We start from the raw sequence: 85,748 nt of genomic DNA on the forward strand, positions 1-85,748 counted from the left end.
AAGAAGACAGGGATTGATCAATCGAACTATGATTTTTCATGGACTCGCCCTCGCTGTCGTTGGCTGTTTAGACTGCCACCGTGGCGCATTGACGCCTCGGCTTGGGCGAGTCCATCCAATTACAAGGGATGCGTGTCGGCCAATAGGCTGTGGCCGTTTGCCGCACTTTTGCCTGCCAGCCCCCGTGCTTGGTTATACTCCGTGCGATCCGCCTGGAGCGCTCATCAGGAGAGCTCATGCTCGCCGCCGTTCAAATCACTTCCGCTACTCGCCAGAATCTCTGGCGGCTGACGTTCATCCGCACATTGGTGTTGGCCGCTCAGGCCGGTTCCGTGGGCCTGGCCTACTGGCTCGACTTGCTGCCGCTGCCCTGGTTCCAACTGGCCGCGACCCTGGGTTGCTCGATGTTGCTGTGCGCGTTCACGGCGATTCGCCTGCGCACCTCATGGCCGGTTACCGAACTCGAATACGCCGTGCAACTGGCCTGCGACCTGTTTATCCACAGTGCCTTGCTGTATTTCTCCGGCGGGTCGACCAACCCCTTCGTCTCTTATTACCTGGTGCCGCTGACCATCGCTGCCGTGACCTTGCCGTGGCGTTATTCGGTGATTCTGTCCGGTATTGCGTTGACGATGTACACCCTGCTGCTGGCGCGCTTCTATCCGCTGCAAACCTTCCCGATCGCTCGGGAAAACCTGCAGGTTTACGGGATGTGGCTGAGTTTCGCCCTGGCCGCGGCGGTCATCACCTTCTTCGCCGCACGCATGGCCGAGGAGCTGCGTCGTCAGGAAGAACTGCGCGCCATCCGTCGCGAAGAGGGCCTGCGCGATCAGCAACTGCTGGCCGTCGCCACCCAGGCCGCCGGTGCTGCCCATGAGCTGGGCACGCCGCTGGCGACCATGAGCGTGTTGCTCAAGGAAATGCGTCAGGACCATCACGACCCGATGTTGCAAGACGACCTGAGCGTGCTGCAGGATCAGGTCAAACTCTGCAAGGAAACCTTGCAGCAACTGGTGCGCGCCGCCGAGGCCAATCGCCGATTGGCCGTGGAAATGCAGGACGTCACCGATTGGCTCGACGAAGCCCTGAATCGCTGGCACCTGATGCGCCCGGAAGCCAGTTACCGCTTCCAGCGCTTGGGCCAAGGCACCGTGCCACGCATGGCGCCACCACCAGACCTGACCCAGGCGCTGCTGAATTTGCTCAACAACGCCGCCGACGCTTGCCCCGAAGGGTTGCAAGTGACGCTGGACTGGAATGCCGAGGATTTGACCATCAGCATTCGCGACCACGGCGCCGGTGTGCCGCTGGCCATTGCCGAGCAGATCGGCAAGCCGTTTTTTACCACCAAGGGCAAAGGTTTCGGCCTGGGCCTCTTTTTGAGCAAGGCCAGCGTGACACGCGCCGGCGGCTCAGTGAAACTCTACAGTCATGAGGAAGGCGGCACGCTCACCGAGCTGCGCCTGCCCCGTGTCGCCCGAGGAGACGAACATGAGTGACGAGATCCAAGTCGAAGGCGAAGGCGAAGAACTGCCGCATTTGCTGCTGGTAGACGACGACGCAACGTTTACCCGGGTGATGGCCCGTGCCATGGCCCGCCGTGGCTTTCGCGTCAGCACCGCCGGTTCCGCCGAAGAAGGCCTGACCATCGCTCAGGCTGACCTGCCAGACTACGCCGCGCTGGACCTGAAAATGGACGGCGATTCCGGCCTGGTGCTGTTGCCCAAGCTCCTTGAACTGGACCCGGAAATGCGCGTGGTAATCCTCACCGGTTATTCGAGCATTGCCACCGCCGTCGAGGCGATCAAGCGCGGTGCCTGCAATTACCTGTGCAAACCGGCGGACGCCGATGACGTGTTGGCCGCGCTGCTCTCCGAGCACGCCGACCTCGACACACTGGTGCCGGAAAACCCGATGTCGGTGGATCGCCTGCAGTGGGAACACATCCAGCGCGTGCTGACCGAACACGAAGGCAACATCTCCGCCACGGCCCGCGCCCTGGGCATGCACCGCCGCACGCTGCAGCGCAAACTGCAGAAGCGTCCCGTTCGTCGCTGAACCTGCGCTGAACGAATGCGGGCCGCTCCTCGCGACAAACCGAACCGATCATCTATGATCGGTTCGTGTGTGTTCTTTTCTTTATCGAGCCTTATCCATGAATCAGAACGCTGAATATTCCGCGGTCAACGATGCTGTGCGCGGGCAGTATTTTCGCAAAGTCTGGGCGATGACCACTCCTTACTGGCGCAGTGAAGAGAAGGGCAAGGCCTGGACGTTGCTGATCGCTGTGATCGCGCTGTCGCTGGTCAGCGTGGGGATCTCGGTGTGGTTCAACACCTGGTACAAGGATTTTTACAACGCCCTGCAACAAAAGGACGAGGCGGCCTTCTGGCGGCTGATCCTGTATTTCTGCGGGATTGCGGCGGTGGCAATCATCGGTGCCGTCTACCGGCTCTATCTGACCCAGATGCTGACCATCCGCTGGCGAGCCTGGCTCACCGAAAAGCATTTTGCCCGCTGGCTCGGCAACAAGAATTACTACCAGCTGGAACAGGGCGGTTACACCGATAACCCGGACCAGCGGATTTCCGAAGACCTCAACAACTTTACCTCGAACACCCTGGAACTGGGCATTGGTTTGCTTCGCAACATTGTCAGCCTGGTGTCGTTCTCGATCATTCTGTGGGGCGTGTCGGGCAGTATCGAAGTGTTCGGTTTCACCATTCCCGGCTACATGTTCTGGTGTGTGCTGGTCTATGCCGTGATCGGCAGCTGGCTGACGCATTTGATTGGTCGTCGCTTGATCGGTTTGAACAACCAACAACAACGTTTCGAAGCCGACCTGCGTTTTTCCATGGTGCGGATTCGCGAAAACGCCGAAAGCATTGCGCTGTACAACGGCGAGCCCAATGAAAACCGTCGCTTGAGCTACCGTTTCGGGATGGTCTGGCACAACTTCTGGGACATTATGAAGGTGTCCAAGCGTCTGACGTTCTTCACCGCCGGTTATAGCCAGGCCGCTATCATCTTTCCGTTCATGGTCGCGGCACCGCGTTACTTCGCTGGCAAGATCGAACTCGGCGATCTGATGCAAATCAGTTCGGCGTTCGGCAACGTGCAGGAGAGTTTCAGCTGGTTTATCAGTGCGTATCAGAATCTCGCCGCGTGGCGCGCCACCTGTGACCGACTGCTGAGTTTCCGCCAGGCCATGACCGACAACGAAGAGCGCGCACCGGCGATCGATGTGCAGAATCACGGCTCGGCGTTGAAGGTGCACAACCTTGGCCTGGACCTCGCTGACGGTCGTCACCTGCTGACCAACGCCGACATGACCGTGGAGGAGGGCGAGCGCGTCATGCTCAGCGGCCGTTCCGGCAGCGGCAAGTCCACCTTGCTGCGGGCGATGGGTCATCTGTGGCCGGCTGGTCACGGCAGTATTCGTCTGCCGACGGGGCGTTATCTGTTCCTGCCGCAAAAACCGTATCTGCCGATTGGCAGCCTGCGTGAAGCGCTGAGTTATCCACAGTCTGGCGATACGTATCCGCACGAGCGCTACGTTCATGTGCTGGAAGCCTGTCGTTTGCCGCATCTCGTTGCCCGTCTGGACGAAGCCAATCACTGGCAGCGCATGTTGTCGCCGGGCGAGCAACAGCGTCTGGCCTTCGCTCGTGCGCTGCTTTATGCACCGCAATGGCTGTACATGGACGAAGCGACCTCGGCGATGGACGAGGAGGACGAAGCGTCGCTGTATCAGACCTTGATCGATGAGATTCCGGGGTTGAGCATTGTCAGCGTTGGGCATCGCAGCAGCCTGAAGCGGTTCCATCCACGGCATGTTCGTATCGAGAATGGCCATCTGGTGGATCAAACCGTGACCGCATAATCGCCACAACCCCTCCTGTGGGGAATGGTGTTCACCCCGACGGTGATCGTACAACCGCGTTGAGCTATGATGCGGTTTCAGCCGCAACTTTCGAGAAAGACGTTCACCATGGAAAACCCGATCGACGCACCACGCCTCCCTCGCAAGCGCCGCAGCCTCGCTCAGGAACTGGTGACGGTGCTGTCCGAGCAGATCCGCGACGGTCACCTCAAGCGTGGCGACAAATTGCCCACCGAGTCGGCGATCATGGATGCCCATGGCGTCAGCCGCACCGTGGTGCGCGAAGCGATTTCCCGTTTGCAGGCGGCAGGGCAAGTGGAAACCCGCCACGGCATCGGCACCTTCGTGCTCGACACCCCAAGCCCGAGCGGTTTCCGTATCGACCCGGCGACCGTGGTCACGTTGCGTGACGTGCTGGCGATTCTGGAACTGCGCATCAGCCTCGAAGTGGAATCCGCCGGCCTTGCCGCGCAGCGCCGCAGCCCCGAGCAACTGGCGTTGATGCGAGCAGCGCTGGACGCGTTGAATGAAAGTGTTTCCCATGCCAGCGATGCCGTGGCATCCGACTTCCAGTTCCACCTGCAAATCGCCCTGGCGACGGGCAACCGCTATTTCACCGACATCATGACCCACCTCGGCACCAGCATCATTCCGCGCACGCGACTGAACTCGGCGCGCCTGGCACATGACGATCAGCAGCACTACATGAATCGTCTGAGCCGAGAGCACGAAGAAATTTACGATGCGATTGCACGTCAGGATTCGGATGCTGCGCGGGCGGCGATGCGGTTACATCTGACGAACAGCCGGGAGCGGCTGCGCCATGCGCATGAAGAGGCTGAGGCGCAGCGGGGGTAGGCCGTTATTGAGCGATGTCTGTGTCGTAGTCGACGTACTCGATTGTGTTATCCATTAACACTTTGTATTTTTTCTGAGTGATCACCCAGTTCACGTCGGGAATCGTCTCAAACTCAACGAGATTTCCGACTTGTACGGAGAGATCGAAATCGGGGGTTACCTCCAAGGCCGAGTGTTTGGTCGTTGTGGGAAAAGTGAACCGGTGAATTGTTTTCATGGCCGCATGCCTGATTGTTGATCGATCCGGTGATTTAGCGGTAAAGAGCATTTACGCGATACTGTAAGAAATAACAGTTTCGATGAACGGTCAGCGTCTCAGCACCGTTTGCTGCGTCATGGGAAATTCCATCGCGAGCAGGCTCGCTCCCACCTTGGGTCATTGGCGCCCACAAATAATGTGTTCACAGTAGATCCCTTCTGGGAGCGAGCCTGCGCGATGGGGCCATTAGCTTCAGCCAGTCTTCAGAATCGAACGATCCACCCTCACGGCCAACTGAGCCGCCGCAGATTTAACATCGAACATCGCCCCTCCATGCTTATCCACAACCCCCCGAGCAATCGGTACACCGTCAGCCAACAACTCCAACGGCGCGCCCTTCAGCGATTGCCCCGAGGCCAGTTCCAGTTTTAATTTGATAGTCATCATCGATCTCCTTATCAGGCAACGTTGCCAGTGGGTTTGTAATCCTTGAGCAGCAAATAAGTGCTCCAGCCCCACCAGTCGTCCACGGTGGCGGCGTCGTTCAGGTTGTTGACGTCCTTGCGTCGCAGCACCTTGTTGCCCTCGACCCTGAACAGCGGCGAGAAGTTGGTCGCCAGGTTCAGTACGGCTTGCAGATCAGGCATCTTTTTCAAGGCGCCGAATTGGCCGGCCGATGGGGCGATTCCGCTGAGATAAGCCGCGAACACTTCATCCGCAGACACCTGAACCGCCTGATTCACCTGGATGCGATTGGCGCTGGAGAGGTCGTCGAAGTAGCGCTTGTCCCCATACGCGTGCCATTGATCGCCGTTGCCATTGCGCACATTGAGGCCGAACTTGCTGTCTTCGTCGTGCATGAATCGCGTGATCAACGAACCCAGATCACTGGGCGTGACCACCGCTGCCAATTGTTTGCGCGGCACTCGCAAGTGGCCGGCGGAAAACAGGTCGGTCAGGTAGTGATCGGCAAAAGCGTTCATCGCATAGGCCAGCTCCAGCTGCTTTTCATCGCCGCTGGTGTAGGCCCGCACCGCTTGTTGCACCGCCGCGGTGTGCCCGGCGATGTAGGCCAGCAGCGCCCATTCGGCGAAGTGATCGGCATTGTTGGCGGCCAGTTTCAGGTAGCGGCCAAATGGGAGCAGCGCCGAAACGACACTGCCGCCGCCGGTGATCTTGTTCCACTCTTCCGACAACGTATCACCGAGGGCGTCATAGGCTTCGTGAGGTTGTTTACCGTCCTTGATCGCCTGCTTGATCGCGGCGATTTCCTTTTGCATCACGCCGAGGATCAGCTTGGCTTCAGCGTTAGCAGCAGGCAGCACGGCCAGCGAGTTGAAGGCGTTGGTAAAACGCTGGATTCGGTCGGCGCCTGTCGCGCCTTCGCTTATCGGTTGATCGGGAATTCCATAGAAATCACCTCCCAGCGCAATGACCTGGCCATAGGTCAGCGCCAGCCCATTGGGTAGATGCAGTTCCACCTGCGAAGCGGGGATAGCCGGTGCGTCCTTGATGAAGCGCAGCAGTGTGCTGTCGCCGATGGCGGTGTGTTCGCCACCCTCGAACCTCAGCTGTGGCTTGCCTTTCAGGGCATTGCCGGAGGCTGTGGGCAGAGGCGCGGGAAGGGTAGGCGTAGAGCTGTGATGATCAGCAATCTGCAAGATCACATGTGGGTTATTCCCGATGAGAGGGATGCCATGCTCGGTAAAAAGATCATCCAGCTCGGCAATGACCTGTTTTGGTTTTTCCTTCGGTTGTGCGTGTAGACCTGACATTTCTATCTCCTTGATATGTCGTCGGTACGATCAAAAAATAACTGTATGCATATACAGTTATCTGGATCATAGGCGAGAAATTTCCTACGTCAAGAAAATACCTTTCCGACTCAAATTCTGCGGTTGGTGATGAAATGCAGTTGACGGTTATTATTTAAGTTGTACGATGACCTACAACTTCGGCTCAGGCTGAACGGTTTTTTCACACACATACGTCGCTACCCAGGGTGTTCGAATAATGAATCCACAAGAACTGAAGTCCATCCTCTCTTCCGGTCTGCTGTCTTTCCCGGTTACCGATTTCAATGCTCAGGGCGATTTCCATCGCGCGGGCTACATCAAACGTCTCGAATGGCTGGCCCCATACGGCGCCACGGCATTGTTCGCCGCGGGCGGCACCGGCGAGTTCTTCTCTCTGGCGGCCAGCGAATATTCGGAAATCATCAAGACTGCCGTCGACACCTGCGAAACCAGCGTGCCGATTCTGGCCGGCGTTGGCGGTTCCACTCGTCAAGCCATCGAATACGCACAGGAAGCCGAGCGCCTGGGCGCCAAAGGCCTGTTGCTGCTGCCGCACTACCTGACCGAAGCCAGCCAGGACGGCGTTGCCGCCCACGTTGAAGCTGTGTGCAAATCGGTAAAAATCGGTGTGGTGGTTTACAACCGCAACGTCTGCCGCCTGACCGCGCCGCTGCTGGAACGTCTGGCTGAGCGCTGCCCGAACCTGATCGGCTACAAGGATGGCCTGGGCGATATCGAGTTGATGGTGTCGATCCGTCGCCGCCTCGGTGATCGCTTCAGCTACCTGGGTGGTTTGCCGACCGCCGAAGTTTACGCCGCTGCCTACAAGGCCCTGGGCGTACCGGTTTACTCCTCGGCGGTGTTCAACTTCATCCCGAAAACCGCGATGGATTTCTACCACGCCATCGCGCGCGAAGATCACGCCACCGTTGGCAAGATCATCGACGACTTCTTCCTGCCATACCTGGACATCCGTAACCGCAAAGCCGGTTATGCCGTAAGCATCGTCAAGGCCGGGGCAAAGATTGCCGGCTATGACGCAGGTCCTGTGCGTGCGCCGCTGACCGATCTTACCGGCGAAGAGTACGAAATGCTCGCCGCGCTGATCGACAAGCAAGGTGCGCAGTAACACATCCGATTAAACAAGGCCGCTGAGTATTCAGCGGCCTTTTGCGTGAGGAGAACATCCCGTGGCAGATGCAAAGCGTTTTGATAACTACATCAACGGTGAATGGATTGCGGGTAGCGATTACTGCACCAACATCAACCCGTCCGAATTGACCGATACCATCGGCGAATACGCCAAGGCTGATCTGGCTCAGGTCCACGCCGCCATCGACGCCGCTCGCGCCGCGTTCCCGGCGTGGTCCACTTCGGGCATTCAGGCACGTCATGATTCCCTGGATAAAGTCGGCAGCGAAATCCTCGCTCGCCGCGAAGAGCTCGGCACCTTGCTGGCTCGGGAAGAGGGCAAGACCCTGCCCGAAGCCATCGGCGAAGTGACTCGCGCCGGCAACATCTTCAAGTTCTTCGCCGGTGAATGCCTGCGCCTGTCCGGCGACTATCTGCCGTCGGTGCGTCCGGGTGTGAACGTCGAAGTGACTCGCGAGGCGCTGGGTGTGGTCGGTCTGATCACGCCATGGAACTTCCCGATCGCGATCCCTGCGTGGAAAATCGCCCCGGCCCTGGCCTACGGCAACTGCGTCGTCCTGAAACCGGCGGATCTTGTGCCGGGTTGCGCTTGGGCGCTGGCAGAAATCATCTCCCGCGCAGGCTTCCCGGCCGGCGTGTTCAACCTGGTAATGGGCAGCGGTCGAGTGGTTGGCGATGCGCTGGTGCAGAGCCCGAAAGTCGACGGCATCAGCTTCACCGGTTCCGTGGGTGTCGGTCGTCAGATCGCCGTTAGCTGCGTGTCGCGTCAGGCCAAGGTTCAGCTGGAAATGGGCGGCAAGAACCCGCAGATCATTCTCGACGATGCCGACCTCAAGCAAGCGGTCGAGCTGTCGGTACAGAGCGCGTTCTACTCCACCGGCCAGCGTTGCACGGCCTCGAGCCGCTTCATCGTCACTGCCGGGATTCACGACAAGTTCGTCGAAGCCGTGGCCGAGCGCATGAAGTCGATCAAAGTCGGTCACGCGTTGAAAACCGGCACCGACATTGGTCCGGTGGTCTCGCAAGCGCAGCTTGAACAGGACCTGAAGTACATCGACATCGGCCAGTCCGAAGGTGCACGTCTGGTCAGCGGCGGCGGTCTGGTGACTTGCGACACCGAAGGTTACTACCTCGCGCCAACCCTGTTTGCCGACAGCGAAGCCGCGATGCGCATCAGCCGCGAAGAGATCTTCGGCCCGGTGGCCAACGTGGTTCGCGTCGCGGATTACGAGGCTGCGCTGGCCATGGCCAACGACACCGAATTCGGTCTGTCGGCGGGCATTGCCACCACGTCGTTGAAGTACGCCAACCACTTCAAACGCCACTCCCAGGCCGGGATGGTGATGGTCAACCTGCCGACGGCGGGCGTGGATTACCACGTTCCATTCGGTGGGCGTAAAGGTTCATCCTATGGATCTCGCGAGCAAGGTCGCTACGCGCAAGAGTTCTACACCGTGGTGAAGACCTCTTACATCGGGTCGTAAACGCAAGACCCCTGTGGGAGCGAGCAATCGAGCGTCGACCGGCTGCTTCCACAACCAAAGATTCACCCGCGCATAAAAATAATCAGTGGGAGTACATCTACATGCAAGCGACCAAGCCGACCCACGTCCGCTATTTGATTTTGCTCATGCTTTTTCTGGTGACCACGATCAACTATGCCGACCGGGCTACCATCGCCATCGCGGGCTCCAGCCTGCAAAAAGACCTCGGCATCGACGCGGTCACCCTCGGTTACATCTTCTCTGCATTCGGTTGGGCCTACGTGGCCGGGCAAATTCCCGGTGGCTGGCTGCTGGACCGTTTCGGCTCGAAAAAAATCTACGCGCTCAGCATCTTCACCTGGTCGCTGTTCACCGTGCTGCAGGGCTATGTCGGTGAGTTCGGCATGTCCACGGCGGTGGTTGCGCTGTTCATGCTGCGCTTCCTGGTGGGCCTGGCCGAAGCGCCATCCTTCCCCGGCAACGCACGCATTGTTGCGGCCTGGTTCCCGACCGCTGAACGCGGTACGGCGTCTGCGATTTTCAACTCGGCGCAATACTTCGCCACCGTGTTGTTCGCGCCGCTGATGGGCTGGATCGTTTACAGCTTCGGCTGGCAGCACGTGTTCATCGTCATGGGCGTGATCGGCATCATCTTCTCGGGGATCTGGCTGAAGGTTATCCACAGCCCGCGCCAACACCCGATGATCAATGACGCCGAGTTCAAGCACATCGCCGACAACGGCGGGATGGTCGACATGGACCAGGACAAGGGCAAAGGCAAAAAGGTCGATGGACCGAAGTGGGACTACATCCGCCAGTTGCTGACCAACCGCATGATGCTCGGCGTGTATCTGGGCCAGTACTGCATCAACGGCATCACCTACTTCTTCCTGACCTGGTTCCCGGTGTACCTGGTGCAAGAACGCGGCATGACCATCCTCAAGGCGGGTTTCATTGCCTCGTTGCCGGCGATCTGCGGCTTTATTGGTGGTGTGCTCGGCGGCGTGATTTCCGACTACCTGCTGCGCAAGGGCCACTCGCTGACCTTCGCCCGCAAGGCGCCGATCATTGCCGGCTTGCTGGTCTCCAGCAGCATCGTGGCCTGCAACTACGTGGACGTTGAATGGATGGTTGTCGGCTTCATGGCCCTGGCATTCTTTGGCAAAGGCGTGGGTGCGCTGGGTTGGGCCGTGGTGTCTGACACCTCGCCAAAACAGATCGCCGGTCTCAGCGGTGGCTTGTTCAACACCTTCGGCAACATCGCCTCGATCACCACCCCGATTGTCATCGGCTACATCATCAGCTCCACCGGTTCGTTCAAATGGGCGCTGGTGTTTGTCGGTTGCAACGCCCTGGTCGCGGTGTTCAGCTACCTGGTAATCGTCGGTCCGATCAAACGTGTGGTACTCAAGGAGCCGCCAGTCAGTGGCCCTGAAACGAACAATAAATTATCTGAAGCGCATTCCTGAGGAGCGGCGTCATGCAGTTGATTGAACATTCCGACTCGCCGCGCTACATCCGCCTGCACGAGCGGGACAACGTAGTGATCGTGGTCAATGACCAAGGCGTGCCGGCCGGCACCGAGTTTCCGGACGGCCTGGTCACCGTGGATTTCGTGCCACAGAGCCACAAGGTCACCCTGGAAGACATTCCCGTGGGTGGCCAGGTGATTCGTTACGGGCAGACCATCGGCTACGCGTTGCAGCCGATTCCGCGCGGCAGCTGGGTCAAGGAAGATCAACTGCGCATGCCCACAGCGCCACCGCTGGACAGCTTGCCGCTGTCCACCGAAGTGCCGGCGGCGCAGGCACCGCTTGAAGGCTTCACGTTCGAGGGTTATCGCAACGCTGACGGCACCGTCGGTACGCGCAACATTCTCGGGATTACCACGACGGTTCAGTGCGTCACCGGCGTGCTGGACCATGCGGTCAAGCGCATCAAGGACGAGTTGCTGCCCAAGTATCCGCACGTTGATGACGTGGTCGCGCTGACCCACAGCTACGGCTGTGGCGTGGCGATTACCGCGACTGACGCGTACATCCCGATCCGCACGGTGCGCAACCTCGCGCGTAACCCGAACCTGGGTGGCGAGGCCTTGGTCATCAGCCTGGGCTGCGAGAAATTGCAGGCCGGGCAGGTGATGCACGAGAACGACAGCTCGGTGGATTTGAGCGATCCGTGGTTGTACCGCTTGCAGGATTCCAGTCACGGTTTCACCGAGATGATCGAGCAGATCATGGCGCTGGCCGAGACCCGGTTGAAGAAGCTCGATCAGCGTCGCCGGGAAACCGTTCCGGCGTCCGAGCTGATTCTCGGTATGCAGTGCGGCGGCAGCGATGCGTTTTCCGGGATTACCGCCAACCCGGCGTTGGGTTATGCCTCGGACCTGTTACTGCGCGCTGGCGCGACGGTGATGTTTTCCGAAGTCACCGAAGTGCGCGACGCGATTTACCTGCTCACGTCCCGTGCGGAAACCGAGGAAGTCGCTCAGGAACTGGTGCGCGAGATGGACTGGTACGACCGTTACCTGGCCAAGGGCGAAGCGGATCGCAGCGCCAACACCACGCCTGGCAACAAGAAGGGCGGGTTGTCGAACATTGTCGAGAAGTCCCTGGGCTCGATCGTCAAATCCGGCAGCAGCGCGATCAACGGGGTGCTGGGTCCTGGCGAGCGCTTTAAGCGCAAAGGCCTGATTTTCTGTGCGACCCCGGCCAGTGATTTTGTCTGCGGGACGTTGCAATTGGCGGCGGGGATGAACCTGCATGTGTTCACTACCGGGCGTGGCACGCCGTATGGTTTGGCGATGGCGCCGGTGGTGAAGGTGTCGACCCGGACCGAGCTGGCGCAGCGCTGGCCGGACTTGATCGACATCGATGCCGGACGGATTGCGACCGGGCGGGCTTCGATTGAAGACCTCGGCTGGGAGTTGTTCCACTACTACCTGGAGGTGGCCAGCGGCAAGAAGCAAACCTGGGCGGAGAAGCACAAGCTGCATAACGACATCACCCTGTTTAACCCGGCGCCAATCACCTGAAACCGCGTTATCGTTCTTCGCGAGCAAGCCCGCTCCCACATTTGAAATGCATTCCCCTGTGGGAGCGGGCTTGCTCGCGAAAGCGGTCTATCAGACGGCGGAGTCCCTAGTGGCTTATCATTAGCCCCCTAACGACGCTCACCCAAGGTTATCCCCGGCATGCTGGCTATCTTCCTCGAAACCCTGAACATCACCGCGCCGGTGTTTGCCATGCTGTTTCTGGGGGCGCTGCTCAAGCGCATCGACTGGATCAACGACAACTTCATCCACACTGCGTCGGCCCTGGTGTTTAACGTCACCATGCCAGCGTTGCTGTTTCTGGGCATCTTGCATGCCGACCTGCACGCCGCGTTGCAACCGGCGCTGCTGATCTATTTCTCGCTGGCGACGCTGGTGTGTTTTGCCATCGCCTGGGGCTGGGCGATCTGGAAGTGCCCGCGGGAAGATCGGGGGATTTATACCCAAGGCGCCTTTCGCGGCAATAACGGGGTGATCGGCCTCGCACTGGCGGCAAGCATGTACGGCGAATACGGGATTTCCCTCGGGGCGATTCTCGCGGCGTTGGTGATCCTGTTTTACAACACGCTCTCGACCATTGTGCTGGCGGTTTACAGCCCGGTGATCAAGTCCGACCCCTGGAGTATCTGCAAAAGTGTGATGGTCAATCCGCTGATCATCAGCGTGTTTGCGGCGGCGCCGTTTGCCTACTTCCAGATCAGCTTGCCGGGATGGCTTGAGAAGTCCGGCCAATACCTGGCGCAAACCACCCTGCCATTGGCGCTGATCTGCATTGGCGGCACACTGTCGCTGGTGGCCCTGCGCAAAAGCGGCAACATGGCGCTGAGTTCAAGCCTGGTGAAGATGATCGGCCTGCCGGTGCTGGCGACACTGGGGGCGTGGCTCTGGGGCTTTCGTGGTGCGGAGTTGGGGATTCTGTTTCTGTACTTCGGCAGCCCGACCGCCGCGGCCAGTTTTGTCATGGCCCGTCAGGCCAATGGCAATCATGAACTGGCGGCGGCGATCATCGTGATCACCACGTTGATGGCAGCGATCACCACCAACCTCGGGATCTTCCTGTTGCAGTGGGGCGGGTGGATCTAGTCGGCTTTCTGGTAGCTATCGATCACTTCCTGCGCCGCCCGAAACGCATCGATTGCCGCCGGGACACCGGCATACACCGCGCAATGCAGCAGCGCTTCACGGATCTCTTCCACGGTGCAGCCATTGTTCAGCGCACCGCGCACGTGGCCTTTCAATTCCTGCGGGCACTTCAACGCGGTCAGCGCGGCGAGGGTGATCAGGCTGCGGGTTTTCAATGGCAAACCTTCGCGGTTCCAGACGCTGCCCCAGGCGTGTTCGTTGACGAAGTCCTGCAGCGGTTGAGTGAACTCGGTGGCATTGCCCAGCGCGCGGTCGACGAAGGCGTCGCCCATCACTTGGCGGCGTACTTCAACGCCAGGCTTTTTATCATCGGTCATGGCAATTCACTCTTGTGGTGTTGGCGACGCCAGGCGCGCAGCGACGTGAACAGCAAAAACGCCACCAGCGCCGGCAGGGCAAAAAACAGCATCAGGTGTTCAAGCTTGCCGGCCAGCGGCATGCCGGTGGTGAACGACACCACGTGCAGACCGTAAGCCAGATACAAACCCAAAAACATCAGACCTTCGGCGCGGGTCACCCGGTAACCGGAATAAAACACCGGCAGGCACACCACCGCGACGCCGAGCATCACCGGCAAGTCGAAGTCCAGGGCGTTGGGCGATACCGACAGCGGCGACGGCGCGATCAACGCGGTGAAGCCCAGTACGCCCAAGAGGTTGAACAGGTTGCTGCCGATCACGTTGCCCACGGCGATGTCGCGTTGACCGCGCAAGGCGGCGATCAACGAGGTGGCCAGTTCCGGCAGGGAGGTGCTGGCAGCGACGATGGTCAGGCCGATGATCCGCTCCGACAATCCCAGATCGGTCGCGACCGAAACCGCCGCGCCCAACATCAAGTGCCCCGCGTAGACCAGCATCGCCAACCCCACCACGATCATCAGCAGACTGCTGAGCCAGGGTGCTTGCGGGACTTCGTGGGTCGTCGATTGCGGGCGGGTCGAGTGCCGCGACTGGCGCAGCGGCAGGCCCAGATACAGCACCAGCGCCGCGAGCAGCATCACGCCATCGGCGCGGGTCAGTTCTTCGTTCCACGCCAATACGAACACCAGCAGGCTGGCGCCGATCATCAGCGGGATATCCAGGCGCACCAGTTGCCGTGAAACCCGCAGCGGGATGATCAGCGCCGAGAGCCCGAGGGTGACGAGGATGTTGAAGATGCTACTGCCGATCACGCTGCCGACGGCGATGTCGGCGTTCTGCGCCAGGGTGGCTTGCAGGCTGACCGCCATCTGCGGTGCGCTGCTGCCGAGGGCGACGACGGTCAGCCCGATAATCAGCGGTCGTACATGCAGGCGCGCGGCGAGGCGCACGGCGGCGCGCACCATCAGCTCGGCGCCGGCGATCAGCAACAGCAGGCCGCTGAGCAATTCAATCACGCTGATCAGGGGTAAATCGGCAAGTCCGAAAATGGTCAGCGCTCCGTCTATCAGTCGTCGAGGGATTGCACGCGAACCTTCGCGGTGCCATTGCGCAGCATGCCCAACTGTTCGGCCGCTTCACGTGACACATCGATCAGGCGCCCACGAGAGTATGGCCCGCGGTCGTTGATGCGCACCACGCAGGACCTGTCGTTATTCAGGTTGGTAATCTTCACCCGGGTGCCAAACGGCAACTGGCGATGGGCGGCGGTCAGGGAATTCTTGTTGAAACGCTCGCCACTTGCGGTGCGTTTGCCATGGTGTTTGGCGCCGTAATACGAGGCAACGCCGGTCTTGTCATAGCCGTGTGGATCGATGGTGTCGGTGCTGGCGCAACCGGCCAGCAGAGAGAGCAGGGCACAGGCGCTGAGGAAGCGTTTCATTCGAAGGTTTCCACATACAAATGTGGGAGCGAGCAAGCCCGCTCCCACAGGGATTAGAGCCAGGCTTTAAATCTGGCTCCATTCTCATCAGCCTTCGAGCTTGCTTTTCAGCAGTTCGTTAACCTGTTGCGGGTTGGCCTTGCCTTTGGAGGCTTTCATGGCCTGGCCGACGAAGAAGCCGAACATTTTGCCGCGTTTGGCTTCGTCTGCCGCGCGGTATTGTTCAACCTGTTCGGCGTTGGCCGCGAGCATCTCGTCCAATACTGCCGAGATCGCGCCCGTGTCGGTCACTTGCTTCAAGCCGCGCTTGTCGATGATCTCGTCCGCGCTGCCTTCGCCGTTGGCCATGGCTTCAAACACCACTTTGGCGATTTTACCGGAGATGGTGTTGTCGGTGATGCGCAGCAGCATGCCGCCCAGTTGCTCGGCCGAGACCGGCGACTGATCGATGTCCAGGCCCTGTTTGTTCAACAGGCTGCCCAATTCAACCATCACCCAGTTGGCCGCCAGCTTGGCGTCGCCGCCGATGCTCACGACTTTCTCGAAGTAATCGGCTTGCTCGCGGCTGGTGGCCAGGACGCTGGCGTCGTAGACCGACAGACCGAACTGCGCCTGGAAGCGCTCGCGTTTCTGCGGTGGCAATTCCGGCAGGGTGGCGCGCACGTCGTCGAGGAACGAGTCTTCGATGACCACCGGCAGCAGGTCCGGATCGGGGAAGTAACGGTAGTCGTTGGCTTCCTCTTTGCTGCGCATCGGGCGAGTTTCGTCCTTGTTCGGATCGTACAGGCGGGTCTGCTGGATCACCTTGCCGCCGTCCTCGATCAGTTCGATCTGACGCTGCACTTCGGTGTTGATCGCCTTCTCGATGAAACGGAACGAGTTGACGTTCTTGATCTCGCAGCGCGTGCCGAATTCAACCTGTCCTTTCGGACGGATCGACACGTTGCAGTCACAACGCAGCGAGCCTTCAGCCATGTTGCCGTCGCAAATGCCCAGGTAACGGACCATCGCGTGGACAGCCTTGACGTAAGCCACGGCTTCCTTGGCGCTGCGCATGTCCGGCTCGGACACGATTTCCAGCAGCGGCGTGCCGGCGCGGTTCAGGTCGATGCCGGTGGCGCCGCTGAATTCTTCGTGCAGGCTTTTACCGGCGTCTTCTTCCAGGTGCGCGCGGGTGATGCCGACGCGTTTGACCGTGCCGTCTTCCAGAGCGATGTCCAGGTGGCCTTTGCCAACGATCGGTAATTCCATCTGGCTGATCTGGTAGCCCTTGGGCAGGTCCGGGTAGAAATAGTTTTTACGGGCGAATACGTTGTGCTGGCCGATCTCGGCATCGATGGCCAGACCGAACATTACCGCCATGCGCACTGCTTCCTGGTTCAGCACCGGCAATACGCCAGGCATACCGAGGTCAACCAGGCTGGCCTGGGTGTTCGGCTCGGAACCGAAAGTGGTGGAGCTACCGGAAAAGATTTTCGACCGGGTGGTGAGCTGGGTATGAATCTCCAGCCCGATCACGACTTCCCATTGCATGTGTTTCTCCTCAGAAGCCGGTTGGGGTGCGGGTGTGCCAGTCAGTGTTGAGCTGATACTGGTGGGCAACGTTCAACAGGCGACCTTCCTGGAAATACGGGGCGAGCAATTGCACGCCGACCGGCAGGCCGTCGACAAAACCGGCTGGCATGGACAAGCCCGGCAAACCGGCGAGGTTGGCGGTGATGGTGTAGACGTCTTCCAGGTACGCAGCAACCGGGTCGCTGCTCTTGGCGCCAAGCTTCCAGGCCGGGTTTGGCGTGGTTGGGCCGAGGATGATGTCGACCTCATTGAAGGCAGCCATGAAGTCGTTCTTCACCAAACGGCGAATCTTCTGCGCCTTCAGGTAGTAAGCGTCGTAGTAACCGGCGGACAACGCGTAGGCGCCGACCATGATCCGGCGCTGCACTTCCGGGCCGAAACCTTCGCCACGGGAACGCTTGTACAGGTCTTCCAGGTTTTTCGGGTCTTCGCAGCGATAGCCGAAACGCACGCCGTCGAAACGCGACAGGTTGGAAGAGGCTTCTGCCGGGGCGATCACGTAATACGCAGGGATCGCGTGTTGCATGTTCGGCAGGCTGATTTCCTTGACCACGGCACCGAGCTTTTCCAGCTCCTTGATGCTGTTGTGGATCAGCTCGGCAATGCGCGGGTCGAGACCGGCGCTGAAATACTCTTTAGGAACGCCGATGCGCAGGCCTTGCAGCGAAGCGTTGAGGCCGGCGCTGTAATCAGGCACGGGCTCGTCGATGCTGGTGGAGTCCTGCGGGTCGAAACCGGCCATGCCTTGCAGCAGGATGGCGCAGTCTTCGGCAGTGCGTGCCAGTGGGCCGCCCTGATCGAGGCTGGAGGCGTAAGCGATCATGCCCCAGCGCGAAACGCGACCGTACGTCGGTTTCAGGCCGGTCAGGTTGGTAAACGCGGCCGGCTGGCGGATCGAGCCGCCGGTGTCGGTCGCAGTGGCGGCCGGCAACAGACGAGCGGCAACGGCTGCGGCCGAACCACCGGACGAACCGCCGGGCACGTGTTCCAGGTTCCACGGGTTTTTCACTGCGCCGTAGTAGCTCGACTCGTTGGCCGAACCCATGGCGAATTCGTCCATGTTGGTCTTGCCCAGGGTCACTGCGCCGGCAGCGGCCAGTTTGGCGACTACGGTGGCGTCGTACGGGGCTTTAAAGTTGTCGAGCATCTTCGAGCCGCAGCTGGTGCGGATGCCCTGGGTGCAGAACAGGTCTTTGTGGGCGATCGGCGCACCGAGCAGGGCGCCGCTCTCACCATTGGCCCGGCGTGCGTCAGCGGCTTTCGCCTGCTGGAGCGCCAGGTCTTCGGTGAGGCTGATGAAACTGTTGAGCTGCGGATCGAGCTGGGCGATACGCGCCAGCAGGGTTTTGGTCAGCTCTTCGGAAGAAAACTTTTTATCGGCGAGACCGCGGGCGATCTCGGCCAGAGTCAAATGATGCATTGCAGGCTCTTTCCCTTTAGTCGATGACTTTCGGAACCAGGTACAGGCCGTTTTCGACCGCTGGTGCGATGGACTGATAGGCCTCGCGATGATTGGTCTCGGTCACGACGTCTGCACGCAGGCGCTGGCTGGCTTCCAGTGGGTGGGCGAGCGGCTCGATACCGTCGGTATTGACCGCCTGCATTTCGTCGACCAGCCCCAGAATGCTGTTCAGGGCCGAAGTGATGTGTGGAAGATCGGCATCATTAAGGCCAAGACAGGCCAGATGAGCGATTTTTTCCACGTCGGAGCGTTCAAGCGTCATGGGATTCTCCAGTGGAAGGAAAACAGAACGGATGCTATCCGTGTGTTAGATTGTCGGAACACTACCGCATTTCTACGGTCATAAGGCCGCGATTGTGGGGGTTGGTGCACAGAAAAGCGGCCAATTTAACATATTGGCGCCTTGCCCAAAATCCCTGTCGTTGTTAGAGTTTGCCGCACTTTTTTACCCACGCGTTGCCTAGGGTCCCTTTCCCATGTTCAAGAAACTGCGTGGCATGTTTTCCAGCGATCTTTCCATTGACCTGGGCACTGCCAACACCCTTATTTACGTGCGCGAGCGCGGTATCGTCCTGAATGAGCCCTCGGTTGTGGCTATTCGGACACACGGTAACCAGAAAAGTGTCGTCGCTGTCGGCACCGAGGCCAAGCGCATGCTCGGCCGTACGCCGGGCAACATTGCTGCCATTCGTCCGATGAAGGATGGCGTGATCGCCGACTTCAGCGTTTGCGAAAAGATGCTGCAATACTTTATCAACAAGGTTCACGAAAACAGCTTCCTGCAGCCTAGCCCTCGTGTGCTGATCTGCGTTCCATGCAAATCCACCCAGGTTGAGCGTCGTGCCATCCGTGAATCGGCCCTCGGTGCCGGTGCCCGTGAAGTGTTCCTGATCGAAGAGCCAATGGCTGCTGCGATCGGTGCCGGCTTGCCGGTTGAAGAAGCTCGCGGCTCGATGGTTGTCGATATCGGTGGCGGTACCACTGAAATCGCGCTGATCTCCCTGAACGGCGTGGTTTACGCCGAATCCGTACGTGTTGGCGGCGACCGCTTCGACGAAGCGATCATCACTTACGTGCGTCGCAACTACGGCAGCCTGATCGGCGAATCCACTGCCGAGCGCATCAAGCAGGAAATCGGTACTGCCTACCCGGGCGGCGAAGTTCGCGAAGTCGACGTTCGTGGCCGTAACCTGGCCGAAGGCGTTCCACGCGCATTCACCCTGAACTCCAATGAAGTGCTGGAAGCTCTGCAAGAGTCCCTGGCCACCATCGTTCAGGCTGTGAAAAGTGCACTGGAGCAATCGCCTCCGGAACTGGCTTCCGATATCGCCGAGCGTGGTCTGGTACTGACCGGTGGAGGCGCCTTGCTGCGTGACCTCGACAAGTTGCTGGCCCAGGAAACCGGTCTGCCAGTGATCGTTGCCGAAGACCCGCTGACCTGTGTTGCTCGCGGCGGTGGCCGTGCATTGGAAATGATGGATAAACACACCATGGACCTGCTGTCGAGCGAGTGATCTCACCCGACGCATCTATGCTGTTGGCGCACAGGCAGCACTTTGCAGTGCTGCCTGTTGGCGTTTATCTTCTGTCAGTCTGCATCCAGGCCGGTTTGATGCCGTATGAATAAAGAGAACATTTGCCTGGGAGGAGCGGCTTATTAAACCGCTTTTCACCAAAGGGCCTTCACTGGGCGTGCGCTTGTTGGTGCTGGTCGTGCTATCGGTCGCGCTGATGGTGGTCGATGCCCGCTTCACACTGCTCAAACCAGTGCGTAGCCAAATGTCGCTGGTACTGATGCAGTCTTACTGGATCACCGACCTGCCACAGCGGCTATGGCAGGGTGTGGCCAGCCAATTTGGCAGTCGTACCGAGCTCGTCGCCGAAAACGAAAAACTCAAAACCGAAAACCTGCTGTTGCAGGGCCGCATGCAAAAGCTTGCCGCCCTCACCGAGCAGAACGTTCGGCTGCGCGAGTTGCTCAACTCCTCCGCGCTGGTCAACGAGAAGGTCGAAGTGGCCGAACTGATCGGCATGGACCCCAACCCATTCACGCACCGCATCATCATCAATAAAGGTGAGCGCGACGGTGTGGTCCTCGGTCAGCCGGTGCTCGATGCCCGTGGCCTGATGGGCCAGGTGGTCGAGTTGATGCCGTACACCTCTCGTGTACTGTTGCTGACCGACACCACTCACAGCATTCCGGTGCAGGTGAACCGCAACGGTCTGCGGGCGATTGCCAGCGGCACCGGTAACCCGGAACGCCTGGAGCTGCGTCACGTGGCCGATACCGCCGACATTAAAGAAGGCGATCTGCTGGTCAGCTCGGGTCTGGGGCAGCGGTTCCCGGCGGGTTACCCGGTAGCGACGGTCAAGGAAGTGATTCACGATTCCGGTCAGCCGTTCGCTATTGTGCGTGCCGTGCCGACCGCCGCCTTGAACCGCAGCCGTTACCTGTTGCTGGTGTTCACCGACGGCCGCACAGCCGAAGAGCGCGCCAATGAAGCTGCCCAGGCTCAAGAAGCCTTGGATCAGCACGGTGGTGGACCGATCATTCCAGCGACAGTGCCGAAACCTGCCATCGTCCCGGCTGCTGTTGCAGCACCCGCGATTCCGGTAGCGCCGACGGCTGCCCCTGCTGCCACAACCCCGCCCAAACCTGCGGCAACTCATCCTGCTGCTGCGAAACCTGCCGCCAGCAAGCCGCCCGCGACGCAACCTGCGGCCGTTAAACCGCCGGCCACGGCACCCGCTGCCGTGAAGCCTGCAGCCAAACCGCCTGTCTCTGCGCCGGCTACCACTGGGGGACGAGAATAATGGTGGGTGCTACTGCCTCCCGAAACGGCTGGATTGTCTGGCTGACATTCGCCATAGGCATGTTGCTCAGCGTTTCGCCGCTGCCGCAATTCATGGAAATCCTCCGTCCGTTGTGGCTGGCCTTGCTGCTGGCCTTCTGGGCGTTGGCCATGCCGCAGAAAGTCGGGATGGTCACCGCGTGGTGCCTGGGCCTGGCTGAAGATGTGCTTTATGGCACGCTGTTGGGCCAGAACGCATTGATCCTGACGCTTATCACGTACCTGGTGCTGGCGCTGCAACAGCGTCTGCGCATGTTCCCTATGTGGCAGCAGAGCCTGATGATCCTGGTGATCTTCGGCCTCGCGCAGCTTGTTCAGCTGTGGCTCAGCGCGCTGACTGGCAATCGTCAGCCGACGCTGGCGCTGGTCTTGCCGGCACTGGTCAGCGCATTGCTCTGGCCGTGGATCAGCTACGGTTTGCGCGGTTTGCGTCGACGCTACAAAATCAATTAATTCGGTCAGGCATTTGCCCGCACCTCGACAAGGGAGATGTCTTGATGAAGTTGTTGTACCTCGCCTCAGGCTCGCCGCGTCGGCGTGAACTGCTCACGCAGATCGGCGTGCCGTTCTCCGCCATCAGTGCGGACATCGATGAAACCCCTTTAGAAACTGAATCCCCGTCGGCCTATGTCGAGCGCTTGGCGCGCGGCAAAGCCGAGGCCGGGCGCGGGACTGTCGTGTCCGACGCAGATTTTTGCGTGCTGGGCGCCGATACCGCCGTGGTGCTGGACGGAAAAATTCTCGGCAAGCCGGTTGATGAAGCCGAGGCTTGCGCCATGCTTATGATGTTGTCCGGGTGTGAACATGAAGTCCTGACGGCGATTGCGGTGCTCGATGGTGAGCGTTGCGAGTCTCGGGTGGTGCGCAGTCTGGTGCATTTTCGCAACATCAGTCGCGATGAAGCGGTGGCCTACTGGGCCAGCGGCGAGCCGCAGGACAAGGCCGGCGGCTATGGCATTCAAGGGCTCGGCGCGGTGTTTGTCGCCGGGCTCAATGGCAGTTACTCGGCGGTGGTCGGGTTACCGCTGTGCGAAACCGCTGAGCTGCTTGGCCATTTCGGCATACCCTGTTGGCAAACCCTTAACGCGCGTTGAGCGTCGTACTGACAAGATGCGGCCATTATCGTGAACATGCCTGAACGAGACCCTGCCATGAGTGAAGAGATCCTGATCAACATCACGCCGATGGAATCGCGCGTGGCGGTGGTTGAAAACGGTGTTCTGCAAGAGGTCCACGTCGAGCGCACGCAAAAGCGCGGGATCGTCGGCAACATCTATAAAGGCAAGGTCGTGCGGGTATTGCCCGGCATGCAGGCGGCGTTCGTCGACATCGGACTGGACCGCGCCGCGTTCATTCATGCCTCGGAAATCTCCCTGCGCGAAGGCCCGGCGGTCGAGAGCATCAGCGCTCTGGTTCACGAAGGTCAGAGCCTGGTGGTGCAAGTCACCAAGGATCCGATCGGCTCTAAAGGCGCACGCCTGACGACTCAGTTGTCGATCCCGTCGCGGTATCTGGTGTACATGCCGCGCACTGCACACGTCGGCATTTCGTTGAAGATCGAAGACGAAGCCGAGCGTGAACGTCTCAAGCAGGTGGTCACTGATTGCGTGGCCAAAGAAGGCATCCAAGAGGCCGGTGGCTTCATCCTGCGTACCGCTGCCGAAGGTGCCGGTGCCGATGAAATCCTCATGGACATCCGCTACCTGCGTCGGCTTTGGGATCAGATCAACGAGCAGATCAAAACCATCAGCGCGCCGAGTGTGATCTACGAAGACCTCGGCCTGGCGCTGCGCACCTTGCGTGATCTGGTGAGCCCGAAGATCGAGAAGATCCGCATCGACTCCCGGGAAACCTTCCAGAAAACCACACAGTTCGTCGCCGAGCTGATGCCGGAAATCGCCGATCGTCTTGAGCATTACCCTGGCGAACGGCCGATCTTCGACCTGTACGGCGTCGAAGACGAAATCCAGAAAGCCCTGGAGCGCAAAGTCCCGCTGAAGTCCGGCGGCTATCTGGTAGTCGATCCGGCGGAAGCCATGAGCACCATCGACGTCAACACCGGGGCGTTCGTCGGTCATCGCAACCTCGAAGAAACCATCTTCAAGACCAACCTCGAAGCCGCGACCGCCATTGCTCGCCAGCTGCGCCTGCGCAACCTGGGCGGGATCATCATCATCGACTTCATCGACATGGAAGATGAAGAGCACCAGCGTCAGGTGCTGCGCACCCTCGAGAAGCAACTGGAGCGCGATCACGCCAAGACCAACATCATCGGCATCACCGAGTTGGGCCTGGTGCAGATGACTCGCAAGCGCACCCGCGAAAGCCTTGAACAAGTGCTGTGCGAGCCGTGCAGCAGCTGTCAGGGCCGCGGCAAGCTCAAGACTCCGGAAACTGTTTGCTACGAGATTTTCCGCGAAATCCTCCGAGAGGCTCGCGCCTATCAGGCGGAAGGCTATCGTGTATTGGCAAACCAGAAAGTGGTCGACCGTTTGCTCGATGAAGAATCGGGCAATGTCGCCGAGCTCGAAGGTTTTATCGGACGCACCATCCGGTTCCAGGTGGAAACCATGTATTCCCAGGAACAATACGACGTGGTGCTGCTCTGAATCGCTGTCTTTCAACCCTGCTAGAACGGCTGGCCTCAGCTTTTTGCAGTATTTTTGCCATGGGAGCCAACTGACATGGAACGTCTGATACGCATTTTGGCCGCACTGACCCGCTGGGGTCTGGGTCTGTGTGCGTTGGCATTGGTGTTGATGGCGTTGTACGTCAGCCTCGGCCGAGAGCTGACCCCGCTGGTGGCCGAGTACCGTGCCGAAGTCGAAGCCAAAGCCAGCGCTGCCTTGGGTATGCCGCTGAATATCGGCGAACTGGAAGGCAACTGGAGCGGCTTTGCGCCGATCATGCTGGCTCACGATGTGATGGTCGGCGAGGGCGCCAATGCCCTAAGGCTGGATCAGGTGCGCGCGGTACCGGATCTGTGGGGCAGTCTGCTGGCTCGTGAAGTGCGCATCGCTCACCTGGAACTCAGCGGCCTGAAGATCAGCCTCAAGGAAGACGAAGACGGCCATTGGGCGCTGGAAGGTTTGCCCGTGCAGCAGGATCAGCCGTTGGATCCTGCGCAATTGCTCAATCGCATGCAGATGGTTCAGCAACTGTCGGTACTCGATAGCCAAGTCACTTTGCAACCACTGCAAGAGCAGCCGCTGACCCTGACTTACGTCGGGCTGAATCTGAAAACTGGCGTCTCCCGCCAGCGACTCGACGCCCGTTTGACCCTGCCCGACGGACAACCGGTGGCCATCAGTCTGCGTACCCGTCTGCGCGCCAGCGAATGGAAAGACGGCGAGGCCGAAGCTTATTTGAGCCTGCCGCAAAGCGACTGGTCGAAATGGTTGCCTGAGCGTTTGACCCAACAATGGAATTTTTCCGAGTTCAAGGCCGGCGGCGAGCTTTGGGTGAACTGGAACAAGGGCGCCCTGCAAAGTGCTGCGATTCGCTTGAACGCGCCGCAACTCAAAGGCGCGTACGCCGAGCGCAAGCCGATCCAGATCAACAATCTGGCGCTCAATGGCTATTTTCAGCGCAGCTCCGAAGGCGTGCTGGTAACCCTGGATTCGCTGGCCATGAACCTTGGCGAGACCCGCTGGGAATCGCATCTGCAACTCAAGCAAAACGAGGCGACCGACAAGACTGAAGAGCTTTGGCATCTGCAAGCCGACCGCCTCGACCTCACCCCTATCACCCCGCTACTGAACGCCTTGGGGCCGCTGCCCGAAGGCATTGCCACTGCCGTAGAGCGACTCAAAGTGACGGGTGGCCTGCGCAACGTACTGATCGACTTACGGCCCACTGCCACCGACGACAGCAAGTTCAGCTTTGCCGCCAACCTGGACCGGGTCGGCTTCGATGCCTATCACGGCGCTCCGGCGGCACGAAATGTCAGTGGCAGCATCAGCGGTGATCTGGGCGGTGGCGAGCTGCGCATGGACAGCAAGGATTTTTCCCTGCACCTGGACCCGATCTTCGCCAAGCCATGGCAGTACATTCAGGCCAATGCCCGACTGACCTGGAAGCTCGACAAAGAAGCCTTCACCTTGATCGCGCCATACCTGAAGGTGCTGGGCGAGGAGGGCAAGATTGCTGGCGACTTCCTGATCCGCCTGCATTTCGACCACACCCAGGAAGACTACATGGACCTGCGGGTCGGTCTGGTGGACGGCGACGGTCGTTACACCGCCAAGTACTTGCCGACAATGCTCAGCCCGGGGCTGGACGAATGGCTGCGTACGGCGATTCTCAAAGGTGCGGTGGACGAAGGCTTCTTCCAGTACCAGGGTTCGCTGAACCACGGGGCCGCCGAGACTGCCCGCAGCATCAGTCTGTTCTTCAAGGTTCACGATGCGGAACTGGCCTTCCAGCCAGGCTGGCCACATGTCAGCAAGGTCACGGGTGACGTGTTTGTTGAAGACAGCGGTGTGCGGATACTGGCCAGCAAGGGTCAATTGCTCAATACCGAGGTCAGCGACATTTACGTCAATATTCCCCATGTGCCAGCAGGGCAAAACGTCCATCTGTTCCTCGACGGCGGATTCGCGGGCGGGTTGGGCGATGGCCTGAAGATTCTCCAGGAAGCGCCGATCGGCACCGCAGCCACCTTTGCCGGTTGGGAAGGCGAAGGCGATCTGCAAGGCAAACTGAAACTGGATATTCCGCTGGTCAAAGGCGAGCAGCCCAAGATCCTCGTCGACTTCAAGACCGCCAAGGCCCGTCTGAAACTGGCCGAGCCATCCCTGGAGCTGACTCAGCTCAAGGGCGATTTCCGTTTCGACAGCACCAAGGGTTTGAGCGGGCAAAACATCACCGCGCGCGCCTTCGATAAACCGGTTACCGCACAGATTTTCGCCGATGGCGGCCCCGGCAGCCTCAAGACTCGCGTCGCCGCCTCGGGCCAGGTCGAGGTCAAGAAACTGACTGACTGGCTTAGTGTTACTCAGCCGTTGCCAGTGTCCGGTGTGATCCCTTATCAGCTGCAACTGAACCTTGATGGGGCCGACAGTCAATTGATGGTCAGCTCCAACCTCAAGGGCGTAGCAATCGATTTGCCGGCGCCGTTCGGCATGGCGCCCGACGTCGGCCGCGACACCACGTTCCGCATGACCCTGCAGGGGCCCGAGCGGCGCTACTGGGTCAACTACGGTGAGCTGGCTAACTTCACGTTTGCGGCGCCGGCCGGCAACTTTGCCGACGGTCGTGGCGAGTTGTTCCTGGGGGGCGGCAATGCCGTGCTACCCGGCGCCAAAGGCCTGCGGGTGCGCGGTGTGCTGTCGGAACTGGATGTCGGCCCGTGGAAGGATCTGGTAGACAAGTATGCTGGCCAGGATCCGGGCGGCAACGCCAAACAGTTGCTCAGCAGCGCGGACTTCAAGGTCGGAAAACTCAGCGGGATCGGCACCACGCTCGATCAGGCGTCGGTGCAGTTGAACCGCAAACCTGCCGCGTGGGCCTTGCAACTCGATAGCCAGCAGGTCAAGGGCAGCGCCAGCATCCCCGATGCGAAAGCCGCGCCGATTGCGATCAATCTGCAATACGTGCGTTTGCCGGCGCCAGACCCGACGGTCCTGGCCGACGAAAACTCGCCAGATCCGCTGGCCTCGGTGGATCCGACGAAGATCCCGGCACTGGATGTCACCATCAATCAGCTGTTCCAGGGCAAAGACCTCGTCGGGGCCTGGTATCTGAAAGTCCGTCCGACCGCCAAGGGTATTGCGCTTAATACGCTGGATCTGGGCCTCAAGGGCATTCTCCTGCAGGGCAGCGGCGGTTGGGAAGGCCAGCCTGGTTCCAGCAGCAGTTGGTACAAGGGCCGGATCAGCGGCAAGAATCTCGCCGATGTGCTGAAGGGCTGGGGATTTGCGCCGAGTGTCACCAGTGAAGATTTTCATATGGATGTCGATGGTCGCTGGCCCGGTTCGCCGGCCTGGCTGGCCACAAAGCGCTTCTCTGGCACCCTTGATGCGTCGCTCAATAAAGGCCAGTTCGTTGAAGTCGAGGGCAGTGCCCAGGCGTTGCGAGTATTTGGCTTGCTGAACTTCAACTCCATCGGCCGCCGGCTGCGTCTGGACTTCTCCGACCTGTTCGGCAAAGGCTTGAGTTATGACCGGGTCAAAGGCCTGCTGGTCGCGACCAACGGTGTATACGTGACGCGTGAGCCGATCCTGCTGACCGGTCCGTCGAGCAACATCGAACTCAACGGGACGCTGGATCTGGTGGGCGATAAGGTCGATGCCAAGTTGCTGGTGACGTTGCCTGTGACCAACAACCTGCCGATTGCCGCGCTGATTGTCGGTGCACCGGCCATCGGCGGGGCGCTGTTTCTCATCGACAAGTTGATCGGCGACCGTGTGGGGCGTTTCGCCAGCGTCAAATACACCGTCAAAGGGCCGTGGAAAGAGCCGAAAATCACCTTCGACAAGCCTTTTTGACAACCTTTTTCAAAACACACTCTCCAAGCCTATGGAGTAGCATGGCGGCCTGTCCTTAAAAAAAGCGATGAAGGAGCGCGCCATGTCTGTAGCGGTGATTCAAATGGTCAGCCAGAGCGATGTGCTGGCCAATCTGGCCCATGCCCGTCGGCTGCTCGAGCAAGCGACGGCCGGTGGTGCGCAGCTTGCCGTACTGCCGGAAAACTTCGCCGCCATGGGCCGTCGCGACATCGCCGATATCGGCCGCGCCGAGGCATTGGGCGAAGGCCCGATCCTGCCATGGTTGAAACAGACCGCCCGCGACCTCAAGTTATGGATAGTGGCCGGCACGTTGCCGTTGCCGCCGGTGGATCAACCGACGGCCAAAGTGCATGCCTGCTCGCTGCTGGTGGATGACCACGGCGAAACCGTTGCACGGTATGACAAATTGCACCTTTTCGACGTCGATGTGGCGGACAATCGCGGGCGTTATCGCGAATCCGATGACTATGCTTATGGCAGTGGGGTTGTCGTGGCGGAAACGCCTGTCGGTCGAGTCGGGTTGACGGTGTGTTACGACCTGCGCTTCCCGGAGCTGTACAGCGAATTACGCGCTGCCGGGGCGGAGTTGATTACCGCGCCGTCGGCCTTTACCGCGGTGACCGGCGCGGCGCATTGGGAGGTATTGATTCGCGCGCGGGCCATCGAAACTCAATGTTATGTGCTCGCGGCCGCCCAGGGTGGGACGCATCCGGGGCCGCGAGAAACCTTTGGCCATGCCGCGATTATCGACCCGTGGGGACGTGTGCTGGCGCAACAGGATCAAGGCGAGGCCGTGCTGCTGGCCGAACGCGATAGCAGCGAACAGGCGTCGATCAGGGCGCGGATGCCGGTGTCCAGTCACCGGCGATTTTTCTCGCAGGGCGCCCAGCGACCTGCCTCAGAACGATGAATTTAAGGCGTAAAGCATATGAGCGAGTTGTTGTCCTCAGTCAGTGAACACCTCCTGGCGCCCGGCGGCGTAACGATCGAGAGCCTGCAAGGTGTGCTCGGCGATCTGGCCGGCCCGGGCATCGATGCTGCCGACCTGTATTTCCAGGGGCAGATTTCCGAGTCCTGGGCTCTGGAAGACGGGATCGTCAAGGAAGGCAGCTTCAACCTCGACCAAGGTGTCGGCGTGCGAGCGCAATCGGGTGAGAAAACCGGCTTTGCCTACAGCAATGCCATTACCCTTGAAGCCCTCGGCGCCGCGGCCCGTGCTGCACGTTCGATCTCCCGCGCCGGTCAGAACGGCACGGTGCAAGCGTTCACGACCCAGGATGTCGCCCAGTTGTACGGGCCGGACAACCCGTTGGAAGTCATGACCCGTGCCGAGAAGGTCGAACTGCTCAAGCGTATCGACGTCGCGACTCGCGCCCTCGACCCGCGTATCCAGCAAGTCACCGTGAGCATGGCTGGCGTCTGGGAGCGAATCCTCGTGGCTTCCACCGACGGTGGCCTGGCCGCCGATGTTCGGCCATTGGTGCGCTTTAACGTCAGCGTGATCGTCGAGCAGAACGGTCGCCGTGAGCGCGGCGGTCATGGTGGTGGCGGTCGTACCGATTACCGCTATTTCCTCGGCGATGACCGCGCCATGAGCTACGCCCGTGAAGCGTTGCGTCAGGCATTGGTGAATCTGGAAGCCATCCCTGCGCCGGCCGGTACGTTGCCAGTGGTGCTGGGTTCGGGTTGGTCCGGCGTGTTGCTGCACGAAGCAGTCGGCCACGGTCTGGAAGGCGACTTCAACCGCAAGGGCAGTTCCGCCTACAGCGGGCGCATGGGCGAGATGGTTGCGTCCAAGCTTTGCACCATCGTCGATGACGGCACGCTGGCCGGGCGTCGCGGTTCCCTGAGCGTCGATGATGAAGGCACCCCGACCGAGTGCACGACACTGATCGAAAACGGCGTACTCAAAGGCTATATGCAGGACAAACTCAACGCCCGTCTGATGGGCGTGGCCCGTACCGGTAACGGTCGTCGCGAATCCTACGCGCACCTGCCGATGCCGCGCATGACCAACACCTACATGCTGGCGGGCGAAAGCGATCCGGCGGAAATCATCGCTTCGGTGAAGCGCGGCATCTACTGCGCCAACCTCGGCGGCGGTCAGGTGGACATCACCAGCGGCAAATTCGTGTTCTCCACCAGCGAGGCGTACCTGATCGAAGACGGCAAAATCACTGCCCCGGTCAAAGGCGCGACGTTGATCGGCAATGGCCCTGAAGCCATGAGCAAGGTGTCGATGGTCGGTAACGATCTGGCGCTGGACAGCGGCGTCGGGACGTGTGGCAAGGATGGGCAGTCGGTGCCGGTGGGTGTCGGCCAGCCAACGCTGAAAATCGATGCGATCACTGTGGGTGGCACAGGATCTTGAGGAATGGAGCTTCGGGTGAACTGCAATGCAGCTCACCCGATTCGAGATTTAACGCAGACCGCGTTGAGTCTCGTCCAGCTCACGGATGTACTTGAAGATTTTACGGCTCGATGCCGGTGGCTTGTTGGTCGCCAGTTCGTGCTGGGCCTGACGGATCAGGGAGCGCAATTGCTGACGATCAGCCTCCGGGTAGTCGACCACGAACTTCTCCAGGACCGCATCGTCGCCCGCGATCAAGCGATCGCGCCAGCGTTCCAGGCCATGGAAACGTTCGTTGTACTGCCGAGTGGAGGCATCGAGTTGATCGAGCAGAGTCAGAATGGCGTCAGTGTCCTGATCGCGCATCAGTTTGCCGATGAACATAAGGTGCCGTTTACGCGCGATATTCGCGGTGTGCTTGGGCGCATCGGCCAGTGCCCGGCGCATAGCGTCGGTCAACGGCAGTTTTGCCAGCAAGTCAGGCTTGAGCGTTGTAAGGCGCTCGCCGAGGTCAACCAGAGCATGAAGCTCGCGTTTAACCTGGGATTTGCTTTTTTCTCCCGTATCGAGGGAGTCGTCGTAAGAATCAACCATGGTGGCCGTCCGCAAAGAAACGCCGCCATGATAACCAGTCGGGGGCCGCTTGTCCGGCCCGGTCGCTCGAAGGCCCCAGCCGAAAGCAGAATTTGAGTGGAGAACAACATGAGTGCAGTTGAAAGCGTCGGCCCACAAGCGTTGCCGGCACTGCAAGAACAAGTCGAGCAGATCATCGCTGAAGCCAAACGCCAGGGCGCCAGTGCCTGCGAAGTGGCGGTGTCCCTGGAGCAGGGCCTGTCGACCTCGGTGCGTCAGCGTGAAGTCGAAACCGTCGAATTCAACCGCGATCAGGGCTTCGGCATCACCTTGTACGTTGGCCAGCGCAAGGGCTCGGCCAGCACGTCCGCCAGCGGTCCGGAGGCGATTCGCGAAACCGTCGCCGCCGCCCTGGCCATCGCCAAGCACACGTCGGAAGACGAAGCTTCGGGCCTGGCAGACGCCGCGCTGATGGCCAAGGATCTGCAGGATTTCGACCTGTTCCACGAGTGGGACATCACCCCGGAGCAAGCCATCGAGCAGGCCCTGGCCTGTGAAGCGGCGGCGTTTGCCACCGACAGCCGGATCAAAAACGCCGACGGCACCACCCTCAGCACCCATCAGGGCTGCCGCGTTTACGGCAACAGCCACGGTTTTATCGGTGGCTACGCGTCGACCCGACACAGCCTGAGCTGCGTGATGATCGCCGAGGCTGACGGCCAGATGCAGCGCGATTACTGGTACGACGTGAACCGTCAGGGCAACTTGCTGGCCGACCCGGTGAGCATCGGCCAGCGTGCCGCGCAACGGGCGGCGAGCCGTCTGGGCGCACGCCCGGTGCCGACCTGCGAAGTGCCGGTGCTGTTTTCCGCGGAACTGGCCGGTGGTTTGTTCGGCAGTTTCCTCTCGGCGATTTCCGGCGGCAGTCTGTATCGCAAATCCTCGTTCCTCGAAGGCACACTCGGGCAGAAACTGTTCCCGGAATGGCTGACCATCGATGAGCGTCCGCACCTGATGCGGGCGATGGGCAGTTCGGCGTTCGATGGCGATGGTTTGGCGACTTACGCCAAACCGTTCGTCGAAAAAGGCGAGTTGGTCTCGTACATTCTCGGCACTTACTCTGGTCGTAAGCTCGGGATGCCGAGCACCGCCAACGCGGGTGGCGTGCATAACCTGTTCGTCACCCATGGCGACGAAGACCAGGCCGCCTTGCTGCGCCGCATGGGCCGCGGCCTGCTGGTGACTGAATTGATGGGGCAGGGTCTGAACATGGTCACTGGCGATTACTCCCGTGGCGCGGCGGGTTACTGGGTCGAGAATGGTGAAATCCAGTTTGCGGTGCAGGAAGTGACCATCGCCGGCAACATGCGTGACATGTTCAAACAGATCGTTGCCGTCGGTAATGACCTGGAGTTGCGCAGCAACATTCGTACAGGTTCGGTGCTGATCGAGCGGATGACGGTGGCGGGGAGCTAAACCCCGTCAGTTGCACAAAAAAAGGCGCGCCATCCATTGGGTGGCGCGCCTTTTTCATGCGCCTTGCGCCGTCCCTGTAGGAGCGCGGCTTGCCGGCGATGGCGTCCCTGAGATCGCCGTCGCGAGCAAGCTTTGCTCTTACATATACTTCCCCCGAACTTCGCTCGGGATATTTTGTTTCTCATTATCATCTAGTAATAACTCTCATTACCGAATGAGCCCGGATCATGAGTTCTGCCTTGCACGAGCAGCCTTACCTCGAAAGCTGACGCTGTCGCGTAACCCGATCCTGGTCACCGCACTCAACCCGATCATTGGTTACCAAAAAAAGCCGTGGAGATCGCCAAGAAGGCCTATCAACAAGGCCGGCCGGTGATTGATGTCGCTCTGGAACAATCCGACCTGACACGCAGCCAGCTTGAGGTCTTGCTGGCCCCGGAAAAACTCACCGCAGGCGGCGTGTAACCACCGCAATCGCGTTGGAGGCTCACCATGGAACACTGGAAACGCACGATCGAACGGGCAAATCGTTGTTCCAAGCTGGGCGAATACGTCGATGCCCGCGAGGCTTACTTGCAGGCATTGGCCCTGGCCCAGGTGTTGTTCGAGCGCTGGGCAGATGCCGACGAGGCGGTCGCGGCCTGAGTGATTTCCCACCACAACGGAAACGACCGGTCCTCCCGCCGCGAATCTGGTTATTTGTGTTTGCGATCATTGCCCACAACCTCCCCGAGGGCATGGCGGTCGGCGTGTCGGCGGGGGGTGGCATGCCCGACGCCGATAGCCTGGCCATGGCATCGCCTTGCAGGATATGCCGGAAGTTCTGGGGATCGCGCTGGTACTGGCCAGGGCAGGGATGTCGCGGGTCAAGGTGTTCCTAGTTGGGGGCTGCGTCAGGTCTGGTCGAGCCGGTCTTCGCGTTGTTGTGCGCCTGGCTAGTGAGCCTGGCCGAATTGTTGTTGCCCTTGGGGTTGGCACTGGCGGCCGGGGCAATGTTGCTGGTGGTCACCCATGAAGTCATTCCCGAGTCGCGCCGCAATGGTCACGACAAGCTTGCAAGTCTTGGGTTGCTGATCGGGTTTTGCTTGATGATGGTGATGGATACAGCGCTCGCCTAGGCGAGCGTTATTCGCCTTCGCCGAAGTAGTCGTTGATCAAATCCACCAATGTCTGCAGTGCCTCGTCAGCTTTTTCGCCTTCGGTGTTCAGGTAGATCTTGGTGCCCTTGCCAGCCGCCAACATCATCATTGCCATGATGCTTTTTCCGTCGACCGTGGATTCCGGCGTGCGTCCAACTCTGATCGTGCAATCCTTGAACTCACCGGCGACGCCGACGAATTTTGCAGAAGCACGGGCATGCAGGCCCAGCTTGTTGATGATTTCAATTTCCAGAGCAGGCATCGCGGTGTGAATCCTTTAGCTGAGGTCGCGGTGGCGAACCTGGACGTTCTTCAGGGTTTTTTGCAGGGCCTGGCCCAGACGTTCGGTCAGGTAGACGGAGCGGTGATGGCCGCCGGTGCAGCCAATGGCAATGGTGACATAAGCGCGGTTGCTGGCGGCAAAGCGGGGTAGCCACTTGAACAAGTAGGTGGAGATGTCCTGGAACATCTCTTCGACGTCCGGCTGTGCCGCCAGGTACTCGGCAACCGGTTGGTCGAGCCCGGATTGATCGCGCAACTCAGGCTTCCAGTAAGGGTTCGGCAGGCAGCGCACGTCGAACACCAGATCAGCGTCCACCGGCATGCCACGCTTGAAGCCGAAAGACTCCACCAGGAACGCCGTACCGGGTTCCGGCTGGTTCAGCAGGCGCAGCTTGATGGTATCTCGCAGCTGATACAGGTTCAGGTTGGTGGTGTTTACTTTGAGATCGGCGAGGTCGGCAATCGGCCCGAGCAGGGCGGTCTCATCATTGATGGCCTCGGCCAGCGAGCGATTGGCATTGCTCAGCGGGTGGCGACGGCGGGTTTCCGAGAAACGTTTGAGCAAGGTTTCTTCGTCGGCGTCCAGATAAAGCACATCACACTGGATATGCCGGCTGCGCACTTCTTCCAGCAGTTCGGGAAACCGCGACAAGTGACTCGGCAAGTTACGCGCATCGATCGATACGGCAACCAGCGGTTGCGCCAGTTCGGTGTGAATCAACGCGCGTTCGGCCAGTTCCGGCAGCAGACCGGCGGGCAGGTTGTCGATGCAGTAGTAGCCGTTGTCCTCGAGAACATCGAGTGCGGTACTTTTACCTGAGCCGGAGCGGCCACTGACGATGATCAAGCGCATGATTAATGACCGTTTTGCTCGTCCAGGACAACCTGATACAAGGCTTCATTGCTCGGGGCGCTGCGCAGTTTATCGCGCACTTCCTTGCGGTCGAGCATGCTGGCGATCTGGCGCAGTAACTCCAGGTGCGCATCGGTAGCGGCTTGCGGGACCAGCAGAACGAACAGCAGGTCAACCGGGGCGCCGTCGATGGCGTCGAAATCGATGGGTGCATCAAGGTGCATCAGGGCGCTGATGGGCGAGGTGCAGCCCTTCAGGCGGCAGTGGGGAATGGCGATGCCGTTGCCAAAACCGGTTGAGCCGAGTTTTTCACGGGCAATCAGAGCCTCGAAGACATCTTGCATCTCCAGATCCGGCACTTCTTTGTGGATAAGGTTGGCAATTTGCTCGAGGGCTTTCTTTTTACTGCCGCCCGGCACGTTCACGAGGGAACGGCCGGGGGTCAGGATGCTTTCAAGTCGGATCATGGGTTGGGAGTGTTAACGACCGGTCGCGCCCTGGAGGAGGCTTTGGGTCTTTTCCTTATGCTTTTTGAGTTGTTTATCCAGCTTGTCGGTCAGTGCGTCAATCGCCGCGTACATATCGGTATGCTCCGCGTTTGCGACCACTTCATTGCCGGGAATATGCAGCGTGGCTTCGATTTTCTGCTTGAGCTTTTCGACCGTCATCGTGACTTGCACATTGGTGATCTTGTCGAAATGCCTCTCTAATCGTTCGAGTTTTTCGCCGATGTAGGTGCGAAGAGGTTCGGTCACTTCCAGTTGGTGTCCACTGATGTTGACTTGCATACAGCTTCTCCTTCGTTGCCAGTGCATAAAGCGGCAGGCAGAAATGCCTGCCACTGGAACGCTGTGGCGTGGCTCTACATCAACCGCTTGCGTTCGCTCGAAGGCGCGATCCCGAGGGATTCGCGGTACTTGGCGACGGTGCGGCGAGCCACCTGAATGCCTTGTGCCTCCAGTAAACCAGCGATCTTGCTGTCACTCAACGGCTTTTTCTGATTTTCCGCGGCAACCAGTTTTTTGATGATCGCACGGATCGCCGTGGAAGAGCATTCACCGCCCTCGGAGGTGCTGACGTGGCTGGAGAAAAAGTATTTCAGTTCATATATGCCCCGTGGGGTATGCATGAATTTCTGCGTGGTCACCCGTGAAATCGTCGACTCATGCATGCCCACCGCCTCGGCGATGTCATGCAGGACCAGCGGTTTCATGGCTTCGTCGCCGTATTCCAGAAAGCCGCGCTGATGCTCGACGATCTGAGTGGCTACTTTCATCAGGGTTTCGTTGCGGCTTTGCAGGCTCTTGATGAACCAGCGGGCCTCTTGCAACTGATTGCGCATGAAGGTGTTGTCGGCGCTGGTGTCGGCGCGGCGCACGAAACCGGCGTATTGAGCGTTGACCCGCAGTCGTGGCACGGATTCCTGGTTCAGCTCCACCAGCCAGCGCTCGTTGTCCTTGCGTACGATCACGTCGGGAACAACGTATTCGGCTTCGCTGGACTCGATTTGCGAGCCAGGGCGCGGGTTGAGGCTCTGCACCAGTTCAATCACTTGGCGCAGTTCGTCTTCCTTGAGCTTCATGCGACGCATCAGCTGACTGTAATCGCGGCTGCCGAGCAGGTCGATGTAATCGGTGACCAGGCGTTTGGCCTCGACCAGCCAAGGCGTCTTGGCAGGCAACTGGCGCAATTGCAGCAGCAGGCATTCGCCCAGGTTGCGGGCGCCGATGCCAGCGGGTTCGAATTGCTGGATGCGGTGCAGGACGGCTTCGATTTCGTCCAGTTCGATGTCCAGTTCCGGGTCGAAGGCTTCGAGAATCTCCTCGAGGGTTTCGTCCAGGTAGCCCTGATTGTTGATGCAGTCGATCAGGGTCACGGCGATCAGGCGATCAGTGTCGGACATCGGGGCCAGGTTCAGTTGCCACAGCAGGTGGCTTTGCAGGCTTTCGCCGGCCGATGTCCGGGTGGTGAAGTCCCACTCGTCGTCATCGTTGCTCGGCAGGCTGCTGGCGCTGGTCTGGTAGACGTCTTCCCACGCGGTATCGACGGGCAGTTCGTTGGGGATGCGCTCGTTCCAGTCGCCTTCCTCGAGGTTATCAACCGTCGGGGCGGTTTCCTGGTAGGAGGGTTCCTGAACGTCGACGTTAGGTTGCTGTTCGGCTTTGTCGGCCAAGGGGTCGGCGTTATCGAAGTCGTCGCCTTCTTCCTGGCGTTCGAGCATCGGATTGGACTCCAGGGCCTCCTGGATTTCCTGTTGCAGGTCCAGGGTCGACAATTGGAGCAGGCGGATGGCCTGTTGCAGCTGCGGTGTCATCGTCAGCTGCTGGCCCATTCTCAAGACTAGCGATGGTTTCATGGCAGGGGCTTAACACCTTATTCGCCGGCGCACATGCGCCATCCACTACAGGGCGCCGGAGCGCCAAACATAAGCAAATTATATGCCCGAAACTGCAGCGTTTGCCTAGAGCGCTGTAACAATAAAAAAATGTTGATTTTTTATCGAGACAAGCGCCCGAGCAACCAGCCAGACACCTCAGTGCTTACAGGCGGAACTCATGGCCCAGATACACTTCCTTGACCAAGTCGTTGGCCAGGATGGTGGCAGAGTCACCTTCGGCGATCAGCTGGCCATCGTTGACGATGTAGGCGGTTTCGCAGATATCCAGGGTTTCACGGACGTTGTGGTCAGTGATCAGCACGCCAATGCCCTTGGCCTTGAGGTGATAGATGATCTGTTTGATATCGCCCACCGAAATCGGGTCCACGCCGGCGAACGGTTCGTCGAGCAGGATGAATTTCGGGTTGGTAGCCAGTGCTCGGGCGATTTCCACACGGCGGCGTTCACCACCGGACAGGCTCATCCCGAGGTTGTCGCGGATGTGGCTGATATGGAATTCCTGCAGCAGGCTTTCCAGCTCTTTGCGACGACCGGCCTTGTCGAGTTCCTTGCGGGTCTCGAGGATCGCCATGATGTTGTCGGCTACCGAGAGTTTGCGGAAGATCGATGCTTCTTGCGGAAGATAGCCGATACCAGCCTTCGCACGACCGTGCATAGGCTGGTGGCTGACATCCAGGTCGTCAATCAGGACGCGGCCCTGATCGGCCTGTACCAGGCCGACAATCATGTAAAAGCAGGTGGTCTTGCCGGCGCCGTTGGGACCCAGCAGGCCGACGATCTGACCGCTGTCGATAGACAGGCTGACGTCACGCACGACCTGGCGGCTCTTGTAGCTCTTGGCCAGATGCTGAGCTTTCAGAGTTGCCATTACTGGGCCTTTTGCTCGTCGGTTTTCTTCTTCGGCTGGATCACCATGTCGATGCGCGGACGCGACTCGGTGACTTTGTTGCCCGTCGCGCGACCGGCGCTCGCAAGCTTTTTGACCGTGTCGTAGACGATTTTCTCGCCTTGGGTGACGTTGTTGTCCTTGTCGATGACTTTTGCCTTATCGATCAGCACGACGCGGTTTTGCGCTGCGTGGTACTGGATGGTCACGCCCCAGCCCTGAACAGGTTTGGTGTCGCCTGCAGTTTGCAGTTGCTCGAAATAGGCGAGGTTGCCCACCGAAGTCACCACGTCAATGTCGCCGGTTGGCGTGCGGGTGATGGTCACGGTGTTGCCCTTAACGATCATCGAGCCCTGAGTGATGATCACGTCACCTTTATAGGTGGCTATGCCATTCTTGTCGTCCAGTTGGGCATCGTCGGCCTGAATGCGGATAGGCTGCGCTTGATCGGTCGGCAGTGCCCAGGCGCTCACGCTTCCCAGTGCTGCGCTCAGACCGAGCAAAATAGGGAGGGTTTTAACGAGCCTCATACTGTCCTCTTACGTTCGAAAGCAGGTGTATCCTGCTTTCTTTCAAATACGCTTTCATTCCCTTGCCAGTCGACACACCACCAGCGCCGTCGATTCTAACGGGTTGCTCGGTCTGCGCATATTGCTGCTGCGGGAACACTGTCATGCGGGTGGTGGTAATCAGGGTCTTGCGGTTTTTCTCGTCAAAGCGCGTGATACGCACCGAGTCGATCAGTTCGACCTGAGTGCCGTCGGGATTCACTTCGCCGTGCTCGCTCTGGACGTGCCACGGAAACTCGGTGCCGCGGAACATGTTCAGGTCGGGATTGGTCAGCAGCGTCACTTCGGTCGCCTTCAGGTGTTCAACCTTGTCGGACGTCATTTCGTATTGCAGTTTGCCGTCCGGCAGGTACTGCACGCTGTGTGCGTTGATCGCGTAATAGTCGATCGCGGTTTCATCGATCTTTGCTACCGGCTGGTCGAGGAAGCGTTCCGGGCTGATGTTCCAGTAGCCGACCGCAGCGAATATCGCTGCGATGCAACCGAACACCAGGAATTTGCGAAACTTTTTGCTCAGCATAGTTGGCTCACAGGTACGCGGCGTTAGCCGCATCGAGGCGGCCCTGGGCGCGCAGGATCAATTCGCAGAATTCGCGAGCGGCACCCTCGCCACCGCGGGCCTGGGTGATGCCGTGGGCGTGTTCACGGACGAAACTGGCAGCGTTTGCCACCGCCATGCCCAGGCCGACGCGGCGAATCACCGGCAGGTCCGGCAGGTCGTCGCCGAGATAGGCGACTTGCTCATAGCTTAGGTTGAGTTGGGCAAGAAGCTCGTCGAGTACCACCAGTTTGTCTTCGCGCCCCTGGTACACGTGTGGAATACCGAGGTTCTTCGCTCGTCGCTCGACCACCGGGGTCTTGCGGCCGCTGATGATAGCGGTCTGCACGCCGGCTGCCATCAACATCTTGATGCCTTGGCCGTCGAGGGTGTTGAACGTCTTGAATTCGCTGCCGTCTTCGAGGAAGTACAGGCGTCCGTCGGTCAGTACGCCATCGACGTCAAAAACCGCCAGTTTGATGTTCTTGCCGCGTTGCAGCAGGTCGGTGCTCATCACATTACTCCTGCGCGCAGCAGGTCGGACAGGTTGAAGGCGCCGATCGGACGGTCTTCCTTGTCGACTACCACCAGCGCATTGATTCGATGGTCTTCCATGATTTTCAGGGCCTCGGCCGCGAGCATATCGGCCCGGGCGGTCTTGCCGTGGACGGTCATGACCTCGTCGATGGTCGTATGGTGGATATCGATGGTCCGGTCAAGGGTGCGGCGCAAGTCGCCGTCGGTGAAGATCCCGGCCAGTTTGCCATCGGCCTCCACAATCGCGGTCATGCCCAGTCCCTTGCGGGTCATTTCCATCAAGGCGTCCTTGAGTAGCGTGCCACGTTGCACTTGGGGAAGTTCTGCTCCGGCGTGCATGACAGTTTCCACTTTCAGCAGCAGGCGTCGGCCAAGCGCACCCCCGGGGTGGGAAAAGGCGAAATCTTCGGCGGTAAAACCGCGGGCTTCCAGCAGCGCAACGGCCAGGGCGTCGCCCATGACCAGCGCGGCAGTGGTCGACGAGGTCGGTGCCAGGTTGAGTGGGCAGGCTTCGTGCTCGACGTGCACGTTGAGGTTGACTTCGGCAGCCTTCGCCAGCGTTGAATCAGGGTTGCCGGTCATGCTGATCAATTGAATGCCCAGACGCTTGATCAGCGGCAGCAGGGTGACGATTTCATTGGTGGAGCCGGAGTTCGACAGCGCCAGGATGATGTCGTCGCGGGTGATCATGCCCATATCGCCGTGGCTGGCTTCGGCCGGGTGCACGAAAAAAGCCGTGGTGCCGGTACTGGCCAGGGTGGCGGCGATCTTGTTGCCGATGTGCCCCGACTTGCCCATGCCGACCACGACCACGCGCCCTTTGCTGGCCAGAATCATCTCGCAAGCGCGTACGAAATCTGCGTCGATACGGGGCAACAAGCCTTGTACGGCTTCCAGTTCGAGGCGGATGGTGCGTTGGGCAGATTGAATCAGGTCGCTGGATTGGCTCATGTCAGAAATCGTATAGCCTGATGAAAAGGCGGCGATTATAACGGTAATGATCGAAACCCTCACGCAAGTTTGTCGCGCTTTGTCATTCCCTGTTACCGAATCCCCCTGGATAGAAGCTTTTACCCCGTCATGTTCCTCAACATGGCCCGGCTTGGGCCTTGGGCGCTTGGCCTTTGCAGTGATATAGTTCGCCGCCAGTTCGGCCTGCCCGGGAGGGATGTGCTTTCGCTAGAAAGTCAGGCGTCCGAGTGAGAGGCTGCATCGCAAGGAGTTTAGATGAGTGCCGATAAAGCCTACGCGGTCGAGCTGAAGGGACTGACCTTCAAGCGCGGAACGCGCAGCATTTTCAATAACGTCGATATACGTATCCCGCGCGGCAAGGTCACCGGCATCATGGGGCCTTCCGGGTGTGGCAAGACCACGCTTTTGCGGCTGATGGGCGCACAGTTGCGGCCCACCAAAGGCGAAGTCTGGGTCAATGGACAGAACCTGCCGAAACTGTCGCGCAGTGATCTGTTCGATGCGCGAAAGCACATGGGCGTGCTGTTTCAGAGTGGTGCGCTGTTCACCGATCTCGATGTGTTCGAGAACGTCGCCTTTCCGCTACGCGTTCATACCGAATTGCCGGAAGAAATGATCCGGGACATTGTCCTGCTCAAATTGCAGGCCGTGGGCTTGCGTGGCGCCATCGACCTGATGCCTGACGAGTTGTCCGGCGGCATGAAGCGTCGTGTCGCTCTGGCCCGGGCGATTGCCCTGGATCCGCAAATTCTCATGTATGACGAGCCCTTTGTCGGCCAGGACCCCATCGCCATGGGTGTGCTTGTGCGTCTGATCCGCCTGCTCAACGATGCGCTGGGCATCACCAGTATCGTGGTCTCCCACGACCTGGCCGAGACCGCGAGCATCGCCGACTACATCTATGTCGTCGGCGAAGGCCAGGTGTTGGGGCAGGGCACTCCCGAGGAGCTGATGAACTCGCAGGAGCCACGCATCCGTCAATTCATGACAGGCGAGCCTGACGGTCCGGTCGCCTATCACTTTCCAGCGACGGATTACCGCGCAGATCTTCTGGGGCAGCGTTGATGCGCAAGATTTCACTAATAGAACGGGTTCGCCGGTTCGGCCACTCTGGCATTGACGTGCTGGGGGTGTTCGGCCGTTCGGCGATATTCCTGTTTCATGCCTTGCTTGGCCGTGGCGGCATTGGCGGCGGTTTTGGCTTGCTGATCAAGCAACTGCATTCGGTGGGCGTAATGTCCCTGGTGATCATCGTGGTCTCCGGGGTATTCATCGGCATGGTGCTGGCGCTGCAAGGCTTCAACATTCTATCCAGCTATGGTTCTGAACAGGCGGTCGGCCAGATGGTTGCGCTGACGCTGTTGCGTGAACTGGGCCCCGTGGTCACGGCATTGCTGTTCGCCGGGCGCGCCGGTTCGGCATTGACTGCCGAAATCGGCAACATGAAGTCCACCGAGCAGTTGTCCAGTCTGGAAATGATTGGTGTCGACCCGCTCAAGTACATCATTGCCCCGCGCCTGTGGGCCGGCTTCATTTCCCTGCCGGTGCTGGCGATGATTTTCAGCGTGGTGGGGATCTGGGGTGGTTCGTGGGTGGCCGTCGACTGGCTGGGTGTCTATGAAGGTTCCTATTGGTCCAACATGCAGAACAGCGTGACCTTTGCAGACGATGTGCTCAACGGCATCATCAAAAGCGTCGTTTTCGCCTTTGTCGTGACCTGGATCGCCGTATTCCAAGGCTATGACTGCGAGCCCACTTCCGAGGGGATCAGTCGTGCCACTACCAAGACCGTGGTGTATGCCTCTTTGGCTGTACTCGGCCTGGACTTTATTCTGACCGCCTTGATGTTTGGAGATTTCTGATGCAAAACCGCACCCTGGAAATCGGTGTCGGCCTTTTCTTGCTGGCTGGCATCCTGGCTTTGCTGTTGCTGGCGTTGCGGGTGAGTGGCCTGTCCCCGAGCGCAACCACCGACACTTATAAACTTTATGCGTATTTCGACAATATCGCCGGTTTGACGGTCAGAGCTAAAGTGACCATGGCCGGTGTGACCATCGGCAAGGTCACGGCGATCGATCTGGATCGCGACAGTTTCACCGGTCGAGTGACCATGCAGCTGGAAAAGCGCGTAGATAACCTGCCGACTGACTCCACTGCATCTATCCTGACCGCTGGACTGTTGGGCGAGAAGTACATCGGGCTCAGCGTGGGCGGGGAAGAAACCTTGCTCAAGGAGGGTGCAACCATCCACGACACGCAGTCGTCGCTGGTACTCGAAGATCTGATCGGTAAGTTTCTGCTCAATACCGTTAGTAAAGACGCCAAATGAGGAGCTTTTGAATGATCTCTACCTTGCGACGTGGCCTGTTGGTATTACTCTCGGCCCTGCCTTTGATGGCTAACGCCGTGGCGGCGCCTTCTGCGCACGAACTTGTACGGGACACCACCAATCGGTTGCTTGCCGATCTGGCGACCAATAAAGAGAAGTACAAGCAGGATCCGAAAGACTTTTATGCCGCGCTGGACAACATCGTCGGACCTGTTGTGGATGCCGAGGGCATTTCCAAGAGCATCATGACGGTTAAATACTCGCGCAAAGCCACGCCTGCGCAAATGAAGACCTTTGAAGAAAACTTCAAAAAGGGTCTGTTCCAGTTCTATGGCAACGCTTTGCTCGAATACAACAATCAGGGGATCGTCGTAGACCCTGCCAAGGATGAGTCGGGAGACCGTACAAGCGTTGGCATGACGGTCAAGGGCACCAATGGTGCGGTCTATCCTGTGTCTTACACACTCGAAAAGATCAATGGCGAGTGGAAACTGCGCAACGTAATCATTAACGGCATTAACATCGGCAAGCTGTTCCGCGATCAGTTCGCTGATGCGATGCAGCGCAATGGCAACGACCTGGACAAGACCATCAATGGTTGGGCCGGGGAAGTCGCCAAAGCCAAGGAAGCCAGCCAGAAGCAAACAACCGAGACGCAAGCTCAATGAGTGTGTCGGCCATTCGCATGAGCGAATCCGGCGAGCTGACGCTTAGCGGCATGCTGGATTACCGCACTGGCCCCGGTTTGCGCAAGCAGGGGCAGGCGCTGATCAAATCCAGCAAGGCCGCTGCACTGGTGGTCGATTGCTCGGCAGTGTTGAAGTCCAGCAGTGTCGGCTTGTCGCTGCTGCTGTGCTTCATGCGTGATGCAGAGGCGGCCGGCAAGGCGCTGAGCATCCGCGGGATGCCAGAAGACATGCGCGAAATCGCTCAGGTCAGCGAATTGACCGAGTTGTTGGCGCATCCCTAACCGCATCTATAAAGAAGCCCCCCGTCAGAGTCCTGCTTCGCGGGGTTCGCAGGCGCGGGGCTTTTTTGTATGATGTCCGACCCGCGCACACAGGGCGCCGATTGAGGTTGAGCATGCAGGCCGTAGAAGTGAAGAGCTTCCTTGAAGGAAAGCTGCCAGGAACCCTAGTAGAAGTCGAGGGCGAAGGCTGCAACTTTCAGCTGAACGTGATTAGCGATGAACTGGCGGCGTTGAGCCCGGTGAAGCGTCAGCAGCAGATCTATGCCCATTTGAACCCATGGATCACCGATGGCAGCATCCATGCGGTCACTATGAAATTTTTCAGCAGCGCGGCCTGGGCCGAGCGCACCTGAGCCCAAGGGCGTCGAGATTCTTATGGATAAATTGATAATTACCGGTGGCGTTCGTCTTGATGGCGAAATCCGCATCTCCGGGGCAAAGAACTCTGCCCTGCCGATCCTGGCTGCAACCCTGCTGTGCGATGGCCCGGTGACCGTGGCCAACCTGCCGCACCTGCACGACATCACCACTATGATCGAGCTGTTCGGTCGTATGGGCATAGAGCCGGTGATCGACGAGAAACTCAGCGTCGAAATCGACCCGCGCACCATCAAGACCCTGATCGCTCCGTACGAACTGGTGAAAACCATGCGTGCGTCGATCCTGGTGCTGGGCCCGATGGTTGCCCGTTTCGGTGAAGCCGAAGTCGCACTGCCTGGTGGTTGCGCCATTGGTTCGCGTCCGGTTGACCTGCACATTCGTGGCCTCGAAGCCATGGGCGCGGTCATCGACGTCGAAGGCGGCTACATCAAGGCCAAGGCGCCTGAAGGTGGCCTGCGCGGTGCGCACTTCTTCTTCGACACCGTCAGTGTGACCGGTACCGAAAACATCATGATGGCGGCCGCTCTGGCCAAGGGCCGCAGCGTTCTGGCAAACGCCGCTCGCGAGCCTGAAGTCATCGACCTGGCGAACTTCCTGATCGCCATGGGCGCCAAGATCACTGGTGCCGGGACTGACACCATCACCATCGATGGCGTCGAGCGTCTGCACCCGACCACTTACAAAGTGATGCCTGACCGTATCGAGACCGGCACTTACCTGGTCGCAGCTGCTGTGACCGGCGGCCGTGTGAAGGTCAAGGATACGGATCCGACCATCCTCGAAGCCGTTCTTGAGAAACTCAAGGAATCGGGTGCCGAAATCACCTGCGGCGAAGACTGGATCGAGCTGAACATGCACGGTAAGCGGCCAAAAGCCGTTAACGTGCGCACCGCTCCATACCCGGCGTTCCCGACCGACATGCAGGCGCAGTTCATCTCCCTCAACGCCATTGCCGAAGGCACCGGTGCCGTGATCGAGACGATCTTCGAAAACCGCTTCATGCACGTTTACGAACTGCACCGCATGGGCGCCAAGATCCAGGTCGAAGGCAACACTGCCATCGTCACCGGTACCGAAAAGCTCAAGGGCGCGCCAGTCATGGCCACCGACCTGCGTGCTTCGGCCAGCCTGGTGATCTCGGCGTTGATCGCTGAAGGTGACACCTTGATCGACCGCATCTACCACATCGACCGTGGTTACGAGTGCATCGAAGAGAAACTGCAGATGCTCGGCGCCAAGATCCGCCGCGTACCGGGCTAGTTTCTGTTGCATGGGCACAGGGACGTGCCCGTTGGTTTCGTTTCAAATCGAGGGTGTCTTTTCATTATTGAGAAAGCCCTCGAAGTGTGTCCGGCGCCATTTGCGACCGGGCATCAGTAGCCTGATAAGGACTGACGTTTCCCATGTTGACCATCGCACTGTCCAAGGGCCGCATCCTTGACGACACCCTGCCGCTTCTGGCTGAAGCGGGCATCGTGCCGACCGAGAATCCGGACAAGAGCCGCAAGCTGATCATCCCCACGACCCAGGCCGATGTACGTCTGCTGATCGTACGCGCCACCGATGTGCCGACTTACGTCGAACATGGTGCCGCGGACCTGGGCGTCGCGGGTAAAGATGTGCTGATGGAATACGGCGGCCAGGGCTTGTACGAGCCGTTGGACCTGCGAATTGCCCTCTGCAAGCTGATGACCGCCGGCCGTGTCGGCGATGTCGAGCCCAAGGGCCGCTTGCGGGTGGCGACCAAGTTCGTCAACGTTGCCAAGCGCTACTATGCCGAGCAGGGCCGTCAGGTCGACATCATCAAGCTCTATGGCTCGATGGAACTGGCGCCGCTGATCGGTCTGGCAGACAAGATCATCGACGTGGTCGACACCGGCAACACCCTGCGCGCCAATGGTCTGGAACCCCAGGATTTCATTGCCGACATCAGCTCCCGGCTGATCGTCAACAAGGCTTCGATGAAAATGCAGCACGCCCGTATCCAGGCGTTGATCGACACCCTGCGCAAGGCAGTGGAGTCTCGACACCGCGGCTGATTTACCAGCGCGACGTTAAGTCGCGCCCGTCTATCCGCCTCATAGCCAGAATTCTCAGGTGCCCAAGCGGATCGATGGTGGGGAAGGTGCGCCGACGCTTGATAATGAATCGCGCCTTACTCCAAAAGGCAACTTATGGCAGTAGAAGATTTTTTTCTCAGAAGTAAGAAGCGCGTAGCGGCTTGCCTTTTGGAGCAAGGCCCTACGGGTTGGCACTGTGGTCGCGTCAGGCTGCGTTGCGGGACTCGGTAAGGAAACAACCCTTACCTTCGTCCCGCAACGCAGCCTGACGTGACCACAGTACCAACGCGATTCATTATTAAACGTCAGCGCACCTTCGGGTACCTGAGTTTTCGCCATTCCTATGAGGCTCTCGCTATGACCGCACCGACTGCAATTCGCCGACTCAACGCTGCTGACCCGGATTTCGCACATCATCTGGATCATTTGCTGAGCTGGGAAAGTGTGTCTGACGACTCGGTCAATCAGCGGGTGCTGGACATCATCAAGGCCGTGCGCGAGCGTGGCGATGCGGCGCTGGTGGAGTTCACCCAGAAGTTCGACGGCCTGCAGGTCGCGTCCATGGCGGACCTGATCCTGCCTCGCGAACGCCTGGAACTGGCCCTGACCCGAATCACTGTGCCTCAGCGTGAAGCGCTGGAAAAAGCCGCGTCCCGAGTACGCAGCTACCACGAGAAACAGAAGCAGGATTCCTGGAGCTACACCGAAGCCGACGGCACCGTGCTGGGCCAGAAGGTCACGCCGCTGGATCGCGCCGGCCTGTATGTACCGGGCGGCAAGGCGTCTTATCCGTCCTCGGTACTGATGAACGCGATTCCGGCCAAGGTGGCCGGTGTGACCGAAGTGGTCATGGTGGTACCGACGCCTCGTGGTGAAATCAATGAGCTGGTGCTGGCTGCGGCTTGCATCGCTGGCGTCGACCGCGTGTTCACCATCGGCGGCGCTCAAGCGGTCGCCGCGCTGGCTTACGGCACCGAAAGCGTGCCGAAGGTCGACAAGGTGGTCGGTCCGGGCAACATCTACGTCGCCACGGCCAAGCGCCACGTGTTTGGCCAGGTCGGCATCGACATGATCGCCGGCCCCTCCGAAATCCTCGTGGTGTGCGACGGTAAGACCGATCCGGACTGGATTGCCATGGACCTGTTCTCCCAGGCCGAGCACGACGAAGACGCCCAGGCGATTCTGGTCAGCCCGGACGCCGAGTTCCTCGACAAGGTCGCCGACAGCATCGCCAAACTGCTGCCGACCATGGAACGCGCCGAGATCATCGAAACCTCGATCAACGGCCGCGGCGCGCTGATCAAGGTACGCGACATGGAACAAGCCATCGAGGTGGCCAACCGCATCGCGCCGGAACACCTTGAGTTGTCCGTTGCTGATCCGCAGGCCTGGCTGCCGAAGATTCGCCACGCTGGCGCGATCTTCATGGGCCGTCACACCTCCGAAGCCTTGGGCGACTACTGTGCCGGTCCGAACCACGTGTTGCCAACCTCCGGCACCGCGCGTTTCTCCTCGCCACTGGGTGTGTACGACTTCCAGAAGCGTTCGTCGATCATCTTCTGCTCTGAGCAGGGGGCGTCGGAACTGGGCAAAACCGCTTCCGTGCTGGCCCGTGGCGAGTCGCTGACCGCTCACGCGCGCAGTGCCGAATACCGCATCGTTGACGAAGACTCTCTACAAGGGCAGGGGAACTGAAGATGAGTAAATTCTGGAGCCCGTTCGTCAAGAATCTGGTGCCTTATGTGCCGGGCGAGCAACCGAAACTGGCGAAGCTGGTGAAGCTCAACACCAACGAAAACCCGTACGGACCATCGCCAAAAGCCTTGGCGGCGATGCAGACCGAACTGAATGACAATTTGCGTCTGTACCCGGACCCGAACAGTGATGTGCTCAAGCAAGCAGTCGCCAAGTACTACGGCGTGCAGAGCAATCAGGTGTTTCTCGGCAATGGTTCCGATGAAGTCCTGGCGCACATCTTTCACGGTTTGCTGCAACACGATCAGCCGCTACTGTTCCCGGACATCAGCTACAGCTTCTATCCGGTTTACTGCGGGTTGTACGGCATTGCCTTCGACGCGGTGCCGCTGGACGAGCAGTTCCAGATCAACCCGGCGGACTACGCCAAGCCGAACGGCGGGATCATCTTCCCTAATCCGAACGCACCGACTGGTTGCCTGTTAGCGCTGGATGCCGTGGAGCAAATCCTCAAGGCCAACCCGGATTCGGTAGTCGTGGTCGATGAGGCTTACATCGATTTCGGCGGTGAGACGGCGATCAGCCTGGTGGACCGTTATCCGAACCTGCTGGTAACCCAGACCCTGTCCAAGTCCCGTTCGCTGGCCGGCCTGAGGGTTGGGCTGGCGGTGGGGCATCCGGACTTGATCGAGGCGCTGGAGCGGATCAAGAACAGCTTCAACTCTTATCCGATTGATCGCCTCGCGAATGTCGGTGCAGCCGCAGCGTTCGAAGATCGTGAGTACTTCGACAACACCTGCCGGTTGGTCATCGAGCATCGTGAAAAGGTGGTTGCGCAGCTGGAGTCGAAGGGATTTGAAGTGTTGCCGTCGGCGGCGAACTTCATTTTCGCTCGTCATCCGAAACACGATGCGGCAGCGCTGGCGGCGAAGTTGCGCGAGCAAGGCGTGATCGTTCGGCACTTCAAGCAGGAACGGATTGCCCAGTTCCTGCGGATCTCGATCGGCACGCCGGAGCAGAATCAGGCGTTGATCGACGGCCTGGGTGACCTGTAAGGCATACCCGATCCTGTGGGAGCGTGGCTTGCCCGCGATAAACGATAACGCGGTCTACCTATTGCACCGCGGTGTCCCCATCGCGGGCAAGCCACGCTCCCACAAGGGTTGGTGGGTTACTCGTGATGCGGTTCGCCAAGGAAGGTCAGTGACGTGAACAGCCCGCGCGTCGCCACATCAGGGTTGTCCTTCAGCGGAATCTCCATCTGCGCCGCAATTACATTCAATCCTTCATTACGCACCAATACTTGCGCCCGACCTTCTGCATCGGTCTCGGTGCTTAACGTATTCGGAGCGCTGCGATAGTCGCCCACCAGCTTCACGCCCGCCGCCGGTTTACCGTCCAATAGCACTCGAACCGGCAACGACTTGCCCGGCCCCACGGTCAGCGGATCAACCTCCGGCAGAATCAGCAATTTCATCTGATCGAGCTTCGGCAGTTTCGCCCCCGGCTGGTATATCGCCAGGCTGTACTTGAAGGTCTGGGTCGACTCAATAGCCCCCGGCACTTTGCTGCGTCCTTCGTTGATCCATTTCTTGTCCGCCGTTTGCGACCACATGCCATTGTTCAGCGCCACCGCCATCACGGCAGGTGGCTTCAGTGATTGCAGGCGCGCGTGATCGGCCAGGCGCTGCACGGTCACCGGGATCATTTTGCCGTTGACGTCATACGCCCAGGCGCCGCTGATTTTCTGTGCCTTGAAGGTATTGTCTTCGGCACCGTGGCCGTAGATGACTTCGATGTTGCCGCGACGTTGTTCGGTCCAGAGACCATGGGCCGAGACTTGGGTTGCGAACAACAAGCCGAGCAGCGCCAGAGGTTTGAGCTGTTGCATGGGAACTTCCTTTTACAGATTGAGTGTCAGGCTGACGGTGAAATTGCGCGGCTCGCCGGGGTTGACCCAGTAGTTGCCGTAGGAGCGCTCGAAGTATTTCTCGTCGAAAAGGTTGTTCAGGTTCAGGCCCACGGTGACGTTTTCGCTGGCCTTGTAATGCGCCAGCAGGTCGACGGTGTGGTAGGCCGGCAGTTCGAAATCGCTGCCGGCTTCACCCGAGCGATCACCGACATACGTGAATGCCGCGCCGACGTCGGAACCGCGCAAGTGGCCGTCCTGAAATTCATAAACGCCCAACAGACTGCCGCTGCGTTTGGCCACGCCGAGAATTCGGCTGCCGGTGGGAATCACCTTGTCGCCTTGGGTGACTTCGGCGTCGATGTAAGCGAAAGCACCGATCACTCGCACGGCATCGGTCACTTGCCCAGTGACTTGCAGGTCGACACCCTGGCTGCGGGCCTTGCCCATGGCGCGGCTGGAATCGGTGCTTGGATCGAGCGCCAGGACGTTTTCCTTTTCGATATGGAAGGCGGCGAGGGTGGTGCTCATGCGGTCGTCGAACAGCTCGCTCTTGATCCCGACTTCATAACCGACGCCTTCTTCCGGGTTGAAGGATTTGCCGGCGGCGTCCAACCCATTGTTCGGTTTGAACGAAGTGGAGGCGTTGGCGAACAACCCCACTTCGGGCGTCAGTTGGTAGAGCAGCCCGGCCCGCTGGGTCAGTGCGTCGTGGCGCTGGCGGCTGGTCGCGTTGCGGCTGTGATCGTCGATGCTTTGTTCGAAATGCTCGAAGCGCGCACCGAGCATGCCGCGCAGTTTGTCGGTGAAGACGATCTGGTCCTGAAGGTTCAGCGCCTGACTTTCGACATGCTCGAAGAAGTCGGTCCCGGAGCGCGGGCCATCAGGTTTCGGCTGGCCGTAAATCGGCCGATAGATATCGATGGCGTAAGGGCCGCCGGCAATGGTCGTGACCCGTTCGTTCTTGCGAAAATTCTCGTATTCGCTGCCGATCAGCAGTTCGTGTTGCCAGCTGCCGATGTCGAACAAACCGCGCAGTTCGAGTTGGGTGATGCTGTCGTGCCAGTTGGTATCGCGCTCGCGGTAGCGACGGTTGATGGTGTGGCCATCGGCGTTCAAGGGACGGTTTTCGGAGGCGAAGCCCCAGAGCTTGCCTTCCTTGTAATGACTGGCCAGGCGCAGTTTCCAGCTGTCATTGAGCTGATGTTCGAGGGCGGCCTGCAGCAGATTGTTGTGGTTGTCGATGTTGCCGTCGTTGGGTTCGCCAAGGAAGGTCGACCAGGAGACGCCGCTCCGTTTATTGTTCGGCGCTACGATACCGCGATCGAATGTCGAGCTGTGGCGCACGAATTCGCTCTCCACCAACAGGCTGGTGTCCGGGTTCAGTTGCCAGCTGAAGGAAGGCGCAACGAACACACGCTGGCTGTCGACGTGATCGCGGAAGCTGTGGCTGTCCTCGACCGCCAGGTTCACCCGGGACAGAACGTTGCCGTCATCATCCAGCGGTGTGTTGGCGTCCACGGCGGTGCGATAGCGATCCCAGCTGCCGGCGCTGGTTTGCAGTGTGGTGAAGGCTTCTGGCTGGGGTTTTTTGGTGACGATGTTCACCGTACCGCCCGGATCGCCACGACCATAGAGGCTGGCGGCCGGTCCTTTGAGCACTTCTATGCGTTCGATATTGGCCACGTCCGGAGCGCTCGGATAGCCACGGTTGGCGCTGAAACCGTCCTTGTAGAACTCCGACGTGGTAAAGCCGCGCACGCTGTATTCGTAAAGCGTCAGGCCGCCGAAGTTATTCTGCTTCGACACGCCACCGGCAAAATCCAGCGCGCGCTCGACGCTGGTGCTGCCCAGATCCTTGAGCACACTGACGGGAATCACACTGATGGATTGCGGGATATCGCGAATCGCGGTGTCGGTTTTAGTCGCGCTGGAGGAGCGAGTGGCACGGTAGCCCTTGACCGGGCCGGTGGGGGATTCGTAGTCGGAGGTGACGCTGATAGCGTCCAGTTCGAGGGTGCCGGGCTCTTCGGCGAAGACCGGATCGCCCAGCAGGCCGAGGGCAAGACTTGCCACGGAGGCCATTGTTCGAGACGACATGTTATGTTGTTCCAATTGAGATATTGAAACAATATAACATTTCCGATGAGAGTGTCTGCTATTAGCCCGAGATACTCGGGCTAGCGCTTATTCTTCTTCTTTCTCTTTAACCGGTGCCGGTGGCGGACGCAAACCGATCTCGGCGGTGAGCTTGAGCTCTTTGCCGTTGCGCATCACCTGGATCGTGACCTTGTCGGTCGGTTTGATCCGCGCGACCTGGTTCATCGAACGACGACCATCGCCGGCGGGTTCGCCGTCGATGCTGAGGATCACGTCACCCAGTTGCAGGCCGGCCTTCTGCGCCGGACCGTCACGGAAGATCCCTGCAACCACAATCCCCGGGCGCCCCGACAGGCCAAACGATTCCGCCAGTTCCTGGCTCAACGGCTGCACTTCGATACCGAGCCAGCCGCGAATCACCTGGCCGTGTTCGATGATCGACTTCATCACTTCCATCGCCAGCTTCACCGGGATTGCGAAACCGATACCCTGTGAACCGCCGGACTTGGAGAAGATCGCCGTGTTGATGCCGGTCAGGTTGCCGTTTGCATCCACCAGCGCACCGCCGGAGTTGCCGGGGTTGATCGCAGCGTCGGTCTGGATGAAATCTTCGTAGTTGTTCAGGCCCAGTTGATTGCGCCCGGTGGCGCTGATGATGCCCATGGTCACGGTCTGGCCGACGCCGAACGGGTTGCCGATGGCCAGGGCTACGTCGCCGATGCGGATGTTGTCGGAACGCCCGACAGTGATCGATGGCAAGTTCTTCAGATCGATTTTCAGTACTGCAAGGTCGGTTTCCGGATCGCTGCCGATCACCCGGGCCAGGGTTTCACGACCGTCCTTGAGCGCCACCACGATCTGGTCGGCACCGGTGGTCACGTGGTTGTTGGTCAGCAGGTAACCTTCCGGGCTCATGATCACGCCGGAGCCGAGGCTCGACTCCATGCGTTTCTGTTTGGGCGAGTTGTCGCCGAAGAAGCGGCGGAACTGCGGATCCTCGAACAGCGGATGGTTCGGTTTGTTGATGACTTTGGTGGTGTACAGGTTGACCACCGACGGTGCGGCCGTGGTCACTGCGTCGGCATAGGACACCGGACCCTGTTGCATAGTGGTGGTTTGCGGGGCTTGCTGCATGTTGACGTCAAGGCTTGGGAGCCCGACCCACTGCGGGTAACGCTGGATGATTAACAGAGCAATAAGCACGCCGGCCAACAGCGGCCAGCCGGAAAAACGCAGCGCCTTGAGCATTAAGCACGTCCTGAGAGGTTGCAGGCGGTATGAGACCGCCCATAATGTCGCGCATTATACGAGGCGAAGCGTGCCTCTGAACGGGATATTTAGGAGTCTTTTATGGCCGTCGCCCTGAGCACCCTGGTCGAAGAAGCCGACCGTTACCTTAACAGTGCAAAGATTGCCGATTACTGCCCCAACGGGTTGCAGGTCGAAGGCCGGCCGCAGGTCATGCGCATCGTCAGTGGCGTCACCGCCAGCCAGGCGTTGCTCGACGCCGCAGTGGAAGCCAGCGCCGATCTGGTGCTGGTGCATCACGGCTACTTCTGGAAGGGCGAGAATCCGTGCATCACCGGCATGAAGCAACGTCGGTTGAAAACCCTGCTCAAGCACGATATCAGCCTGTTGTCCTACCATCTGCCGCTGGATCTGCACCCGGAAGTCGGCAATAACGTTCAACTGGCACGTCAGCTCGATATCACGGTGGAAGGCCCATTGGATCCGGACAATCTCAAAGTTGTCGGCCTGGTCGGTTCATTGAACGAGCCGGTGACGGCCCGCGATTTTGCCCGTCGCGTACAAGAAGTCATGGGCCGCGAGCCGTTGCTGATCGAAGGTAGCGAGATGATTCGCCGCGTTGGCTGGTGCACCGGTGGCGGTCAGGGGTACATCGATCAGGCCGTGCTGGCGGGCGTCGACTTGTACCTCAGCGGTGAGGCGTCCGAGCAGACCTTCCACAGCGCTCGGGAAAATGACATCAGCTTCATCGCCGCCGGCCATCACGCCACAGAGCGCTATGGCGTGCAGGCACTCGGGGATTATCTGGCGCGGCGTTTTGCCCTTGAGCACATCTTCATTGATTGCCCGAATCCCATCTGACGGCCCAAACGAGGGGGTATATTCATATGCCCTTTCGATCTAGCTTGCGTCCTGATTAGAAGAGGTCGCTGTGCTAGGATTCCCCGCTCGAACACGGCCCGCTGGCCGTCCATAAGATCGTTTTCGTGAGTAGCCATGGTCGACAAACTGACGCATCTGAAACAGCTGGAGGCCGAAAGCATCCACATCATCCGCGAGGTCGCCGCCGAGTTCGATAACCCGGTGATGCTGTACTCCGTCGGTAAAGACTCCGCCGTGATGCTGCACCTTGCGCGCAAGGCATTTTTTCCGGGCAAGCTGCCGTTCCCGGTGATGCACGTCGACACCCGGTGGAAGTTCAAGGAAATGTACGCGTTCCGCGACCGTATGGTTGAAGAACTCGGCCTTGACCTGATCGTGCACGTGAACCCCGATGGCGTCGCGCAGGGCATCAACCCGCTGACCCACGGCAGCGCCAAGCACACCGATATCATGAAAACCGAAGGCCTCAAGCAGGCCCTCGACAAGTATGGTTTCGATGCTGCGTTCGGTGGTGCCCGTCGCGACGAAGAGAAGTCCCGTGCCAAAGAGCGCGTGTATTCCTTCCGCGATACCAAGCACCGCTGGGACCCTAAAAACCAGCGTCCCGAGTTGTGGAATGTCTACAACGGCAAGGTCAACAAGGGCGAATCGATTCGTGTTTTCCCGTTGTCGAACTGGACCGAACTGGACATCTGGCAGTACATCTACCTCGAAGGCATCCCGATTGTGCCGCTGTATTTCGCCGCTGAGCGCGACGTTATCGAGATGAATGGCACCTGGATCATGATCGACGACGAACGCCTGCTCAATCACCTGAGCGACGAAGACAAGGCGCGCATCGTCAAGAAGAAGGTCCGCTTCCGTACCCTCGGCGACTACCCGCTGACCGGTGCGGTCGAGTCCGAGGCCACCAGCCTGACTGACATCATTCAGGAAATGCTCCTGACGCGAACTTCCGAACGCCAGGGCCGGGTCATCGATCACGATGGCGCAGGCTCGATGGAAGAAAAGAAACGTCAGGGTTATTTCTAAGGGGTTGTCATGTCGCACGTATCTGATTTGATCAGCGAGGACATCCTCGCCTACCTGGGCCAGCACGAACGCAAGGAAATGCTGCGCTTTCTGACCTGTGGCAACGTCGACGACGGCAAGAGCACCCTGATCGGGCGCCTGCTGCACGACTCCAAGATGATCTACGAAGATCACCTCGAAGCCATCACCCGCGACTCGAAAAAAGTCGGCACCACCGGCGACGATATCGACCTGGCATTGCTGGTCGACGGCCTGCAGGCCGAGCGGGAGCAGGGCATCACCATTGATGTTGCCTACCGCTACTTCTCCACCGCCAAACGCAAATTCATCATCGCCGACACCCCTGGCCATGAGCAGTACACCCGTAACATGGCCACCGGTGCCTCCACCTGTGACCTGGCGATCATCCTGATCGACGCCCGTTACGGCGTGCAGACCCAGACCCGTCGCCACAGCTTCATCGCCTCGTTGCTGGGCATCAAACACATCGTGGTGGCCGTCAACAAGATGGACATCAATGGTTTTGACCAAAGCGTGTTCGAGTCGATCAAGGCCGATTACCTGAAGTTCGCCGAAGGCATCGCGTTCAAGCCGACCACCATGGCCTTCGTGCCGATGTCGGCGTTGAAAGGCGACAACGTGGTGAACAAGTCCGAGCGCTCGCCGTGGTACACCGGCCAGTCGCTGATGGAAATTCTCGAGACCGTCGAGATCGCCAATGATCGCAACTACACCGACCTGCGTTTCCCGGTGCAGTACGTCAACCGTCCGAACCTGAACTTCCGTGGTTTCGCCGGCACCCTGGCCAGTGGCGTCGTGCACAAGGGCGACGAAGTTGTGGTGCTGCCGTCCGGCAAGAGCAGCCGCGTGAAATCCATCGTTACCTTCGAAGGTGAGCTGGAGCACGCAGGTCCCGGTCAAGCGGTGACGCTGACCATGGAAGACGAAATCGACATCTCCCGCGGCGACTTGCTGGTACACGCCGACAACCTGCCACAAGTGACTGACGCCTTCGACGCCATGCTGGTATGGATGGCCGAAGAGCCGATGCTGCCGGGCAAGAAATACGACATCAAGCGCGCGACCTCGTACGTGCCGGGTTCGATCACCAGCATCGTCAACCGTGTTGACGTGAACACGCTGGAAGAAGGCCCTGCCAGTGCCTTGCAACTGAACGAAATCGGTCGGGTCAAGATCAGCCTCGATGCGGCCATTGCGCTGGACGGTTACGCGAGCAACCGCACCACCGGTTCGTTCATCGTTATCGATCGCTTGACCAACGGCACCGTTGCGGCCGGCATGATCATCGCTCAGCCGTTGAGCCATGGCAGCAGCACGCACCACGGCAAACTGGCGCACGTCGCCACCGAAGAACGCGCCCAGCGTTTCGGCCAGCAACCGGCCACCGTGTTGTTCAGCGGCCTGTCGGGCGCGGGCAAAAGCACCCTGGCCTACGCGGTTGAACGCAAGCTGTTCGACATGGGCCGCGCAGTGTTTGTGCTCGATGGCCAGAACCTGCGTCACGACCTGAACAAAGGTCTGCCACAGGATCGCGCCGGACGTACCGAGAACTGGCGTCGTGCGGCGCACGTTGCGCGTCAGTTCAACGAAGCCGGGTTGCTGACGCTGGCAGCGTTTGTTGCGCCGAGTGCCGAAGGACGTGAACAGGCCAGGGAACTGATCGGCAAGGAACGTCTGCTGACGGTCTACGTCCAGGCCTCTCCGACGGTCTGTGCCGAGCGTGACCCACAAGGCCTGTACGCGGCGGCCGGGGACAACATCCCGGGTGATTCCTTCCCGTACGACGTGCCGCTGGACGCCGACCTTGTGGTCGACACTCAGTCGCTGTCGCTGGAAGAAAGCGTCAAGCAGGTGCTGGATCTGCTGCGTAAGCGCGGCGCGATCTAAGCGTTAGCCGTTAATAAAAAACCCGCCGATGAGTGATCATCGGCGGGTTTTTTTGTGTCCCTGAAATCGTCTTCGACTTGCTCGCGAAGAGGCCGGTATAGACGCCGGATTACTTCGCTGGGTACTCCCGATGCATCTGCTCAAGCAGCGCATCCTTGTCATCCCAAAGCTGATTGATCCAGCCCTGAAACTGCAATCGATACTCGCCGTCCTGGTCGTAGTTCTTGCCGATGAACTGCGGTGGAATCTTCAGTTCCTGAAAGTGCACCACCACATCCTTCACATTCCCGCACAGCAGATCCCAATAGCCGGGACGCCCGGCCGGATAGTGAATGGTCACGTTGACGATGGCTTCCAGTTGCTCACCCATGGCATCCAGCACAAACGCAATGCCGCCAGCCTTCGGTTTGAGCAAGTGGCGGAAAGGCGATTTCTGCTGGGCATGCTTGCCTTCGGTGAAACGCGTGCCTTCGACGAAGTTGAAAATCCCCACCGGGTTATGGCGGAACTTGTCGCAGGTCTTGCGGGTGGTTTCCAGGTCTTTGCCTTTCTTCTCCGGGTGCTTCTCCAGGTAGGCTTTGGAGTAGCGCTTCATGAACGGAAAGCCGAGCGCCCACCACGCCAGACCAATCACCGGCACCCAGATAAGTTCCTGTTTGAGGAAGAACTTCAGCGGGCGAATCTTCCGGTTCAGCACGTACTGCAACACCATGATGTCGACCCAGCTCTGGTGGTTGCTGGTGATCAAATACGAGTGCTGATAGTCCAGGCCTTCCAGGCCGCTGAGTTTCCAGCGCGTGTGTCCGAGCAAATCCATCCAGGCCTTGTTGTTGCTAATCCAGGCTTCGTGGATGTGGCCCATCAGCCAATCGGTAAAACGCTGGGCGGCGGGGAAGGGCAATAGCAGTTTGAAAATCGCCACGATGAACAGCGGTGTGCAGCAGGCAATCGTGTTCAGCGCCAACAGTAGCGAGGCAATCACGCCTCGCAGCGGTGCAGGTAGGGAATCCAGCATTTAAAGATCCAAAGGTCGGTTGGCAGCTTGAATCGCGGTCAACGCGATGGTGTAGACGATATCGTCGACTTGCGCGCCGCGCGGCAGGTCGTTCACCGGTTTGCGCAGGCCTTGCAGCATCGGCCCGAGGCTGACGCAGTCGGCGCTGCGCTGCACCGCTTTGTGGGTGGTGTTGCCGGTATTCAGGTCGGGGAACACGAACACCGTGGCGCGACCGGCCACCTGGCTGTTCGGTGCCAGCTGCTTGGCCACCGTTTCGTTAGCGGCGGCGTCGTATTGCAATGGGCCGTCGATCAGTAGCGAGTTTTGTTGCTCGTGGGCGAGCAATGTCGCTTCGCGAACCTTTTCGACTTCTTCGCCGCTGGCCGATTCACCGCTGGAGTAGCTGATCATCGCCACGCGCGGAGTGATGCCGAAGGCGGCTGCCGAGTCGGCACTTTGCAGGGCGATTTCAGCCAGTTCGCTGGCGCTCGGGTGCGGGTTCATCACGCAGTCGCCGTAGACCAGCACTTCCTCGGGGAAGAGCATGAAGAACACTGACGACACCAGCGTGCAGCCCGGAGCGGTCTTGATCAGTTGCAGGGCCGGGCGGATGGTGTTGGCGGTGGAGTGAATGACCCCGGACACCAATCCGTCGACCTCATCCAGCGCCAGCATCATGGTGCCGATCACCACGGTGTCTTCCAATTGCTGCTCGGCCATCGGTGCGTTGAGGCTTTTGGTTTTGCGCAGGGCGACCATCGGCTCGACGTAGCGCTCGCGAATCAGGTCCGGGTCGAGAATCTCCAACCCTGGCGGCAGCTCGATGCCTTGGGCGCGGGCGACGGCTTCGACGTCCGCCGGTTTCGCCAGCAAGACACAACGGGCAATGCCGCGCGCCTGACAGATCGCCGCGGCTTGCACGGTCAACGGCTCGCTGCCTTCAGGCAGGACGATGCGTTTGTTGGCAGCCTGGGCGCGCTGGATCAATTGATAACGGAACACGGCGGGCGACAGGCGCATTTCCCGTGGCGTGCCGCAGCGTTGGTGCAGCCACTTGGCGTCGAGGTGGCTGGCGACGAAGTCGGTGATAATCTCCGCGCGCTCGCGGTCGTCGATCGGGATTTCCTTGTTCAAACCGTTCAACTGGTTGGCGGTGTCGTAGGAACCGGTGCTCACTGACAACACCGGCAGGCCAGCCTGCAAGGCGCCACGGCACAGGTCCATGATGCGCGGGTCGGGCAAGGTGTCGCTGGTCAGCAACAGCCCGGCCAGCGGCACGCCGTTCATGGCCGCGAGGCTCACGGCGAGGATGATGTCGTCGCGATCACCGGGGGTTACCACCAGCACGCCGGGCTTGAGCAGCTCCACGGTGTTGCGCATGGTGCGGGCGCAGATGATGATTTTGGTCATGCGCCGGGTTTCGTAATCGCCGGCATTGAGAATCTGCGCGCCCATCAGATCGGCGACGTCGCGAGTGCGCGGGGCGTTCAATTCCGGCTGGAACGGGATGCAACCCAGCAGACGGAAATCGCCACTGCGCAGCAATGGCGAATGCTCTTTCAAGCGCGAAGCGAAAGCCTCCATGCTCTCGTCGGTTTTGACCTTGTTGAGGATCACGCCGAGGACTTTCGGGTCTTTCGGACCGCCGAACAATTGCGCTTGCAATTCCACGCGGCCGGACAGTTCGGTCAACACTTCGTTTTCCGGCGCCGAGACCAGGATCACTTCGGCGTCGAGGCTCTTGGCCAAATGCAGATTGACCCGCGCGGCGTAGCTGGCGCTACGGGTCGGGACCATGCCTTCGACGATCAGCACATCTTTGCCGACAGCCGCCTGCTGATAGAGGGTGATGATTTCTTCGAGCAACTCGTCCAGTTGACCGTCGCCGAGCATACGCTCGACGTGCGCCAGACCAAGCGGCTGAGGCGGTTTCAAACCGTGAGTGCGCGCCACCAGTTCAGTGGACCGTTCAGGCCCGGTGTCACCCGGATGCGGCTGGGCAATCGGTTTGAAAAAGCCGACCTTGAGGCCGGCCCGCTCAAGGGTACGCACCAGCCCGAGGCTGATGGAGGTCAGACCCACACCAAAATCGGTGGGCGCGATAAAAAAAGTTTGCATGCGAATTCTCTAAAGGTGCATGGCAATGGTGACGACCTATGTCTGGCCGTTTACCGAAATTCAGTCGCCAAGGTTATCGCTAACCGAGCCTTGTGCGCACCAACCGCAATCAAAGGGCTGGCCTATTTTTTCAATACGCTGCGCGGGGTCCAGGACCCAGGCGCGCGATTGCCACGGTGGCTGGTGGCGAAGGTGTTGGGTGTGACCGCAGGAAAGCTCGGCCACCCAGTGCCCGTCCTCATCCTGATGGAAGCCTGTGACCGTTGAGCCTTTCGCTGCCACCCGTCTGTCCGGGTTGTGTTCGCTTTCGGGCGATTGCTTCGCTAAACTTGGCCATTCTTCATTCTTATGCAAAAGGTCTCGCCCCATGCTGATCGCCGCCAATAAGGCTGTCTCCATCGACTATACCCTGACCAACGACGCTGGTGAGGTCATCGACAGCTCCGCCGGCGGCGCGCCGCTGGTCTACCTGCAAGGCGCAGGTAACATCATTCCGGGCCTGGAAAAGGCACTGGAAGGCAAAGCTGTCGGCGACGAGCTGACCGTAGCCGTTGAACCTGAAGATGCCTACGGCGAATACGCTGCCGAACTGGTCAGCACGTTGAGCCGCAGCATGTTCGAAGGCGTCGACGAGCTGGAAGTGGGCATGCAGTTCCACGCATCCGCTCCGGACGGCCAGATGCAGATCGTCACCATTCGCGATCTGGACGGCGACGATGTCACCGTCGACGGCAACCACCCGTTGGCGGGTCAGCGCCTGAATTTCCAGGTCAAGATCATCGACATCCGTGATGCCAGCCAGGAAGAAATCGCTCATGGTCACGTCCATGGCGAAGGTGGCCATCACCACTGATTTTCTGCGCTAAGCTTTCGAGAACTGGAGAGGCGCCCGAGGGGCGCCTTTTTAGTCAGCGGCTGTCCCTGGTAACACCGCCAAGTGGCTGTTTCGAGAAGAACACGGGAATCTGGAGTTCGTCATGAGTGCTTTTCACGACCTTAAATTGACAGGCCTGGATGGTCAGGAGCTACCTCTGGCGCCCTTCAAGGGGAACGTCGTGCTGGTGGTCAACGTCGCCTCCAAATGCGGCTTGACCCCTCAGTACGCGGCGCTGGAAAACCTCTACCAGCAATACAAGGACAAAGGCTTCAGTGTACTGGGCCTGCCGTGCAACCAGTTTGCCGGGCAGGAACCGGGTACCGAGCAAGAGATCCAGGAGTTTTGCAGCCTCAACTACGGCGTGAGTTTTCCGTTGTCCAGCAAGCTGGAAGTCAACGGTCACGATCGTCATCAGCTGTACCGTCTGCTGGCGGGCGAGGGTGCTGAATTTCCCGGTGACATTACCTGGAACTTCGAAAAATTCCTGCTGGGCAAGGATGGTCGCGTGCTGGCACGGTTCTCGCCGCGCACGGCGCCGGATGATCCGTCTGTCGTTCATGCGATCGAAAAAGCGCTGAGCTGAACCAAAAAAAATCGCAGCCTCTGAGCTGCGATTTTTTATGCCTGCCTTTTTAACCTTAATCACCGCAATCAATAGTGCTGTGCATCGCTTGCCGCTCCGCATATTATCGCCGTCATAAAACCTATGTCCCGTCGATACTGTTTTCGTGGAGCGTCCCATGCCTGTCAAAGCCCTGTTCAAACCGTTCCACCTCGGTACCCTCGAACTGCCGACCCGTGTCGTCATGGCACCGATGACCCGTTCGTTTTCGCCGGGTGGCGTTCCAAATTCCAAAGTGATCGAGTACTACCGTCGTCGCGCCGCTGCGGGTGTTGGTCTGATCATCACCGAAGGCACCACGGTCGGCCACAAGGCTTCCAACGGTTACCCGAACGTACCGCATTTCTACGGCGAAGCGGCGCTGGCCGGATGGAAAAAAGTAGTCGACGCGGTTCACGCTGAAGGCGGCAAGATCGTTCCGCAGCTGTGGCATGTCGGCAGCGTGCGCCGCATCGGCACCGAGCCGCACGCCAGCGTGCCGGGTTACGGTCCGTCGGAGAAATTGAAGGACGGTCAGGTCGTGGTTCACGGCATGACCCAGCAAGATATCCAGGACGTGATCGCCGCATTTGCCCAGGCCGCCAAAGATGCCCGGAGCATCGGCATGGACGGCGTGGAAATTCACGGTGCCCACGGCTACCTCGTGGACCAGTTCTTCTGGGAAGGCAGCAACCAGCGCACCGACGAATACGGCGGCAGCCTGGCTAACCGTTCGCGTTTTGCCATTGAACTGATCGAGGCTGTGCGTGCTGCGGTCGGCGAAGGCTTCCCGATTATTTTCCGTTTCTCTCAGTGGAAGCAGCAGGATTACACCGCGCGTCTGGTACAAACCCCGCAAGCGTTGGGCGAGTTCCTCAAGCCGTTGTCCGACGCCGGCGTGGACATTTTCCACTGCTCGACGCGCCGTTTCTGGGAGCCGGAGTTCGACGGTTCCGAGCTGAACCTGGCCGGCTGGACCCGTAAGCTCACCGGTAAACCAACCATCACCGTGGGCAGCGTCGGCCTGGATGGCGAGTTCCTGCAGTTCATGGTCAACACCGACAAGATCGCGCAGCCGGCCAGCCTGGAAAAACTGCTGGAGCGTTTGAACAATGATGAGTTCGATCTGGTGGCGGTAGGTCGTGCGCTGCTGGTGGACCCGGACTGGGCGCAGAAAGTGCGTGACGGCCGTGAAGCAGACATCCTGCCGTTCAGCCGTGAGGCGTTGATGACCCTGGTTTAAGCTGAGGCTCTATGCCTGAGGCAAGCGGGGTCTGACAAGCCCCGCGCAACTGCCCCTCAAACTGCTCGATAATCGCTGCCCAGCCCTGGCGACTCGCATGCTGACGCGCATTAAGCCGCACGCAGCGCAAGGTTTCGCGCTCCTCCAACAGCCAACACGCCGCATCGCAAAACGCCTCTTCGTCCCCCGGCATCGCCAGCACGCCGTTGTAGCCATGGCGAATGTGCTGAGCCGCTGCTGCCTGATCGTAGGCCACCACACCCAGTCCCGAGGCCAGCGCCTCAAGCACGACATTGCCGAAGGTTTCGGTCAGGCTGGGAAACAGAAACACATCCCCCGACGCATAGTGACTGGCCAAGGCTTCGCCGCGTTGTGAGCCACAGAAAATCGCCTCGGGCAGTTCTTTCTCCAGGACCACTCGTTGCGGACCGTCGCCGATCACGATCAACTTCAGGTTTTTCTGTGGATAAGTCGTACGCAGCCTTTCGAAACTGCGCTTAAGCAAGCCGAGATTTTTCTCCGGTGCCAGGCGACCTACATGGATGACGGCAATGTCACTGTCGGCCAAACCCCACTGTTCGCGTAGCGACGTCAGCCGCTTGGTCGGGTGAAACAACTGGCTGTCGACCCCACGCGACAGCAACGCCAGGCGCTCGAAATGCCGGCGCTCCAGTTCCATTCTTTGACTCACGCTCGGCACCAGGGTCAGCGTCGAACGATTGTGAAACCAGCGCAGGTAGTGGGTCAGCAATCGCGTCAGCAGTCCAAGCCCATACTGACTGGAGTACTGCTGGAAATTAGTGTGAAAGCCGCTGACCACGGAAATCCCCAAGCGCCGCGCCGCGCGCAACGCGGACAATCCCAGCGGTCCTTCAGTGGCGATGTACAGCACGTCCGGGCGATGACGCTTCCAGCGCCGCAGCAACTTGTGCATAGACGACTGACCCCATTGCAAGCCGGGATAACCCGGCAGCGGCCAGCCCCGACACAGCAACAACGCATCGTCGCTGCCCAACTGCTGATCGCAACCCTGCCGCGGTCGCACCAGTTCCACCTGATGCCCGCGCGCGCGCAAGCCGTCACACAAGCGACCGAGGGTATTGGCCACTCCGTTGATTTCGGGAGGGAAGGTTTCGGTGATCAGAGTGATATGCAGAGCTGTCGTCATGACCTCAGTGTCGGCTGAGGCCATGTCGTCAGTGTGACGATGGGATGATGAATTTGTGACCGAATCAGCGCTGGACTACCAGGTTTTCCGCGCCGCGTTCACGCACCCAGAACAAGGTCGCTCCCGCCACGGCAGCCGGCATCATCAGGATGTTGACCACCGGAATCAGCAGCACCAGATAAACACTTCCGCCAAAGCTCATGCTCTGCCAGCGCTTCTCGCGCAACCAGGCAAGCATCTCGTTCCAGCCCAGTTTGTGGTTGTCCGCCGGGTAGTCGATGTACTGGATCGCCATCATCCACACCCCGAACAGCAGCCACAATGGTGCGGCAATGATGTTAACCACCGGAATGAACGAGAGGATGAACAACCCGATGGCGCGGGGCAGGAAATAACCGAGTTTGCGCATCTCCCGGGCCAGTGTGCGGGGGATCATGGCGATCAGTTCGCCCCAGCTGAAGGTCGGGAAGTCGTCCGTGCCACGCACCACGACTTCGACTTTTTCCGCGAGGAAACCATTGAACGGCGCGGCGATGACGTTGGCCAGCATGGTGAAGGTGAAGAACACCATCAACACCACCAGCACCACGAACAACGGCCAGAGCACATAGCTGAGGAAACTCAGCCAGTCGGGCAGGGACGGCATCAACGTATCGACCCACAGGCTGAATTGATGGCTGGCCAGGTAGATCAATCCGACGAACAGCACCAGGTTGATTACCAAGGGCAGCAACACGAACAAGCGCAGGCTTGGGCTCAGGACCAACTTGAGGCCTTCGCGCAGGTATTGCGGGCCGGACAGAACGGGGGCGGGCATAACGTGCTCCGAGCAAAGGGGAAACGCGCCGACCTTACCGGCTTTGCCTGACGGGCGAAAGCGCGGTAGCAGCATCGACATTAACTGTAACAAAGGCGCCTATGTATCCATCGTGATGGGATAGAGACCGCCTATGAGCTGGATTGTTAAACCGTATTTCCTTAATCTTCGCCCCCTCGATACGCTGCACCCCATACTTTTTACAGGACTGTCGGGCTCAAGCTTTCCCCAAGTGCTTTCAACGGTCCTTTTTTATTCCCGCCGGCAACCCGGCGTTCCGCGCCAGAAGTTTCGGGCCGGTCAACAGGAGCAGGTCATGTCTGAAGTCCGTCATTCGCGAGTGATTATTCTCGGTTCCGGCCCTGCCGGTTACAGCGCCGCGGTGTATGCCGCCCGTGCCAACCTCAAGCCACTGCTGATCACCGGCATGCAAGCCGGCGGTCAACTGACCACCACCACCGAAGTCGATAACTGGCCTGGCGACGTCCACGGCCTGACCGGCCCGGCGCTGATGGACCGCATGAAAGAGCACGCCGAGCGCTTTGAAACCGAGATCATCTTCGATCACATCAATGCCGTGGACTTCGCTGCCAAGCCGTACACCCTGACCGGCGACAGCGCGACCTACACCTGCGACGCCTTGATCATCGCCACCGGTGCCAGCGCTCGTTACCTGGGCCTGCCGTCGGAAGAAGCGTTTATGGGCAAAGGCGTTTCGGCCTGCGCGACCTGCGACGGTTTCTTCTACCGCAACAAGCCAGTGGCCGTGGTCGGTGGCGGCAACACCGCCGTTGAAGAGGCGCTGTACCTGGCCAACATCGCCAGCAAGGTCACCCTGATCCACCGTCGCGAAACCTTCCGCGCCGAGAAGATCCTGATCGACAAGCTGAATGCCCGAGTTGCCGAAGGCAAGATCATCCTGAAGCTGAACTCGACCCTGGACGAAGTTCTGGGCGACAACATGGGCGTGACCGGTGCCCGCCTGAAGAACAACGACGGCAGCTTCGACGAGCTGACAGTTGACGGCGTGTTCATCGCCATCGGCCACACCCCGAACACTTCGCTGTTCGAAGGTCAGCTGACCTTGAAAGACGGCTACCTGGTTGTGCAGGGCGGCCGTGACGGCAACGCCACTGCCACCAGTCTCGAAGGTATCTTTGCTGCCGGTGACGTGGCTGACCACGTTTACCGTCAGGCCATCACCTCGGCCGGCGCCGGCTGCATGGCGGCACTGGACGCCGAGCGTTACCTTGACGACCTGCAGAACGCTTCGTTCTGATTGTGTTGAAATGAAAAAACCGGCTTCGGCCGGTTTTTTTGTGCATATATAAAAAGATGCATTGCCGACCCCGGCCCTTGTGGGAGCGAGCTTGCTCGCGATAGCCATTTATCATTCAACAGTGATATCGACTGACATACCGCTATCGCGAGCAATCTCGCTCCCACAGGTTTTTGCATTGGCCGAAGTCGATTGCGATCAGCCGCGAAATCGCTCCTGGACGAAGTCCATGACTTTCAACGATTGATAGATGGCATTGGCGGCAATCCGCCCGAACGGCCCGCCGTTCCAGTCCAGCAAGTACGGTTTGAACAACTGATAACGCGCACTTTCCCCGCACACCGCTTCGGCGATGACCCTGCCGCCAATCGAGCCGGTATTCAAGCCATGGCCACCAAACGAGGTGCAGGCCCAGACGCCCGGTTCGAGCAATCCCAGGTTGGGCATCTTGTTGGTGGAGTAACCCATCAGGCCGGACCAGGCCAATTCGATTTTGACCGGGGCCAGTTGTGGATAGACCGACACCATGTCGGCCTTGAGCATGGCGGCGAGGGCCTTTTCGTTCTGTTCGTTGCGGGTGGTGATGCGTCCGCCCCAGAGCAGGCGGTCGCCTTCGACCACGCGGTAATAGTCTGAGGCGCGGCGGTCGTCGGAGAACGCGGCGCCGGAGTCGAGGACGTTTTTGATCGAATCGCCCAGGTGCTCGGTCAGCACTACATAGGTAGCGATGGGCAGGTAGGCGCGGCTGAGTTTTTGCAACTCCGGGCCGCCGTAGCCGCCGGCGCAGAACACCAGGTCCTGGCAGCACACGGTGCCGTGAGCGGTCTGGACAATTTTGTCGGCGCCTTCGCGATGCCAGGCCAGCATTTTTGATTGTTCGAAGATCCGGCCTCCTGCTGCTTCGATGGCGAGGGCCAGTCCCAGGCAATAATTCAGCGGGTGAAAGTGCAGCGCCTTCGGATCCTCGATGCCCTGGAAATAACGCAGGGTGTGGGCCCGCTCGCGGACCTGAGGAGTGTCGAGGTAGTTGAGTTCATAGCCGAAGTCCCGGCGCATGCTCTCGATGTGGTTTTTCACACCAGCACTGTCGTCGTAACGCTTGACCCGAATCGTACCGGCGGATGGATCGCAACCGGACAATGCCAGTTCGGCGATGTTGCGGCGGACAATCTCCACACCCTCGACCGACATTTGAAAGAGCGCCTTGGCCTGTTCCAGTCCAAGTTTCTTGCGGATCGCTCCCGACCCTTCAGCCCAGCCCGGCGAGACCACGCCGCCATTTCGACCGGACGCGCCCCAGGCGACTTGCCGGGCTTCGAGGATGATCACGCGTTTGCCGCGCCGGGTCAGCTCCAGGGCCGCGGTAAGGCCCGCGATCCCGGCGCCGATGATGCAGACGTCGCAAGTTTCGTCAGTGCGCAGTTCGGGCCTGGCTGCGCGGGGCAGCGAGGTTTGGGAATACCAAGTGGTGGGGAAGGACATGGTCAATCCTTGATAGGTTGCCGGTCATTTAAGCGAACACCTGGCCTTTGTGGGAGCGAGCTCGCTCCCACAGTGGGCGGGGTTATTGGACGGTCGAATAGTCCACGCCGTACCACTTGGTCGACAGCTTGGTCAGCGTGCCGTCCTTGTGCATCTCGCCGATGATTTGACCGAGTTTGGCCTTCAATTCCGCGTCACCCTTGTCGGTGGCAATGGCCAGGGGTTCGTAAAACACCACGCCGTTGTCGACCGCACGCAGCGGGTAATTTTTCTTGATGGCCGCTTCCAGCGTGCTGCGCTGAGTGAGGATGCCGTCTAGACGAACACCGTCGCCCAGTCGCAAGTCATCCAACGGTCCAAGGGAGCCGGCATAGGTTTTCATCTTTTTGGTCTGTACATCGTAGGTGACGGGGGGCAGGTCCGTCGCTTCGATGGCCAGCGCCTGGTTCAGGTAATCCTCGGACGTGGTGCCGCCTTCGACACCGATAGTTTTGCCATTGAGCGCTTTGTGGTCGGTGAGTGTGGATTTGTTGTGAACCGCAAACACGTAGGGCACGTAGTAGTAGGTCGCGGGGAAGTCGAGAATTCGCGCGCGACTTTTAGTGGCGGTCATCGAGCCCACGGACATGTCCCAGCGCCCGTTCCACTTGCCGGCGGTGATCACGTCCCAATCGGGGGTAATGAACTTGACCTCGACGCCGAGACGCTTGGCGATCTCCTTGGAAACATCGATATCAAACCCGTCGATTTCATTCTTGTCGTTGATAAACCCTTGGGGTGGCCAGGTCGCCGACGTGGCGACGGTCATTGTTTTACTGCTCTGGATTTTGTCCAGTACGGCTCCGGCGTTGGCGGCGCCGACGAACACCAGCGACATTGCGGCTGCGATTACGTGTTTTTTGCTGACCATGTCCATCTCCACTTATCGTTATTGTTATGAAGGGGCAAATAGTGCTCAGTGACCAATGATCTGCGACAGGAATTTCTGTGCGCGTTCGGTTTGCGGGTTGTTGAAAAACTCGGAAGGGGTGGCTTGTTCGATGACCTGGCCCTGGTCCATGAACAGCACGCGGTCAGCGACCTTGCTGGCAAAACCCATTTCGTGGGTTACGCAAATCATGGTCATGCCGTCGGTGGCCAACTCACCCATCACGTCCAACACTTCGTGGACCATTTCCGGATCGAGGGCCGAGGTTGGTTCGTCGAACAACATCACTTTGGGGTTCATGCACAGCGCCCGGGCAATCGCCACGCGTTGCTGCTGGCCACCGGACAGTTGCGAAGGGTACTTGTCGGCGTGTTCGGCAATTCGCACCCGCTCCAGGTAGACCTGAGCGCGTTTTTTCGCCTCAGCGCCCGACACGCCTTGCACCAGTTGCGGGGCCAGGGTCAGGTTGTCCATCACGCTTAAGTGTGGGAACAGGTTGAAGCTCTGGAACACCATGCCGATTTCCCGGCGCACCGCGCTGACACTTTCTGCTTCGCTGGTGAGTGTGATGCCGTTGACCTGAATGTGGCCTTTCTGGAAATTCTCCAGGTGGTTGATGCAGCGAATCATCGTCGATTTTCCTGAGCCCGACGGTCCGCACACCACCAGGATTTCGCCGGCGGCGACGTTCAGGTCGACATCGCGCAACGCGTGAAAGTCGCCGTACCACTTGTTCAAACCGATGATGGAAATCATCGAAGGGCTGGTCTGCGCAACAGGTGCCAGGTCGATTCGTTCTGCCGTAGTCATCACGCATCAGCCCCTTGCGATGGATCGGTTGACCCGTTTTTCGATCCGCGCCTGCACCCGTTCGAGGATGAACGACAGGGCCCAGTAAATCATCGCGGCGGTGATCAGCATTTCCAGGTGGCGGAAGTCCGCACGACCCTGGGTCTTGGCCAGGTACATCAATTCCCAGACGCCGATCACCGACACCAGCGAACTGTCCTTGAGCATGGCGATGAACTGGTTGCCGGTGGGCGGGATGATCACCCGCAAGGCTTGCGGCATGATCACCCGGCTCAGGGTCTTGAACGGGCTGATGCCCAGGGCTCGTGAGGCCTCCCACTGACCCACCGGAATGCTCTGGATGCCCGCACGAAAAATCTCGGTCATGTAGGCGCCGTAGCACAGCGACAACGCGAGGATGCCGGCCGGCACTGCGTCCACCACATAACCCAGTTGCGGCAGTCCGAGGTAAATCAGGTAGATCTGGATCAGCAGCGGAACACCGCGAAAAAACGAGGTGTAGAACGAGGCGATGGCATTGGCCAGGCCGTTGTTCGACAGCTTGGCCACGGCACCGATCAACGCCAGCACGAAGGCAATCACGATCGCCACGGCGGAGATGTACAGCGTGGTCGCGGCGCCCTGGATGATCAGGAAACCGATCTTGTCGAGGATGAAGCTGTAGGAAAGGTCGAATGTGTCGAAGAACGCCAGAAACAGGATCAGCAGTTCGATCCATACCACGGTGGTCTGCACTTTGAATTTCAAGCGTCCGAGGACGTGAAAGTTCAGCGTGCCCAGTGCGGCAATCGCCAGGCCGATGGCGATATTGCGAGCAGTCAGGCTGTCCGGGGCATTGCCCAGCAGCGGATGCAGGAAATGACTGAGGGCGCTGTTACCCAGGTTCATCAGGTAGGAGCCGAGAAACAGCACCACGGCTACGCCAAGCAGGAATTGAGGATCATTGGACTTTTTTTTATAAATTATATTGTCGTGATACATGAACGCCTCAGGCTTGTAGGTGGTAGTGATCTCGCTTGGTAAAAGGGGTATTTGGCCAGTATTGCGACGCAAAATCGGGGACTACAAGCGAACATAATTCGCTATGTCAGTCCCTGATCGTAGTTTGCTTTTCAGGAAAGCTTCGCCAGGCAAGCCTCGAGGGTATCCAGCCCTTCCTCCAGCACCGCTGCCTCAGTAGTCAGTGGTGCCAGCAGCCGAATGATGTGGCGCGACTTGCCGCTGGGCATCAGCAGTAAACCGGCGTCGCGGGCCAGGGCCAGCAATTGGGTCAACTGCGCTGAGGCGGGTGTGCCGTCGGGATTGATCAGTTCGATACCGCGCATCGCGCCAAGGCCGGTCAAGCGGCCCAGAAACGGGGAAAGCTTGTTGGCGCGCCAGGCCTCATAGCGGCTGACGATGGCCTCTTCCTGTTGCGAGCCCCAGGCGTGCAGGTTCGCATCGGTCATCTCGTCCAGGGTTGCCAGTGCCGCGGCGCAGGCAATCGGGTTGCCCGAATAGGTGCCGCCCAGTCCGCCCTTGGGCAAGGTGTCGAGCAGCGACTTGCGCCCGACCACCGCCCCCAGCGGCACACCGCCGGCGATGCTTTTGCCCAGCAGAATCAGGTCCGGCTCAATGCCCAGTCGCGAAAATGCAAAACGCTGGCCGGTGCGTCCGAAGCCGGACTGGATTTCATCAGCGATCAGCACGATGTTTTTTTCATCACAGAAGCGGCGTAGCGCCTGGGCGAACTCCACGTCCAGCGCCAGGAAGCCCGATTCGCCCTGCACCGGTTCGACGATAAAACAGGCGACGTCGTCGACGTCGATCTCGACGCTGAACAGCCGGTCCATGGCCTTCAGGGCCTCGGCGCAGGTCACGCCGTTGTCCTGGCTCGGGAAGGGCAGGTGATATACCGGACCCGGCAGCACGCCGACTTTCTGTTTGTAGGGCGCGACTTTGCCGTTGAGGTTGAGCGTGGCGAGGGTGCGGCCATGGAAGGCGCCGTCGAAGGCGATGACCGCCGTGCGACCGGTGGCGCCACGCACGATTTTCAGGGCGTTTTCCGCCGCTTCTGCGCCGCTGTTGGTGAGCATGCCGCTGACCGGGTAATCCACCGGAATAAACGCGGTGAGGCGATCCATCAGTTCGATGTAGGGCGCATGCGGAGCGGCGTTGAACGAGTAGTGGGTCAGCCGGGTGGCTTGTTCGCGAATGGCCTCGACGATGCGCGGATGGCAATGGCCGAGGTTCAATACACCGATGCCGCCGACGAAGTCGATGTAGCGTTTGCCATCGGTGTCCCAGACTTCGGCATTTTTGCCGTGGCTGAGTGTGACGGGATGAACGATGTTGATCGACTGGCTGATGGTTTCGCTGCTCATGGATACCTGACTCAAAAGAAGGGATGCTTCTTTTTATCTAAGCCGTGAGCAGCGGTACCCGGCAAACGAAATAAAGTTGCCGGGTCAATCTTAAAAGTCGGGATGTGATTTACGGGTGTGGGCGCGGGCGTTGAATTAGCGGCGAGTCAGCGGCTGTTGAGTGAACTTCACACCGGCCAGTCCATGAGCAATCAACGCACGGATATTGCCGTGATCGCTGCCCTCAGGCGTCGCCACCACAGAACGGTAATGCTCGCCGAACGCCAACAGCGCTTCTTCATCGCTCAAGCCTTCCAGCAGCGCCAGACCCAGGGTCTTGCACGAACCTTCGTTCTGCCCGGCTGCGTTTTCCACGCCGCCGTTGTTGAAAGCCTGAGGCTGATAGTCGTAGCCGGCGGCGATGAACGCCAGGGTGTCGGCAAAAACGTGTTCGCCGCTCTTGAGGCGGGCACGCAGGGTGTTCAAATCACTCATTGGGTTTTCCTTTGGCGAACGCCGCTTGTTGTTCGGCGTTGGCTTCTTGCTGGTATTGGGCTTTCCACTCGGCGTACGGCATGCCGTAAACCACTTCGCGGGCGTCATCGAGGCTGACCTCGATCTGGCGTTCATCGGCAGCGGCCTTGTACCACTTGGACAAGCAGTTACGGCAGAAACCGGAGAGGTTCATCAGGTCGATGTTCTGCACATCCTTGCGGCTGTCGAGGTGGGCGACCAGCCGGCGAAAGGCGGCGGCTTCGAGTTCCAGGCGTTGTTGATCGTTCATGGCGAGCTCTGTGCAATCAAATCGTGCGCGGATGATAAAAGTCTGACGAACAATGCGCCAGACGCGGTCAGCGGCTCGCGGCCAGGGTAATCGACACCGACTCGGCGAATCGCAGGGCGTGGGGCTTGTCGACTTCGACCTCGGCGTACAACACCGATTCGTTGGCCATGACCAGATCGAGAATTTCCTGAGTCAGGCGTTCGAGCAGGGCGAAACGATTGCCTTCCACGTGGGCGATGATCGCCTTGGTGATGGTGCGGTAATTCAGCGCGTGATCGATGTCGTTGTCACGCACCGCTTCTTGAGCGGCATACAGGATGGTCAGGTTGATCAGTACATCCTGCTTGTTGAGGATTTCATCCTCGTTGATCCCGATGAAGGTCCGCAGGCACAGGTCCTTGACCCGGATGCGTGCCGTTCCTGGTTGAAGTTGTGGCATTGCTACTTGCTCCGTCCAATCAATTGCAGGAACTCCTGGCGGGTGTTGCTCGACTCGCGGAAGGCGCCGAGCATCACCGAGGTGTTCATGGTCGAATTCTGTTTCTCGACGCCGCGCATCATCATGCACATGTGCTTGGCTTCGATGACCACCGCGACGCCCGCCGCACCGGTCACTTGCTGCACCGCGTCGGCGATTTGCCGAGTGAGGTTTTCCTGGATTTGAAGGCGGCGGGCGAACATGTCCACCAGTCGTGCAATCTTCGACAGGCCCAGCACCTTGCCCGTTGGAATATAAGCCACATGCGCCTTGCCGATGAAGGGCAGCATGTGATGTTCGCAGAGCGAGTACAGCTCGATGTTGTCGACGATGATCATTTCATCGTTGTCGGAAGCGAACAGCGCGCCGTTGACGATCTCTTCGACACTTTGCTCATAACCATGGCAGAGGTACTGCATGGCTTTTGCCGCGCGAGCCGGGGTGTCTTGCAGACCCTCGCGGTCGGGGTTTTCACCGAGGCCGATGAGGATCTCGCGATAGCTCTGGGACAGGGCGTTGTGGGGCAGGGATAACGTCATGGAACATCCTCGCGGGGGCCGCTTATTTGATGTGCCGTCCGCCGTTGACGGTCAGGGTCGTGCCGGTGACATAAGGGTTGTCGAGCAAATAACGCAGGCTCTGGTAGATCACTTCGCTGCCGGGTTCGATGCCCAGCGCGGATTTGGCCAGTGCGTTGGCACGGTATGCCGCGTTGTCGTCGGGGTTGAACATTAGCAGGGCTGGCGCGATACCGTTGACCTTGATTGTCGGCGCGTATTTCGCGGCGAAGGACAGGGTGAGGCTGTCGAGGCCGGCTTTGCTGGCGCAGTAGCCAATGTGCTTGCTGCTGCCCTTGCGGGTCACATCGTCGCTGATGTGCACGATGTCCGCCAGGCTTGAACGTTGCAGCAAGTCGGCACAATGCAGATTGATCAGGTAGGGCGCCAGCATGTGGACGTTGAACATGCGGGTGAAGGCTGCGGCGTCGGTGTCCGGGGTTTCCGCCAGCCATTCGGAGGCGTTATGGACAATCGCCCGCAGGCTGTCGGTGTGGTTTTTCAGTTCGCTGATGAACGCGAAGATTCCGGACTCAGTGGAGAAGTCGGCAAACACCGCGGTCGCCCCCAGGTCGCGCAGAACCTGCACGCCGGGGCGTTCACTGCGGTAGCTGAAGATTACCGGCTGGCCATCCTCGAGCAAACGCTGCGCACAGTGCAGGCCGACACGTTGGCCGGCACCGGTGATGAGGATTGGGGCTACGAAAGAGGTCATGAACGGCTCGCGTCGCGGTAAGAGCAAAACTATACCAGCGCGCGGCGGCATTCACCTACCGTGGGGTTCCCACATGGGGATCATTGGTTTTGGGTGGAGGGGGCGGCGGGCAGCGGCCGTTGCGGCGTGGTGTTCAGCCAGCTGGCCAGCAGGCGGGTCGACAGGGGAATGAAGAAGTAGACCATCAGTGGGGTCAGGCACAAGGTGCTGATGAATACCCGGCTCAGCAGACTCATGTCGCTCAGCAACGGCCCGAGGACAAAGTTGAACAGCAGGGAAACCGGAAAGAATGCCAACCAGATCGCCACGGCCTGTTTCCAGCGTGGTGGTCGCTGGCCGGTCGCGCCGAACCAGCCTTCGATGCCGCTGACACGATGTTCCGTTGGATGGGCAAACAAGTCACTACCGCGTGCCAGCCATGCGGTGCGCGATACAGAATGCTCCCAGGCGTGCAGCGTCTGCTCGTCGGCGAAGCGGAAAATAATCTGGAATTCGTCATCGTCGGGGGGCGGAGCGAGCACGCCAGAACCGAGATAGCCGGAGAAATCGGTGGCCAGTTGTTCGCCTTCGTGCAACCAGGCGATCAGGTCTTGATAGCGCCCATCGGCGACGCGGCGCGCAACCATCAGCGTGACGGGTGAGGTAGACATTTTGTATCTCCGTATGACAATCGCGTCGCTCCGGATAGGAGTTTCGTCAGGCGCAGCGCCGGGGTGGTGGGCTGCGTCTTGGAACAAGCAAGGATTATTCCTGATCTTGCCGGGTACGTCAGTGATTTTTGTCGCCATCAACCTCTTGAGTAGTGTGGGGGCAGGGGAGTTAGAATGGGATCCAATTTATACATGGACGTAGAATTGTAAAATGCCTGTCCTGACTGACGTTGTCCCTGGATTGCAGTCCGGTCTTCCACTCGAACAGGAAGAACTGTATCCGATACGCGAAGTAGCACGCCTGACGGGGGTCAACCCGGTCACGCTACGTGCATGGGAACGACGCTATAGGCTGATAGAGCCAGCGCGCACTGAAAGTGGGCACAGACTGTATTCGATGACCGATATCGATCGGGTCCACAGCATCCTTGGCTGGATCGAACGCGGCGTTGCTGTCAGTAAAGTCGGCAAGATCCTGGCTAGGATTGCACCGCTACAGGCCCTGCCGCACATCATCCCGAATGAGCTCGTACACGCTGACTACACGCAATGGCAGCAACAGGTTCAGGTGGCGGTGAAAGCCTTTGACGAGGTTCAACTGGAGCAGGTCTATGGACTGATCTTTTCCAGTTATCCCCTGACTGTCGTGTTTCAGGACATTCTGCTTCCACTCTGGAAGCAATTACTGCAGCGCCATGAAGTATTCGGCCAGGCCAGCGAGTGGTTTTTCCTGGATGGTTTTCTGCGTTCTCGAGTGTTGCAACGCCTGCTGCTGATGCGTGTCATGCAGCCGCGCCGGGTGATTGTCTGCGCCTTGAACGATCAGTGTCGTGAACTCGAAGTACTGGTAGCGGCGCTATTTCTGAGCAGTGTCGATTCGGCTATTCAAGTGTTGGCTATCGGTCAGCCATTCGACGAATTGGCCCTGGTCTGCGAGCGGATCAAGCCCAAGGCGCTGGTGCTGTTTTCCAATCACTCGCCTGCGCCCGAGTTGCCACGGCGCTTGAAACGCCTGGCCTTGAGCCTGGATTGTCAGTTGATGCTGGCGGGGGATGCGTCCGATCTGGTGCAGGAAAGCCTGGCTGGATCGTCGATTGGATGTCTGGGTAACGAAGGACTGGTCATGCGTCAGCGTTTGAAACAGTTCCTGACAGGCAACCTGGACACTTGAATCAGAGATGCATGGCCGGATGCGTCAGCCTATGCTGTTGAAGGATGTACTGGCGCAGACGCTCGGTTTCGTCCTTGTCATCCTGATTCAACTGATAGGCATAGAAACCGTTATCGGTTTCTTTCTCGAAGGCACCGCGCAACGCGATGCGCTCATAGCCTGACGGGCTGAACCACAAGGCGAAATGTTTTGGCGGTTTGGTCTTGTTGCGAACTTCCAGCAAAACACCTTTGAACGACACTTCGTGCACCCACATCGTACCGGGCTGGCCATTGGCATTCTCCAACGCTACCGGTTCTTCGAGTACCAGGCGCCATGGCCGGACCATCGGTCCGTCTTCATAGATGCTGGGGACGCCAAGGCGTAAATGCATCGCGTGAAACTCGTCTTCCACCAGGTGCAGCGGGAAAGTCATTTGCTGATTTTCGAAGTTGGCCTGGATGGTGACTTGCTCATGAGCGGCAAGACGCGTGAGCAAGTCACGGATCTGTGAACCACCGTTGACGAGCAGGCTCGACGTCGCATCCCGCACATTGAGTTGCGGGTTGTGTTGCATGGTCTGGATAAAATCCAGCTCATCCTGAGTCAGGAGTGCGTCGCGTTGCATGATCTGCTCGACAAAATAGTTACAAAGTCACTGGTGATTGTAGTTAATGACAATTAATTCTTCGTTTTGTTTTCGCCGTTCGTCGCTTTCAGTGCGGCAAGCTCGGCCTGGACCTCAGCCAACTGCGCCTCCAACTGCGTGACTCGCTGCTGTGCCTTGACCTGACGGGTGACGTCTTTCTGCACCCCGACGAAATAAATCTGTCCATCGTCCGGGTTTTTCACTGTTGAAAGGGACAGTTCGTTCCAGAACGGCGTGCCGTCCTTGCGGTAATTCCTGAGGATTTCCCGGCAGGAACCGCCACTGCTCAATGCTTCGCGAATCAACGGGAGAGATTCCTGGTCGCGGTCCCCGGACTGAAGAAAACGGCAATCCTGGTAAAGGACTTCTTCGCTGGTGTAACCCGTCAGGCGTTCGAATGCCGGGTTGACGTAAATCAGGATGTTGTCCTGTTCGCCTTCCTTTTCGGCAATCACGATGCCGTCGTTGGAAGCGTTGATCACCATTTGCAGCAGTTGGGCGTTAATCATCGGAGAATCCTTTCCAATTTGATTGTGGGATGCATTTTAAAAGAACACTGAGAACTTTCTACTGGCCATCAGCATTAATTGAGAGTCAAGCGCAGCTTTTTTGCCATGGCTGTTAATATCCCCCGTCTTTTTATTCAGCTTCAGGATCAGATTGATGAAAGTCGCCATCCTTTCCGGCTCGGTGTACGGCACGGCTGAAGAAGTCGCCCGCCATGCCGCGAACATTTTGAACGCCGCGGGGTTCGAAACCTGGCACAACCCGCGTGCAAGGTTCACCGATGTTCAGGCCTTTGGCCCCGAAGCCTTCCTGGCGGTGACCTCGACCACCGGCATGGGCGAGTTGCCGGACAACCTGCAACCGTTGTATTTCGCCATTCGCGACCAGTTGCCGGCTGCCTGGCGTGGCTTGCCAGGCGCCGTGATTGGCCTGGGTGATGCGAGCTACGGCGATACGTTCTGCGGTGGCGGCGAGCAAATGCGTGAATTGTTCGGCGAGCTGGGCCTGCGCGAAGTCCTGCCCATGCTGCGCCTGGACGCCAGCGAAAGCGTCACGCCGGAAACCGACGCCGAGCCTTGGCTGGCGGAGCTGGTCAGCGCTCTGCGGGGCTGACCGGACGCTCGCGCAGCAAGGCGAGCCAGGCTTGCGCGGCTTTTGACAAGTACGCGCCCTGATGCCAGATGAAGGCGATCTCCCAACGCAAATAACTCGGCGCGTTCAAGGTCAGGCGCACCACGCCTGGCCGCACCAGCCCGCGTGCCACCACGCGCGGCAAAAGCACCACACCTTGACCGGCAGCCACCAGCTCCGCCATGAACGCATCAACCTTAAAAAGCTTGGCTCGACTGGCGACGGAATTAGTCGTGCTGCTGGCCATCTATCTGCTCGGCTGCCAGATGGCCGTGTGGTTTGCCTGCTCGATTACGGCAGTTTGCTGCGTAGTGATGGTTTGCGAATTCTGCTGGTGATCGGCGTCAGCACGCTGATGGTGATGCTGGTGACCGCATTTACCGTGGAAATGGTGGTGCAGTTGAGGAGGTCTTGTGAAGCTTGAGCTGATGCCGATGTTCTGGCTGGCCTTCACGCTGCTGGCTTATTTATTCAGCCGCTGGATCTACCGGCGCACCGGGCGCTATGTGCTGTCACCACTGATTCTGGTCCCGGCTCTTTTGTTGCCATGCCGCTGGCCCCGGACCTGGGCGGCGTACCGGAACTGACGGTGGTATTTGTGATGTTCACCGGGGTGTTCGGGGCGATGCTCGGCGGCATTCTGCTCAAGTGGTTGCCCCTGCGCAGCGCCTTGGCTCGAGGCGCATTGTTTGGCGTCGGCGCACACGGTGCCGGGGTCAGTCGGGCGCATGAAGTGGGGGGTGAAGAGGGCTCCGTGACGGGGTTAGTCATGGTTCTGACGGGGCTGCTGAATCTGTCCGCCGCACCGTTGTTGGCGGCAGTACTTTGACATGGATCCACGTTCATTGGCGTACTGACTCGCTAGGCCATCAAGCTGGCTGCCAATGCAACTACACGAACCTCGGAGGCTGACTAGACTGGTTCACGTGAGCAAAATAATAAGAACAGGAGTTCCTTGTCGTGAGCGTAACCTCCGTCCAATCGCCACACAGTGTCAAAGACCAGGTCAGTGCCGCCGAGTGGCAGACCCGCGTCGATCTGGCTGCCTGCTATCGTCTGGTTGCCCTGCATGGCTGGGATGACCTGATTTTTACCCACATCTCGGCCAAGGTCCCCGGTACCGAAGACTTTCTGATCAACCCGTTCGGGCTGATGTTCCACGAGATTACCGCGTCAAGCCTGGTCAAGGTCGATCAGGCCGGCAACAAGCTGATGGACTGCCCTTACGAGATCAACCCGGCCGGTTACACCATCCACAGCGCGGTGCACGAGGTTCGTCACGATGTCGTTTGCGTGCTGCACACCCATACTGCGGCGGGTGTCGCGGTGTCGGCGCAGAAACAAGGCATTTTGCCGATCAGTCAACAGTCGTTGTTTGTCCTGTCCAGCCTGGCTTATCACGCCTACGAAGGTGTTGCGCTTAACCATGAAGAAAAGGCGCGACTGCAAGCCGACCTCGGCGAAAACAATTTCCTGATGCTGCACAACCACGGTCTGCTGACCTGCGGCCCTACCATCGCCGACACGTTCCTGATGATGTTTACCTTCCAGCGCGCCTGCGATATCCAGGTGCTGGCGCAGAACGGTGGTGCCGAATTGATCAGCATCGAACCGCAGATTCTGGCGGGTGCAAAGGCGATGATTGCCGGCGTCACCAAAAGTGCTCAAGGGATGGGCGGTGCACTGGCCTGGCCAGCGTTGCTGCGCAAACTCGATAAACAAGACCCGGGTTATAAACTCTAATGGCCCTCGCCGAGATCCCCCTGTGTGTCTGGCGCAAACGCGGCCAGACGTTCGTATTCCGTGGCCAGACCATCCGTTACTGGACGGCGGGGCAGGGAGAGCCACTGTTGCTCATTCATGGCTTCCCGACCGCCAGTTGGGACTGGCATTTCCTGTGGCAGCCGCTGACTCAGCGCTATAGGGTGATTGCTTGCGACATGCTCGGCTTTGGCGATTCCGCCAAACCGGTGGACCACGAATACAGCCTGCTGGAGCAGGCCGATCTGCAACAGGCTTTGTTGGCGCACGTGAAGGTCGAGCAGCCGGTGCACCTGTTGGCTCACGATTATGGCGACAGCGTGGCCCAGGAACTGTTGGCCCGGCATTACGAAGCGCGCATTCATATCGCCAGTTGCGTGTTCCTCAATGGCGGCCTGTTTCCCGAAACCCATCGCCCGATACTGATGCAAAAACTCCTGCTCAGCCCCTTGGGCTGGATGATCGGGCGAGCCTTTTCCCGTGACGGTCTGGTGAAGAGTTTCCGGCAGATTTTCGGCCCCCAAAGCCGCCCCACCGAGAGCGAGATGGATGATTTCTGGAGCCTGATCGAGAGCAATCACGGGCCACGGATCATGCACAAGTTGATCGCCTACATCCCTGAGCGGCGTGCCCAGCGCGAGCGTTGGGTCAGCGCGATGCAGCGTGGTGAAGTGCAGTTGCGGGTGATCGATGGTGAGGTCGATCCGATCTCCGGTGCGCACATGGTCAAGCGCTATCGGGAACTGATCCCGAACCCGGACACGGTTTTGTTGCCTGGTATTGGCCACTACCCTCAAACCGAGGCGCCGGGGCAGGTGCTCAAGCACTATCTGGAGTTTCGCGATCAGCTGGTTTCACCGCCGCGCAAGGCCGCCTGCTCCTGATTATCCCTCTGCCTTATCGCGCACCATTCAGCCTCACCCCAGTTCATTGTGACCCGCATCGCCGTGCCTGACACTCGGACTCATTGTCCCCTGGCCTGCTGGAGTCCCCCAATGAATGAGTCTGTGCGCTTCGAAGATAAAGTCGTGATTATCACGGGGGCAGGCGGCGGCCTGGGCCGGGCCCACGCACTGCTGTTCGCCAAGCAGGGCGCCAAAGTGCTGGTCAACGATCTCGGCGGCTCGGCTCAGGGCGAAGGCGCAAACGCTTCGGCAGCCGACCGGGTTGTGGCTGAAATCAGCGAGGCCGGCGGCATCGCCGAGGCCAACCATGACTCCGTCACCGACGGCGACAAAATCGTTCAGAACGCCTTGGACACCTTCGGCCGTGTCGATGTAGTGGTCAACAACGCCGGGATCCTGCGGGACAAAACCTTCCACAAAATGGAAGACGGCGACTGGGACCTGGTTTACCGCGTCCACGTCGAAGGCGCCTACAAAGTTACCCGTGCCGCCTGGCCGCACCTGCGCGAGCAAAACTACGGCCGCGTCATCTTCACCGCTTCGACCTCGGGCATTTACGGCAACTTCGGCCAGTCCAACTACGGAATGGCCAAACTCGGCCTCTACGGCCTGACCCGCACCCTGGCCATCGAAGGCCGCAAGAACAACATCCTGGTCAACGCCATCGCCCCCACCGGCGGCACCCGCATGACCGAAGGCCTGATCCCGCCCCAAGTCTTCGAACAACTCAAACCGGAACTGGTCAGCCCGCTGGTGGTGTACCTCGCCAGCGAGAACTGCCAGGAAACCTCCGGGCTGTTTGAAGTCGGCGGCGGCTGGATGGGCAAGGTGCGTTGGGAACGAAGCCTCGGCGCGGGGTTTGATCCGCGGGTCGGTTTCTCACCCGAAGATGTGGCGGCGCATTGGCAACAGATCTGCGATTTCGAAGGCGCGGCGCATCCGCAGGACAACCTTGAAGCGCTGAAGGAAATGATGGCGAATTTGCAGAAGTATTCGATTTGATGGAAGCCAGCAAGGTCACCGTTATTTTGACCTTGCTGGTTCTTGATAGTCGGAACTGAAGTCTGGTTTTCAGCGGTTTCAAGGAAAATACTTGTGAACCAATGCCGCCAGATTCGCGGCCGTTTGCGCATCCATGATCCCGTTGTAGGTTTCCGGGCGAAAGTGCAACTGAAAGGCTCGAACAAGGTGTGTGAAGCCTTGTTCGGTTGACGCGCCGGAAATGTCATACCCGTAAGTCTTGAACAGTGTGAGCAATTCGGTTCGGGCTGGAATGCCGGTCTCGTTGAATTGCTGCAGATAGGTGTCTTGGGTGGCATCGTCGAACCAGGCACCGACGCCTTTCAAGTAAAGAGCATGCCAGGAGAATTTCGGCCCTGGGTCACTCTTGCGGCCGACCGCAATATCCGAGTGCCCCAGAACATGGGACGGGCTGATATCCGGGTAGCGTTCAAGGATGTTCAACGCCAGCTCTTCAATGGCGGCAATTTGTTCTGGCTGATACGGCGGAAAGTTGAAAACCCCTTGGCTAAACGTTGCAAGGTTGAAGATTTCAACGCCGATAGACGTGTCGTTCAGATTGCTTCGATTGCCCCAGGTACTGACACCCGCATGCCAAGCACGCTTGGTTTCGTCGACGAGATTGAAAACTTCCTGCCCGGTATAACCTGCTTTCAAGTAGCTCGGATCGGTGATGTCGGGAACCAGATAATGGGCGCTGACATTCGGGCCGGTCAGTGCATTGACCGAACTGGAGAAGTTGCCGGCTGTGTAGTGGAAAATAAGAAAGCGTACGCGGGTGTTGAAGCTTTTAGTGGAGCGGTATTTGTTGTAGTCAATGGGTTTCATGAAAAGAATGCTCGCAGTGAATTAGGTTGAAGTCAGCAGGGTTAAATAAATGACTGACGTGTGATTAACCTTAATCGCTGGGACGCTTCGCGTGATTACAGAGCTATGTAGTCGCTTTCCGAGAAATGTGTAGGTGGTAGGAAGTCTCGCGAGTTTGCATAAGGGCTGGTTGTGAGTGGGCAGTATAAGAAGCAAGCACGAATGCTTGCTTCTTTGTTTGGATTACTGTGCTTCAGGTTTGAAGCCTGGTTTTCCGTTGGCTGCTCGCCATTGTTTGATGGCTTTTAGTACGCCGGCAGGGCCGTCTTCAACACCCTCCTCTGGGTAGTACAAAACACCTGTGCCGTTTGGGTGTTCTGAAGTGCTTACGATGTTGTCAACATATGCATCGTGTTCTTTCTCTGATGAGAACTTTCCTTGGAATAAACGATTTATAACGTTCAGATACTCGGACTCTGTGTATTCTTCGAGTTTATTTTTCAGTTTCATTTCACATTTCTCCTTTTCTGGAATGAGTTTCGATGTGCTGCTTTGGTGCCAATATACGAAGATTATCTATGTCGTAAACTGCACCGCCTTCACTGATAGGCTCAATATGATGAATCTCGAACTTCTTCCGTCCACCGACTTGCTCCGAGGGAAGGGCACTTGGTGATAGACCATCTCTCACGTCAGTTTTGTTGAGTTGGGTAAACTGATCAATCAGAAATGGGTCATTTGCTACGGCCTTCCAAAATACTCTGCGAAACGCTTTGAAGCTCGAAAACTCCCGCCCCCGAAGTTTATCCGCAATCTGCTTGGGAATCGGCGCCCCTTCCAGCGTCGAAGCTGCACCCAACCAATTTCCTGAAACCGACTGTCCGCTCCCGATGGCAACACCGGGATCCTGCCGCCGATCCCTGAACATAGTGAATGTCGGAGGGATCCCGGAGTCGATCGGGAAGACGGTGATGAAGCCACCAAATCCGTAGCGATCCAGCTCTGGAAAAGGATCGATTCGTCCCGCGTCGGGGGTGACGGTAGCGCCTTCATATATCGGCAGGTCAGTGTCGATCAGCGGAAATTCCGTTGAAGGATCCTGCGGTTCTATCAACGGCGTCCAGGTGATGACGGGGCCGTTGGAGACGGTACTGCCGGATACGTAAACATTCTTGCGCGCGTCAAAGTGAGCAAGCCTCACCGGCACACTCGCGGGTACAGTCACTCCGTCAGTGGCAACAACGACGATCTCTACGCTATTGCCTATCGTCCTCGAGCCGAGTCTCACCGGCAGGTCGATTTCCCCTCCGACGGCTGCCAGTTCATACAGGTCGGCCGTTGAATCAGGAGCGAGTTCTGACAGCGGAACACTTACAGAGAAAAGATCACCGTTACCCAGCCTGGAGGGAGCCAATAGGGCGGCGAACCCAACCAGTACCGGCGTTGCTGTTGACGCGAGTGCTGCTATAGCCGCGGATACCGCTGCACGTAACGCGGTCCTGAGTGCCAAGGAAGTCGCAGGACTAACGCCGACAGTTCCGAGTGTGCCGGTAAACGTTGGGCCGAATGCCGCCATTGAACCGTAGTGGGCGAATACGGGGTTTTCCCAGCGTGCCTCAGTCTGTGCTTGCCTCCGGGCTGTCAGTCGCGCTAGTTCTGCAAGTCGTTCCGGTTCGGCCTGAGCATCCAGCAATGCCTGCTGTCGCCTATTTTCCTGAGCTTCCAGCACTGCCTGGATTAGCCTTTCTCGGCGGTTTTTCTCAGCTTGTTGGCGATACACGTCCCGCTCTGTGCGTAGTGCGTTTTCACGCTGACGTTCTCGCTGCTCTTTTTGAGTTCGGTGCGCTCGTTCTATGCGTGATTTCTCAGCGTCAGCCTCAGCTGCCCGGTGCAAGGGATCTGCTTGCGCTTCCAGGCGTGCCTGTTCTGCAGCCACTTGGCGTGCAGCTGCTTCAGCGGCAGTTTGTGCTTGTTCCTTGGCAGGACGCCTAGCCTCATGTAATGCTACAAACCGTGCCCGCTCACGAGCAAAAAAAGCAACCCGCTCTCGGTGTGCAGCATCGGCAATGTCCCTCTGCCGTTGCTGTTCAGCTTCGATCCGGGCGCGCTCGGCAGCTACTCGTTGTGCTTCCTGTTCCGCCGCCAACCGCGCCTGTTCAGTTGCCTGCATGGCATTGAGGGTGTGTTGAAGATTGACGGTTCGCTGGTGGAGCGACTGCAAGGTTTGAGACAGCAGTCTGGCTTCGATCGCGGCTCTGAGTGATTGATTCAAGGACTGCATCGCAATGCCATCCGGTCCAGGCCACTTCTCTATTTTTGTGGCTTTGATCATGAATTCATTGATATGCCGGTTAAATGGATCACCTCCATAAAACGCGTTGGCAGTGGCTGTTTTACTGTGGAACTCTGCTGTTTTACGTTCAGTGAGTTTATTCAGTACCCCTAATTCCCGGGCGACTGATTGCAAAGGTGGAACTGGATCTGTTGGGCCTTCATATCGGGTCGCTGCCAGTTCTGCCTCGATGGTTTGCGGCAGTTGGCTGGACCTGGTCTGATATTCCTGTTCCAACGCTCGGGTCGTGTTTGTTACGGTGCCTCGATTTTGATTGTAAGTCGATACGCCGCGCCCAAAGGGGCCTGCTTGCAGATGGGTTCCCGTTCGGGGTGGGGGTATAAAATGATCGGGTGCGACCCCTACTATCTCGACAGGTGTAGTTATTTCAAGAAAGCCAGGCCTCGAGTTATTTTCGTGTGGTGGTTTTGGTGGTTTTTGCATATTCATATCCTTTTGAATGTGCTTGATGTTTTAAAAAGAGCGCCTTGTTGACCAGCCATTGCGAATAGGGATGCCAACTATTACTTCGTGCCATTTAAAGTTACAGCAGAAGTGGAAGCCGCGGATCTGAGAGGTGTGTAGGGCGTTACATATGAAGATGAGGGAGGTTTCTATTGGATAGGAGTAACGGCAGGATTATCTTTTGCGTAAAAAGATGTTTCTTATAGCGTTATCGGAAACATCCTGTAGGACAGTCTTAAACAAAAGTTGCTCTTCGCCACCGTCACAAAACCACCGCCCATAAAAAAGGCCGCTGCAAACGCAGCGGCCAAAGTAAGACGATTGATCAAGGAGCAATAAATCAACGTCAGTGAACACGGGGCGATGAGTCGAACATCTTCAATTCATCTGAAATCTATCGCCAATGACGCGGACGGGTCACTCGCCATTACTTCGTGCTTTCCGGCCGTTTGCCGTGAAAGCCCGGCAAGAATAAGGCCTTGAGCCAAAAGGAAAAATAGCAATTCATGACATGAACTGTTGCAGCATGAGTAACAGTTCCGCTCCGCATGGGGGGATCTCATTCTTGTAGCAGCTGCCGAAGGCCGCGTTCGGCTGCGCAGCAGTCGTTCAATCAACCACCTCTGTATTTCGGATGACCGCGCAGGCATGGTTTACGACTGCTGCGTCCGAACGCGGCCCGAACCGAACGCAGCCTTCGGCAGCTGCTATGTATGGACTCGCCCCCACTGTCTACCCGCTTTTGAAAAACCGCCGCCCCGTTGCATCTATGTATCAGGCCTATTCGAAGAAGCCGTCTTCGGCTTCTGGCCAAAATTGGAAGA

84 protein-coding genes and 5 pseudogenes are annotated in these 85,748 nt (G+C 59.1%); 45 read left to right on the plus strand and 44 right to left on the minus strand.

Features of this window, described 5'->3' with window-relative positions:
* Nucleotides 1-236 precede the first annotated feature (236 nt).
* From FQ187_RS18110 to FQ187_RS18125, 4 genes are all read left to right on the plus strand, one after another.
* On the plus strand, nucleotides 237-1,499 hold the full coding sequence (locus FQ187_RS18110) for an ATP-binding protein (protein WP_149630532.1): 1,263 nt from the start codon (nucleotides 237-239) through the stop codon (nucleotides 1,497-1,499).
* Nucleotides 1,492-2,058, plus strand: coding sequence for a response regulator transcription factor (locus FQ187_RS18115; protein WP_008148925.1), 567 nt, complete (start codon nucleotides 1,492-1,494; stop codon nucleotides 2,056-2,058). The genes FQ187_RS18110 and FQ187_RS18115 overlap by 8 nt, the downstream gene beginning before the upstream one ends.
* A 97-nt stretch (nucleotides 2,059-2,155) precedes the next feature.
* Entirely contained in the window at nucleotides 2,156-3,883 is a 1,728-nt protein-coding gene (locus FQ187_RS18120; RefSeq protein ID WP_149630533.1) for an ABC transporter ATP-binding protein/permease, read from the plus strand.
* Nucleotides 3,884-3,991: 108 nt separating this feature from the next.
* Nucleotides 3,992-4,741, plus strand: a complete 750-nt coding sequence (locus tag FQ187_RS18125; protein WP_046045828.1) for a FadR/GntR family transcriptional regulator — start codon at nucleotides 3,992-3,994, stop codon at nucleotides 4,739-4,741.
* 451 nt (nucleotides 4,742-5,192) lie between these two features.
* Here FQ187_RS18125 and FQ187_RS18135 read toward each other — a convergent pair whose 3' ends face one another.
* Nucleotides 5,193-5,384 carry a hypothetical protein gene (locus tag FQ187_RS18135; protein ID WP_149630535.1) on the minus strand — a complete coding sequence of 64 codons (192 nt, stop codon included), beginning with the start codon at nucleotides 5,382-5,384 and terminating at the stop codon, nucleotides 5,193-5,195.
* A 14-nt stretch (nucleotides 5,385-5,398) separates the two neighbouring features.
* Entirely contained in the window at nucleotides 5,399-6,715 is a 1,317-nt protein-coding gene (locus FQ187_RS18140) for a phospholipase (protein WP_149630536.1), read from the minus strand.
* A gap of 238 nt (nucleotides 6,716-6,953) precedes the next feature.
* On the opposite strand from FQ187_RS18140, the gene kdgD reads away from it, so the two are divergent.
* The 5 genes from kdgD to FQ187_RS18165 all read left to right on the plus strand — a co-directional run bounded on the left by kdgD (nucleotide 6,954) and on the right by FQ187_RS18165 (nucleotide 13,507).
* Nucleotides 6,954-7,865 carry a 5-dehydro-4-deoxyglucarate dehydratase gene (gene kdgD / locus FQ187_RS18145; protein ID WP_109627960.1) on the plus strand — a complete coding sequence of 304 codons (912 nt, stop codon included), beginning with the start codon at nucleotides 6,954-6,956 and terminating at the stop codon, nucleotides 7,863-7,865.
* A 61-nt stretch (nucleotides 7,866-7,926) separates the two neighbouring features.
* Nucleotides 7,927-9,372: an aldehyde dehydrogenase family protein gene (locus FQ187_RS18150; protein WP_149630537.1), complete on the plus strand. Its 1,446-nt coding sequence runs from the start codon at nucleotides 7,927-7,929 to the stop codon at nucleotides 9,370-9,372.
* Between the two features lie 26 nt (nucleotides 9,373-9,398).
* The gene (locus FQ187_RS18155) at nucleotides 9,399-10,841 is read left to right on the plus strand and encodes an MFS transporter (protein ID WP_256667347.1); all 1,443 of its coding nucleotides are present in this window, start codon (nucleotides 9,399-9,401) and stop codon (nucleotides 10,839-10,841) included.
* Nucleotides 10,842-10,852: 11 nt separating this feature from the next.
* Nucleotides 10,853-12,406: a galactarate dehydratase gene (garD, locus tag FQ187_RS18160; protein WP_149630538.1), complete on the plus strand. Its 1,554-nt coding sequence runs from the start codon at nucleotides 10,853-10,855 to the stop codon at nucleotides 12,404-12,406.
* 159 nt (nucleotides 12,407-12,565) lie between these two features.
* Nucleotides 12,566-13,507: an AEC family transporter gene (locus tag FQ187_RS18165; RefSeq protein ID WP_149630539.1), complete on the plus strand. Its 942-nt coding sequence runs from the start codon at nucleotides 12,566-12,568 to the stop codon at nucleotides 13,505-13,507.
* Here the strand turns inward: FQ187_RS18165 and FQ187_RS18170 are convergent.
* The 6 genes from FQ187_RS18170 to gatC form a co-directional block, all read right to left on the minus strand.
* Nucleotides 13,504-13,884, minus strand: a complete 381-nt coding sequence (locus FQ187_RS18170; RefSeq protein WP_149630540.1) for a carboxymuconolactone decarboxylase family protein — start codon at nucleotides 13,882-13,884, stop codon at nucleotides 13,504-13,506. The genes FQ187_RS18165 and FQ187_RS18170 overlap by 4 nt on opposite strands.
* Nucleotides 13,881-14,942 (minus strand): calcium/sodium antiporter, encoded by a 1,062-nt coding sequence (locus FQ187_RS18175; protein ID WP_149630541.1) that lies wholly within the window; start codon nucleotides 14,940-14,942, stop codon nucleotides 13,881-13,883. The genes FQ187_RS18170 and FQ187_RS18175 overlap by 4 nt, the downstream gene beginning before the upstream one ends.
* A 50-nt stretch (nucleotides 14,943-14,992) precedes the next feature.
* Entirely contained in the window at nucleotides 14,993-15,367 is a 375-nt protein-coding gene (locus FQ187_RS18180) for a septal ring lytic transglycosylase RlpA family protein (RefSeq protein WP_149630542.1), read from the minus strand.
* 87 nt (nucleotides 15,368-15,454) lie between these two features.
* Complete coding sequence (gene gatB / locus FQ187_RS18185; protein WP_149630543.1) at nucleotides 15,455-16,900, minus strand: Asp-tRNA(Asn)/Glu-tRNA(Gln) amidotransferase subunit GatB; 1,446 nt, start codon at nucleotides 16,898-16,900, stop codon at nucleotides 15,455-15,457.
* Nucleotides 16,901-16,910: 10 nt separating this feature from the next.
* A complete protein-coding gene (gatA, locus tag FQ187_RS18190) occupies nucleotides 16,911-18,362 on the minus strand; it encodes an Asp-tRNA(Asn)/Glu-tRNA(Gln) amidotransferase subunit GatA (RefSeq protein ID WP_149630544.1) in 1,452 nt (483 codons plus the stop codon).
* 16 nt (nucleotides 18,363-18,378) lie between these two features.
* Entirely contained in the window at nucleotides 18,379-18,666 is a 288-nt protein-coding gene (gene gatC, locus FQ187_RS18195) for an Asp-tRNA(Asn)/Glu-tRNA(Gln) amidotransferase subunit GatC (protein ID WP_008026876.1), read from the minus strand.
* A gap of 214 nt (nucleotides 18,667-18,880) precedes the next feature.
* Here gatC and mreB point away from each other — a divergent pair, with 214 nt between their 5' ends.
* The 8 genes from mreB to tldD all read left to right on the plus strand — a co-directional run bounded on the left by mreB (nucleotide 18,881) and on the right by tldD (nucleotide 30,136).
* On the plus strand, nucleotides 18,881-19,918 hold the full coding sequence (gene mreB, locus FQ187_RS18200) for a rod shape-determining protein MreB (RefSeq protein WP_002555108.1): 1,038 nt from the start codon (nucleotides 18,881-18,883) through the stop codon (nucleotides 19,916-19,918).
* A 142-nt stretch (nucleotides 19,919-20,060) separates the two neighbouring features.
* Nucleotides 20,061-21,218, plus strand: a complete 1,158-nt coding sequence (gene mreC / locus FQ187_RS18205; protein ID WP_149630545.1) for a rod shape-determining protein MreC — start codon at nucleotides 20,061-20,063, stop codon at nucleotides 21,216-21,218.
* On the plus strand, nucleotides 21,218-21,709 hold the full coding sequence (gene mreD / locus FQ187_RS18210; protein ID WP_149630546.1) for a rod shape-determining protein MreD: 492 nt from the start codon (nucleotides 21,218-21,220) through the stop codon (nucleotides 21,707-21,709). The genes mreC and mreD overlap by 1 nt, the downstream gene beginning before the upstream one ends.
* Nucleotides 21,710-21,753: 44 nt before the next feature.
* Complete coding sequence (locus tag FQ187_RS18215) at nucleotides 21,754-22,350, plus strand: nucleoside triphosphate pyrophosphatase (protein WP_149630547.1); 597 nt, start codon at nucleotides 21,754-21,756, stop codon at nucleotides 22,348-22,350.
* 57 nt (nucleotides 22,351-22,407) lie between these two features.
* A complete protein-coding gene (gene rng / locus FQ187_RS18220; protein ID WP_033058026.1) occupies nucleotides 22,408-23,865 on the plus strand; it encodes a ribonuclease G in 1,458 nt (485 codons plus the stop codon).
* A 75-nt stretch (nucleotides 23,866-23,940) separates the two neighbouring features.
* On the plus strand, nucleotides 23,941-27,744 hold the full coding sequence (locus FQ187_RS18225) for a YhdP family protein (protein ID WP_149630548.1): 3,804 nt from the start codon (nucleotides 23,941-23,943) through the stop codon (nucleotides 27,742-27,744).
* A gap of 82 nt (nucleotides 27,745-27,826) precedes the next feature.
* Complete coding sequence (locus tag FQ187_RS18230) at nucleotides 27,827-28,675, plus strand: carbon-nitrogen hydrolase family protein (protein ID WP_149630549.1); 849 nt, start codon at nucleotides 27,827-27,829, stop codon at nucleotides 28,673-28,675.
* 18 nt (nucleotides 28,676-28,693) lie between these two features.
* Nucleotides 28,694-30,136, plus strand: coding sequence for a metalloprotease TldD (gene tldD, locus FQ187_RS18235; protein ID WP_149630550.1), 1,443 nt, complete (start codon nucleotides 28,694-28,696; stop codon nucleotides 30,134-30,136).
* Nucleotides 30,137-30,184: 48 nt separating this feature from the next.
* Here tldD and yjgA read toward each other — a convergent pair whose 3' ends face one another.
* Nucleotides 30,185-30,709, minus strand: coding sequence for a ribosome biogenesis factor YjgA (gene yjgA / locus FQ187_RS18240; protein ID WP_033058015.1), 525 nt, complete (start codon nucleotides 30,707-30,709; stop codon nucleotides 30,185-30,187).
* Between the two features lie 108 nt (nucleotides 30,710-30,817).
* On the opposite strand from yjgA, the gene pmbA reads away from it, so the two are divergent.
* From pmbA to FQ187_RS18255, 4 genes and pseudogenes are all read left to right on the plus strand, one after another.
* Complete coding sequence (gene pmbA / locus FQ187_RS18245) at nucleotides 30,818-32,164, plus strand: metalloprotease PmbA (protein WP_134422008.1); 1,347 nt, start codon at nucleotides 30,818-30,820, stop codon at nucleotides 32,162-32,164.
* Between the two features lie 271 nt (nucleotides 32,165-32,435).
* Nucleotides 32,436-32,629, plus strand: a pseudogene (gene aspA, locus FQ187_RS18250) (aspartate ammonia-lyase); the annotation flags it as partial.
* A gap of 27 nt (nucleotides 32,630-32,656) precedes the next feature.
* Nucleotides 32,657-32,809, plus strand: a complete 153-nt coding sequence (locus tag FQ187_RS29990) for a hypothetical protein (protein ID WP_178122734.1) — start codon at nucleotides 32,657-32,659, stop codon at nucleotides 32,807-32,809.
* Nucleotides 32,810-32,829: 20 nt separating this feature from the next.
* Nucleotides 32,830-33,282, plus strand: a pseudogene (locus FQ187_RS18255) (ZIP family metal transporter); the annotation flags it as partial.
* Nucleotides 33,283-33,289: 7 nt separating this feature from the next.
* Here FQ187_RS18255 and FQ187_RS18260 read toward each other — a convergent pair.
* The 10 genes from FQ187_RS18260 to FQ187_RS18305 all read right to left on the minus strand — a co-directional run bounded on the left by FQ187_RS18260 (nucleotide 33,290) and on the right by FQ187_RS18305 (nucleotide 40,317).
* Nucleotides 33,290-33,565: an HPr family phosphocarrier protein gene (locus tag FQ187_RS18260; protein WP_149630551.1), complete on the minus strand. Its 276-nt coding sequence runs from the start codon at nucleotides 33,563-33,565 to the stop codon at nucleotides 33,290-33,292.
* 15 nt (nucleotides 33,566-33,580) lie between these two features.
* On the minus strand, nucleotides 33,581-34,438 hold the full coding sequence (rapZ, locus tag FQ187_RS18265) for an RNase adapter RapZ (protein WP_149630552.1): 858 nt from the start codon (nucleotides 34,436-34,438) through the stop codon (nucleotides 33,581-33,583).
* A gap of 2 nt (nucleotides 34,439-34,440) precedes the next feature.
* On the minus strand, nucleotides 34,441-34,905 hold the full coding sequence (gene ptsN, locus FQ187_RS18270; RefSeq protein WP_149630553.1) for a PTS IIA-like nitrogen regulatory protein PtsN: 465 nt from the start codon (nucleotides 34,903-34,905) through the stop codon (nucleotides 34,441-34,443).
* Between the two features lie 12 nt (nucleotides 34,906-34,917).
* Nucleotides 34,918-35,226: a ribosome hibernation-promoting factor, HPF/YfiA family gene (gene hpf / locus FQ187_RS18275; RefSeq protein WP_007941242.1), complete on the minus strand. Its 309-nt coding sequence runs from the start codon at nucleotides 35,224-35,226 to the stop codon at nucleotides 34,918-34,920.
* Nucleotides 35,227-35,300: 74 nt separating this feature from the next.
* A complete protein-coding gene (locus tag FQ187_RS18280; RefSeq protein WP_149630554.1) occupies nucleotides 35,301-36,794 on the minus strand; it encodes an RNA polymerase factor sigma-54 in 1,494 nt (497 codons plus the stop codon).
* Between the two features lie 184 nt (nucleotides 36,795-36,978).
* Nucleotides 36,979-37,704, minus strand: coding sequence for an LPS export ABC transporter ATP-binding protein (lptB, locus tag FQ187_RS18285; protein WP_027924532.1), 726 nt, complete (start codon nucleotides 37,702-37,704; stop codon nucleotides 36,979-36,981).
* Nucleotides 37,704-38,252, minus strand: coding sequence for a lipopolysaccharide transport periplasmic protein LptA (lptA, locus tag FQ187_RS18290; protein WP_149630555.1), 549 nt, complete (start codon nucleotides 38,250-38,252; stop codon nucleotides 37,704-37,706). The genes lptB and lptA overlap by 1 nt, the downstream gene beginning before the upstream one ends.
* Nucleotides 38,239-38,811 carry an LPS export ABC transporter periplasmic protein LptC gene (lptC, locus tag FQ187_RS18295; protein WP_149630556.1) on the minus strand — a complete coding sequence of 191 codons (573 nt, stop codon included), beginning with the start codon at nucleotides 38,809-38,811 and terminating at the stop codon, nucleotides 38,239-38,241. Before lptC ends, lptA begins: the two co-directional genes overlap by 14 nt.
* A 7-nt stretch (nucleotides 38,812-38,818) precedes the next feature.
* Nucleotides 38,819-39,343, minus strand: a complete 525-nt coding sequence (locus FQ187_RS18300) for an HAD family hydrolase (protein WP_033057989.1) — start codon at nucleotides 39,341-39,343, stop codon at nucleotides 38,819-38,821.
* Nucleotides 39,343-40,317 carry a KpsF/GutQ family sugar-phosphate isomerase gene (locus FQ187_RS18305; RefSeq protein WP_149630557.1) on the minus strand — a complete coding sequence of 325 codons (975 nt, stop codon included), beginning with the start codon at nucleotides 40,315-40,317 and terminating at the stop codon, nucleotides 39,343-39,345. The genes FQ187_RS18300 and FQ187_RS18305 overlap by 1 nt, the downstream gene beginning before the upstream one ends.
* Before the next feature lie 276 nt (nucleotides 40,318-40,593).
* Between FQ187_RS18305 and FQ187_RS18310 the strand changes: the two genes are divergently transcribed.
* From FQ187_RS18310 to hisC, 10 genes are all read left to right on the plus strand, one after another.
* The gene (locus tag FQ187_RS18310; RefSeq protein ID WP_008150748.1) at nucleotides 40,594-41,403 is read left to right on the plus strand and encodes an ATP-binding cassette domain-containing protein; all 810 of its coding nucleotides are present in this window, start codon (nucleotides 40,594-40,596) and stop codon (nucleotides 41,401-41,403) included.
* On the plus strand, nucleotides 41,403-42,200 hold the full coding sequence (gene mlaE, locus FQ187_RS18315; RefSeq protein WP_149630558.1) for a lipid asymmetry maintenance ABC transporter permease subunit MlaE: 798 nt from the start codon (nucleotides 41,403-41,405) through the stop codon (nucleotides 42,198-42,200). The genes FQ187_RS18310 and mlaE overlap by 1 nt, the downstream gene beginning before the upstream one ends.
* Complete coding sequence (gene mlaD / locus FQ187_RS18320) at nucleotides 42,200-42,667, plus strand: outer membrane lipid asymmetry maintenance protein MlaD (RefSeq protein ID WP_033057979.1); 468 nt, start codon at nucleotides 42,200-42,202, stop codon at nucleotides 42,665-42,667. The genes mlaE and mlaD overlap by 1 nt, the downstream gene beginning before the upstream one ends.
* 11 nt (nucleotides 42,668-42,678) lie before the next feature.
* Nucleotides 42,679-43,335: a phospholipid-binding protein MlaC gene (locus tag FQ187_RS18325; RefSeq protein ID WP_149630559.1), complete on the plus strand. Its 657-nt coding sequence runs from the start codon at nucleotides 42,679-42,681 to the stop codon at nucleotides 43,333-43,335.
* A complete protein-coding gene (locus tag FQ187_RS18330) occupies nucleotides 43,332-43,637 on the plus strand; it encodes a lipid asymmetry maintenance protein MlaB (RefSeq protein ID WP_008150739.1) in 306 nt (101 codons plus the stop codon). The genes FQ187_RS18325 and FQ187_RS18330 overlap by 4 nt, the downstream gene beginning before the upstream one ends.
* 113 nt (nucleotides 43,638-43,750) lie before the next feature.
* The gene (locus tag FQ187_RS18335) at nucleotides 43,751-43,990 is read left to right on the plus strand and encodes a BolA family protein (RefSeq protein ID WP_007912386.1); all 240 of its coding nucleotides are present in this window, start codon (nucleotides 43,751-43,753) and stop codon (nucleotides 43,988-43,990) included.
* A gap of 22 nt (nucleotides 43,991-44,012) precedes the next feature.
* Complete coding sequence (gene murA / locus FQ187_RS18340) at nucleotides 44,013-45,278, plus strand: UDP-N-acetylglucosamine 1-carboxyvinyltransferase (protein WP_046045865.1); 1,266 nt, start codon at nucleotides 44,013-44,015, stop codon at nucleotides 45,276-45,278.
* A 143-nt stretch (nucleotides 45,279-45,421) separates the two neighbouring features.
* Complete coding sequence (gene hisG, locus FQ187_RS18345; RefSeq protein ID WP_007901570.1) at nucleotides 45,422-46,057, plus strand: ATP phosphoribosyltransferase; 636 nt, start codon at nucleotides 45,422-45,424, stop codon at nucleotides 46,055-46,057.
* Between the two features lie 378 nt (nucleotides 46,058-46,435).
* Nucleotides 46,436-47,773: a histidinol dehydrogenase gene (hisD, locus tag FQ187_RS18350; protein ID WP_149630560.1), complete on the plus strand. Its 1,338-nt coding sequence runs from the start codon at nucleotides 46,436-46,438 to the stop codon at nucleotides 47,771-47,773.
* Nucleotides 47,774-47,775: 2 nt separating this feature from the next.
* Nucleotides 47,776-48,828: a histidinol-phosphate transaminase gene (gene hisC / locus FQ187_RS18355; protein ID WP_149630561.1), complete on the plus strand. Its 1,053-nt coding sequence runs from the start codon at nucleotides 47,776-47,778 to the stop codon at nucleotides 48,826-48,828.
* Between the two features lie 116 nt (nucleotides 48,829-48,944).
* On the opposite strand, the gene FQ187_RS18360 is transcribed toward hisC, so the two are convergent.
* The 3 genes from FQ187_RS18360 to algW form a co-directional block, all read right to left on the minus strand.
* Nucleotides 48,945-49,664 carry a DUF4198 domain-containing protein gene (locus FQ187_RS18360; RefSeq protein ID WP_149630562.1) on the minus strand — a complete coding sequence of 240 codons (720 nt, stop codon included), beginning with the start codon at nucleotides 49,662-49,664 and terminating at the stop codon, nucleotides 48,945-48,947.
* 12 nt (nucleotides 49,665-49,676) lie between these two features.
* Entirely contained in the window at nucleotides 49,677-51,782 is a 2,106-nt protein-coding gene (locus FQ187_RS18365) for a TonB-dependent siderophore receptor (protein ID WP_149630563.1), read from the minus strand.
* A gap of 87 nt (nucleotides 51,783-51,869) precedes the next feature.
* Entirely contained in the window at nucleotides 51,870-53,030 is a 1,161-nt protein-coding gene (gene algW, locus FQ187_RS18370) for a Do family serine endopeptidase AlgW (protein ID WP_129438464.1), read from the minus strand.
* Nucleotides 53,031-53,132: 102 nt separating this feature from the next.
* Here algW and FQ187_RS18375 point away from each other — a divergent pair, with 102 nt between their 5' ends.
* From FQ187_RS18375 to cysN, 3 genes are all read left to right on the plus strand, one after another.
* A complete protein-coding gene (locus FQ187_RS18375) occupies nucleotides 53,133-53,891 on the plus strand; it encodes a Nif3-like dinuclear metal center hexameric protein (RefSeq protein WP_046045869.1) in 759 nt (252 codons plus the stop codon).
* Nucleotides 53,892-54,026: 135 nt separating this feature from the next.
* Nucleotides 54,027-54,944, plus strand: a complete 918-nt coding sequence (gene cysD / locus FQ187_RS18385; protein ID WP_131061189.1) for a sulfate adenylyltransferase subunit CysD — start codon at nucleotides 54,027-54,029, stop codon at nucleotides 54,942-54,944.
* A 9-nt stretch (nucleotides 54,945-54,953) separates the two neighbouring features.
* Nucleotides 54,954-56,852, plus strand: a complete 1,899-nt coding sequence (gene cysN / locus FQ187_RS18390; protein WP_149630565.1) for a sulfate adenylyltransferase subunit CysN — start codon at nucleotides 54,954-54,956, stop codon at nucleotides 56,850-56,852.
* 109 nt (nucleotides 56,853-56,961) lie between these two features.
* On the opposite strand, the gene FQ187_RS18395 is transcribed toward cysN, so the two are convergent.
* Genes FQ187_RS18395 through FQ187_RS18405 form a run of 3 tightly spaced genes read right to left on the minus strand, consistent with a single transcriptional unit; the run spans nucleotide 56,962 to nucleotide 60,366 of the window.
* Nucleotides 56,962-57,867: an acyltransferase gene (locus FQ187_RS18395; RefSeq protein WP_149630566.1), complete on the minus strand. Its 906-nt coding sequence runs from the start codon at nucleotides 57,865-57,867 to the stop codon at nucleotides 56,962-56,964.
* The gene (gene pta, locus FQ187_RS18400) at nucleotides 57,868-59,967 is read right to left on the minus strand and encodes a phosphate acetyltransferase (protein ID WP_129438449.1); all 2,100 of its coding nucleotides are present in this window, start codon (nucleotides 59,965-59,967) and stop codon (nucleotides 57,868-57,870) included.
* Between the two features lie 60 nt (nucleotides 59,968-60,027).
* A complete protein-coding gene (locus FQ187_RS18405) occupies nucleotides 60,028-60,366 on the minus strand; it encodes a DUF3565 domain-containing protein (protein WP_056742973.1) in 339 nt (112 codons plus the stop codon).
* On the opposite strand from FQ187_RS18405, the gene FQ187_RS18410 reads away from it, so the two are divergent.
* The 3 genes from FQ187_RS18410 to FQ187_RS18420 all read left to right on the plus strand — a co-directional run bounded on the left by FQ187_RS18410 (nucleotide 60,335) and on the right by FQ187_RS18420 (nucleotide 62,688).
* Nucleotides 60,335-60,820 carry a peptidylprolyl isomerase gene (locus tag FQ187_RS18410; protein WP_007901600.1) on the plus strand — a complete coding sequence of 162 codons (486 nt, stop codon included), beginning with the start codon at nucleotides 60,335-60,337 and terminating at the stop codon, nucleotides 60,818-60,820. The two genes, FQ187_RS18405 and FQ187_RS18410, sit on opposite strands and share 32 nt — an antisense overlap.
* A gap of 124 nt (nucleotides 60,821-60,944) precedes the next feature.
* A complete protein-coding gene (locus FQ187_RS18415; RefSeq protein ID WP_149630567.1) occupies nucleotides 60,945-61,427 on the plus strand; it encodes a glutathione peroxidase in 483 nt (160 codons plus the stop codon).
* A gap of 157 nt (nucleotides 61,428-61,584) precedes the next feature.
* Nucleotides 61,585-62,688, plus strand: coding sequence for an NADH:flavin oxidoreductase (locus tag FQ187_RS18420; RefSeq protein WP_149630568.1), 1,104 nt, complete (start codon nucleotides 61,585-61,587; stop codon nucleotides 62,686-62,688).
* On the opposite strand, the gene FQ187_RS18425 is transcribed toward FQ187_RS18420, so the two are convergent.
* Nucleotides 62,657-63,880: a glycosyltransferase family 1 protein gene (locus FQ187_RS18425; protein ID WP_149630569.1), complete on the minus strand. Its 1,224-nt coding sequence runs from the start codon at nucleotides 63,878-63,880 to the stop codon at nucleotides 62,657-62,659. The two genes, FQ187_RS18420 and FQ187_RS18425, sit on opposite strands and share 32 nt — an antisense overlap.
* A 40-nt stretch (nucleotides 63,881-63,920) precedes the next feature.
* Complete coding sequence (gene cysZ, locus FQ187_RS18430) at nucleotides 63,921-64,673, minus strand: sulfate transporter CysZ (protein WP_149630570.1); 753 nt, start codon at nucleotides 64,671-64,673, stop codon at nucleotides 63,921-63,923.
* 316 nt (nucleotides 64,674-64,989) lie between these two features.
* Here cysZ and trxB point away from each other — a divergent pair, with 316 nt between their 5' ends.
* Nucleotides 64,990-65,952 carry a thioredoxin-disulfide reductase gene (trxB, locus tag FQ187_RS18440; RefSeq protein ID WP_149630571.1) on the plus strand — a complete coding sequence of 321 codons (963 nt, stop codon included), beginning with the start codon at nucleotides 64,990-64,992 and terminating at the stop codon, nucleotides 65,950-65,952.
* A 198-nt stretch (nucleotides 65,953-66,150) separates the two neighbouring features.
* Here trxB and FQ187_RS18450 read toward each other — a convergent pair whose 3' ends face one another.
* The 11 genes from FQ187_RS18450 to FQ187_RS18500 form a co-directional block, all read right to left on the minus strand.
* Nucleotides 66,151-67,434, minus strand: a complete 1,284-nt coding sequence (locus FQ187_RS18450) for an FAD-binding oxidoreductase (protein WP_149630573.1) — start codon at nucleotides 67,432-67,434, stop codon at nucleotides 66,151-66,153.
* Between the two features lie 82 nt (nucleotides 67,435-67,516).
* The gene (locus FQ187_RS18455; protein ID WP_149630574.1) at nucleotides 67,517-68,344 is read right to left on the minus strand and encodes a transporter substrate-binding domain-containing protein; all 828 of its coding nucleotides are present in this window, start codon (nucleotides 68,342-68,344) and stop codon (nucleotides 67,517-67,519) included.
* 45 nt (nucleotides 68,345-68,389) lie between these two features.
* The gene (locus FQ187_RS18460) at nucleotides 68,390-69,118 is read right to left on the minus strand and encodes an amino acid ABC transporter ATP-binding protein (protein WP_134422119.1); all 729 of its coding nucleotides are present in this window, start codon (nucleotides 69,116-69,118) and stop codon (nucleotides 68,390-68,392) included.
* A 60-nt stretch (nucleotides 69,119-69,178) separates the two neighbouring features.
* Nucleotides 69,179-70,153: an amino acid ABC transporter permease gene (locus FQ187_RS18465; RefSeq protein ID WP_149630575.1), complete on the minus strand. Its 975-nt coding sequence runs from the start codon at nucleotides 70,151-70,153 to the stop codon at nucleotides 69,179-69,181.
* 131 nt (nucleotides 70,154-70,284) lie between these two features.
* Complete coding sequence (locus FQ187_RS18470) at nucleotides 70,285-71,535, minus strand: aspartate aminotransferase family protein (protein ID WP_149630576.1); 1,251 nt, start codon at nucleotides 71,533-71,535, stop codon at nucleotides 70,285-70,287.
* A gap of 135 nt (nucleotides 71,536-71,670) precedes the next feature.
* A complete protein-coding gene (locus FQ187_RS18475; protein WP_149630577.1) occupies nucleotides 71,671-72,009 on the minus strand; it encodes a HopJ type III effector protein in 339 nt (112 codons plus the stop codon).
* Nucleotides 72,002-72,298, minus strand: coding sequence for a DUF1244 domain-containing protein (locus tag FQ187_RS18480; RefSeq protein ID WP_095129425.1), 297 nt, complete (start codon nucleotides 72,296-72,298; stop codon nucleotides 72,002-72,004). The genes FQ187_RS18475 and FQ187_RS18480 overlap by 8 nt, the downstream gene beginning before the upstream one ends.
* 67 nt (nucleotides 72,299-72,365) lie before the next feature.
* Nucleotides 72,366-72,737 carry a dihydroneopterin triphosphate 2'-epimerase gene (folX, locus tag FQ187_RS18485; RefSeq protein ID WP_129438421.1) on the minus strand — a complete coding sequence of 124 codons (372 nt, stop codon included), beginning with the start codon at nucleotides 72,735-72,737 and terminating at the stop codon, nucleotides 72,366-72,368.
* A 2-nt stretch (nucleotides 72,738-72,739) separates the two neighbouring features.
* A complete protein-coding gene (gene folE / locus FQ187_RS18490; RefSeq protein WP_149630578.1) occupies nucleotides 72,740-73,315 on the minus strand; it encodes a GTP cyclohydrolase I FolE in 576 nt (191 codons plus the stop codon).
* A 22-nt stretch (nucleotides 73,316-73,337) separates the two neighbouring features.
* Nucleotides 73,338-74,048 (minus strand): dihydromonapterin reductase, encoded by a 711-nt coding sequence (folM, locus tag FQ187_RS18495; protein WP_149630579.1) that lies wholly within the window; start codon nucleotides 74,046-74,048, stop codon nucleotides 73,338-73,340.
* A gap of 80 nt (nucleotides 74,049-74,128) precedes the next feature.
* A complete protein-coding gene (locus FQ187_RS18500; RefSeq protein WP_149630580.1) occupies nucleotides 74,129-74,698 on the minus strand; it encodes an antibiotic biosynthesis monooxygenase in 570 nt (189 codons plus the stop codon).
* A gap of 211 nt (nucleotides 74,699-74,909) precedes the next feature.
* On the opposite strand from FQ187_RS18500, the gene FQ187_RS18505 reads away from it, so the two are divergent.
* Nucleotides 74,910-75,869: a MerR family transcriptional regulator gene (locus FQ187_RS18505; protein ID WP_149630581.1), complete on the plus strand. Its 960-nt coding sequence runs from the start codon at nucleotides 74,910-74,912 to the stop codon at nucleotides 75,867-75,869.
* A gap of 1 nt (nucleotide 75,870) precedes the next feature.
* Here FQ187_RS18505 and FQ187_RS18510 read toward each other — a convergent pair whose 3' ends face one another.
* Nucleotides 75,871-76,476 carry a hypothetical protein gene (locus FQ187_RS18510; protein WP_149630582.1) on the minus strand — a complete coding sequence of 202 codons (606 nt, stop codon included), beginning with the start codon at nucleotides 76,474-76,476 and terminating at the stop codon, nucleotides 75,871-75,873.
* A 53-nt stretch (nucleotides 76,477-76,529) separates the two neighbouring features.
* On the minus strand, nucleotides 76,530-77,006 hold the full coding sequence (locus tag FQ187_RS18515) for a PAS domain-containing protein (RefSeq protein WP_149630583.1): 477 nt from the start codon (nucleotides 77,004-77,006) through the stop codon (nucleotides 76,530-76,532).
* A 154-nt stretch (nucleotides 77,007-77,160) separates the two neighbouring features.
* Here FQ187_RS18515 and FQ187_RS18520 point away from each other — a divergent pair, with 154 nt between their 5' ends.
* A complete protein-coding gene (locus tag FQ187_RS18520) occupies nucleotides 77,161-77,616 on the plus strand; it encodes a flavodoxin (protein ID WP_149630584.1) in 456 nt (151 codons plus the stop codon).
* Here FQ187_RS18520 and FQ187_RS18525 read toward each other — a convergent pair.
* Nucleotides 77,597-77,821, minus strand: a pseudogene (locus tag FQ187_RS18525) (LysR substrate-binding domain-containing protein); the annotation flags it as partial. The gene FQ187_RS18520 and the pseudogene FQ187_RS18525 overlap by 20 nt on opposite strands.
* On the opposite strand from FQ187_RS18525, the pseudogene FQ187_RS18530 reads away from it, so the two are divergent.
* From FQ187_RS18530 to FQ187_RS18550, 5 genes and pseudogenes are all read left to right on the plus strand, one after another.
* Nucleotides 77,817-78,058, plus strand: a pseudogene (locus tag FQ187_RS18530) (hypothetical protein). The pseudogenes FQ187_RS18525 and FQ187_RS18530 overlap by 5 nt on opposite strands.
* A pseudogene (locus FQ187_RS18535) lies at nucleotides 78,048-78,463 on the plus strand (LrgB family protein). The pseudogenes FQ187_RS18530 and FQ187_RS18535 overlap by 11 nt, the downstream one beginning before the upstream one ends.
* A gap of 131 nt (nucleotides 78,464-78,594) precedes the next feature.
* Nucleotides 78,595-79,377, plus strand: a complete 783-nt coding sequence (locus tag FQ187_RS18540) for a class II aldolase/adducin family protein (RefSeq protein ID WP_149630585.1) — start codon at nucleotides 78,595-78,597, stop codon at nucleotides 79,375-79,377.
* Nucleotides 79,377-80,279 (plus strand): alpha/beta fold hydrolase, encoded by a 903-nt coding sequence (locus FQ187_RS18545; protein ID WP_149630586.1) that lies wholly within the window; start codon nucleotides 79,377-79,379, stop codon nucleotides 80,277-80,279. Before FQ187_RS18540 ends, FQ187_RS18545 begins: the two co-directional genes overlap by 1 nt.
* A gap of 111 nt (nucleotides 80,280-80,390) precedes the next feature.
* Nucleotides 80,391-81,302 (plus strand): SDR family oxidoreductase, encoded by a 912-nt coding sequence (locus FQ187_RS18550; RefSeq protein ID WP_149630587.1) that lies wholly within the window; start codon nucleotides 80,391-80,393, stop codon nucleotides 81,300-81,302.
* Between the two features lie 78 nt (nucleotides 81,303-81,380).
* On the opposite strand, the gene FQ187_RS18555 is transcribed toward FQ187_RS18550, so the two are convergent.
* The 3 genes from FQ187_RS18555 to FQ187_RS18565 all read right to left on the minus strand — a co-directional run bounded on the left by FQ187_RS18555 (nucleotide 81,381) and on the right by FQ187_RS18565 (nucleotide 84,696).
* Entirely contained in the window at nucleotides 81,381-82,148 is a 768-nt protein-coding gene (locus tag FQ187_RS18555; protein ID WP_149630588.1) for an N-acetylmuramoyl-L-alanine amidase, read from the minus strand.
* A gap of 222 nt (nucleotides 82,149-82,370) precedes the next feature.
* Nucleotides 82,371-82,637 carry a bacteriocin immunity protein gene (locus tag FQ187_RS18560; protein ID WP_149630589.1) on the minus strand — a complete coding sequence of 89 codons (267 nt, stop codon included), beginning with the start codon at nucleotides 82,635-82,637 and terminating at the stop codon, nucleotides 82,371-82,373.
* 1 nt (nucleotide 82,638) lies between these two features.
* Nucleotides 82,639-84,696 carry an S-type pyocin domain-containing protein gene (locus FQ187_RS18565; protein ID WP_256667345.1) on the minus strand — a complete coding sequence of 686 codons (2,058 nt, stop codon included), beginning with the start codon at nucleotides 84,694-84,696 and terminating at the stop codon, nucleotides 82,639-82,641.
* Nucleotides 84,697-85,748: the final 1,052 nt, after the last annotated feature.

The organism is Pseudomonas sp. ANT_J28, assembly GCF_008370005.1.
GTDB classification, from domain to species: Bacteria; Pseudomonadota; Gammaproteobacteria; order Pseudomonadales; family Pseudomonadaceae; genus Aquipseudomonas; species Aquipseudomonas frigoris.

Coding starts and splice junctions, on each gene's coding strand:
- FQ187_RS18170 (WP_149630540.1), bottom strand. CDS start 13,884: ATGACCGATGATAAAAAGCCTGGCGTTGAAGTACGCCGCCAAGTGATG.
- FQ187_RS18450 (WP_149630573.1), bottom strand. CDS start 67,434: ATGTCCTTCCCCACCACTTGGTATTCCCAAACCTCGCTGCCCCGCGCA.
- hpf (WP_007941242.1), bottom strand. CDS start 35,226: ATGCAAGTCAACATCAGTGGACACCAACTGGAAGTGACCGAACCTCTT.
- FQ187_RS18115 (WP_008148925.1), top strand. CDS start 1,492: ATGAGTGACGAGATCCAAGTCGAAGGCGAAGGCGAAGAACTGCCGCAT.
- FQ187_RS18330 (WP_008150739.1), top strand. CDS start 43,332: ATGAGTGTGTCGGCCATTCGCATGAGCGAATCCGGCGAGCTGACGCTT.
- pmbA (WP_134422008.1), top strand. CDS start 30,818: ATGAGTGCAGTTGAAAGCGTCGGCCCACAAGCGTTGCCGGCACTGCAA.
- FQ187_RS18310 (WP_008150748.1), top strand. CDS start 40,594: ATGAGTGCCGATAAAGCCTACGCGGTCGAGCTGAAGGGACTGACCTTC.
- FQ187_RS18520 (WP_149630584.1), top strand. CDS start 77,161: ATGAAAGTCGCCATCCTTTCCGGCTCGGTGTACGGCACGGCTGAAGAA.
- FQ187_RS18465 (WP_149630575.1), bottom strand. CDS start 70,153: ATGTATCACGACAATATAATTTATAAAAAAAAGTCCAATGATCCTCAA.
- FQ187_RS18500 (WP_149630580.1), bottom strand. CDS start 74,698: ATGTCTACCTCACCCGTCACGCTGATGGTTGCGCGCCGCGTCGCCGAT.
- gatB (WP_149630543.1), bottom strand. CDS start 16,900: ATGCAATGGGAAGTCGTGATCGGGCTGGAGATTCATACCCAGCTCACC.
- algW (WP_129438464.1), bottom strand. CDS start 53,030: ATGCTCAAGGCGCTGCGTTTTTCCGGCTGGCCGCTGTTGGCCGGCGTG.
- FQ187_RS18230 (WP_149630549.1), top strand. CDS start 27,827: ATGTCTGTAGCGGTGATTCAAATGGTCAGCCAGAGCGATGTGCTGGCC.
- FQ187_RS18300 (WP_033057989.1), bottom strand. CDS start 39,343: ATGAGCACCGACCTGCTGCAACGCGGCAAGAACATCAAACTGGCGGTT.
- FQ187_RS18365 (WP_149630563.1), bottom strand. CDS start 51,782: ATGTCGTCTCGAACAATGGCCTCCGTGGCAAGTCTTGCCCTCGGCCTG.
- pta (WP_129438449.1), bottom strand. CDS start 59,967: ATGCAAACTTTTTTTATCGCGCCCACCGATTTTGGTGTGGGTCTGACC.
- FQ187_RS18125 (WP_046045828.1), top strand. CDS start 3,992: ATGGAAAACCCGATCGACGCACCACGCCTCCCTCGCAAGCGCCGCAGC.
- FQ187_RS18140 (WP_149630536.1), bottom strand. CDS start 6,715: ATGTCAGGTCTACACGCACAACCGAAGGAAAAACCAAAACAGGTCATT.
- FQ187_RS18480 (WP_095129425.1), bottom strand. CDS start 72,298: ATGAACGATCAACAACGCCTGGAACTCGAAGCCGCCGCCTTTCGCCGG.
- FQ187_RS18120 (WP_149630533.1), top strand. CDS start 2,156: ATGAATCAGAACGCTGAATATTCCGCGGTCAACGATGCTGTGCGCGGG.
- lptB (WP_027924532.1), bottom strand. CDS start 37,704: ATGGCAACTCTGAAAGCTCAGCATCTGGCCAAGAGCTACAAGAGCCGC.
- tldD (WP_149630550.1), top strand. CDS start 28,694: ATGAGCGAGTTGTTGTCCTCAGTCAGTGAACACCTCCTGGCGCCCGGC.
- FQ187_RS18475 (WP_149630577.1), bottom strand. CDS start 72,009: ATGAGTGATTTGAACACCCTGCGTGCCCGCCTCAAGAGCGGCGAACAC.
- yjgA (WP_033058015.1), bottom strand. CDS start 30,709: ATGGTTGATTCTTACGACGACTCCCTCGATACGGGAGAAAAAAGCAAA.
- FQ187_RS18305 (WP_149630557.1), bottom strand. CDS start 40,317: ATGAGCCAATCCAGCGACCTGATTCAATCTGCCCAACGCACCATCCGC.
- FQ187_RS18410 (WP_007901600.1), top strand. CDS start 60,335: ATGCTGATCGCCGCCAATAAGGCTGTCTCCATCGACTATACCCTGACC.
- FQ187_RS18225 (WP_149630548.1), top strand. CDS start 23,941: ATGGAACGTCTGATACGCATTTTGGCCGCACTGACCCGCTGGGGTCTG.
- folE (WP_149630578.1), bottom strand. CDS start 73,315: ATGACGTTATCCCTGCCCCACAACGCCCTGTCCCAGAGCTATCGCGAG.
- mreD (WP_149630546.1), top strand. CDS start 21,218: ATGGTGGGTGCTACTGCCTCCCGAAACGGCTGGATTGTCTGGCTGACA.
- FQ187_RS18420 (WP_149630568.1), top strand. CDS start 61,585: ATGCCTGTCAAAGCCCTGTTCAAACCGTTCCACCTCGGTACCCTCGAA.
- FQ187_RS18415 (WP_149630567.1), top strand. CDS start 60,945: ATGAGTGCTTTTCACGACCTTAAATTGACAGGCCTGGATGGTCAGGAG.
- FQ187_RS18135 (WP_149630535.1), bottom strand. CDS start 5,384: ATGACTATCAAATTAAAACTGGAACTGGCCTCGGGGCAATCGCTGAAG.
- hisC (WP_149630561.1), top strand. CDS start 47,776: ATGAGTAAATTCTGGAGCCCGTTCGTCAAGAATCTGGTGCCTTATGTG.
- FQ187_RS18510 (WP_149630582.1), bottom strand. CDS start 76,476: ATGCAACGCGACGCACTCCTGACTCAGGATGAGCTGGATTTTATCCAG.
- cysZ (WP_149630570.1), bottom strand. CDS start 64,673: ATGCCCGCCCCCGTTCTGTCCGGCCCGCAATACCTGCGCGAAGGCCTC.
- FQ187_RS18165 (WP_149630539.1), top strand. CDS start 12,566: ATGCTGGCTATCTTCCTCGAAACCCTGAACATCACCGCGCCGGTGTTT.
- FQ187_RS18360 (WP_149630562.1), bottom strand. CDS start 49,664: ATGCAACAGCTCAAACCTCTGGCGCTGCTCGGCTTGTTGTTCGCAACC.
- lptC (WP_149630556.1), bottom strand. CDS start 38,811: ATGCTGAGCAAAAAGTTTCGCAAATTCCTGGTGTTCGGTTGCATCGCA.
- mlaD (WP_033057979.1), top strand. CDS start 42,200: ATGCAAAACCGCACCCTGGAAATCGGTGTCGGCCTTTTCTTGCTGGCT.
- FQ187_RS18460 (WP_134422119.1), bottom strand. CDS start 69,118: ATGATTTCCATCATCGGTTTGAACAAGTGGTACGGCGACTTTCACGCG.
- FQ187_RS18260 (WP_149630551.1), bottom strand. CDS start 33,565: ATGCCTGCTCTGGAAATTGAAATCATCAACAAGCTGGGCCTGCATGCC.
- ptsN (WP_149630553.1), bottom strand. CDS start 34,905: ATGATCCGACTTGAAAGCATCCTGACCCCCGGCCGTTCCCTCGTGAAC.
- kdgD (WP_109627960.1), top strand. CDS start 6,954: ATGAATCCACAAGAACTGAAGTCCATCCTCTCTTCCGGTCTGCTGTCT.
- mreB (WP_002555108.1), top strand. CDS start 18,881: ATGTTCAAGAAACTGCGTGGCATGTTTTCCAGCGATCTTTCCATTGAC.
- hisG (WP_007901570.1), top strand. CDS start 45,422: ATGTTGACCATCGCACTGTCCAAGGGCCGCATCCTTGACGACACCCTG.
- FQ187_RS18505 (WP_149630581.1), top strand. CDS start 74,910: ATGCCTGTCCTGACTGACGTTGTCCCTGGATTGCAGTCCGGTCTTCCA.
- gatC (WP_008026876.1), bottom strand. CDS start 18,666: ATGACGCTTGAACGCTCCGACGTGGAAAAAATCGCTCATCTGGCCTGT.
- FQ187_RS18180 (WP_149630542.1), bottom strand. CDS start 15,367: ATGAAACGCTTCCTCAGCGCCTGTGCCCTGCTCTCTCTGCTGGCCGGT.
- FQ187_RS18455 (WP_149630574.1), bottom strand. CDS start 68,344: ATGGTCAGCAAAAAACACGTAATCGCAGCCGCAATGTCGCTGGTGTTC.
- FQ187_RS18375 (WP_046045869.1), top strand. CDS start 53,133: ATGGCCGTCGCCCTGAGCACCCTGGTCGAAGAAGCCGACCGTTACCTT.
- FQ187_RS18425 (WP_149630569.1), bottom strand. CDS start 63,880: ATGGCCTCAGCCGACACTGAGGTCATGACGACAGCTCTGCATATCACT.
- hisD (WP_149630560.1), top strand. CDS start 46,436: ATGACCGCACCGACTGCAATTCGCCGACTCAACGCTGCTGACCCGGAT.
- FQ187_RS18280 (WP_149630554.1), bottom strand. CDS start 36,794: ATGAAACCATCGCTAGTCTTGAGAATGGGCCAGCAGCTGACGATGACA.
- FQ187_RS29990 (WP_178122734.1), top strand. CDS start 32,657: ATGGAACACTGGAAACGCACGATCGAACGGGCAAATCGTTGTTCCAAG.
- FQ187_RS18395 (WP_149630566.1), bottom strand. CDS start 57,867: ATGCTGGATTCCCTACCTGCACCGCTGCGAGGCGTGATTGCCTCGCTA.
- gatA (WP_149630544.1), bottom strand. CDS start 18,362: ATGCATCATTTGACTCTGGCCGAGATCGCCCGCGGTCTCGCCGATAAA.
- mlaE (WP_149630558.1), top strand. CDS start 41,403: ATGCGCAAGATTTCACTAATAGAACGGGTTCGCCGGTTCGGCCACTCT.
- FQ187_RS18215 (WP_149630547.1), top strand. CDS start 21,754: ATGAAGTTGTTGTACCTCGCCTCAGGCTCGCCGCGTCGGCGTGAACTG.
- FQ187_RS18545 (WP_149630586.1), top strand. CDS start 79,377: ATGGCCCTCGCCGAGATCCCCCTGTGTGTCTGGCGCAAACGCGGCCAG.
- murA (WP_046045865.1), top strand. CDS start 44,013: ATGGATAAATTGATAATTACCGGTGGCGTTCGTCTTGATGGCGAAATC.
- FQ187_RS18515 (WP_149630583.1), bottom strand. CDS start 77,006: ATGATTAACGCCCAACTGCTGCAAATGGTGATCAACGCTTCCAACGAC.
- garD (WP_149630538.1), top strand. CDS start 10,853: ATGCAGTTGATTGAACATTCCGACTCGCCGCGCTACATCCGCCTGCAC.
- FQ187_RS18110 (WP_149630532.1), top strand. CDS start 237: ATGCTCGCCGCCGTTCAAATCACTTCCGCTACTCGCCAGAATCTCTGG.
- folX (WP_129438421.1), bottom strand. CDS start 72,737: ATGCCACAACTTCAACCAGGAACGGCACGCATCCGGGTCAAGGACCTG.
- FQ187_RS18550 (WP_149630587.1), top strand. CDS start 80,391: ATGAATGAGTCTGTGCGCTTCGAAGATAAAGTCGTGATTATCACGGGG.
- lptA (WP_149630555.1), bottom strand. CDS start 38,252: ATGAGGCTCGTTAAAACCCTCCCTATTTTGCTCGGTCTGAGCGCAGCA.
- FQ187_RS18405 (WP_056742973.1), bottom strand. CDS start 60,366: ATGGAGACAGCCTTATTGGCGGCGATCAGCATGGGGCGAGACCTTTTG.
- rng (WP_033058026.1), top strand. CDS start 22,408: ATGAGTGAAGAGATCCTGATCAACATCACGCCGATGGAATCGCGCGTG.
- folM (WP_149630579.1), bottom strand. CDS start 74,048: ATGACCTCTTTCGTAGCCCCAATCCTCATCACCGGTGCCGGCCAACGT.
- FQ187_RS18560 (WP_149630589.1), bottom strand. CDS start 82,637: ATGAAACTGAAAAATAAACTCGAAGAATACACAGAGTCCGAGTATCTG.
- trxB (WP_149630571.1), top strand. CDS start 64,990: ATGTCTGAAGTCCGTCATTCGCGAGTGATTATTCTCGGTTCCGGCCCT.
- cysN (WP_149630565.1), top strand. CDS start 54,954: ATGTCGCACGTATCTGATTTGATCAGCGAGGACATCCTCGCCTACCTG.
- FQ187_RS18335 (WP_007912386.1), top strand. CDS start 43,751: ATGCAGGCCGTAGAAGTGAAGAGCTTCCTTGAAGGAAAGCTGCCAGGA.
- cysD (WP_131061189.1), top strand. CDS start 54,027: ATGGTCGACAAACTGACGCATCTGAAACAGCTGGAGGCCGAAAGCATC.
- FQ187_RS18325 (WP_149630559.1), top strand. CDS start 42,679: ATGATCTCTACCTTGCGACGTGGCCTGTTGGTATTACTCTCGGCCCTG.
- FQ187_RS18555 (WP_149630588.1), bottom strand. CDS start 82,148: ATGAAACCCATTGACTACAACAAATACCGCTCCACTAAAAGCTTCAAC.
- FQ187_RS18470 (WP_149630576.1), bottom strand. CDS start 71,535: ATGAGCAGCGAAACCATCAGCCAGTCGATCAACATCGTTCATCCCGTC.
- rapZ (WP_149630552.1), bottom strand. CDS start 34,438: ATGCGCTTGATCATCGTCAGTGGCCGCTCCGGCTCAGGTAAAAGTACC.